Source organism: Modestobacter lacusdianchii, assembly GCF_054177765.1.
The window spans coordinates 1-110,015 of record NZ_JBJJTJ010000005.1 but is presented as its reverse complement, the minus strand read 5'-3'; the positions used below and the strand labels follow the sequence as shown (position 1 = coordinate 110,015).

At 75.0% G+C, this 110,015-nt stretch carries 118 protein-coding genes and 2 riboswitches (1 of these 120 running past the window's edge); of the genes, 60 read left to right on the top strand and 58 right to left on the bottom strand.

Translation table 11 applies throughout. From position 1 onward, the window contains the following. On the top strand, positions 1-658 hold the 3' end of the coding sequence (locus tag ACJTNH_RS05240; protein WP_458173319.1) for a protein kinase domain-containing protein. Its footprint begins 1,100 nt before the window's first position; 658 of the gene's 1,758 nt are visible here — the last part of the coding sequence; its start codon lies off the left edge, out of view; it ends in the stop codon at positions 656-658. Positions 659-752: 94 nt separating this feature from the next. Beyond that, the gene (locus tag ACJTNH_RS05235; RefSeq protein WP_458173317.1) at positions 753-2,669 is read left to right on the top strand and encodes a SpoIIE family protein phosphatase; all 1,917 of its coding nucleotides are present in this window, start codon (positions 753-755) and stop codon (positions 2,667-2,669) included. Between the two features lie 10 nt (positions 2,670-2,679). Here ACJTNH_RS05235 and ACJTNH_RS05230 read toward each other — a convergent pair whose 3' ends face one another. Then, the gene (locus ACJTNH_RS05230) at positions 2,680-3,003 is read right to left on the bottom strand and encodes a hypothetical protein (protein ID WP_458173315.1); all 324 of its coding nucleotides are present in this window, start codon (positions 3,001-3,003) and stop codon (positions 2,680-2,682) included. Beyond that, positions 3,000-4,028 carry a hypothetical protein gene (locus tag ACJTNH_RS05225; protein ID WP_458173313.1) on the bottom strand — a complete coding sequence of 343 codons (1,029 nt, stop codon included), beginning with the start codon at positions 4,026-4,028 and terminating at the stop codon, positions 3,000-3,002. Before ACJTNH_RS05225 ends, ACJTNH_RS05230 begins: the two co-directional genes overlap by 4 nt. 203 nt (positions 4,029-4,231) lie before the next feature. Here ACJTNH_RS05225 and ACJTNH_RS05220 point away from each other — a divergent pair, with 203 nt between their 5' ends. Then, the gene (locus tag ACJTNH_RS05220; protein ID WP_458173311.1) at positions 4,232-5,509 is read left to right on the top strand and encodes a competence/damage-inducible protein A; all 1,278 of its coding nucleotides are present in this window, start codon (positions 4,232-4,234) and stop codon (positions 5,507-5,509) included. A 7-nt stretch (positions 5,510-5,516) separates the two neighbouring features. Here ACJTNH_RS05220 and ACJTNH_RS05215 read toward each other — a convergent pair whose 3' ends face one another. Then, the gene (locus ACJTNH_RS05215) at positions 5,517-6,011 is read right to left on the bottom strand and encodes an N-acetyltransferase family protein (protein WP_458173309.1); all 495 of its coding nucleotides are present in this window, start codon (positions 6,009-6,011) and stop codon (positions 5,517-5,519) included. A 122-nt stretch (positions 6,012-6,133) separates the two neighbouring features. On the opposite strand from ACJTNH_RS05215, the gene ACJTNH_RS05210 reads away from it, so the two are divergent. The 3 genes from ACJTNH_RS05210 to ACJTNH_RS05200 all read left to right on the top strand — a co-directional run bounded on the left by ACJTNH_RS05210 (position 6,134) and on the right by ACJTNH_RS05200 (position 9,023). Then, positions 6,134-6,529 carry an SRPBCC family protein gene (locus ACJTNH_RS05210; protein ID WP_458173307.1) on the top strand — a complete coding sequence of 132 codons (396 nt, stop codon included), beginning with the start codon at positions 6,134-6,136 and terminating at the stop codon, positions 6,527-6,529. Between the two features lie 50 nt (positions 6,530-6,579). Further along, positions 6,580-8,220: an acyl-CoA dehydrogenase family protein gene (locus ACJTNH_RS05205; RefSeq protein ID WP_458173305.1), complete on the top strand. Its 1,641-nt coding sequence runs from the start codon at positions 6,580-6,582 to the stop codon at positions 8,218-8,220. 104 nt (positions 8,221-8,324) lie between these two features. Continuing rightward, positions 8,325-9,023 (top strand): NYN domain-containing protein, encoded by a 699-nt coding sequence (locus ACJTNH_RS05200; RefSeq protein WP_458173303.1) that lies wholly within the window; start codon positions 8,325-8,327, stop codon positions 9,021-9,023. Positions 9,024-9,131: 108 nt separating this feature from the next. On the opposite strand, the gene ACJTNH_RS05195 is transcribed toward ACJTNH_RS05200, so the two are convergent. Then, positions 9,132-9,479 (bottom strand): PRC-barrel domain-containing protein, encoded by a 348-nt coding sequence (locus tag ACJTNH_RS05195; protein WP_458173301.1) that lies wholly within the window; start codon positions 9,477-9,479, stop codon positions 9,132-9,134. 147 nt (positions 9,480-9,626) lie between these two features. Here ACJTNH_RS05195 and ACJTNH_RS05190 point away from each other — a divergent pair, with 147 nt between their 5' ends. Beyond that, positions 9,627-10,058, top strand: coding sequence for an AAA family ATPase (locus tag ACJTNH_RS05190; RefSeq protein WP_458173299.1), 432 nt, complete (start codon positions 9,627-9,629; stop codon positions 10,056-10,058). Positions 10,059-10,070: 12 nt separating this feature from the next. Here ACJTNH_RS05190 and ACJTNH_RS05185 read toward each other — a convergent pair whose 3' ends face one another. Further along, positions 10,071-10,502 carry an ATP-binding protein gene (locus tag ACJTNH_RS05185; RefSeq protein WP_458173297.1) on the bottom strand — a complete coding sequence of 144 codons (432 nt, stop codon included), beginning with the start codon at positions 10,500-10,502 and terminating at the stop codon, positions 10,071-10,073. 138 nt (positions 10,503-10,640) lie between these two features. After that, positions 10,641-10,985: an STAS domain-containing protein gene (locus tag ACJTNH_RS05180; RefSeq protein WP_458173295.1), complete on the bottom strand. Its 345-nt coding sequence runs from the start codon at positions 10,983-10,985 to the stop codon at positions 10,641-10,643. A gap of 417 nt (positions 10,986-11,402) precedes the next feature. Here ACJTNH_RS05180 and ACJTNH_RS05175 point away from each other — a divergent pair, with 417 nt between their 5' ends. From ACJTNH_RS05175 to ACJTNH_RS05160, 4 genes are read left to right on the top strand one after another with little or no spacing between them, the layout of a single operon-like run. Further along, positions 11,403-12,044, top strand: coding sequence for an ABC transporter permease (locus ACJTNH_RS05175; protein WP_458173293.1), 642 nt, complete (start codon positions 11,403-11,405; stop codon positions 12,042-12,044). Next, positions 12,037-13,239 (top strand): ABC transporter ATP-binding protein, encoded by a 1,203-nt coding sequence (locus ACJTNH_RS05170; RefSeq protein WP_458173291.1) that lies wholly within the window; start codon positions 12,037-12,039, stop codon positions 13,237-13,239. The genes ACJTNH_RS05175 and ACJTNH_RS05170 overlap by 8 nt, the downstream gene beginning before the upstream one ends. After that, positions 13,236-14,075 carry an ABC transporter permease gene (locus ACJTNH_RS05165; protein ID WP_458173289.1) on the top strand — a complete coding sequence of 280 codons (840 nt, stop codon included), beginning with the start codon at positions 13,236-13,238 and terminating at the stop codon, positions 14,073-14,075. Before ACJTNH_RS05170 ends, ACJTNH_RS05165 begins: the two co-directional genes overlap by 4 nt. Further along, positions 14,075-15,058 carry a glycine betaine ABC transporter substrate-binding protein gene (locus ACJTNH_RS05160; RefSeq protein WP_458173287.1) on the top strand — a complete coding sequence of 328 codons (984 nt, stop codon included), beginning with the start codon at positions 14,075-14,077 and terminating at the stop codon, positions 15,056-15,058. Before ACJTNH_RS05165 ends, ACJTNH_RS05160 begins: the two co-directional genes overlap by 1 nt. A 25-nt stretch (positions 15,059-15,083) precedes the next feature. Here the strand turns inward: ACJTNH_RS05160 and ACJTNH_RS05155 are convergent, their stop codons facing one another. Next, complete coding sequence (locus tag ACJTNH_RS05155; RefSeq protein ID WP_458173285.1) at positions 15,084-16,052, bottom strand: nucleoside hydrolase; 969 nt, start codon at positions 16,050-16,052, stop codon at positions 15,084-15,086. Between the two features lie 1,405 nt (positions 16,053-17,457). On the opposite strand from ACJTNH_RS05155, the gene ACJTNH_RS05150 reads away from it, so the two are divergent. After that, positions 17,458-19,278: a gamma-glutamyltransferase family protein gene (locus tag ACJTNH_RS05150; protein ID WP_458173283.1), complete on the top strand. Its 1,821-nt coding sequence runs from the start codon at positions 17,458-17,460 to the stop codon at positions 19,276-19,278. A 52-nt stretch (positions 19,279-19,330) separates the two neighbouring features. On the opposite strand, the gene ACJTNH_RS05145 is transcribed toward ACJTNH_RS05150, so the two are convergent. After that, a complete protein-coding gene (locus ACJTNH_RS05145) occupies positions 19,331-20,464 on the bottom strand; it encodes a hypothetical protein (RefSeq protein ID WP_458173281.1) in 1,134 nt (377 codons plus the stop codon). A 154-nt stretch (positions 20,465-20,618) separates the two neighbouring features. Here ACJTNH_RS05145 and ACJTNH_RS05140 point away from each other — a divergent pair, with 154 nt between their 5' ends. Further along, the gene (locus ACJTNH_RS05140) at positions 20,619-23,162 is read left to right on the top strand and encodes a SpoIIE family protein phosphatase (protein ID WP_458173279.1); all 2,544 of its coding nucleotides are present in this window, start codon (positions 20,619-20,621) and stop codon (positions 23,160-23,162) included. A gap of 49 nt (positions 23,163-23,211) precedes the next feature. On the opposite strand, the gene ACJTNH_RS05135 is transcribed toward ACJTNH_RS05140, so the two are convergent. From ACJTNH_RS05135 to ACJTNH_RS05095, 9 genes are all read right to left on the bottom strand, one after another. Continuing rightward, a complete protein-coding gene (locus ACJTNH_RS05135) occupies positions 23,212-23,652 on the bottom strand; it encodes an ATP-binding protein (protein WP_458173277.1) in 441 nt (146 codons plus the stop codon). 242 nt (positions 23,653-23,894) lie between these two features. After that, positions 23,895-24,218, bottom strand: a complete 324-nt coding sequence (locus ACJTNH_RS05130) for a DMT family transporter (protein WP_458173275.1) — start codon at positions 24,216-24,218, stop codon at positions 23,895-23,897. A gap of 19 nt (positions 24,219-24,237) precedes the next feature. Then, positions 24,238-24,804 (bottom strand): thiamine phosphate synthase, encoded by a 567-nt coding sequence (locus ACJTNH_RS05125; RefSeq protein WP_458173273.1) that lies wholly within the window; start codon positions 24,802-24,804, stop codon positions 24,238-24,240. Further along, on the bottom strand, positions 24,801-25,589 hold the full coding sequence (locus ACJTNH_RS05120) for a thiazole synthase (protein ID WP_458173462.1): 789 nt from the start codon (positions 25,587-25,589) through the stop codon (positions 24,801-24,803). Before ACJTNH_RS05120 ends, ACJTNH_RS05125 begins: the two co-directional genes overlap by 4 nt. Before the next feature lie 135 nt (positions 25,590-25,724). Next, the gene (thiS, locus tag ACJTNH_RS05115; RefSeq protein ID WP_458173271.1) at positions 25,725-25,931 is read right to left on the bottom strand and encodes a sulfur carrier protein ThiS; all 207 of its coding nucleotides are present in this window, start codon (positions 25,929-25,931) and stop codon (positions 25,725-25,727) included. Next, the gene (locus tag ACJTNH_RS05110) at positions 25,928-26,374 is read right to left on the bottom strand and encodes an FAD-dependent oxidoreductase (protein ID WP_458173269.1); all 447 of its coding nucleotides are present in this window, start codon (positions 26,372-26,374) and stop codon (positions 25,928-25,930) included. Before ACJTNH_RS05110 ends, thiS begins: the two co-directional genes overlap by 4 nt. After that, positions 26,371-27,039 carry an FAD-dependent oxidoreductase gene (locus ACJTNH_RS05105; protein WP_458173267.1) on the bottom strand — a complete coding sequence of 223 codons (669 nt, stop codon included), beginning with the start codon at positions 27,037-27,039 and terminating at the stop codon, positions 26,371-26,373. The genes ACJTNH_RS05110 and ACJTNH_RS05105 overlap by 4 nt, the downstream gene beginning before the upstream one ends. Continuing rightward, positions 27,036-27,650 carry a thiamine phosphate synthase gene (thiE, locus tag ACJTNH_RS05100; RefSeq protein WP_458173265.1) on the bottom strand — a complete coding sequence of 205 codons (615 nt, stop codon included), beginning with the start codon at positions 27,648-27,650 and terminating at the stop codon, positions 27,036-27,038. Before thiE ends, ACJTNH_RS05105 begins: the two co-directional genes overlap by 4 nt. Then, complete coding sequence (locus tag ACJTNH_RS05095; protein ID WP_458173263.1) at positions 27,647-28,987, bottom strand: purine-cytosine permease family protein; 1,341 nt, start codon at positions 28,985-28,987, stop codon at positions 27,647-27,649. The genes thiE and ACJTNH_RS05095 overlap by 4 nt, the downstream gene beginning before the upstream one ends. Then, positions 28,978-29,088, bottom strand: a riboswitch (TPP riboswitch). It overlaps the preceding gene by 10 nt. Positions 29,089-29,132: 44 nt before the next feature. On the opposite strand from ACJTNH_RS05095, the gene ACJTNH_RS05090 reads away from it, so the two are divergent. Then, positions 29,133-29,723 carry a thiaminase II/PqqC family protein gene (locus ACJTNH_RS05090; RefSeq protein WP_458173261.1) on the top strand — a complete coding sequence of 197 codons (591 nt, stop codon included), beginning with the start codon at positions 29,133-29,135 and terminating at the stop codon, positions 29,721-29,723. Further along, a complete protein-coding gene (locus ACJTNH_RS05085; RefSeq protein WP_458173259.1) occupies positions 29,720-30,328 on the top strand; it encodes a TenA family protein in 609 nt (202 codons plus the stop codon). The genes ACJTNH_RS05090 and ACJTNH_RS05085 overlap by 4 nt, the downstream gene beginning before the upstream one ends. Before the next feature lie 135 nt (positions 30,329-30,463). On the opposite strand, the gene ACJTNH_RS05080 is transcribed toward ACJTNH_RS05085, so the two are convergent. The 3 genes from ACJTNH_RS05080 to ACJTNH_RS05070 all read right to left on the bottom strand — a co-directional run bounded on the left by ACJTNH_RS05080 (position 30,464) and on the right by ACJTNH_RS05070 (position 33,329). After that, entirely contained in the window at positions 30,464-31,231 is a 768-nt protein-coding gene (locus ACJTNH_RS05080; protein ID WP_458173257.1) for an energy-coupling factor transporter transmembrane component T family protein, read from the bottom strand. Then, positions 31,228-32,715, bottom strand: coding sequence for an ABC transporter ATP-binding protein (locus tag ACJTNH_RS05075; protein WP_458173255.1), 1,488 nt, complete (start codon positions 32,713-32,715; stop codon positions 31,228-31,230). The genes ACJTNH_RS05080 and ACJTNH_RS05075 overlap by 4 nt, the downstream gene beginning before the upstream one ends. Next, on the bottom strand, positions 32,715-33,329 hold the full coding sequence (locus tag ACJTNH_RS05070; protein ID WP_458173253.1) for an ECF transporter S component: 615 nt from the start codon (positions 33,327-33,329) through the stop codon (positions 32,715-32,717). The genes ACJTNH_RS05075 and ACJTNH_RS05070 overlap by 1 nt, the downstream gene beginning before the upstream one ends. Beyond that, positions 33,328-33,430: riboswitch (TPP riboswitch) on the bottom strand. Its footprint overlaps the gene before it by 2 nt. 108 nt (positions 33,431-33,538) lie before the next feature. On the opposite strand from ACJTNH_RS05070, the gene fabG reads away from it, so the two are divergent. Continuing rightward, positions 33,539-34,294, top strand: coding sequence for a 3-oxoacyl-ACP reductase FabG (fabG, locus tag ACJTNH_RS05065; RefSeq protein WP_458173251.1), 756 nt, complete (start codon positions 33,539-33,541; stop codon positions 34,292-34,294). A gap of 98 nt (positions 34,295-34,392) precedes the next feature. Here fabG and ACJTNH_RS05060 read toward each other — a convergent pair whose 3' ends face one another. After that, positions 34,393-35,589: an IS30 family transposase gene (locus ACJTNH_RS05060; protein WP_458173249.1), complete on the bottom strand. Its 1,197-nt coding sequence runs from the start codon at positions 35,587-35,589 to the stop codon at positions 34,393-34,395. 47 nt (positions 35,590-35,636) lie between these two features. Further along, positions 35,637-36,431: an SDR family NAD(P)-dependent oxidoreductase gene (locus tag ACJTNH_RS05055; RefSeq protein ID WP_458173247.1), complete on the bottom strand. Its 795-nt coding sequence runs from the start codon at positions 36,429-36,431 to the stop codon at positions 35,637-35,639. Between the two features lie 104 nt (positions 36,432-36,535). Between ACJTNH_RS05055 and ACJTNH_RS05050 the strand changes: the two genes are divergently transcribed. Next, positions 36,536-36,952, top strand: a complete 417-nt coding sequence (locus ACJTNH_RS05050; protein ID WP_458173245.1) for a hypothetical protein — start codon at positions 36,536-36,538, stop codon at positions 36,950-36,952. 47 nt (positions 36,953-36,999) lie between these two features. Here ACJTNH_RS05050 and ACJTNH_RS05045 read toward each other — a convergent pair whose 3' ends face one another. The 4 genes from ACJTNH_RS05045 to ACJTNH_RS05030 all read right to left on the bottom strand — a co-directional run bounded on the left by ACJTNH_RS05045 (position 37,000) and on the right by ACJTNH_RS05030 (position 40,513). Then, positions 37,000-37,554: a dihydrofolate reductase family protein gene (locus ACJTNH_RS05045; protein WP_458173243.1), complete on the bottom strand. Its 555-nt coding sequence runs from the start codon at positions 37,552-37,554 to the stop codon at positions 37,000-37,002. Positions 37,555-37,648: 94 nt separating this feature from the next. Continuing rightward, positions 37,649-38,347: a hypothetical protein gene (locus tag ACJTNH_RS05040; protein ID WP_458173241.1), complete on the bottom strand. Its 699-nt coding sequence runs from the start codon at positions 38,345-38,347 to the stop codon at positions 37,649-37,651. 24 nt (positions 38,348-38,371) lie between these two features. Next, positions 38,372-39,664: an Nramp family divalent metal transporter gene (locus tag ACJTNH_RS05035; protein ID WP_458173239.1), complete on the bottom strand. Its 1,293-nt coding sequence runs from the start codon at positions 39,662-39,664 to the stop codon at positions 38,372-38,374. Positions 39,665-39,904: 240 nt separating this feature from the next. Continuing rightward, entirely contained in the window at positions 39,905-40,513 is a 609-nt protein-coding gene (locus tag ACJTNH_RS05030; protein ID WP_458173237.1) for a GNAT family N-acetyltransferase, read from the bottom strand. 171 nt (positions 40,514-40,684) lie between these two features. Between ACJTNH_RS05030 and ACJTNH_RS05025 the strand changes: the two genes are divergently transcribed. Then, positions 40,685-41,263: an ATP-dependent Clp protease proteolytic subunit gene (locus ACJTNH_RS05025; protein ID WP_458173235.1), complete on the top strand. Its 579-nt coding sequence runs from the start codon at positions 40,685-40,687 to the stop codon at positions 41,261-41,263. Here the strand turns inward: ACJTNH_RS05025 and ACJTNH_RS05020 are convergent. Beyond that, positions 41,220-42,017, bottom strand: a complete 798-nt coding sequence (locus tag ACJTNH_RS05020; protein WP_458173233.1) for a Mut7-C RNAse domain-containing protein — start codon at positions 42,015-42,017, stop codon at positions 41,220-41,222. The two genes, ACJTNH_RS05025 and ACJTNH_RS05020, sit on opposite strands and share 44 nt — an antisense overlap. 93 nt (positions 42,018-42,110) lie before the next feature. Here ACJTNH_RS05020 and ACJTNH_RS05015 point away from each other — a divergent pair, with 93 nt between their 5' ends. Next, positions 42,111-42,623, top strand: coding sequence for a VOC family protein (locus ACJTNH_RS05015; protein WP_458173231.1), 513 nt, complete (start codon positions 42,111-42,113; stop codon positions 42,621-42,623). Between the two features lie 88 nt (positions 42,624-42,711). Here the strand turns inward: ACJTNH_RS05015 and ACJTNH_RS05010 are convergent, their stop codons facing one another. Genes ACJTNH_RS05010 through ACJTNH_RS05000 form a run of 3 tightly spaced genes read right to left on the bottom strand, consistent with a single transcriptional unit; the run spans position 42,712 to position 43,941 of the window. Then, complete coding sequence (locus ACJTNH_RS05010) at positions 42,712-43,221, bottom strand: PaaI family thioesterase (protein WP_458173229.1); 510 nt, start codon at positions 43,219-43,221, stop codon at positions 42,712-42,714. Between the two features lie 16 nt (positions 43,222-43,237). After that, entirely contained in the window at positions 43,238-43,714 is a 477-nt protein-coding gene (locus ACJTNH_RS05005) for a PTS sugar transporter subunit IIA (protein ID WP_458173227.1), read from the bottom strand. After that, positions 43,711-43,941, bottom strand: coding sequence for a PTS transporter subunit EIIB (locus tag ACJTNH_RS05000; protein ID WP_458173225.1), 231 nt, complete (start codon positions 43,939-43,941; stop codon positions 43,711-43,713). Before ACJTNH_RS05000 ends, ACJTNH_RS05005 begins: the two co-directional genes overlap by 4 nt. A gap of 240 nt (positions 43,942-44,181) precedes the next feature. Here ACJTNH_RS05000 and ACJTNH_RS04995 point away from each other — a divergent pair, with 240 nt between their 5' ends. Genes ACJTNH_RS04995 through ACJTNH_RS04975 form a run of 5 tightly spaced genes read left to right on the top strand, consistent with a single transcriptional unit; the run spans position 44,182 to position 48,769 of the window. Then, positions 44,182-45,483 (top strand): PTS transporter subunit EIIC, encoded by a 1,302-nt coding sequence (locus ACJTNH_RS04995; RefSeq protein WP_458173223.1) that lies wholly within the window; start codon positions 44,182-44,184, stop codon positions 45,481-45,483. A gap of 17 nt (positions 45,484-45,500) precedes the next feature. Then, positions 45,501-46,655 carry an N-acetylglucosamine-6-phosphate deacetylase gene (locus tag ACJTNH_RS04990; RefSeq protein WP_458173221.1) on the top strand — a complete coding sequence of 385 codons (1,155 nt, stop codon included), beginning with the start codon at positions 45,501-45,503 and terminating at the stop codon, positions 46,653-46,655. A gap of 2 nt (positions 46,656-46,657) precedes the next feature. Then, positions 46,658-47,455, top strand: a complete 798-nt coding sequence (nagB, locus tag ACJTNH_RS04985; RefSeq protein WP_458173219.1) for a glucosamine-6-phosphate deaminase — start codon at positions 46,658-46,660, stop codon at positions 47,453-47,455. A gap of 25 nt (positions 47,456-47,480) precedes the next feature. Further along, positions 47,481-48,221 (top strand): GntR family transcriptional regulator, encoded by a 741-nt coding sequence (locus tag ACJTNH_RS04980; RefSeq protein ID WP_458173217.1) that lies wholly within the window; start codon positions 47,481-47,483, stop codon positions 48,219-48,221. Continuing rightward, entirely contained in the window at positions 48,218-48,769 is a 552-nt protein-coding gene (locus tag ACJTNH_RS04975; protein ID WP_458173215.1) for a GNAT family N-acetyltransferase, read from the top strand. The genes ACJTNH_RS04980 and ACJTNH_RS04975 overlap by 4 nt, the downstream gene beginning before the upstream one ends. An 18-nt stretch (positions 48,770-48,787) precedes the next feature. Here ACJTNH_RS04975 and ACJTNH_RS04970 read toward each other — a convergent pair whose 3' ends face one another. Beyond that, positions 48,788-49,441, bottom strand: coding sequence for an FMN-dependent NADH-azoreductase (locus ACJTNH_RS04970; RefSeq protein WP_458173213.1), 654 nt, complete (start codon positions 49,439-49,441; stop codon positions 48,788-48,790). Positions 49,442-49,565: 124 nt separating this feature from the next. Between ACJTNH_RS04970 and ACJTNH_RS04965 the strand changes: the two genes are divergently transcribed. Next, the gene (locus ACJTNH_RS04965; protein WP_458173211.1) at positions 49,566-49,919 is read left to right on the top strand and encodes a winged helix-turn-helix transcriptional regulator; all 354 of its coding nucleotides are present in this window, start codon (positions 49,566-49,568) and stop codon (positions 49,917-49,919) included. 3 nt (positions 49,920-49,922) lie between these two features. On the opposite strand, the gene ACJTNH_RS04960 is transcribed toward ACJTNH_RS04965, so the two are convergent. Next, the gene (locus ACJTNH_RS04960; RefSeq protein ID WP_458173209.1) at positions 49,923-50,363 is read right to left on the bottom strand and encodes a rhodanese-like domain-containing protein; all 441 of its coding nucleotides are present in this window, start codon (positions 50,361-50,363) and stop codon (positions 49,923-49,925) included. A gap of 108 nt (positions 50,364-50,471) precedes the next feature. Here ACJTNH_RS04960 and ACJTNH_RS04955 point away from each other — a divergent pair, with 108 nt between their 5' ends. Both ACJTNH_RS04955 and ACJTNH_RS04950 read left to right on the top strand, forming a co-directional pair. Further along, positions 50,472-51,128, top strand: a complete 657-nt coding sequence (locus ACJTNH_RS04955) for a GntR family transcriptional regulator (RefSeq protein WP_458173207.1) — start codon at positions 50,472-50,474, stop codon at positions 51,126-51,128. Beyond that, on the top strand, positions 51,118-52,176 hold the full coding sequence (locus ACJTNH_RS04950; RefSeq protein ID WP_458173205.1) for a 1-aminocyclopropane-1-carboxylate deaminase: 1,059 nt from the start codon (positions 51,118-51,120) through the stop codon (positions 52,174-52,176). Before ACJTNH_RS04955 ends, ACJTNH_RS04950 begins: the two co-directional genes overlap by 11 nt. Before the next feature lie 13 nt (positions 52,177-52,189). On the opposite strand, the gene ACJTNH_RS04945 is transcribed toward ACJTNH_RS04950, so the two are convergent. The 3 genes from ACJTNH_RS04945 to ACJTNH_RS04935 form a co-directional block, all read right to left on the bottom strand. Then, the gene (locus ACJTNH_RS04945) at positions 52,190-52,918 is read right to left on the bottom strand and encodes an alpha/beta fold hydrolase (RefSeq protein WP_458173203.1); all 729 of its coding nucleotides are present in this window, start codon (positions 52,916-52,918) and stop codon (positions 52,190-52,192) included. A 16-nt stretch (positions 52,919-52,934) separates the two neighbouring features. After that, a complete protein-coding gene (locus ACJTNH_RS04940) occupies positions 52,935-53,135 on the bottom strand; it encodes a hypothetical protein (protein WP_458173201.1) in 201 nt (66 codons plus the stop codon). A gap of 263 nt (positions 53,136-53,398) precedes the next feature. Next, positions 53,399-54,421: an NADP-dependent oxidoreductase gene (locus ACJTNH_RS04935; protein ID WP_458173199.1), complete on the bottom strand. Its 1,023-nt coding sequence runs from the start codon at positions 54,419-54,421 to the stop codon at positions 53,399-53,401. Between the two features lie 250 nt (positions 54,422-54,671). Here ACJTNH_RS04935 and msrA point away from each other — a divergent pair, with 250 nt between their 5' ends. Beyond that, positions 54,672-55,151 carry a peptide-methionine (S)-S-oxide reductase MsrA gene (msrA, locus tag ACJTNH_RS04930; RefSeq protein WP_458173197.1) on the top strand — a complete coding sequence of 160 codons (480 nt, stop codon included), beginning with the start codon at positions 54,672-54,674 and terminating at the stop codon, positions 55,149-55,151. Positions 55,152-55,208: 57 nt separating this feature from the next. Next, positions 55,209-56,138 carry a haloalkane dehalogenase gene (locus ACJTNH_RS04925; protein WP_458173195.1) on the top strand — a complete coding sequence of 310 codons (930 nt, stop codon included), beginning with the start codon at positions 55,209-55,211 and terminating at the stop codon, positions 56,136-56,138. Here ACJTNH_RS04925 and ACJTNH_RS04920 read toward each other — a convergent pair. Beyond that, positions 56,132-57,736 carry a methyl-accepting chemotaxis protein gene (locus ACJTNH_RS04920; protein WP_458173193.1) on the bottom strand — a complete coding sequence of 535 codons (1,605 nt, stop codon included), beginning with the start codon at positions 57,734-57,736 and terminating at the stop codon, positions 56,132-56,134. The genes ACJTNH_RS04925 and ACJTNH_RS04920 overlap by 7 nt on opposite strands. Positions 57,737-57,890: 154 nt before the next feature. Here ACJTNH_RS04920 and ACJTNH_RS04915 point away from each other — a divergent pair, with 154 nt between their 5' ends. Then, positions 57,891-59,012 carry a class I SAM-dependent methyltransferase gene (locus ACJTNH_RS04915; RefSeq protein WP_458173191.1) on the top strand — a complete coding sequence of 374 codons (1,122 nt, stop codon included), beginning with the start codon at positions 57,891-57,893 and terminating at the stop codon, positions 59,010-59,012. Between the two features lie 67 nt (positions 59,013-59,079). Here ACJTNH_RS04915 and ACJTNH_RS04910 read toward each other — a convergent pair whose 3' ends face one another. Both ACJTNH_RS04910 and ACJTNH_RS04905 read right to left on the bottom strand, forming a co-directional pair. After that, positions 59,080-59,565, bottom strand: coding sequence for a phosphoribosyltransferase (locus tag ACJTNH_RS04910; RefSeq protein WP_458173189.1), 486 nt, complete (start codon positions 59,563-59,565; stop codon positions 59,080-59,082). Between the two features lie 52 nt (positions 59,566-59,617). Continuing rightward, the gene (locus ACJTNH_RS04905; protein WP_458173187.1) at positions 59,618-60,352 is read right to left on the bottom strand and encodes a GAF domain-containing protein; all 735 of its coding nucleotides are present in this window, start codon (positions 60,350-60,352) and stop codon (positions 59,618-59,620) included. Between the two features lie 215 nt (positions 60,353-60,567). Here ACJTNH_RS04905 and ACJTNH_RS04900 point away from each other — a divergent pair, with 215 nt between their 5' ends. The 3 genes from ACJTNH_RS04900 to ACJTNH_RS04890 all read left to right on the top strand — a co-directional run bounded on the left by ACJTNH_RS04900 (position 60,568) and on the right by ACJTNH_RS04890 (position 63,171). Further along, a complete protein-coding gene (locus ACJTNH_RS04900) occupies positions 60,568-61,707 on the top strand; it encodes an anti-sigma factor RsbA family regulatory protein (RefSeq protein ID WP_458173185.1) in 1,140 nt (379 codons plus the stop codon). Positions 61,708-61,771: 64 nt separating this feature from the next. Further along, positions 61,772-62,638, top strand: coding sequence for an SDR family oxidoreductase (locus tag ACJTNH_RS04895; protein ID WP_458173183.1), 867 nt, complete (start codon positions 61,772-61,774; stop codon positions 62,636-62,638). Beyond that, positions 62,635-63,171, top strand: a complete 537-nt coding sequence (locus ACJTNH_RS04890) for a MarR family winged helix-turn-helix transcriptional regulator (RefSeq protein ID WP_458173181.1) — start codon at positions 62,635-62,637, stop codon at positions 63,169-63,171. Before ACJTNH_RS04895 ends, ACJTNH_RS04890 begins: the two co-directional genes overlap by 4 nt. Before the next feature lie 27 nt (positions 63,172-63,198). Here ACJTNH_RS04890 and ACJTNH_RS04885 read toward each other — a convergent pair whose 3' ends face one another. Then, complete coding sequence (locus ACJTNH_RS04885; protein ID WP_458173179.1) at positions 63,199-63,594, bottom strand: STAS domain-containing protein; 396 nt, start codon at positions 63,592-63,594, stop codon at positions 63,199-63,201. 50 nt (positions 63,595-63,644) lie between these two features. After that, on the bottom strand, positions 63,645-64,172 hold the full coding sequence (locus ACJTNH_RS04880) for an NUDIX domain-containing protein (RefSeq protein WP_458173177.1): 528 nt from the start codon (positions 64,170-64,172) through the stop codon (positions 63,645-63,647). Positions 64,173-64,214: 42 nt separating this feature from the next. Here ACJTNH_RS04880 and ACJTNH_RS04875 point away from each other — a divergent pair, with 42 nt between their 5' ends. Then, on the top strand, positions 64,215-64,694 hold the full coding sequence (locus tag ACJTNH_RS04875) for a DnaJ family domain-containing protein (protein ID WP_458173175.1): 480 nt from the start codon (positions 64,215-64,217) through the stop codon (positions 64,692-64,694). Between the two features lie 3 nt (positions 64,695-64,697). Here ACJTNH_RS04875 and ACJTNH_RS04870 read toward each other — a convergent pair whose 3' ends face one another. The 3 genes from ACJTNH_RS04870 to ACJTNH_RS04860 all read right to left on the bottom strand — a co-directional run bounded on the left by ACJTNH_RS04870 (position 64,698) and on the right by ACJTNH_RS04860 (position 68,924). Continuing rightward, the gene (locus tag ACJTNH_RS04870) at positions 64,698-64,841 is read right to left on the bottom strand and encodes a hypothetical protein (RefSeq protein WP_458173173.1); all 144 of its coding nucleotides are present in this window, start codon (positions 64,839-64,841) and stop codon (positions 64,698-64,700) included. Positions 64,842-64,971: 130 nt separating this feature from the next. Next, complete coding sequence (locus tag ACJTNH_RS04865) at positions 64,972-66,864, bottom strand: hydantoinase B/oxoprolinase family protein (RefSeq protein ID WP_458173171.1); 1,893 nt, start codon at positions 66,862-66,864, stop codon at positions 64,972-64,974. After that, complete coding sequence (locus ACJTNH_RS04860) at positions 66,861-68,924, bottom strand: hydantoinase/oxoprolinase family protein (protein WP_458173169.1); 2,064 nt, start codon at positions 68,922-68,924, stop codon at positions 66,861-66,863. The genes ACJTNH_RS04865 and ACJTNH_RS04860 overlap by 4 nt, the downstream gene beginning before the upstream one ends. Before the next feature lie 80 nt (positions 68,925-69,004). On the opposite strand from ACJTNH_RS04860, the gene ACJTNH_RS04855 reads away from it, so the two are divergent. Further along, on the top strand, positions 69,005-69,589 hold the full coding sequence (locus tag ACJTNH_RS04855; protein ID WP_458173167.1) for a VOC family protein: 585 nt from the start codon (positions 69,005-69,007) through the stop codon (positions 69,587-69,589). An 18-nt stretch (positions 69,590-69,607) separates the two neighbouring features. Here ACJTNH_RS04855 and ACJTNH_RS04850 read toward each other — a convergent pair whose 3' ends face one another. Continuing rightward, the gene (locus ACJTNH_RS04850) at positions 69,608-70,438 is read right to left on the bottom strand and encodes a dienelactone hydrolase family protein (protein ID WP_458173165.1); all 831 of its coding nucleotides are present in this window, start codon (positions 70,436-70,438) and stop codon (positions 69,608-69,610) included. A gap of 137 nt (positions 70,439-70,575) precedes the next feature. On the opposite strand from ACJTNH_RS04850, the gene ACJTNH_RS04845 reads away from it, so the two are divergent. From ACJTNH_RS04845 to ACJTNH_RS04835, 3 genes are all read left to right on the top strand, one after another. After that, a complete protein-coding gene (locus ACJTNH_RS04845; protein ID WP_458173163.1) occupies positions 70,576-72,150 on the top strand; it encodes a molybdopterin-dependent oxidoreductase in 1,575 nt (524 codons plus the stop codon). Positions 72,151-72,242: 92 nt separating this feature from the next. Then, positions 72,243-73,721, top strand: a complete 1,479-nt coding sequence (locus ACJTNH_RS04840) for a phosphatase PAP2 family protein (protein ID WP_458173161.1) — start codon at positions 72,243-72,245, stop codon at positions 73,719-73,721. A 69-nt stretch (positions 73,722-73,790) separates the two neighbouring features. Further along, on the top strand, positions 73,791-74,417 hold the full coding sequence (locus ACJTNH_RS04835; RefSeq protein ID WP_458173159.1) for a dihydrofolate reductase family protein: 627 nt from the start codon (positions 73,791-73,793) through the stop codon (positions 74,415-74,417). Here the strand turns inward: ACJTNH_RS04835 and ACJTNH_RS04830 are convergent. Further along, complete coding sequence (locus ACJTNH_RS04830; RefSeq protein WP_458173157.1) at positions 74,407-74,823, bottom strand: MarR family winged helix-turn-helix transcriptional regulator; 417 nt, start codon at positions 74,821-74,823, stop codon at positions 74,407-74,409. The genes ACJTNH_RS04835 and ACJTNH_RS04830 overlap by 11 nt on opposite strands. A gap of 71 nt (positions 74,824-74,894) precedes the next feature. On the opposite strand from ACJTNH_RS04830, the gene ACJTNH_RS04825 reads away from it, so the two are divergent. Further along, complete coding sequence (locus tag ACJTNH_RS04825) at positions 74,895-76,733, top strand: ABC transporter ATP-binding protein (RefSeq protein WP_458173155.1); 1,839 nt, start codon at positions 74,895-74,897, stop codon at positions 76,731-76,733. Between the two features lie 64 nt (positions 76,734-76,797). On the opposite strand, the gene ACJTNH_RS04820 is transcribed toward ACJTNH_RS04825, so the two are convergent. Further along, a complete protein-coding gene (locus ACJTNH_RS04820; protein WP_458173153.1) occupies positions 76,798-77,250 on the bottom strand; it encodes a hypothetical protein in 453 nt (150 codons plus the stop codon). 136 nt (positions 77,251-77,386) lie between these two features. After that, positions 77,387-78,211: an SDR family oxidoreductase gene (locus ACJTNH_RS04815; RefSeq protein ID WP_458173151.1), complete on the bottom strand. Its 825-nt coding sequence runs from the start codon at positions 78,209-78,211 to the stop codon at positions 77,387-77,389. 146 nt (positions 78,212-78,357) lie between these two features. On the opposite strand from ACJTNH_RS04815, the gene ACJTNH_RS04810 reads away from it, so the two are divergent. The 6 genes from ACJTNH_RS04810 (at position 78,358) to ACJTNH_RS04785 (ending at position 84,556) form a co-directional block, all read left to right on the top strand. Then, entirely contained in the window at positions 78,358-79,440 is a 1,083-nt protein-coding gene (locus ACJTNH_RS04810; RefSeq protein ID WP_458173149.1) for an alkene reductase, read from the top strand. A 264-nt stretch (positions 79,441-79,704) separates the two neighbouring features. Beyond that, entirely contained in the window at positions 79,705-80,739 is a 1,035-nt protein-coding gene (locus ACJTNH_RS04805; RefSeq protein ID WP_458173147.1) for a LacI family DNA-binding transcriptional regulator, read from the top strand. Positions 80,740-80,768: 29 nt separating this feature from the next. Beyond that, on the top strand, positions 80,769-81,722 hold the full coding sequence (locus tag ACJTNH_RS04800) for an ABC transporter substrate-binding protein (protein WP_458173145.1): 954 nt from the start codon (positions 80,769-80,771) through the stop codon (positions 81,720-81,722). Next, complete coding sequence (locus ACJTNH_RS04795; protein ID WP_458173141.1) at positions 81,715-82,671, top strand: amino acid ABC transporter permease; 957 nt, start codon at positions 81,715-81,717, stop codon at positions 82,669-82,671. The genes ACJTNH_RS04800 and ACJTNH_RS04795 overlap by 8 nt, the downstream gene beginning before the upstream one ends. Next, a complete protein-coding gene (locus tag ACJTNH_RS04790; protein WP_458173139.1) occupies positions 82,668-83,444 on the top strand; it encodes an amino acid ABC transporter ATP-binding protein in 777 nt (258 codons plus the stop codon). The genes ACJTNH_RS04795 and ACJTNH_RS04790 overlap by 4 nt, the downstream gene beginning before the upstream one ends. Then, a complete protein-coding gene (locus ACJTNH_RS04785; protein WP_458173137.1) occupies positions 83,441-84,556 on the top strand; it encodes an aminotransferase class V-fold PLP-dependent enzyme in 1,116 nt (371 codons plus the stop codon). The genes ACJTNH_RS04790 and ACJTNH_RS04785 overlap by 4 nt, the downstream gene beginning before the upstream one ends. A gap of 67 nt (positions 84,557-84,623) precedes the next feature. Here ACJTNH_RS04785 and ACJTNH_RS04780 read toward each other — a convergent pair whose 3' ends face one another. After that, positions 84,624-85,013: a hypothetical protein gene (locus tag ACJTNH_RS04780; RefSeq protein ID WP_458173135.1), complete on the bottom strand. Its 390-nt coding sequence runs from the start codon at positions 85,011-85,013 to the stop codon at positions 84,624-84,626. Between the two features lie 107 nt (positions 85,014-85,120). Here ACJTNH_RS04780 and ACJTNH_RS04775 point away from each other — a divergent pair, with 107 nt between their 5' ends. Together ACJTNH_RS04775 and ACJTNH_RS04770 are read left to right on the top strand one after the other, a co-directional pair. Next, positions 85,121-85,597 (top strand): N-acetyltransferase family protein, encoded by a 477-nt coding sequence (locus ACJTNH_RS04775; protein WP_458173133.1) that lies wholly within the window; start codon positions 85,121-85,123, stop codon positions 85,595-85,597. 106 nt (positions 85,598-85,703) lie between these two features. After that, positions 85,704-86,129 (top strand): VOC family protein, encoded by a 426-nt coding sequence (locus ACJTNH_RS04770; protein ID WP_458173131.1) that lies wholly within the window; start codon positions 85,704-85,706, stop codon positions 86,127-86,129. A gap of 40 nt (positions 86,130-86,169) precedes the next feature. Here the strand turns inward: ACJTNH_RS04770 and ACJTNH_RS04765 are convergent, their stop codons facing one another. After that, entirely contained in the window at positions 86,170-86,856 is a 687-nt protein-coding gene (locus ACJTNH_RS04765) for a DUF2306 domain-containing protein (protein WP_458173129.1), read from the bottom strand. A gap of 95 nt (positions 86,857-86,951) precedes the next feature. Here ACJTNH_RS04765 and ACJTNH_RS04760 point away from each other — a divergent pair, with 95 nt between their 5' ends. Continuing rightward, on the top strand, positions 86,952-87,650 hold the full coding sequence (locus ACJTNH_RS04760; protein WP_458173127.1) for a TetR/AcrR family transcriptional regulator: 699 nt from the start codon (positions 86,952-86,954) through the stop codon (positions 87,648-87,650). A 2-nt stretch (positions 87,651-87,652) separates the two neighbouring features. Here the strand turns inward: ACJTNH_RS04760 and ACJTNH_RS04755 are convergent, their stop codons facing one another. Beyond that, positions 87,653-88,291, bottom strand: a complete 639-nt coding sequence (locus tag ACJTNH_RS04755) for a TetR/AcrR family transcriptional regulator (RefSeq protein WP_458173125.1) — start codon at positions 88,289-88,291, stop codon at positions 87,653-87,655. Between the two features lie 80 nt (positions 88,292-88,371). On the opposite strand from ACJTNH_RS04755, the gene ACJTNH_RS04750 reads away from it, so the two are divergent. Next, complete coding sequence (locus ACJTNH_RS04750; RefSeq protein WP_458173123.1) at positions 88,372-88,779, top strand: RidA family protein; 408 nt, start codon at positions 88,372-88,374, stop codon at positions 88,777-88,779. A gap of 338 nt (positions 88,780-89,117) precedes the next feature. Here ACJTNH_RS04750 and ACJTNH_RS04745 read toward each other — a convergent pair whose 3' ends face one another. The 4 genes from ACJTNH_RS04745 to ACJTNH_RS04730 are packed head-to-tail and all read right to left on the bottom strand — an operon-like array spanning position 89,118 to position 93,629. After that, positions 89,118-89,783, bottom strand: coding sequence for an SRPBCC family protein (locus tag ACJTNH_RS04745; protein WP_458173122.1), 666 nt, complete (start codon positions 89,781-89,783; stop codon positions 89,118-89,120). Next, positions 89,780-92,197 (bottom strand): aerobic carbon-monoxide dehydrogenase large subunit, encoded by a 2,418-nt coding sequence (gene cutA / locus ACJTNH_RS04740; protein WP_458173121.1) that lies wholly within the window; start codon positions 92,195-92,197, stop codon positions 89,780-89,782. Before cutA ends, ACJTNH_RS04745 begins: the two co-directional genes overlap by 4 nt. Beyond that, complete coding sequence (locus ACJTNH_RS04735) at positions 92,194-92,751, bottom strand: (2Fe-2S)-binding protein (protein WP_458173120.1); 558 nt, start codon at positions 92,749-92,751, stop codon at positions 92,194-92,196. Before ACJTNH_RS04735 ends, cutA begins: the two co-directional genes overlap by 4 nt. Next, the gene (locus tag ACJTNH_RS04730; RefSeq protein WP_458173119.1) at positions 92,748-93,629 is read right to left on the bottom strand and encodes an FAD binding domain-containing protein; all 882 of its coding nucleotides are present in this window, start codon (positions 93,627-93,629) and stop codon (positions 92,748-92,750) included. Before ACJTNH_RS04730 ends, ACJTNH_RS04735 begins: the two co-directional genes overlap by 4 nt. Positions 93,630-93,794: 165 nt before the next feature. Between ACJTNH_RS04730 and ACJTNH_RS04725 the strand changes: the two genes are divergently transcribed. The 9 genes from ACJTNH_RS04725 (at position 93,795) to ACJTNH_RS04685 (ending at position 103,268) form a co-directional block, all read left to right on the top strand. After that, on the top strand, positions 93,795-95,264 hold the full coding sequence (locus ACJTNH_RS04725) for an FdrA family protein (RefSeq protein ID WP_458173118.1): 1,470 nt from the start codon (positions 93,795-93,797) through the stop codon (positions 95,262-95,264). After that, positions 95,261-96,673, top strand: a complete 1,413-nt coding sequence (locus ACJTNH_RS04720; protein ID WP_458173117.1) for a DUF1116 domain-containing protein — start codon at positions 95,261-95,263, stop codon at positions 96,671-96,673. The genes ACJTNH_RS04725 and ACJTNH_RS04720 overlap by 4 nt, the downstream gene beginning before the upstream one ends. Positions 96,674-96,710: 37 nt before the next feature. After that, a complete protein-coding gene (locus tag ACJTNH_RS04715; RefSeq protein WP_458173116.1) occupies positions 96,711-97,469 on the top strand; it encodes a hypothetical protein in 759 nt (252 codons plus the stop codon). Positions 97,470-97,572: 103 nt separating this feature from the next. Beyond that, positions 97,573-99,294, top strand: a complete 1,722-nt coding sequence (locus tag ACJTNH_RS04710) for a SpoIIE family protein phosphatase (RefSeq protein WP_458173115.1) — start codon at positions 97,573-97,575, stop codon at positions 99,292-99,294. An 86-nt stretch (positions 99,295-99,380) separates the two neighbouring features. Further along, a complete protein-coding gene (locus ACJTNH_RS04705) occupies positions 99,381-99,647 on the top strand; it encodes a hypothetical protein (protein WP_458173114.1) in 267 nt (88 codons plus the stop codon). A gap of 2 nt (positions 99,648-99,649) precedes the next feature. Further along, positions 99,650-100,339 carry a lysophospholipid acyltransferase family protein gene (locus ACJTNH_RS04700; RefSeq protein ID WP_458173113.1) on the top strand — a complete coding sequence of 230 codons (690 nt, stop codon included), beginning with the start codon at positions 99,650-99,652 and terminating at the stop codon, positions 100,337-100,339. A gap of 94 nt (positions 100,340-100,433) precedes the next feature. Continuing rightward, positions 100,434-100,856, top strand: coding sequence for an organic hydroperoxide resistance protein (locus ACJTNH_RS04695; protein ID WP_458173112.1), 423 nt, complete (start codon positions 100,434-100,436; stop codon positions 100,854-100,856). A 39-nt stretch (positions 100,857-100,895) separates the two neighbouring features. After that, a complete protein-coding gene (locus ACJTNH_RS04690) occupies positions 100,896-101,675 on the top strand; it encodes an SDR family NAD(P)-dependent oxidoreductase (protein ID WP_458173111.1) in 780 nt (259 codons plus the stop codon). 213 nt (positions 101,676-101,888) lie between these two features. Further along, positions 101,889-103,268 carry an LCP family protein gene (locus ACJTNH_RS04685; protein ID WP_458173110.1) on the top strand — a complete coding sequence of 460 codons (1,380 nt, stop codon included), beginning with the start codon at positions 101,889-101,891 and terminating at the stop codon, positions 103,266-103,268. Positions 103,269-103,319: 51 nt separating this feature from the next. Here the strand turns inward: ACJTNH_RS04685 and bar are convergent, their stop codons facing one another. From bar to ACJTNH_RS04665, 4 genes are all read right to left on the bottom strand, one after another. After that, positions 103,320-104,423 (bottom strand): barbiturase, encoded by a 1,104-nt coding sequence (gene bar, locus ACJTNH_RS04680; protein ID WP_458173109.1) that lies wholly within the window; start codon positions 104,421-104,423, stop codon positions 103,320-103,322. Positions 104,424-104,431: 8 nt separating this feature from the next. Then, positions 104,432-105,385, bottom strand: a complete 954-nt coding sequence (locus ACJTNH_RS04675; RefSeq protein WP_458173108.1) for a carbamate kinase — start codon at positions 105,383-105,385, stop codon at positions 104,432-104,434. A gap of 77 nt (positions 105,386-105,462) precedes the next feature. Further along, positions 105,463-105,705 (bottom strand): hypothetical protein, encoded by a 243-nt coding sequence (locus ACJTNH_RS04670; protein ID WP_458173107.1) that lies wholly within the window; start codon positions 105,703-105,705, stop codon positions 105,463-105,465. Between the two features lie 64 nt (positions 105,706-105,769). Continuing rightward, positions 105,770-106,597 carry a PHP domain-containing protein gene (locus ACJTNH_RS04665; RefSeq protein WP_458173106.1) on the bottom strand — a complete coding sequence of 276 codons (828 nt, stop codon included), beginning with the start codon at positions 106,595-106,597 and terminating at the stop codon, positions 105,770-105,772. 80 nt (positions 106,598-106,677) lie between these two features. On the opposite strand from ACJTNH_RS04665, the gene ACJTNH_RS04660 reads away from it, so the two are divergent. After that, on the top strand, positions 106,678-108,918 hold the full coding sequence (locus ACJTNH_RS04660) for a RecQ family ATP-dependent DNA helicase (RefSeq protein ID WP_458173105.1): 2,241 nt from the start codon (positions 106,678-106,680) through the stop codon (positions 108,916-108,918). A gap of 105 nt (positions 108,919-109,023) precedes the next feature. Further along, positions 109,024-109,653, top strand: a complete 630-nt coding sequence (locus ACJTNH_RS04655) for an alpha-ketoglutarate-dependent dioxygenase AlkB (RefSeq protein WP_458173104.1) — start codon at positions 109,024-109,026, stop codon at positions 109,651-109,653. Positions 109,654-110,015: the final 362 nt, after the last annotated feature.

Here is a 110,015-nt window from a genome sequence, read left to right as displayed (position 1 = left end):
GGACTCGCTGGTGCTCGACGCCGAGGACTACCTGGGGCGTCCGGTCGGTGCGGTCCGCGCCCAGCTGGAGGCGATGGGGCTGCTCGTCGAGGTGCAGCCGGTGACCACCGACGCGGCCGCGCCCGACTCGGTGGTCGACGTGGCCCCCCTGGCAGTGCAGCTGCAGGCCGGGGACACGGTGCTGCTCAGCTACGCCGTGGCCCCCAGCGAGTCGTCGGCACCCAGCCCGGAGGAGGCCGACGTCCCGGCGGTGGCGGTCGTCGAGGCGCCGCCGGACACCTCCGCGCCGGCGACGACCTCGAGCGCCGCCCCCAGCACCACGCCGGCCACCGGGCCGACCACCTCCCCCAGCGGGCAGCCGACCACCCCCAGCACCCCGAGTGGCGACACCGACGAGCAGGGGACGACGCCCCCGGCCGACGACGGTGACGAGGACGAGGACCAGGGCGGTGACGACGGCGGGAGCGACGACGGAACCGGCGGCGGCACCGGCACGGGTGGTGGCACGGGCACGGGCACGGGTGGTGGCACCGGCACGGGTGGTGGTACCGGCACGGGCAACGGGAACGGCGCGGGCAACGGTGCCGGGAACGGCGCGGGCAACGGTGCCGGCAACGGCAATGGAAACGGCAATGGCAACGGCGGACGCGACGGCTGACCGGAACCGACCAGCGGCGGTCCCGCACCGGTAGGGTCCGGCCGATCAGTCCGGCTGCACCGTCGCAGCGGGACCGTGGACGGCGCGAGGTGTCGTGGACGCAGTGGGGGAGAGCTCGCCCAGCGGGACGCCGCCCGTCCTCGCCGATACCACCGGGCACCCGCAGCCCGATCACGCGGCGGTCTTCGCCGCGATGCCCACCCCCTACGTGGTGCTCACCCCTGAGCTCGTCATCGCCGACGCGAACCCGGCCTACCTGTCCGTCACCGGGCGGACGCTGGCCGATCTGGTCGGCCGCTCGTTCTTCGACGCCTTCCCGGGCAACCCGAACGACGTGGACGCCGACGGCGGGGCGGGGAGGATCCGCACCTCGCTCGAGCGGGCCCGGGACACCGGGCGTCCCCAGACGATGCCGGTGCAGGAGTACGACGTCCCCGACGGTGCGGGTGGCTTCCGGAAGCGGTTCTGGAGCCTGATCAGCGTCCCGGTCCTGGACGAGGACGGGCGCTGCTGCCACCTCCTGCAGCGGGCCGAGGACATCACCGACTACGTGCGGGACCAGGCGGTCGAGGCGCACCCCAGCGCCCAGGGGAAGAAGTGGCAGCGCCGGGTGCTGCAGGTGGAGAGCGACCTGTTCGCCCGCGGCGCGGAGCTGCGCGCGGCCCGTGAGGCCGAGGCCGACACCGCCAACCGGCTGGCCGCGCTCTCCGACGTGGCGCTGGCCCTCGGGCAGGCCGACACCCTCGACGAGCTGGCCCGGGTGGTCACCGACCGCGGGCTGGTGGCCCTGGGGGCCTACGGCGGCGCGGTGGCCGTCTGCGAGGGCGACAACGGGCTGCGCATCGTGCTGACCCAGGACCTGGGCGCCGCGGACGCCGGCGTCGACACGCTGCTGCGCCTGGACGCCGGGTACCCCGGCTGCGTGGCCGCCCGCACCGGGGAGCGGGTGCTGCTGCCCGACCCGGCGGCCAGCGTCGCCTTCTCCCCGGAGCTGGCCGCGCTGATGACCGACACGGTGGCCCAGGCCTGGGCGGCCGTGCCGCTGGAGAGCGGCGGACGCCGGATCGGGTCGCTGAGCGTGGCCTGGGACAGGCCCCGCACGCTGGACGAGGGGGAGGTCCAGCTGCTGCTCGCCCTGGCCGCCCAGTGCGCCCAGGCCCTGGAGCGCATCCGCGCCCGGGACGCCGAGCGGGCCCAGCACGCGGTGGTGCAGGGCATGGCCGAGGCGCTGCAGCGCAGCCTGCTCACCGAGCCGGCCCAGCCCGACCACCTGGAGGTGGCCGTCCGCTACGTGCCGGCCGCGTCGCTCGCCCAGGTGGGCGGGGACTGGTACGACGCCCTCCTGCTCGGCGACGGCCGCACCACGCTGGTGATCGGTGACGTCACCGGGCACGACCGGCACGCCGCCGCGGCGATGGCGCAGGTGCGCAACGTGCTCCGGGGGGTGGCGCACAGCATGCTCGGCTCGCCGGCGGCCGTGCTCAGCGCGCTGGACCGGGCCATGCAGGACCTCGCGGTCGACACGCTGGCCACCGCCGTCCTGGCCACGGTCGAGCAGGGGCCGGCGGAGGCCGCGGCCGGGCGGCGGCTGCTGCGCTGGAGCAACGCCGGCCACCCGCCCCCGCTGCTGATCGGCCCCGACGGCGGCGTCGTCGTGCTGGAGCGGGACCCGGACCTGCTGCTGGGCCTGGACCCGGGGGTGGAGCGCACCGACCACACGCTGCTGCTGGAGCCGGGCACCACGCTGTTGCTCTACACCGACGGGCTGGTCGAGCGCCGGGGCTCGACGCTGGACGAGGGCACCGCCTGGCTGGTGGAGGTGGTCGGCGCCTGGGGTGGCCGTCCGCTGGACGAGCTGTGCGACCGGCTGCTGGCCGAGCTGGCCGGGTCGGTCGAGGACGACGTGGCGCTGCTGGCCGTCCGGGCCCACCCCACGGACCGGCCACGTCCGCCCGGGGCCGGGCCGGAGCGGTTGCCGCCGGCGCACAGTGCCCGGGGCGGGCGCCGCTGAGCGGCAGGCGTCAGGCCGCCGTCCGGCGGGGCAGCACCCGGCGCCCGGCGGCCCGGCCCGCGAGCACCAGGCAGGCGGCCGCGGCGGCCAGGGCGAGCCGGCCGGGGGAGGCGTCCAGGCCGCCGAGGAGCAGCCCGACCGCGGCGGACACCACCGCGGCGGTGAGCAGCTGGTCACGGCCCTGCCGCCACCCGGCCACGGTGAGCAGCACCGCGGCGACGACGAGCACCCGGGCCGGGTGCGCGGCCCCCGCCAGCTGACCGGACCAGGACAGCCCCAGGGCGCCCGCCGCACACACCGCCGCGGCGAGCAGCCAGCCCCCACCGCGGCTCACTCGCCGCGGCCCGGGGACAGCCACAGCGCGGCCGCCCCGGCGGCGAGGGCGGCGGTCAGCCAGAAGCCGCGGTCGCTGGCGACCAGGGGCAGGGCGACCAGCACCCACGTGGCGGCGAGGGCGGTCAGGCCACCGGCGGCCACCCGCCACGCCGCCCGGGCTGAGAGCGCGTGGCCGGCGAGCGGGGCGAGGAAGGGCACCAGCAGCAGCACGACCCCGACGGTGGCGAACGTCGACCAGGTGGGCACGACCTCCCACAGCGACTGGTTGCCGAAGTCCAGCACCAGGCCGAGCTGCAGCAGCACGAGCGCCAGCCCGACCAGCCCGACGCCGACCAGGAGGGTGCGGTCCCGCACGGCCGACAGCGCCGACCGGCGCCCGCCGCCGGCCGGGGCGGCGGGGGTCATCCCGGTCGCGGTCGTCGGCCCGGGCACCGCCGGCGGCGGCTCGGCGACGGCGGGGTCGCCGGCCACACCGGGGCCGAGGTCGACCGGCCCGGTCGTCCGGCTGGTGTCGTAGGAGGGCTGGTAGGGCTCGTACGGCCCGGTCGCCGCCGCGTCGGGCGCGGGCTGCCCGGGCGCCGCGGGGTGCCCGGTCGCGCTCGCTGCACCGGCGGCCGATGCGCCGTGGGTCGGGGCGTCCTGCGTCGGGGTGCCGTGGACGGGGGCGCTCTGCGCGGCGATCGGCCCGGTGGCCGGGTGCCCGGTGCCGACCGGGTCGGTGCCGGCCGGCGTCCCGGCCAGGCCCGGGACGGGCGCCGTGGCGCTCTGCTGCCACTCCCCGGGCTGCCAGTCGCCCGCCTGCGCGTCGCCGTGCGGCTCCTGGCCCGGTCCGGGACCGGCCTCGTCCTGGGCCGGCTGCGCCTCGGGGCGCTGGCTGGGCGGCAGCAGGATCGACTGGGTGCGCGGGTCCTCCGGCTGCGACGCCGCGGTGCTGCCGGTGCCGGGCCCTGCGGCGCCGTCGCCGTCCGTGCTCGGGTCGCGGTGCGGCTGCGGCTCGGGGATCGGCGGGTGCGGCTGGCTCACGGGTCCTCCTGGTGCGGGGTGGCCTTCGGGTGCAGGTGGCCTGCGGGGTGGTGCGGGAGCCGGCGGGGTGGTGCCGGCGGCGTCGGTGGCCCCGGTCGGTCCGGCCACGGACGGCGGTCAGGGCGCTGATCACGGTAGCGGCGGTGCCCGGGCCGGGTCGCCGTCCCGCGCCGTCGGGGCGTCCGCCACCTAGGGTCGGGGCCGTGGCAGTGCGCGCGGGGATCGTGGTCACCGGCACCGAGGTGCTCACCGGGCGGGTGGCCGACCGGAACGGCCCGTGGCTGGCCGAGGCCCTGCGCACGACCGGCGTCGACGTCGGCTCGGTGGTGGTGGTCGGTGACCGCGCCGACGACCTGCGGGCCGCGCTCGCCTTCCTCGCCGGCAGCGGCGTCGACCTGCTGATCACGACCGGCGGTCTCGGCCCGACCGCCGATGACCTGACCGCCGCGGTGGTGGGCGAGTTCCAGGGGCGGCCCTCCGAGGTCGACCCGGAGCTGGAGCAGCGGATCGCCGCCGTCGTCGAGCGGCTCACCGCGATGCGGGGGTGGGACACACCGCCGGAGGCGGCCGCGGCCGGGATCGCCAAGCAGGCCCTGGTGCCGGTCGGTGCGACCGTGCTGGAACCGGTCGGCACGGCGCCGGGGCTGGTCGTCCCGGTGGCGGAGGGGCGGTCCGGCCCGCCGGTGCTGGTGCTGCCCGGCCCACCGGTGGAGCTGCAGGGCATGTGGCCGGCGGCGCTGGCGGCCGATCCGGTGCGCCGCGCGCTGGCCGGGGCCACCGAGCTGCGCCAGTCGACGCTGCGGCTGTGGGGCACGCCCGAGTCCGAGCTCGCCGCCACGCTGCGCCGGGTGGACGACGAGCTGACCGGCCTGGAGGTGACCACCTGCCTGCGGGAGGGCGAGCTGGAGATCGTCACCCGGTACGACCCGGACGCGGCGGAGGCGTACGACCGGCTGGTGGCGGCGGTGCGAGCCGACTTCGCGGAGACGCTGTTCAGCGAGGGGCCCACGGTCGACGAGCTGGTGGCCACGCTGCTGGACCAGCGGGGCTGGACGGTCGCGGTGGGGGAGGCGGACACCGGCGGGCTGGTCACCGCCCGGCTCACCCGCGCGCCGGGCTCGTCCCGGCGGGTGCTGGGCGGGGTGGTCGCCTACGCCAACGAGGCCAAGGAGCAGCTGCTGGACGTGCCGGTCGCGGTGCTCGCCGAGCACGGTGCGGTCAGCGCGGCGGGGGCGGTGGCGCTCGCCGAGGGCGCCCGGCGCCGGTTCGGGGCCGACCTGGGCATCGGGGTCAGCGGGATCGCCGGTCCGGGCGGGGGCACCGCGGAGAAGCCGGTGGGCACCCTGCACCTGGCCGTCGCCGCCGCGACCGGCACCACCACGGCCGCCCACCGGCTGCGGGGGGACCGGGGTGCCGTCCGGGAGCGGGCGACGACGCTGGTGCTGCACGAGCTGCGGCAGCTCCTGACCGCGGCCGGCTGAGCGTCGCTCAGTCCTCCCAGCCGACCACCCGGCTGCGGCGCTCGACCAGCAGGACGTCGTGCCAGGTGGCGCGGCCGTCGACGATGCGGCGGCCCACCCGCTCCCGTCGGCCCAGCACCCGGAAGCCGAGCCGCTCGTGCAGCGCCAGGCTGCCGGTGTTGGCCGGGAAGACCGCCGAGCGGATCGTCCAGATGCCGTCGGCCTCGGTCGAGTCGACCAGCCCCTGCAGCAGCAGCCGGCCCACGCCGCGGCCCTGCGCCGCCGGGGCCACGTAGACGGAGTGCTCGACCACGCCGGCGTAGGCGTCCCGGGGTGACTCGCGGCTGCAGGCCACCCAGCCGAGCACCGCGCCGGAGTCGTCGGTGGCCACGTGCCGGTGGCCGGGCAGCCGGGTGGCGTCGAACGCCTCCCAGGACGGCGGCTCGGTCTCGAAGGTGGCCATCCCGGTGGCGATGCCGGCGGCGTACACCTCACGGACGCCCGCCCAGTCGGCGGCGGTCATGGCCCGGAGGACCGGTGGTGAGGGAGCGCGAGGGGCGGGCGGCTGCACGCCGTCCATGATCGGCGTCCGGTCCCGGCGACCGGACGGGGGTTCCACGTGGAACCACGGGGCACTGACCGCAGGTGACCTCGTTGACGCTGCACGCCACCGGCCCGGTCGACCCCGCCGAGGTCTGGGACCGCTACCGCCGCCCGGCCCGCTGGCCGGAGTGGTCGCCGCAGATCAGCCGGGTGGAGGCCAGTGGCCCCGAGCTGGTGCCCGGGATGTCCGGCCGGGTGTACGACCCGCTGCGCACCTCGCTGCCGTTCGTGGTGGACGAGGTCTCCGCGGCGGACCGCCGCTGGGCCTGGCAGGTCGTGGTCGGCCCGACCCGGCTCGGGTTGCTGCACTGGGTGAGCCCGGGCCCGGACGGCGGGACGACGGCGGGCCTGCGGGTCAGCGGGTTCGGCCCGCTGGTGGTCGGCTACGCACCGCTGGCGCTGCTCGCGCTCAAGCGGCTGGTCACCCTCACCACCTGAGCGCCCGCCACCTGGGCCGGGCGGTGGCCCCGGTCTCGTACGGTGCGGGGATGAGCGTCACGCACGAGGTGACCAACCAGGTGCCACCGCTGGCCGGTCACGACCCGATCGCCGGGGACGCCGCGCTGGCCGAGGCCTGCCGGCGGCACGCCGACCAGGCCACCCTGGACTCCCTGGCCGGGCTCGGTGCGCTGGCCGGCAGCGAGCAGGCGCAGGAGTGGGCCCGGCTGGCGAACGAGCACCCGCCCCGGCTGCGCACCCACGACCGCTACGGCCACCGGGTCGACGAGGTGGAGTTCCACCCGGCCTGGCACGAGCTGATGGCGGCCGCGATCGGGCACGGCCTGGCCGGTGCGCCGTGGGCCGAGCAGGCGGCCGGGGAGCGGCACGCGCACGTCCGCCGGGCGGTGGGCTACCTCGGCTGGACGCAGGTGGAGGCCGGTCACGGCTGCCCGGTGACGATGACGTACGCCGCCGTCCCGGCGCTGCGCGCGGCCCCCGACCTGGCCGCCGCGCTGGAGCCCGGGCTCACCAGCCGCAGCTACCAGTTCGGGCTGACCGACCCGCGGACCAAGCGCGGGCTGGTCGCCGGCATGGGGATGACCGAGAAGCAGGGTGGGTCCGACGTCCGGGCCAACACCACCCGCGCCGTCCCGGGGGGCGACGGCAGCTGGTCGCTGACCGGGCACAAGTGGTTCACCTCGGCACCGATGAGCGACCTGTTCCTGGTGCTCGCGCAGACCACCGAGGGGCTGAGCTGCTTCCTGGTGCCCCGGGTGCTCCCCGGCGGGGAGCGCAACGTGTTCCGGCTGCAGCGGCTCAAGGACAAGCTCGGTGACCGGTCGAACGCCTCGAGCGAGGTCGAGTTCGACGGCACCTCCGGCTGGCTGGTCGGCGACCCCGGCCGGGGCGTCCCGGCGATCATCGAGATGGTGGCGACCACCCGGCTGGACTGCGTGCTGGGGTCGGCGGCCACGGTGCGGGCCGCGCTCACCCAGGCGGTGCACCACGCCCGGCACCGCGCGGCCTTCGGGGCCCGGCTGGCCGACCAGCCGCTGATGCAGAACGTGCTGGCCGACCTCGCGCTGGAGAGCGAGGCGGCGACCGCGCTGACGGTCCGGCTGGCCGCCGCCCAGGACGCCGGCGAGCGTGACCTGCTGCGGCTGGCCGGTGCGGTGGCCAAGTTCTGGGTCTGCAAGCGCACGCCGACCGTGGTCGCGGAGGCGCTGGAGGTGCTCGGCGGCAACGGCTACGTCGAGGAGTCGGGGATGCCGCGGCTCTACCGGCAGGCCCCGCTCAACTCGATCTGGGAGGGCTCGGGCAACGTGATCGCCCTGGACGTGCTGCGTGCCCTGGGCGCCGGGTCGGCCGCGCTCGCCGCGGTGCGCGCGGAGCTGGAGCTGGCCCGCGGCGCCGACCCGCGGTACGACGCCGCGCTGACCGGGCTGGCCGCCGAGCTCGCCGACCCGGAGCAGCTGCCGCTGCGCGCCCGGCGGATCGCGGGCCGGCTCGCCGTCTGCCTGCAGGCCGCGCTGCTGCTGCGGCACGCCCCGCCCGCCGTCGCCGACGCCTTCTGCGCGACCCGGCTGGCCGGGGACTGGGGCGGGGTGCTGGGCACCCTGCCGGCCGGCGTCCCGGTGCGGCAGCTGGTCGACCGGGCCGCGGTCGAGCCGGCCGGGGCGCGCTCGTGAGCATGCGCCGCCGGCGCCGCGCCACCGCCCCGCCGGGGCCGCCGCGGCCCGCCCCGGCCGGTGCGCCACCGCCGCCGCTGGACGCCGTTGGGCAGACTGCCCCTGTGACCGACGACCAGGACGGGGCCCGGGACATGCTGGACGCGACGGTGGACGGCTGGGGCGACGGCGCCCGTCAGCCGCTGGACCTGCTGGTCTGGGACGCGCCGAACATCGACATGACCCTGGCGAACGTGATCGGGGCCCGCCCCACGGCGGCGTCCCGGCCGCGGTTCGACGCGATCGCCGCCTGGTTCGTCGACGGCGCGGGCGACCCGGGGGCCGCGCAGCAGCCCGAGGTGGAGGCCTGCGTCTTCGCCAACGTCCCGCCGCAGCACGCCACGTCGCTGCAGCGCTGGGTGGAGGCGCTGCGCAGCTTCGGCTACGCGGTGTTCGCCCGCCCGAAGCTGCAGCCCGACGACGACATCGACCAGTCGATGCTGGACCACATCAGCGTGCGGGCGCACAGCCACCAGCTGCGCCGGCTGGTCGTCTTCTCCGGCGACGGCCGCAACTTCGCCGAGCCGCTGGAGGACCTCGCCCGCTCCGGCACCGAGGTCGTCGTCGTCGCCTTCAGCGAGGTCGCCGGGTACGCGATCAGCTCGGAGCTGCTGCAGTTCATCGACATCGAGGACGTCCCCGGGGCGTTCGTCGAGCCGCTGGACCGGGTGCGCCTGGACGCCCTGCCGGTGGACGGCGCCTGGCTCAAGCCGACCAAGAGCCTGCGCGACGCCGCCGGCCTCTTCGCCGCCCGCCGCAGCTAGCCCCCGGCCCGCCCGGCCATGTCGGCCGACATGGCCGGGATGTCCGGCCCCGGCCCCGGCCCCGGCCCGCGCCGAGCTCGCGAGGGCCGGGGCGGGCGGGGTCGTCCCTCAGCGGCGGGCGAGCCGCCGGACGCCGGGGGTGTAGGGCAGCGAGTAGTGCGCGAAGACGTCCGGCTCCTGCTCGACGGTGAGCTCGCCGTCGGTGTCGATCGACGGGGCGTTCTTCGCCAGGTCCTTCGGAACGGCGACCCGGATGTGGTCGGGAGCCACGGTGGCGTCGGTGAGCGGCACGAAGGTGAGCTTGTGCCGGCCGATGAAGCCGGTGACGACGGCGGCGAAGAACGGCTGGTCGGTCGTGGTGTCCACGTACACCGACTCGAGGGTGCCGATCTTGCTCCCGTCGGGGTCGATCACGTTCAGGGTGCGCCAGTCACGGATGTTCTCGGCCGGGAACACGGCTCCTCCTCAGGTCGTGGGCAACTGGTCCTCACTGCCCGCGCGACGGGCGGTCGAACCCCGGCGGGCCGCTGACCTGCAGATCGGCGTCGTGACCGGTCGCAGGGCCAGGTCGGCGGCGGTCGGGGTGAGCGGGAGGATGGCGCGGTGGGTGCCGACGGTCAGGAACTGGTGGTGATGGTCGGCCTGCAGGCATCGGGCAAGTCGACCTGGGTGACCACCCACCTGGCGGGCAGCCACGTGGTGGTGAGCAAGGACCACTGGCCGAACGCGCGGCACCGGGAGGCGCGTCAGCGGCGCGTGGTGGCCGGCCTGCTGGCCGAGGGGGTCAACGTGGTGGTCGACAACACCTCACCGTCGCCGGCCGAGCGGGCTCCGCTGATCGCGCTGGCGGCGGCGGCCGGCGTCCCGGTCCGGGCGGTGTTCCTCGACGTCCCGGTGGAGACCTGCCGGGCACGCAACGAGGCCCGCGAGGGCCGGGCCCGGGTGCCGCTGGTCGGGCTGTACGGCGCCGCCGGCCGGCTGGTCCACCCGACCACCGACGAGGGCTTCACCGAGGTGACCGTCGTCGGCAGCTGAGTGGACGGGGTGCTAGGCCGCCGGGCCGGAGGAGGAACGGGGGCGCGGCACCGAGGCGGTGCTCAGCCCGGAGGGCAGCCGGGCCCACACGTGCTTGCGGCCGGGCTCGCCGGCCCAGCCGTAGTCGACCGAGAGCTGGGCGACCATCGGCAGCCCCATGCCGCCGAAGGCCGGGTCACGGTCGATGGCCGGTCGCGGTGGGGCGTCGGGGGAGCCGTCGGTCAGCACGATCAGCCAGCCGCTGGGGACCGCGACGATCGTCGCCTCGACCGCACCGCCACCGTGCCGCAGCGCGTTGGACGACAGCTCCTCGAACACCAGGAGCAGACCCTCACGGGCGTCCTCGGTCGAGCGGGCGGTCAGGGACGGGTGGGCCAGGCGGGCGCGCAGGTCCATCCGGACCCGCGACGCGTCGTGCACCGTGGGCAGCTCCCAGCGCCACACGTCACCGTCCTCGGAAGGGATCGGTGACGAGGGCCAGACCAGTGCACTCACGCTCAGTCCCCTCGTCGGCCGGTGTCTCCGCCGGGACCATCGTGGCCGACAGCGGGCCGTCCTGCAGCACGGGGGTCCGGTGGCGGGTCAGTGCGGGGCGGCCCCGGGGGCATCGGACCCGGTCGGCATGCCCTGCACGTCGAGGCGGTCGAGCAGGCCGGTGAGCTCCAGCGGGCCGGTCACGATCCGGCTGGTGGCCACGACGCAGACCCGCTTGCCGGCCGCCTCCGGGTGCTGGCTGACCCAGACCAGGGCGGTGACCCCGGCCGAGCCGAAGAAGGTGACCTCGGACAGGTCGATGGTGAGCAGCCGCTCGGCCCGCCGCAGGGCCTGGAGCAGCGACTGCTGCACCAGCGGGTTGCCGGCGGCGTCCAGTTCGCCGCGGACGTGCGCGACCACCTGCCCCGGCTCGCTGCCGTCGGCCAGCTCCACCTCGAACGGCGTCTCGTCGGCTGCTGAGCTGACGGTGTTGATGGGTCCTCCTCTGTCGCCAGGGCACGTTCCCGCCGTGCCCCACGTCGATGCTCTCCCGGGAGCATGGGACCACGGGGCGGGCACAGCCGCCCCCTACCCCGATCGGGGCAGGGGCAGGCGCACCAGGCCCGGCCGGGCCGGAGTGTCACAGCTTCGTCATGTCCCCCCGGCTCGCGGAGGCGCCCTCCACGTGCAACCGTGAACGACGCCCGCAAGGTGCCCCCCGCGTGGTGGGGCCCGGATCGCAGCCCGCGGCGCCCTCGGCGCCGGGTGCCGATGCTCCCGTTCACCTGGCCCCCGGCGCCGGCGTGCAGGGCGACGACTCGACGACATGACCGTCCGGCCACGGTGCCGGACGCGGAGAGGGGTGGGCACATGTGGGACTACGTGGTGGACCGGCGCGGGCAGATCGCCTTCCAGGCCTTCCAGCACGTCAGCCTGGTCGTGCAGTGCGTGCTGCTGGGCAGCCTGATCGCGCTGGCGCTGGCGGTGCTGGTCTACCGGAACCCGCGGCTGACCGGCCTGGCCAACGGCGTGTCGGCGATCGGCCTGACCATCCCGGCGTTCGCGCTGCTGGGCATCCTGCTCGCGCCCTTCGGCTTCGGGATCACCCCGGCCGTCATCGCGGTGACCTTCTACGCGGCGCTGCCGGTGCTGCGCAACGCCGTGGTGGGGCTGGCCGGTGTCGACCGCTCGCTCATCGAGTCCGCGCGCGGCATGGGGATGAGCCGGCTGTCGACCCTGGCGCGGATCGAGATCCCACTGGCCTGGCCGGTGATCCTGGCCGGCGTCCGGGTCTCCACCCAGATGGTCATGGGCATCGCCGCCATCGCCGCCTACGTCCTGGGCCCCGGTCTCGGCGGCTTCATCTTCACCGGGTTGTCCCGGCTGGGCGGTGCGAACGCCCTGAACTCCGCACTCACCGGGACGATCGCCATCGTCGTCCTGGCCCTCGTCCTCGACCTGCTGCTCGTGCTGCTGGGTCGCCTCACCACCCCCAGGGGGATCCGTGTCTGACACCCTGAGCACCGCCGACGCCCACTCCGACGACCCCGCGCCGCAGGGCGGCGAGGGACGCCGGGTCAGCGGCGTCTCCATCCGCCTCGACGGGGTCACCAAGCGCTACCCCGGTCAGGACCGGCCGGCCGTGGACGCGGTGTCGCTGGAGATCCCGGCGGGCGAGACGGTGATGTTCGTCGGCCCGTCCGGCTGCGGGAAGACCACGCTGCTGAAGATGCTCAACCGGCTGATCGAGCCCAGCAGCGGCACCATCCACCTCGGCGACGAGGACGTCACGCAGCAGGACCCCGACCAGCTGCGCCGCCGGATCGGCTACGTCATCCAGGCCGGTGGGCTGTTCCCGCACATGACGGTCGGGACGAACGTCGGCATGGTGCCGCGCATGCTGGGCTGGGACAAGCAGCGGGTCACCGCGCGGATCGACGAGCTGCTGGACCTGGTGGGGCTGGACCCGGAGGTCTACCGGGACCGCTACCCCAAGGAGCTCTCCGGAGGCCAGCAGCAGCGGGTCGGTGTGGCCCGGGCGCTCGCCGCGGACCCGCCGGTGCTGCTGATGGACGAGCCGTTCGGCGCGGTCGACCCGATCACCCGCCAGCGCCTGCAGGACGAGCTGCTGCGGATCCAGGAGGAGCTGGGCAAGACGATCGTCTTCGTCACCCACGACTTCGACGAGGCGGTCAAGCTCGGCGACCGGATCGTGGTCTTCGACGTGGGCGCCCGGGTCGTGCAGTACGACACCCCCGAGGCGATCCTGGCCGAGCCGGCCGAGGAGTACGTGGCGGACTTCGTCGGCGCCGGTGCCACCCTCAAGCAGCTCACCCTCACCCGGGTCAACACCCTGGAGCTGAAGCCGGTCACCACCGCCTCGGTCGGTGACGACGCCGCCGAGGCGCTGGCCCGCGCGCGGGCCGCGGGCGACGAGTACATCGTCGTGCTGGACCGGCGCGGCCGGCCGATCAGCTGGCCGACCACCGCCGAGGTCAGCCGGATGCAGCGGGTCCCGGCCACCGTCGACGAGAAGCTGCCGGTGGTCGGCCTGGGCTCCACGCTGAACGACGCGCTGGACACCATGCTCGCGGCCAGCCAGGGCGGTGCCGTGGTGATCGGCCGCCGGGACAGCCTGGCCGGCGTCGTCTCGATCGAGACGATCATGGACGCCATCCAGCGGACGCGGAGCGAGGTGGCCGGATGACCGCCGCCACCGGAACGCCCGACACCGGCGAGCGGCCGGACCCGCTGCGCCGTCCGGAGGCCGAGCAGAGCGCGTCCCGCGACCGGCGGGACGCCGCGTCGCCGGAGCGCGCCCGCGGCGGCTGGCGGGCGCTGGTCCTCCAGCCGGTGCTGGTGGCGCTGGGCCTGCTGGCCTACGTCGTGTGGCGGTCCACCGCCACGCTCAGCGACACCGAGGCGCGCCAGCTGGGCGCGGCCACCCTGTGGGACAGCGTGCTGCGGCACCTGCAGCTGACCGTCGTCGCGGCGGTGATCGTGCTGCTCATCGCCATCCCGCTCGGCATCGCCCTGACCCGGCCCGCGCTGCGGCGGCTCACCCCGCTGGTGATCGGCCTGGCCAACGTCGGCCAGGCCGCGCCTGCGATCGGCCTGTTCGTGCTGCTGGCCGACTGGCTGGGCTTCGGCTTCGGGACGACGATCGTGGCGCTGGTCGTCTACTCGGCGCTGCCGGTGCTGCGCAACACCATGGTCGGGCTGCAGGGCGTCGACGCCCGGCTCGTCGAGGCCGGCCGCGGGATGGGCATGAGCGGTGCCGCGGTGCTGTTCCGGGTCGAGCTGCCGCTGGCCGTACCGGTGATGCTCTCCGGGGTGCGGACCGCCCTGGTGCTGCTCGTCGGCACGGCCACCCTGGCCACCTTCATCGCCGGCGGCGGGCTGGGCGTGCTGATCAACACCGGCATCACCCTGTCGCTGAACTCGCTGCTGGTCAGCGGTGCGGTGCTGGTCGCCCTGCTCGCCCTGGCCATCGACTGGCTCGGCCGGGTCGTCGAGCACGTCGCCCGCCCGAAGGGACTCTGATGCACCCCCCGAAGAAGCTGGCCGCCGCGGTGGCCGCCACCACCCTGCTCACCGGCTGCGGCCTGGAGAGCGCCAACGGTCTCGTCCCCGACGCCGCGCCCGGCAGCATCCAGCCGATCGAGGCGGCCGAGGGCGAGCCGATCACCGTCGGTGCCAAGGCCTTCACCGAGCAGCTCATCCTGGGCAAGATCGCCGCGATCGCGCTGGAGGCCGCCGGCTTCGACGTGACCGACCGCAGCGGCATCCCGGGGGCCGCCCCCGCCCGGGCCGCGATGCTCAGCGCCGAGACGGACGTGCAGTTCGAGTACACCGGTACCGGGTGGATCAACTACCTGGGCATGGCCGAGGGCATCCCGGACCAGCAGGAGCAGTACGAGGCCGTCCGGGACGCCGACGCGGAGAACGGGATCACCTGGCTCCCGCCGGCCGAGGCGAACAACACCTACGCCTTCGCGGTGCGCGACGAGGCCGTCGAGGAGCTCGGTGGGGTCGCGACCCTCTCCGACATCGCCGCGCTGCCGGTCGAGGAGCGCACCTTCTGCCTGGAGTCGGAGTTCGCCACCCGGGTCGACGGCTTCGAGCCGATGCTGGCGGCCTACGGGATCCCGCTGGGCGACCCGAACGGGGTGCCGCGGGACAACGTGAGCATCCTGGACACCGGTGCCGTCTACACCGCCACCGACAGCGGGGAGCGGTGCAACTTCGGCGAGGTGTTCACCACCGACGGCCGGATCGCCTCCCTGGGCCTGACCGTGCTCGAGGACGACCGCGGGTACTTCCCCGCGTACAACATCGCCCCCGAGGTGGTGACCGCCACCCTGGAGGAGTTCCCGGAGATCGCCGACGTCTTCGCCGAGGTCACCCCGCTGCTCACCGACGAGGTGCTCATCGAGCTCAACGGCCGGGTCGACGTCGACGGTGAGGAGCCGGCGGACGTGGCGATGGACTGGCTGGTCTCCGAGGGGCTCGTCGAGCGCGGCTGACGGCGCCCCGCTGACCAGGAGGTGGTCAGGCCGTGCCGGCCAGCCGGCACAACCGGCCGACCAGGAACTCCACCGCCGCCTCGCTGTCGACGTCCTCGGCCACCGCCACCGCGGTGGCCGAGGACGACGGCGTCCGGCGGTCGACCAGCGTCTGCCCGCGCCCGGCCCCGGCCCCGGTGTCGACCACGACGTCGCGGGGCACGGTGCGCAGGGTGCCGGGCACGATCGCCTCGGTCAGGGCGAGCGCGTCGTGCACCACCACCCCGTCGGTGCCGTAGGACGTGCGCGCGTGGTCCAGGTACTGCCGCAGCATCGCCGCCGCCTGGGCGCCGACCGGCCCGGCCGCGGCGAACCGGGCGATCCCCGCCTCGGTGAGCACGGTCGGCAGGGTGACGTCCAGCCCGACCAGCACCGTGGGCAGGCCCGATGCGAACACCACGGCGGCGGCCTCGGGGTCGGCCCAGACGTTGAACTCGGCCGCCGCGGTGACGTTGCCGCCGCGGGTGGCCGACCCGCCCATCACCACCAGCCGCCCGATCCGCGCCGCGGCGTCGGGGTACACCGCCAGCAGCAGCGCGATGTTCGTCAGCGGCCCGATCGCCGCCACCGTCACCGGCTGCTCGCTGCCCAGCAGCAGCTCGGCCAGCGCCACCACCGCCGGCCGCGGGTCGACCGCTGCCGGGGAGGGCGGGAGGACCACGCCGCCCAGCCCCTCCTCGCCGTGCACGTGCCCGGCCCGCCGGGGCTGGGGCACCACCAGCGACGAGCGGGCACCCACCGCGACCGGGACGTCGGACCGGCCGGCCAGGTGCAGCACCCGCAGGGCGTTCTCCGTCGTGCGGCCCAGGTCGACGTTGCCGTGCACCGTGGTCACCAGCCGCAGGTCGACCTCCGGGCTGCCCAGCGCGAGCAGCAGCGCGAGGGCGTCGTCGATCCCCGGGTCGGTGTCGACGACGAGCGGGACCGGGCCGGCGGAGGGCTGGGTGTCTGGCACCCGGTCATCCCACCAGACACACCCGACACGCCGGTGCGTCGGTCCGGCCGCCGAGGTCACCGACCCGGCATGAGCCACCTGACCTGGCCTTTCGCCCGACGGAGTCGACAAGTGACCGGGCCCGGAGGGGGGTCATCGACCGCTGTGGAGGGGGTCGGCAACGGTTCGGTCACGCGGCCCGGCCGGGGGGTCCGCAGAGCCGGTCCGGGAGCGCCGCCGTCCGTAACTTCTCTCTTGCCCGCGGCCCCTTCCCCGGCCGCGGCAACTACTTCCCCGGGAGGGCAGCGATGGCGATCGACACGGCAGCGGTCCGGCGGACCGGAGCGCCCGCTCCCCGGGGCACCGCGGCCCCCACCGCACAGCCCGGCCTCTTCGGGCAGGGCCCCGCGCTCCCCCCGTCCGCGCACCTCACCAGCGCCGGCACCGGCGACCTGGCCGCCGACCTGGCCGCCGGGCTCGCGGTCGGGCTGGCGGTGGGCGTGCTGGGCATGTCGCCGCGCCCACTGCCGGCCCCCGGTGCGCCCCAGCCGCCGCGCAGCCCCCGCCGGCGCGAGTTCGGCCGGTGGGCGCGCACCTGGGGTGCCGGGCCGGACGGCGCGCACCTGGCCTGGCGGTCCACCCCGCTGCGGGTCCACCGGCTGACCGACGGGCCTGACCGGTCGCGTCCGGTGCCCGTGCAGCCCGCGGCCCGTGTCTCGCAGGCCCCCACTGCCCAGGCCTCCACTGCCCCGGCCACCACGGCCCCGGCCCGCACCGCGCCGTCCCGTCCGGTCTCCCCGGCCGTGGACCACGAGCTGGAGGCGGCGATCGCCTTCGCCACCGACCTCTCGGTGGACCTGCTGCGCACGCCCGTCCGGCTCGCCGCCCCGCAGCCGCGGCTGACCGCTCCGGTGCGGAGCCTGCTCGGCCGGCTGCGCACCATGACCCGCCGCGCGGCCGGCTGGGGCAGCGGCACCCACGGTGCGCACCTGGCCTGGGACCGCCCGGTGCCCCCGACGCTGCACCGGCTCGCCCCGCCCGAGCCCGAGGTCGCGCCGTCGCTGCCGGTCGCCGTCCCGGGCCACCGCCCCGCCGACCTGCGTCATCGGGCCCCCGAGCGGGACGAGCCCGTGCCGATGCGGGAGCTGCCGAGCACGCCGGCCCGGCCGGCCGCCCCCGGCCTGCGTCACCGGGCGCCGGAGCCGGACGAGCCGACCCCGGTGCGCCAGTCGCCGGGCACCCCGCCGGCCCGGCCGGCCGCCCCTGGCCTGCGTCACCGGGCGCCGGAGCCGGACGAGCCGACCCCGGTCCGCGAGTCGCCGGGCACCCCGCCGGCCCGGCGGCAGCCGCGGGACCGGGCGACCGGATCGGCACCGGCGGCGCCGCGACGCAGCGCGAACCGGCCGGAGTTCTTTAGGGTGGCTACGTGTTCACCACGCGCCCGGAACTCGCCGGCACCTTCGGGATGGTCGCCTCGACGCACTGGCTCGCCAGCGCCGCGGGCATGGCGACCCTCGAGGCCGGTGGCAACGCGTTCGATGCCGCGGTCGCTGCGGGACTCACCCTGCAGGTCGTCGAGCCGCACCTCAACGGCCCGGGGGGCGAGGTCCCGATCCTCTTCGCCCGGAGCCCGCGGGCAGCCACCGGTGCGGGGGTCCCCGTCGTCCTCTCCGGTCAGGGCACCGCCCCCGCCGGCGCCACGATCGAGGCCTACCGCCAGCTGGGTCTCGACCTGGTCCCCGGCACCGGTCTCCTCGCCGCCACCGTGCCCGGCGCCATCGGCGCCTGGCTGACCCTCCTGCGCGACCACGGCACCCTGCCGCTGGACGCCGTCCTCCGCTTCGCCATCGAGTACGCCGAGCACGGCCACCCGCTCGTCCCGCGGGTCGCCGCGACCGTCGCCTCGGTCTCCGAGCACTTCCGCACGCACTGGCCTACCTCGGCCGCCACCTGGCTCGCCCCCGACGGAGCACCCCCCGCCGCCGGTCGCCTGTTCCGCAACCCGGTCCTCGCCTCGACCTACCGCCGACTGCTCGACGCAGCGCGCGGACCCTCCCGAGAGGCGCAGATCGACGCGGCACTCGCGGCCTGGTACACGGGGTTCGTCGCGCAGGCGATCGACGAGTTCTCCCGGTCCCCGGTCATGGACGACTCCGGTCGTGCCCACCGCGGCTTCCTCACCGGGCAGGACCTGGCCAGCTGGCAGCCGACGTACGAGCCGCCGGTCACCTTGGACTGGCGCGGGTGGACGCTCGCGAAGGCCGGGCCGTGGTCCCAGGGCCCGGCGCTGCTCCAGGCGCTCGCGATGCTGGACGGCCACCCGGCGGCAGGAGCCGGGGCCGGGTACGGCTCGGGCACCGCCGATGCCGACCTGGTCCACGCCAGCGTGGAGGCGGTGAAGCTGGCGATGGCCGACCGCGAGGCCTGGTACGGCGACACGGCACAGGCGCCGGTGGACGACCTGCTCTCCACCGGCTACACCGAGCAGCGGCGGGCGCTCATCAGCGACCGGGCCAGCACCGAGCTGCGGCCCGGCTCGCCAGGGGGGCGCCCGCCACGGCTCCCCGCGTTCGTCACCGACGCCTCCGCCGGCGTCCGCCCCTCACCGGGCACCATCGCCGGGGTCGGCGAGCCCACCGTCGACACCCGCGGCACCACCCGCGGCGACACCTGCCACGTCGACGTCGTCGACCGCTGGGGCAACATCGTCTCGGCCACCCCGTCGGGCGGCTGGCTGCAGAGCTCACCGGTCATCCCGTCGCTGGGCTTCCCGCTCGGCACCCGGGCGCAGATGTTCTGGCTCGAGCCCGACCTGCCCAACTCGCTGCTCCCGGGCAAGCGCCCGCGCACCACCCTCACCCCGTCGCTCGCGCTGCGCGGCGGCGTGCCCACGCTGGCCTTCGGCACCCCGGGCGGCGACCAGCAGGAGCAGTGGCAGCTGTGCTTCTGGCTGGCCCACGTGCACGGCGGGCTCGACCTCCAGGCCGCGATCGACGCGCCCGCCTGGCACACCACCAGCTTCCCGTCGTCCTTCTACCCCCGGGACATGACGCCGGGCGAGGTCGTCGTGGAGTCCCGGCTGGGGGACGACGTGATCGCCGAGCTCCGCCGCCGCGGGCACACCGTCACCGTCTCCGACCCCTGGTCGCTGGGCCGGCTGTCGGCCGTCTCGGTCGACCCGGAGACCGGCGTGCTGCGAGCCGGGGCCAACCCCCGCGGGATGCAGGGCTACGCGGTCGGCCGCTGACGCTGCGCAGTCGGCCGCTCACGCGTGGGCGGGCGGCTGACCCGGGGCCGGGTCAGTCCGGCGCCTCCTCGCGGGCCAGCTCCTCGGGCACGACGGCCGCCAGGCACCGCTGGACGGCGACCACCACGCTGCTCGCGGCGAACAGGTCGTGGTCGGTGCTGGCGCGCACCCGGCGCAGCTCGCCGATCAGGCCCTCCAGCGCGTCGTAGGCGGCCCTGGTCGCCTCCGGGTCGGCCGTCGCCCCCTCGACCGACCGCAGCGCGTCGGCCAGCCCGCTGAGGGCGGTCGCCGCGGCCGGCCGCAGGGTCGGACCGAGCGCCACCTCGGACAGCTCGGACCGCTCGGTCTCCGCGATCAGCTGGGTGAGGTCCTCGACCAGCAGGGTCAGCCGCTCGAGCGCCCGGGCCTGGGCGTACTGCCGCTCGGCGTCCTGCTGGTGCCGGCGGGCCCGCCGGTTGCCGCGCCGGGCCTCGTCGGTCTGCTGCACCGCGGTGCGCATCTGGGCGAGCACCGGGTCGATCGAGTGCATCCGCGTGCGCCACTCGTCCTGGCTGGGCGGGTGCTCCTGCTGCAGCCCCTCGGCCAGGTCACCGAGCTGGGTGGCCAGCAGGTCGCGCAGCCGGCCGAGCTCGGTCTGGGACGGCGCCAGCGGCAGCGGGGGGAAGGCGGCGAGCACGGCCACCCCGATCAGCGCGCCGAAGAAGGTCAGCCCGGCGTAGCCGGCCACGTAGTCGATCGGGTCGCCCGCGCCGATGATCAGCACGAACAGTGCCGAGGTGGGCACCCAGCTGCCGGCGCTGCCCAGCCGGCCCCACCCGGCCAGCAGCACCCCGGCGGTGACGACGATCCCGATCGTGGCCACGGTCGGGAAGGGCAGCGCGTCGGCGGCCAGCGCCACCGCCGCCCCGGCGGCGATGGCCGCGATCGACTGGGCGGAGGACCGCGCCGAACCGGCCAGGGTGGTCGAGGTGGCGATCACCGCCCCGAACGGCGCGTAGTACGGGTACTCCTGTGCCGGGCCCGGGAGCAGGTGGGCGAGGGCCCAGGCGATCGTCGCGGCGACCGCGGCCCGCAGGGCGAGGCCGATCTGCGGGTGCCGGGCCCAGGTGCGCCGCACCGTCCCCGGCCAGGACCGCGGCCCCCGGGCGCGGGAGGCCCCCGGATCAGGGGCCACGGGGGTCTGCACCCGCCCATCCTCGCTCGCCTGCAGCAGCCCGGCAGGGCGTCGCCGGGCACTCCCCGGCGGGCGGCCCAGCCACACCGGGCATGATCGGCGGTGGCACGACCACCGCCGGACTGGGCCGGTGCGAGGGATCTCGGGGAGCGGAGGGCGGTCGGCGATGACGCTGCACGACCCCGATCGGGTCGCCGCCGGTGCCCGGGTCACCGCCGCGGCCGCGCGGCCCGGTCTGCAGCGGTTGACCGACCTGGCCGCGGCGTTGCTCGGGACCCCGTCGGCGGGGGTGGCGCTCGCCGGTGAGCTGCAGGTGGTCGCCGGTGTCTCGGGGCGGCCGGTGTGGCGGGTCGGCACGGAGCGCCGCCTGGACGACACCCTGGGCGGCACGGTCGTGGCCGCCCGGGCGCCGCGCGCCTACGACGACGTCCGGTCCGACCCGCGGGTCGCCGACCTGCCGGCGGTGCAGGCCGGCCGGGTCGCCGCCTACCTCGGGGTCCCGCTGTTCGAGCCCACCGGTGAGCACGTCGTCGGCGTCCTGGCGGTGTTCGGGCCCGAGCCGCGCGCCTGGACCGAGGACGACGTCGACCTGCTGAGCCGGCTGGCCGGCCCGGTCACCTCCGAGCTCGAGCTGTCCGCGGTCATCGCCGAGTTCGAGGGCCACCGGCTGCGCTGGGGGCTGGCCATCGACGCCGCGGGGATCGGCGGCTTCGACTGGGACCTGGTCACCGACGAGCTGGTCTGGGACGACCGGATGATCGAGCTGTTCGAGTACGAGCGGGCGGCCTTCCCCGGCACGATCGAGGCCTTCACCGACCGGCTGCACCCCGAGGACTCCGTCCGGGTCCGGGACGCGCTGCAGGCGGCTGTCGACGCCTGCAGCGGGTTCGAGGTGGAGTACCGGGTGGTGCTGCCCTCCGGTGACGTCCGGTGGCTGCTCAGCCGGGGCCGGGTGCTGCCCGACGAGCGCGGGGGCGCGGTGCGCCTGGTCGGCGCGGCGCAGGACACCACCCGGCAGCGCGACGGGGACGCCCGCGTCGCGCGGGTGCTGGAGTCGATGCCGGCGGCCTTCTTCTCGCTGAGCCGGGACTGGACCTTCACCTACGTGAACGTGCAGGCCGAGCGGCTGCTCGGCCGGGCTCGCGCCGAGCTGATCGGCGGGGACATCTGGGAGCTGTTCCCCGCGGCGCTGGGCACCGCCTTCGAGGAGAACTACCGGTCGGCGATGACCCGCCGCGAGCCGGCGGTCTTCCAGGAGTACTACCCGCCGCCGCTGGACAGCTGGTACGAGGTGCGGGCCTGGCCCGACGCCGACGGCCTGTCGGTCTACTTCCTCGACGTGACCGAGCGGCGCCGGGCCGAGGACGCCGCCCGCCGGGAGGCCGAGCGGCTGGCGCTCATCGCCCAGGTGTCCGACACCCTGTCCACCGCACTGATCGACCGGCGGGGTGCGCGCGGGGCGCTGGAGCAACTGGTGCGCGCGGTGGTGCCCGCGCTGGGCGACTGGGCGATCGCCAGCCTGGTCGAGGAGGACGGGCGCCTCCAGGACGTGGCCAGCTGGCACCGTGACCCCGCGCTGCGGCCCGCGGCGGCGACCTACGCCCGGTTGCGGCTGGCTGCGCTGACCAACACCGCCCCGATCGTCAGCGCACTGGCCACCGGTGAGCTGACCGTGATCCCCGACGTCGCCGCGGCGGTCGGCCACGGGCTGCCGGCCGGAGAGGTGCGGGACGCCTACTGGCAGCTGGACCCGGGCAGCGCGGTGGCGTTCGCGCTCGTGGCCCGCGGCCGGGTGCTGGGCGCGATGTCGCTGTACCGGGACCGCGACCGCAGGCCCGCCGACGAGCAGGACCACGCCACCCTGCGGGACGTCGCCGACCGGGTCGCGCTGGCGCTGGACAGCGCGGCCCTGCACGAGCAGCAGCGCCGGATGGCCGAGGAGCTGCAGCGCAGCCTGCTCACCGCCCCGCCGGAGCCGGACCACTCGGAGATCGTCGTCCGGTACATCCCGGCGGTGCAGGCCGCCCAGGTCGGCGGTGACTGGTACGACGCCTTCCTGCAGCCCGGCCGCGCGACGATGGTGGCCATCGGGGACGTCGTCGGGCACGACACGGTGGCCGCGGCGGCGATGGGCCAGCTGCGCAGCCTGCTGCGGGGCATCGCCTACAGCAGTGGTGGCGGGCCGGCGGCGGTGCTGTCCGACCTGGACCGGGCGATGGAGGGGCTCCAGGTGCACACCCTGGCGACCGCGGCGGTGGCCCGGTTCGAGCAGGAGCCGGTCGACCGGGAGCGCGGCGAGACCCGGCTGCGCTGGTCGAGCGCCGGGCACCCACCGCTGCTCGTGCTGCACGTCGACGGCCGGGTTGAGGTGCTGGCGACGGAACGGGCGGACCTCATGCTCGGCGTCGACCCGGAGACCCGGCGGCGCGAGCAGGTGACCGTGGTCGACCGAGGGGCCACGGTGCTGCTCTACACCGACGGGCTGGTCGAGGGGCCGGACCTGCCGCTGGACGACGGTGTCGCCCGGCTGGCCGAGCTGTTCGGTGAGCTCGGCGAACTGCCGCTGGACCAGTTGTGCGACCAGCTGGTGGCCCGTCTGCGGCCGCACGGGTCGGAGGACGACGTCGCGCTGGTCGCCGTCCGGCTGCACCCGGAGGACCGTCCGCGGCCGGCGAGCGCCGGGCCGGAGATCGTCCCGCCCACTCCCTGAGCGCCGCCCGCGACGGGGCCGCACTCGGCAGAGGCCAGCTGCGGGGTGCTCAGCGGCGGGGGAGCAGCGCCCAGACGCTCTTCTGGCCGTCGGTGAGGTGCCAGCCGTGCGCGTCGGCCATCTCGGCGATCAGGTAGAGGCCCAGGCCGCCCTGGCTCGGGTCACGGCCCACGGCCGGCGCCGGGGGCCGGGTGGCCGCGGAGTCACGCACCTCGATCAGCCACGCGTCCGGGGTGCGCTGCACCCGGGCGCGGACGCCGCCACCCCCGTGCCGCAGGGCGTTGGAGGCCATCTCGTCGAAGGCCAGGACGACGGCCTCGTCCAGGTCGGCGGCCTCCTGGTCGCCGCGGGACTCGGCCGCCAGGCCACGTCGGAGCTGGGCTCGCACGCGGGGCAGCTCGGCCACCGAGGTGAGGTCCCACGACCAGCCGGCCTCGGCGGGCGGAGGTGGCGACGACGGCCATGCCAGGCCGGCCGACTCGCCCGTCACTCGATCTCCTCGCGTCCTGGCCGTCAGTTGCTCGACGACGAACCCCTGTCTTGGCCCTGTGGCACACCACTGAAACCCGACACGTCGTGTGAGTCACCTCACCTGATTCCTGCCGGGGTGCCAGCCGGACGGCGCGTCGGCACGGCGGCCGCTGTTCCCCCGGCACCGTAGGACATCGGCAGGGTCGCCGGGCGGCGGGAACCCCCGATGTCACGGTGACGTCATGTGGCGGCGGGGCGGGTTCAGTGCGCGCTGCCGCCCAGCTGGAGCAGCACGACCCCCCCGACCACCAGGGCCAGTCCGCCCACCTGCCAGCCGGTGAGCGACTGACCGAGGAAGACCGCACCGATCGCGGCCACCGCAGCGGTGCCGGTGGCGGACCAGATGGCGTAGGCCACCCCGACCGGGACCGTCCTGACCACCTGGGCGAGCAGCACGAAGGAGAGCGCGTAGCCGGCCAGCACGGCCAGGCTGGGCAGCAGCACGGTGAACCCGGCGGTGCGGGGGAGCAGCGAGGTCGCGACGACCTCGGTGACGATCGCGCAGGCGAGCAGGAGGTAGGCCACGGCCCCGATCGTGCCCGGCTCAGCCCACAGCGGTGAGCAGGTCGCGCACCGAGGCCGGGTCGCGCATCACCGCGCCCATCACCGCGACCCCGGAGGCACCGGCGGCCAGGCAGCCGGCGACCTCCTCGGGGCCGATCCCGCCGAGGGCGTACACCGGTGGGCCCAGCGGCGCGAGCGCGGCCAGCCCGGCCGGGCCCAGCGCTGGGCCGTACCCGGGCTTGGAGGGCGTCGGGAACACCGGGGACAGGAAGGCCCAGTCGCAGCCCTCGGCGCGCGCCCGGGTCAGCTCTGCCGCGGAGTGGCAGGACCGGCCGACCAGCCGGGGACGCGGCGCGGGGAACGGGTCGTGCGCGGCCAGGTGGACGGCGTCGGCGGCGCCGCTCCCGGCGCGCACCAGCACCCCGCCGACCGGGTCGAGCAGGGCCCGCAGCCGGTCGGCCAGGGCGTCGCGCTCGGGCCCGGGCAGGTCCTTCTCCCGCAGCACCACCGCCCGGGCGCCGGCGACGACCGCGGCGGCCACGGTGTCGACCAGGCTGCCCCGGCACCGGGTGCGGTCGGTGAGCACCAGCAGCCGCGGCAGGGTCATCCCAGCTCCGGGCGCCCCTGCATCGCGGTGGAGGCCTGGGCGTGCCAGCGGCGCGGGATCCGCCCGGCGCCATGGGCCAGCCGCCCGCCCTCCACCGCCTGCCGCATGGCCAGCGCCATCCGCTCGGGGTCGCGGGCGCGGGTCACCGCCGAGGCCAGCAGCACCGCGTCACAGCCCAGCTCCATCGCCAGCGCGGCGTCGGAGGCGGTGCCGATGCCGGCGTCGAGCACCACCGGCACGTCGACCGCCTCGCGCAGCAGCGCGATCGAGTGCGGGTTGCGGATGCCCAGCCCGCTGCCGATCGGCGAGCCCAGCGGCATCACCGCGGCGCACCCGATGTCGGCCAGCCGCCGGCCGAGCACCGGGTCGTCGGTGGTGTACGGCAGCACGGTGAACCCCTCGGCGACCAGCTGCTCGGCGGCGTCCACCAGCTCGACGGCGTCCGGCAGCAGTGTCACCTCGTCGCCGATGACCTCCAGCTTCACCCAGTCGGTGCCGAAGGCCTCCCGGCCCAGCCGGGCGGCGAGCACCGCCTCCCGGGCGGTCCGGCACCCGGCGGTGTTGGGCAGCAGCCGGACGCCGCAGCGCTCCAGCACCTCGAGCATCGACCCGCCGGGCACCGCCTCCACCCGGCGCAGGGCGACGGTGACCAGCTGGCTGCCCGAGGCCCGGACCACCCGCTCCAGCACCTCGAGGCTGGGCAGGCCGCCGGTGCCGAGCACCAGGCGCGAGGTGAAGGGCTGCCCGGCGATGGTGAACGGGTCGGTCGCCTCCTCTTGATGCAGGCCGTCCTGCAGGGGCCCGCTCTCCTGCAGGCCCCCGTGCAGGGGCCCGCCGCGAGCCCGTGAGGCTTCGTCCCGAGCTTGTGAGGGATGAGGCGGACGAGGTCCTTCGAGGGGGGCAAGGGGGTCCTTCGACATTCAGCCTCCTGCGGTCGGGGCGAGCACCTCGAGGCGGTCGCCGGGGGAGAGCTCGGTGGTGGCCCAGCTGCTGCGCGGGACGACGTCGCCGTTGCGGGCGACCGCGACCCGGTCGTGCCCGCCGCTGCGCTCGGCGACCAGCCCGGCGACGGTGGTGCCGGCCGGGAAGTCGGCGGGGGTTCCGTTGACGGTGATCGGGACGGTCATCGGTGGGTGAACCTCTCGGCGGTGAACGGGGCGGCGAGCTCGGGCAGCGCGCCGTCGGCCAGCAGTCCGGCGACGACGTCACCGGTGACCGGGGTGAGCAGCACGCCGTTGCGGTGGTGGCCGGTGGCCAGCACCAGCCCGGGCAGGCCGCCGGGCCCGAGCAGCGGGGCGTTGTCCGGGGTGCCGGGGCGCCAGCGGGCCAGGGTCTCGACCAGCTCCAGCTCGCTGACCCCGGGCACGACCTCCATCGCGTCGTGCAGCAGGTCGTGCACGCCGCCGGCGGTGACGGTGGCGTCGAAGCCGCGGTCCTCGGTGGTCGCGCCGACCACCAGCCGGCCCTCGCCGTAGGGCACCAGGTAGACGTGCCTGCCGCGGACCAGCGCGCGCACCGTGCCACCGAGCAGCCCAGCCGCGCCGGCCAGCCGCAGGACCTGCCCCTTCACCGGGCGGACCGGCAGCGGCGGCACGCCCGGCAGCCCACCGCTGCGCGCCCCAGGGCCAGGACGACGGCGTCCGCGGCCACGACCGAGCCGTCGGCGAGCCGCAGACCCGCGGCCCGGCCGCCCTCGACCAGCAGCTCGGCGACCCGCTGGGGCACCACCCGCACGCCGGCGGCCTGCGCGGCGGCCAGCAGCGCGCGGTGCAGTGCCCGGCCGTCGACCGAGTGGTCACCGTCCACGGCCAGCCCGCCGCGCAGCCGCGGGGTGAGCGCTGGTTCCCGGCGGCGGGTGGCCGAGGGGGTCAGCCGCTCGGCGGTGAGCCCGAGTTCGCACTGGTAGGCGTGCAGCGCGCCCAGGGCGGCGACGTCGTCGGCGTCGAAGCCGACCACCAGGGTGCCGGCGGTGCGCAGCCCGACCGGCGTCCCGCTCGCGGCCTCCAGCTCGGCGGCGAAGGCCGGCCAGCGCTGCACCGACGCCAGGCACAGCCGCAGCAGCGCCTCCTCGCCGTAGGCGGCCTCGGTGACCGGCGCGAGCATCCCGGCGGCGGCCTCGGAGGCGCCGGTGCCCGGGGCGTCGTCGACCACGGTGACCGACATCCCCCGCTGCGCCGCCCGCCACGCGACCGCCAGCCCGATCAGGCCACCCCCGGCCACCGCCACGTCGGTCATCGCAGCGCCCGCAGCAGCTCACCGGTCGCCGCACCGGGGTCTGCGGCGGTGGAGACCGCACCGACCACCGCGACGCCGGCGGCCCCGGCGGCCAGCAGCTCGCCGACCCGCGCGGCGGTGACCCCGCCGATGGCGACCACCGGCACCGGCACCGCCGCCGCCACCGCGGCCACCCCGGCCGGCCCGATCGGGTCGGGCAGCCCGGTCTTGGTGGTGGTGGCGAACGCCGGGCCGACGCCGAGGTAGTCCGCGCCCTCGGCGACCAGCAACCGGGCCCGCTCCGGGTCGCGGGCGGTGCCGCCGAGCAGGTGCCCGGGGCCGGCGACCCGCCGGGCGGCGGCCAGCGGCAGGTCGTGCTCACCGAGGTGCGTGCCGTCGGCGCCCACCGCCAGGGCGACGTCCACCCGGTCGTTGACCAGGCAGGTGACGCCCGCCGGCCGGCAGATCTCGACCACCGCGCGGGCGAAGTCGTGCAGCACCCGGTCGGTGCAGCCCTTGGCCCGCACCTGCACCACCGGCGCACCGGCGGCCACCGCCGCGGCCACGGCGGCCAGCGCGCGCGGCCCGCCGGCGGCGTCCGTGAGCACGTGCAGCCCGCCGAGGGGCCTCACGCCGCCGTCCGCCGGACCCGCAGCCGGGCGGGCAGCACCAGCAGCATGGTCAGCACCGCCGCGACGGCGAGGCTCACCAGCGAGGCCGACCAGCCGTTGGCCGGGTCGATGCCCAGGTCGAGCTGGCGCTGGGTCCACCAGGCGGTCCAGCCGGCGCCCGGGCCGCCGAAGTACGTCGGCAGGGTCAGCTGGTAGGCGACGAACCCGGCGAGCCACGGGAGCAGCAGCGACAGCCGGGCGGGCGCGGTGTCGGAGGTGTCCCAGGCCCGGGTGCGCAGCGCGTAGGCGACCAGGAGGACCCCGATCAGCGGCACGAAGACCGCGCCGATCAGGAAGAGGAACGGCTCGTAGGCGGCGATGTCGAAGCTGAGCGCCAGCAGCGTGGCGACGGTGCCGACGACGACCGCGGCGACCCGCCGGTCGATCCGGGCGACGACGTTCTGCGCCGAGACGGCGGTCGAGTAGAGGTTGGCGAAGGCCTCGTCCAGCTCGACGACCACCAGCACCAGCACGGCCAGCGCGCCCAGCGGCACGGCCAGCAGCGCGTCGACGACGTCCAGGCCGGCGCTGCCGTAGGCGGCCAGCGCCAGCACGCCGAGGGTGAACATCGCCACCGTGGCCAGGCCGTAGCCCAGCGCCGCGCCGGTTGCGGCGGACCGGCCGCTGCGCACGTGCCGGGTGTAGTCGGCGGCCAGCGGGAACCAGGAGATCGGCAGGGCGATGACGATGTCGGTCGCCGTCCAGAACGAGGTGGCGTTGCCGGTGGTGAGCTCCGGCAGCGGCTCGCGGAGCACCTCCACGTACAGGTAGACGATCGCGGCCAGCGCCGCCCACACCGCGTACCGGGACAGCACCCGGACGACGCCGAGCGGGCGCAGCGCCATCGCGGTGGCCAGCACACCGGCCAGCAGCACGAACGGCCAGCGCGGCGCGTCGAGCACCCGCGAGGCGGCCTCGGCGATGATCACGATCTCGAAGGTCGCCCAGCCGATGCACTGCACCAGGTTCAGCGCGGTGGGCAGCCAGGAGGCGTGCCGGCCGAGCAGGCCGCGCAGCAGCACCATCGCCGGCACGCCCTCCCGGGCCCCGATGCCGGCGGCGCCGCCGAGCAGCAGCGCGCCGATCACCGCACCGACGACGACGGCGCCGAGGGTCACCGCCAGCGGCCGGTCGGGCAGGACGACGAAGACGGCGGCCACCGGCAGCAGCAGGCTGATGCCCAGGTTGCCCCACAGGCCCAGGGCGTCCCGGAAGCCCAGGGTGCGGGCGGGTGGCTCGCCCAGGGTGAGCGGTGCCTCCGCGGTGGCGGACGGGCGGATGACGTCGGACGTGCTCATCGACAGCTCCCTACGCCGGCATTACCCGGTCAGGTTCCAGCGGTCGGCGGCAGGTCAGCCGCCCTCTCAGCCCGGTTCTCCGAGCTCCCGCACGTGGCATCGGCCACGACGTGCGCCACCCTAGCCACCTCGTAGAGTCCGCGCCGTGCCGGTCGCCGAACTGCTCCGACGTCATCCCGATGCCTGGCGCGGGGCCACCGCGCACCCCTTCCTGCAGGCGGTGCGCGACGGGTCGCTGCCGCCGGCCGCGTTCGACACCTGGCTGGTGCAGGACGCCCGCTTCGTCGCCGACCTGCTGCGCTTCCAGGCCCGGCTGCTGGCCCGGGCACCGCGCCCGGCCCAGGCCGTGCTGGCCGGCGGCGCCGGAGCGCTGGTCGAGGAGCTGGCCTGGTTCGAGCAGCAGGCCGCCGCCCGCGGGCTCGACCTCACCGCCCCGGCGCTGCCGGCCACCGCCGCCTACGCCGAGCTGCTGGACCGGCTGGACGGCGCCGGCGTGCCCACCGCGCTGACCGCGCTGTGGACGATCGAGCGCACCTACCTCGACGCCTGGTCGGCCGCCGCCCCCGGCGCCCCGGCCTACCGGGAGTTCGTCGAGCACTGGACCGTGCCGGCCTTCGCCGGCTACGTCACCGGCCTGGAGGAGGCGGCCGACGCGGCCGGTGGCGCGGACGACGCGCTCTTCCTCGAGGTCGTCGCCGCCGAGACGGCGTTCTGGCAGATGGCGGTGGACGCGTGAGCCTCGCCGCCGACCTCTGGGCGGAGAACGCCGACCTGGCCGCCGCGGCCCTGGCGCACCCGTTCGTGCAGGGCATCGCCGACGGCACGCTGCCGACCGAGCGGTTCGCCGGCTACGTCGCCCAGGACGCGTTCTTCCTGGAGTCCTTCGCCCGCGGCTACGCGCTCGGGGTGGCGCACAGCCCGGACCGGGCCGCGCTGGACACCTTCGCCGACCTGCTCGCCGGGGTGCGCGAGGAGCTGCGGCTGCACGGCTCCTACGCGGCCCGCTGGGGCATCGACCTGACCGCCGTCGCGCCGCTGCCGGCGACCTCGGCCTACACCGACTTCCTGCTGGCCACCGCCTCGCTGGGCGGGGTGGGCCTGACCTGCGCGGCGATGACACCGTGCATGCGGCTCTACGCCCACCTCGGGCAGTCGCTGGCCGGCACGGCGGCCACCCCCTACACCGAGTGGATCACCACGTACGCCGACCCGGGCTTCGAGGACCTCGCGGTCACCCTGGAGCGGCTGCTGGACGCCACCGCCCCCGACACCCGCCCGGTGCGGCACGCCTACCGCCGCGCGATGCAGCTGGAGGTGGCGTTCTTCGACGCCGCCCTCTGACCTCCGGCTCGCCGCCGTGGCGGCCATGTCGGCCGACATGGCCACCCGTCGGACCCGTTCGACGGCCATGTCGGCCGACATGGCCGGGCGGGGGACGCGCGGACCAGCGCCGCCGGTCGGCGTCGACCCGGCCCGTCAGGACAGGGCGGGGGACCAGGCGCCGGTGAGCACGCTGGCGGTGACCGCGACCGCGCAGACGGCCACGGCGGCGACCACCACCCAGGCGTCCAGCGGGCGCAGCCGCGAGCCGCGGGCGTTGGTGCGGGCGATGCCGGAGTCGAAGCCGCGGGCGTCCATCGCGGTGGCCAGCCGGCTGCCCCGCCGGATCGCCCCGACCAGCAGGCCGAACGCGGTGCTGGCCAGCAGCCGCACGTGCGCTCCCGGGTTGCGGCCGCCGTCGACCCCGCGGGCCCGGCGGGCCAGCCGGATGGTCTCCCACTCCGCGGCCAGCAGCGGCACCAGCCGCAGCGCGGCCAGCGCCCCGTAGGCGAACCGGGTGGACACCCGCCAGTGCAGGGTCAGCGCGTCGGCCAGCCGCACCGGGTCGGTGGAGGCGACCAGCAGGATGCCGGGCAGCGCGAGCGCCACCACCCGCAGCGCCCAGGTCGCCCCGCTCAGCCAGGCCTCCGCGCCGTCCAGGGAGCCGAAGGCGACGTTCACCCAGGCCACCCCGGCCGCGCTGAGCAGCAACGGCCAGGTGCGGCGCAGCACGTCGCCCGGCCGGGTCAGCCCGGCGGCGGGCAGCAGCGCCAGCTCCACGGCCAGCAGCACGGCCGGCGTCACCAGGTCACCGCTGACCAGCAGGACGGCGGTGACGACCACGATCGCGGTCAGCTGGGCCACCGGGTTCACCGCCGACAGCGGCACCGGGCGGGCCGGCCCCAGGGCGAGCGGGACGCTCATGCGGGCACCGGGGCGCCGAGGGTCAGCACGTCGTCGGCGAGCGCGGTGACCACGGCGGCGTCGTGGGTGACCAGGCACAGCGCCCGGTCGCCGTCCTGCTGCTCGGCCAGCAGTGCCACCAGCTCGGCCCAGGTCTCCCGGTCCTGCCCGAAGGTCGGCTCGTCGAGCACCAGCACCCGGGGCGCGGTGGCCAGCGCGGTCGCCACCGACAGCCGGCGCTGCTGCCCGCCGGAGAGGGTGAACGGGTTGGCGTCGGCGAGCGCGGCCAGCCCCAGCCGCTCCAGCAGCTCCTCGGCGGTGGCGCGCGCCTGCGCGGCCCCCGCCCCGGAGCGCAGCGGCCCCAGCGACAGCTCGTCGCGCACCCGCCCGGTGAGGAACTGGTGCTCGGGCTGCTGGAACACCGTGCCGATCCGGTTCGCCAGCTCCGCCGCCGGCCAGCGGTGCGGGGGCAGGACCGGACGGCGCAGCCCGGCGGTCAGCGCGGGGGAGGCGACGACCCGGCCGGTGCTGGGCGCCCGCAGCCCGGCCAGCAGCAGCGCCAGCGTCGACTTGCCGGTGCCGTTCGGTCCGGTCACCGCCAGCGTGCGGCCGGCCGGCAGGACGACGTCGGTCGCCGCCAGCGCGGGTCGCGTGCTGCCCCGGTGCGTGAAGCCCGCCGCCTCGGTGGCCAGCAGCAGCTCGCCGGGGGAGTGCACCTGCCGCGCCGGCAGCTGCAGCGGCGCCGGTCGCCAACCGGGCGGGTGCTCCACCGCGCCACAGCCGGGCAGCAGCTCCACCACCCGGTCGACCAGCGGCAGCCACGCCTCGACGTCGTGGTCGACCACCACCAGCGTCGCCGACCGGTCGGCCACCGCCCGGGTCACGGCCGCCCGCACCAGCGCCGCGCCGTCCGGGTCGAGCTGCGCGGTCGGCTCGTCGAGCAGCAGCAGACCCGGCCGGGGCGCCAGCGCGCCGGCCAGCACCAGCCGCTGCTTCTGCCCGCCGGACAGCGCCGCGGTGGCCTGTTCGCGGCCGAGGCCGAAGCCGACGGCGTCCAGGGCGGTGTCGACCGCGGGCCAGATCAGCGGCGGCGGCGTCCCGGTGTTCTCCAGGCCGAAGGCCACGTCGTCCCCGGCGCGGGTCATCACCAGCTGGGAGTCCGGGTCCTGGAACACCACCCCGACCGGCCGGCGCCGCCGGTCGGGCACGGCGCCGTCCACGGTCAGCTCACCGGCGACGTCGCCGGACTCCGGGTCCAGCAGCCCGCCGAGTGCGCGCAGCAGCGTCGACTTGCCCGCCCCGGACGCGCCGGTCAGCAGCACCCGCTGCCCGGGCTCCACCCGCAGGTCGACGTCCCGCACCGCCCAGGCGCGCCGGCTGGCGTGCCGGAAGCCGAACCCGTCGATCCGGACGGCGGCCGGCCCGACCCCGCCGTGCTCGTTCGGCCCCGTCCCAGGGACCCGCGGCGCGCGGAGCGCGTCGTGGGGAGGGACGGGGTCCTTCATCAGACCCGGGTCCGGCCGGAGGCGAACGACGACAGCGCGCCGCTGGCGGCCAGCGCCCGGGTGAGCGCCATGCCGCCGAGCCCGGCGATGACCACGGTGCTCACCACGATGAGCGCGGTGTAGGTGGTCATCCAGCCCGGCGTCCAGTCCGGGTAGTAGTTGTAGAGGTCCAGCCCCGCTGCGGTGGCCCCGGCGAGCGCGGCGGCCAGCAGCGCCTGCGGCCAGCTGTACCGGCGCCAGCCGAAGGCGGCGAAGCCCAGCTCACCGGCCAGGCCCTGCAGCAGGCCGTAGACGATCACCAGCGAGCCCCAGGCCGATCCCAGCAGCGCGGAGACGATGCCGGCGATCAGCTCGGCGAACAGCGCGGCACCGGGCTTGCGCACGACCAGCGGGGCGAGGACGGCGGGCAGCAGCCAGACGCCGTACATGAAGGCCTGACCCGGCGGGAAGGCGCCGAAGGCCGGGCCGGTGGCGGCCCACAGCAGGCCCCAGGCCCAGAAGACGACGCCGAACGCGACGCCCAGCACGGCGGTGACGACGATGTCGACGGTGCGCCAGCCGCGGCGCGGCTCACCCTGGGCAGCATCGGACGGACGGACGGCCTGTTCGGCCATGGTGCTCCTCCAGACTCCCTGCGCCGGCATGACCCGGATCAGGTTCGAGGGTCTGCGGTTGCCCGCACTCTCAGCGCCGAGGCGCTCCCCTGTCGTGTGTGTGCGGGCAAGCCTAGCCCGGTCGGGTGCGCGGCCACGGTGGGCTGGTGATAGGCAGGACGGCAGCACGGCGGGCCGGTGGCCCGCTGACGACTCGACGAGGAGACGCAGTGGCACAGCAGCGGACGGCGATCATCACGGGAGCGGCGCGCGGGATCGGCGCGGCCATCGCACGGCGGTTCGCCCAGGACGGGATGGCCGTCGCCGTCCTGGACCTGGACGAGGGCGCCTGCGCGGGCACGGTCGAGGAGATCCAGAAGGCCGGTGGCGAGGCGCTCGCCGTCGGTGCCAACGTCGCCGACGAGGCGTCGGTGAACGCCGCGGTCGAGCGGGTCGCCGCCGAGCTGGGCGCCCCGACGGTGCTGGTCAACAACGCCGGCATCACCCGGGACAACCTGCTGTTCAAGATGAGCGTCGACGACTGGGACGCCGTCATGGGCGTGCACCTGCGGGGTGCGTTCCTGATGAGCAAGGCCGCGCAGAAGCACATGGTCGAGGCCGAGTTCGGCCGGATCGTGAACCTCTCCAGCGTCTCGGCGCTGGGCAACCGCGGCCAGGTCAACTACTCCGCGGCCAAGGCCGGCATGCAGGGCTTCACCAAGACCCTCGCCATCGAGCTGGGCCGGTACAACGTGACCGCCAACGCGATCGCCCCCGGCTTCATCGAGACCGAGATGACCGCGCAGACCGCCGAGCGGGTGGGCGTGCCGTTCGAGCAGTTCAAGGAGATGGCCGCCAAGCAGATCCCGGTCGCCCGGGTCGGCCAGCCCGAGGACATCGCGCACACCGCGTCGTTCCTGTGCAGCGAGGGCGCCGGCTTCGTCTCCGGCCAGGTCATCTACGTCGCCGGCGGCCCCCGCGACTGACGTCGGGCCCCCAGCACTGATCAGGTCCCCTGATCACCAACTGTCCCCCTGCACCAGCGTTGGTGCAGGGGGACAGTCATTGATCAGGTCAGGTGGGTTCAGGTGGTCGTTGCATCACCGGTTGGTTGAGGTGGTGAGAGTAGGTCGTTGAGTGCTTCGGCGGGGGTTCTCCAGCCGAGGGTCTGGCGGGGTCGTCCGTTGAGTTCGGCGGCGACCACCGCCAGGTCGGTGGGGGTGTGCACCGAGAGGTCGGTGCCTTTGGGGAAGTACTGGCGGAGCAGTCCGTTGGTGTTCTCGTTGCTGCCGCGTTGCCAGGGTGAGTGCGGGTCGCAGAAGTAGATGGGCAGGTCGGCGGCGAGGGTGATCTCGGCGTGCCGGCGCATCTCCAGGCCCTGGTCCCAGGTCAGGGACAGGCGCAGGTGCTTGGGGAGCTGCCCGATGGCGGTCACGATGGCTTCTTGCAGGGCCAGTGGGTCGACCTTGCGGCCGGGTAGGTGCAGCAGCAGGCAGAAGCGGGTGGTGCGCTCGACCAAGGTGCCGATGTAGGACTTGTTGGCCGCTCCGGCGATCAGGTCGCCTTCCCAGTGCCCGGGCACTGCTCGGTCGTCGACCTCGGCGGGCCGCTCACTGATCATGATCTTCCCCGGGATGCGGCGGTCTGGATCGGAGCGTCCATCCACGCGGTGTCGGGGCCGGCGGATCGCCCGCCCGGTACGCAGGCAGGTAGCAAGCTCCCGGCGCAGCAGCCCCCGGCCCTGGATGTAGAGGGCCTGGTAGATGGCCTCGTGCGAGGGGCGCATCGCCGGTTCGTCGGGGAACTCGATGGCCAGGCGCATCGCGATCTGCCGCGGTGAGTACCTGCGTTCCAGATCGGCCTGCACCCGCTCCCGCAGCGGCTCGTGGGCCAGCTTGAAGGGCTTGGGTCGGGCTCCGCGGGCCTCGGCGTCGGTCTGGGCCGGCACCGCCCGGTAGGGCCGCCCCGGGTGGGCTTGCTCCCACAGCGCCAGCTCGCGGCTGACCGTGGTCGAGGCTCGCCCCAGCCGGGCGGCGATTTGGCGCGCGGACTGGCCAGCGGCCAGCCCGACGGCGATCTCCTCCCGCTCGCTCAGGGACAGGAACCGGCCCGAGGGCTCATGGACATCCAGCGGTGGCACGCCACCAGCTTCCCGGAACCACCGCCGACCGCGCTGCCCACTGACCCAGGCCCGCGCAGCGGCTGCCGCCGTCGGCAGCCCCTGCGCGATCCCCGCCCAGAACACCCGCTCATTCGCCCGTGTCACAGCCACCCATGCCACCCCTCAGCTGGGGTGATGCAACGACCCCCTGACACCGGGTCACCTGATCAATGCTGGACGGACGGCGGTGGCTCGTCGTCGGGCCTCTTGGTCACGCCGCGGCGGGCGAGCTCGGCGGTGAGCCGGGTCCACACCCGCACCGGGAGCAGCCGGGCCAGCTTCATCGCGACCATCATCGGCACCGGGAAGACGACCTCGGCCTTGTCCCTGGCGATGCCGTCGGCGATGGTGCGCGCGGCGACGTCGGCTTCGACCTTGAACGGCATCGGGAACCGGTTGCGGTCGGTCATCCGGGTGGTCACGAACCCCGGGTTGACGGTCTGGACGACGACGCCCCGCGGGGCCAGTGACCCGCGCAGGCTCTCCAGCAGGCTGATCAGCGCCGCCTTGCCCGCGTTGTAGGCCTCCGAACCAGGCAGGCCGCGGTACCCGGCGACCGAGGCCACCCCGACGACCCGGCCCCGCCCCGCGGCCAGCATCTGCGGGACGACGGCCTCCATGGTGTGCACCGCGCCCATCACGTTGACCTGCAGGTGGTCGGCGAACAGCTGCGAGTCCCACGGTTCCACGTGGAACGACGACCAGGTGCCGGCGTTCAGCACCGCGACGTCCAGCCCGCCCAGCGCCTGTCGCACCCGCTCGCCGGCCGCCACGGTGGCCGCCCGGTCGGTGACGTCGACCGGGACGACGACCATCCGGCCTCCGGCGACCTCGGCGAGCTGCTCGGTGTTGCGGGCGCTGATCGCCACCCGGGCCCCGCGGTCGGCCAGTTCCCTGGCCAGCGCCGCGCCGATGCCGGTCGAGGCGCCGGTGACCCAGATCCGTGCTCCGGAGATCTCCATGCCCGACAGCCTGGATGATGGCGGGCATGGCAGCGCGCAGTGGGTCGAAGGGGTCGAGGAAACCGTCCGCCGGGCCGGCGCCGCGGCTGGGGCACGGTGAGTTTGTGGCCTACCCGGGTGGCCCGACCGCGATCTACGACCTGCTCGAGCGGCTGAGCGCGGCGGCCGGGGACTCGCCGGACTTCGGCACCCCCGGGATCAGCCTCGACCGGAAGCGGCTCACCGTGCGCTGGTACGGCGAGCTGCCGGCGCCGGTGCAGGCCGTGCTGGCCGACCCCGGCTGCGAGGTGACGGTGCAGCAGACCGCCTTCCGCCCCGGTGACCTGCGGGCGGAGGCGCAGCGGCTGCTCCGGGAGCACCCGGGCGTCATCGCCACCGCGAACGCCCGGCCGGAGGGTGACGGCGTCGAGGTGCTGGTGCCGCCCGCGGTCGCCGACCCGGCCGGTGGTGCCGAGCAGGCGGTGGCGGGACTCAGCGCCGTCCCGCTGTTCGCCGAGGTCGGCGAGGCCCCACCGCCCTGAGCCCGGAGGGGGCCAAAGTCGGGACTTTGGGCCCCACCGGGCGGGGGTCAGGTGAGGGGCGGGCCGTAGGTGAGGTGGGCGACCCCCTTGGAGAGGGTCTCCGCGCCGAGCAGGGCCAGTGGCTGGGACGTGCCCTCGGGGAAGAGGCGGATGCCGGTGCCCACGGCGAGCGGGTAGACGTAGAGGTGCAGCTCGTCGACCAGCCCGTCGGCGAGCATCGCGCGCACCAGCGTGGCGCTGCCGCTGACGTAGAGGTCGCCGTCCACCTCGTCCTTCAGCGCCCGGATCCGGTCGGCCGAGTACCCGCCGACCACCGTCGAGTTCCGCCAGACCGACTCGGCGTCGGTCATCGTCGAGCTGACCACGTACTTGCGGGTGTCGTTGAAGAACGGGGCGCCCTCGTCGTCCTCCACCGTGCGGGTCGACCAGGCCGGGGCGAACATCTCGAAGGTCTGGCGGCCGAGCAGGATGCCGGTCGACGAGCCGGTCAGCGAGCCGATGGAGGCGGCCAGGTCGTCGGGGAAGCCGTAGTCCATCGTCCACATCGGGGCGTCGACCACCCCGTCGACGGTGGTGAACTCGTGGACCTTGATCGCGCCCATGGGGTGCTCCTCGTGCGTCGGCCGGCGGTGCCGGCGGCGGTGGTGTCGTACCTGGGACGGCGTCCGGCGCCGTTCCTCATCGGTGGGCCGGTGCTCAGCCGTAGCTGGGGTCCAGTGGGGTCGAGGGGGTCACGGCCACCGCGTCGAGGTCCGGGTCGGCCAGGACGGCGTCGATCGCGGCACGGCTGCCACCGACGTAGGTGAGGTAGCCGTCGATCTCGGTGGCGACCAGCCAGGCCCGGTCCGCCGGCCACCACAGGCTCGCGCACCGCCACGGCACCTCGGCGGGCAGCACCGGCGCGGCGGCGACCGGGCCGGTGAGCAGGTGGAACGCCCGGTGCGGGATCTCCACGCGCATCGGCCGGTCGGCCCAGGCCTCCGTCTCCTCGAGTCCGAAGCCCTCCCAGAGGCAGAAGTACGCATCCGCCGGCGTCCCGGTGGACGCGCCGAGCACGCGGGCGAGGGCCGCGGTCTCCCGGGCGTCCAGGCCGCCGTCGCACGGTCGGCCCCAACGGTCGGAGCCGGCCACCAGGTCGTCGAAGCGGGTCTCGGCGGTCAGGGGAACCCCGGTGGCGGCGGCGATCTCCGGCCACCGGTGCCGCGGCTCGGCGTCCTGGTCCTCGTAGCTGGGCGGCAGCACCCGGGCGTACGCCTCGAAGACCGGCGGGACGAGGGAGGTCACCGTCCAGGGCGCGGACGACGGCCGCAGCGCGGCCTCGATCCACGCCGCCGGGCTCACGTCGCCCAGGATGGCCAGCCCCGGCGCCCAGTCGACCGGCTCCTTCGGGTGCATGCCGGCATCCTGCCCGGCCGGGGGTCAGCCGAGGAAGGTGCTCACCAGCAGGTAGCCGTTCAGGCTGATGATCAGCGCGGCGACGACCGACCCGGCGAGCGTGGTGACCCGGCGGTTGACCCAGCCGCCCATCAGGTCCTTCCGGGAGGTCAGCCAGAGCAGCGGCACCAGCGCGAACGGGATGCCGAAGCACAGCACCACCTGCGACCAGACCAGCGCCGTCGTCGGGTCACCACCCAGGCCCAGCACCAGCAGCGCCGGGGCCAGGGTGATCAGCCGGCGGACCAGCACCGGGATGTGCTTGCGCAGGAACCCGGCCATCACCACCTGGCCGGCGTGGGTGCCGACCGAGGAGCTGGCGAACCCGGCGGCGAGCAGCGCGACGGCGAAGGCCAGCGCCGCGCCGCTGCCGAGCTGGTCGCCCAGGCCGGCGTGCACGCTCTCCAGCGACTCGATGCCGTCGCCGGCGGTGAACAGCTGGGCGGCGATCACCAGCATCGCGGCGTTGACCAGCCCGGCCAGCCCCATCGCGATGAAGACGTCGATCCGCTGGGCGCGCAGCAGGCTCCGCCGTCCGGTGTGGGTCTTGCCGGCGGTGATCGTGTCGCCGTACCGGCCCGGGGTCAGCGCGGAGTGCACGTAGATGACGTGCGGCATGACCGTGGCGCCCAGGATGCCGGTGGCCAGCAGCAGGCTGTCGGTGCCGGCGAAGCTGGGCACCATGCCCGAGGCGACGCCGCCGGGGTCGACGCCGGCGCCGATGAGCGTGTAGACGAAGCCGCCGCCGATGACCAGCAGCAGCCCGGTGATCACCCGCTCGAACGGCCGGAACCCCCGCGACTGGGCGGCCAGCAGGACGAACGCGACGACCGCGGTGATGATCCCGCCCATCCACAGCGGCACCCCGAACAGCAGGTTCAGCGCGACCGCCCCGCCGACGATCTCGGCCAGGTCCGTGGCGATGGCCACCGCCTCGGCCTGCGCCCACAGCCCCCAGGTGACCGTTCGGGGGAGCCGCTCGCGGCAGCAGGTGGCCAGGTCGCGCCCGGTCGCCAGCCCCAGCTTGGCGGTGAGCGTCTGGATGAGCATCGCCATCAGGTTGGCCGCGACGATCACCCACAGCAGGGTGTAGCCGAACGAGGCGCCGCCGGAGAAGTTCGTCGCGAAGTTGCCCGGGTCGACGTAGGCGACCGCGGCGACGAACGCCGGCCCGAGCAGCGGCCACAGCCGCCGCTTCGTCTTCGGGGGTGTCGGCCGGGGGAGGGTGCGCGGCAGCGTGCTGGTGAGGACGGCGGCCTCGGTCTTCGACAGGTACACGGGGACCTCGCGGGGGGCTGGGGCGGGGCGGTCGCTCCTGTCCTGCCCGACCCGCGGGGGCCAACCGGGCCGACCTGTGGCCCCCGGGGGTCAGGTCAGCCTCACCTGCCTCCCGCCCCCCGGGGGGCTTTCGGTACCAAAAGCGCCGCGCTTTCGGTACCAAAAGCGCCGCGCTTTCGGTACCGAAAGTGCCGAGCTGCCCGTACCGAGAGCCCCGGGGGCTCGGTGCGGGGAGCCCGGTCAGGGGCGTTTGGGCTGGCGGACCAGGGTCCAGATCGGCAGCTCGTGGTCGACCGCCGTCCGGGTGGAGTGGGTGACGGCGAAGCCCGACCGCTGCAGCCAGCGGACGACGGTGGAGGTGTAGACCGTCGCCGCGGCCGGCACCCCGTCGGCGTCGCACCGCTCGATCACCGGCTGCAGCACCGCCGCCCCCAGCCCCTGGTGCCGGGCGGCCGGGCGGGTGCCGACGGCGTGCAGCCACCAGTGCGGCTCGTCCGGCCGGCCGAGGGCGCCCAGCCGCTCGCTGGCCAGCACCACCGGCTGGCGGGCGCCGAACACCCGGGGCAGGTCGCGGTCGATCACCGCCTGCAGGTCGGCGGCGTGCTCCCCGGCGTCGGGGGCGACCCAGGCGGCGGCGGCGTTCACGTCGTCGGTCACCCACGCCGTCCCGGCGAGCACCGGCACCAGTGCACCCCACAGTTCGGCCCAGCGGGAGAGTCGCTGGGTGCGGCCGTCCTCGGGCAGGGCCCAGGACGTCCAGCGGTAGTCGGGGTAGGCGGCGGCCAGGGTGGCGGCCAGCCGGGGGACGTCGGCGCGGGTGGCCTGCCGGACGACGGGGAGCTCGGTCACCCGAGGATCAGACCACGCGGCACCGCCGACGGCCGGGGGAGCTGTCAACCGCCATTCGCCAGGAGCACAACAATTGCGCGGACTGCGCAATCAGCCATTCCGTGTCGCCATTCCCGGTCGCTGCGCACTTGAGTGGGCGTCGTCCAGCCCGACGGCGACAGGAGAGCACCGATGACCAGTCCAGCCACCCCCGGCACCCTCGGCGACGCGGTCTACGACCGGCTGCTGAGCGAGCGGATCGTCTTCCTCGGCCGGGAGGTGGACGACGCGATCGCCAATCAGCTCGCCGCGCAGATGCTGCTGCTCTCCGCCGAGGACCCGACCCGCGACATCCACCTCTACATCAACTCACCCGGTGGTGCGGTGGGCGGTGGGATGGCCGTCTACGACACCATGCAGTTCGTCGACTGCGACGTGGCGACCTACGCGATGGGCATGGCCGCGTCGATGGGGCAGTTCCTGCTCACCGCCGGCACGCCGGGCAAGCGGTACGCCCTGCCGCACGCGCGGGTGATGATGCACCAACCCTCCGCCGGCCTGGGCGGCACCGCGGCCGACATCGGCATCCAGGCCGAGATGCTCGGGCGGCTCAAGCGTCAGCTCAACGAGCTGCAGGCGCACCACTCCGGGCAGCCCGTGGAGCAGGTGGAGCGCGACGCCGACCGGGACCGCTGGTTCACCGCGACCGAGGCCCGGGAGTACGGCCTCATCGACCACGTGCTCCGCGACGCGTCGGCCCTGCCGGGGTGACCGGCGCGGTGGCCGGGGCCCCGGCGACGAGCTCGTCGATCCGGGCGGCGTGGGCGCCGCGCCAGTAGACCCGCCCGCACCGGGTGCACCGGGAGAACTCCTCGACGGTGCGGCGGGTGCCCGGCTCCAGCTGGTCGGCGACCTCAGTCTTCGGCACCGGTGCCAGCTCGCCGTTGCAGGCGGTGCACCGGGTCAGCGGGGCGGGTGCCGTGACGAACCGGTCCAGCACGTCGGCCAGCTGGGCGTCGGTGCCGCTGCCGCGGACCAGCGCCCCGTGCGGCAGTGCCCGGCGCATGAGCAGTCCGCGGTCCTGGGTGAGCAGCACCCGGTCCTCGGCCACCGCCTGCGCCACCAGCTCGGGGTCGGTGGCGTCGTTGCGCCAGGCGGCGTCCAGACCGAGCAGCCGCAGCCGGCGGGCCAGCCCGCCGAGGCCGACGTCCAGCAGGAACCCGCCGGTGGGCACCGGCTGCGGTCGGCCGGCCGGCGTCACCACCAGGACGGCGCCGGGGGCGGTGCGGGCGGCCAGGTCGACGGCGGCCCCGTCGACCAGCACCCGGCCCACCTCGGTCAGCGGCACCCCGGCCGCCTGTACCAGGTGCCCGACCGTGGCGCCCGGGTCGAACGGGAGGGCGCGCTCGCCGCCGGTGCGGTACCGCGGGGGCAACAGCCACCGCAGGTCCGGGGCCAGCCGGACGACGACGGTGCGCCCCGCCGGGGCCGGACCGTCGTCCGTGGCTCGGTGTGCGGCGTCCATGCCGGGTCGGTACCCCGCCGGGTCCGGCAGATGCTTGAACATTCATGTACCGACGCGCAGACTGGAGGCCCACCGAGTCCCAGGAGCCCAGCCGTGCCCGTCCAGCGCCTCAACCACGCCGTCCTCTTCGTCCGCGACGTCGACCGCAGTGCCGCCTTCTACCGCGACGTCCTCGGCTTCCGGGTGACGGTCGAGATGCCTGGCCGGGCGGTGTTCCTGCAGGCCGAGGGGTCGACCAACGACCACGACCTGGGCCTGTTCGCGGTGGGTGCGCAGGCCGGGCCGTCGGGTGCGGGCCGCAGCACCGTGGGGCTCTACCACCTGGCCTGGGAGGTCGACACGCTCGCCGAGCTCGCCCGGATCCGGAGCGCGCTGGCCGACGCCGGCGCCCTGGCCGGTGCCTCCGACCACGCCACCACGAAGGCGCTCTACGCCCAGGACCCCGACGGCATCGAGTTCGAGGTCTCCTGGCTGCTGCCGGCCGACCTCATCACCCCCGACGTCCAGGCGCTGGGCGCCACCACCCGCCCGCTGGACCTGGACGCCGAGATCGCCCGCTACGGCGCGCAGACGAAGGGCGGCCTCGGCGTGAGCGTCCCCGCCTGACGACCCCGCTCGTCGAGTGGGCAGTTCCGGTGGCCGACACGGTGCGACACGCCGCGCGCGGCGACCGGAACTGCGCAGTCGCTGTGCGTCAGCCGACCGCCGCGCCGGGCTGGGGGCGGATGAGCAGGATGCTGCTCACCGCCGTGCCCAGCAGGCGGCCGGTCGCGTCGAGCAGCTTCGCCTCGGCCAGGGCCGTTCGGCCGCCGAGGTGGGTCACCGTGCCCACGCAGGTCACCCGGCCGGTGTCCAGGGTGATCGCCCGGAGGAACTTCACCGTCAGGTCGAGGCTGGTGTAGCCGACGCCGGCGGGGAGCATCGAGTGCACCGCGCAGCCGGCGGCGGAGTCCAGCAGGGTCGCGTAGACGCCGCCGTGCACCGAGCCGATCGGGTTGTAGTGGTACTCGGCCGGCTCGAACGCGAAGACCACCCGGCCCTCGTCCACCTCGACCAGGTCGAAGCCCATCGTCGCGGCGATCGGCGGCCCGGGCAGCTCGCCGGCCACCACCGCGCGCAGCACGTCGACCCCGGCGGCGGAGCGGGCGGCCGTGGCGGTCTGCATCGGGTCGCCCCAGGTGAAGCTGCGTTCGCGATCGGTCACGGCCGGACGGTAGCGCTCAGCCCTGCGCGGGCCAGTCGAACAGCGGGTCGCCGGCGACCACGGCGCGGCCCGCGGACACCGGCGGCACGGTCTCCGCGGCGGCGTCCATGACCACGACCGGGCTGACCGGCGAGAGGCCGGCCGCCCGCACCGCGGCGACGTCCACGGTCACGACCCGGTCGCCGACGGCGACCTCGTCGCCCTCCGCGGCGTGCAGCGTGAACGGCGCACCGGCCAGCTTCACCGTGTCCAGCCCGACGTGCACCAGCACGCCCCGGCCCGCCGGGGTCAGCACGATGAACGCGTGCGGGTGCACCTTGAGCAGCCGCCCGGTCACCGGGGCGAGCACCTCCACCGAGCCGGCGTCCGGTGCCGGCTCCACCGCGACGCCCGCGCCGACCAGCGACGCGGCGAACACCGGGTCGGGGACGTCGGCCATCGGGACGACGGTGCCGGCCAGCGGCGCCGCGACGCGCAGGGCCGCCTCGGTCACAGCAGGTCGTTGACGTCGTCGGCCAGCGAGTCCGCCTCCGGCCCGACGACGACCTGGACGATCGTCCCGGCGACCAGCACGCCGTGGGCGCCGGCGCGCTTGAGCGCGGTCTGGTCGACCAGGGACGGGTCCTTGACCTCGGTGCGCAGCCGGGTGATGCAGCCCTCGACGTCCTCGATGTTGGCTGCCCCGCCCAGTCCGGCGACGATCTGCTCGGCCTTGCCCATGGAGGTCTCCTCTCGGCGACCCGGGGGTCGCATCCGGTGCCTGCGAGCGCTCCAGGAAAGCGCCTCGCCGGGCTCGCGTCCAGGGTGTTGACAGGGCCGTGTCGCGCCCGCCATCCTCCCCGGTCAGCTGGTCATGACCGGACGGTACCGGTTGCCCGACGCCCGAGGGAACGACCGGCGAACAGCCCCGCCAGCAAGTCGCGCCGCCCCCAGCCCGCGCACGTCCCCTGGAGACCGCACATGAGCTTCCTCAACGCCCCACCGACCGGACTGCGCGGTCTCGGCGGCCTGCAGCGGCTGGGTCGCAGCCTGATGCTGCCGATCGCCGCCCTGCCCGCCGCCGGCCTGCTGCTGCGCCTGGGGCAGGACGACCTGCTCGGCCGGTTCTCGGCGCTCGAGGACGTCGCCGCGGTGCTCGCCGCGGCCGGCAACGCCCTGTTCGCCAACCTGCCGCTGATCTTCGCCGTCGGCATCGCGATCGGCTGGGCGAAGAAGGCCGACGGTTCGACCGCGCTGGCCGCCGTCGTCGGCTACCTGGTGCTGTCCAACGTCTTCGAGGCGATGAGCCCGATCGTGCTGGGCGCCGCCGCCGAGGGCGAGGAACAGGAGATGATCGACTTCGGGGTGCTCGGCGGCATCCTGGTCGGCATCTTCACCGCGATGCTGTGGCAGCGCTTCTACCGGGTGAAGCTCCCCACCTACCTGGCCTTCTTCGGTGGCCGGCGGTTCGTCCCGATCATCACCGCGGTCAGCATGATGGTGCTGGCGGTGCTCATGTCGTTCGTCTACTCCGCGTTCGACGCGGTGCTGACCACGCTGGGCGAGGCCGTGGACGGCAACACCGTCGTCGGCGGCGGCGTCTTCGGCACGGTCAACCGGCTGCTCATCCCGCTGGGCCTGCACCACATCATCAACACGATCGTCTGGTTCCAGCTCGGCTCGTTCGAGAACGCCGCCGGTGACATCGTCAACGGCGACATCACCCGGTTCTTCGCCGGTGACCCGGACGCCGGCACGTTCATGACCGGCTTCTTCCCGATCATGATGTTCGCCCTGCCGGCCGCGGCGATCGCCATCTGGCACGAGGCCCGCCCGGAGCAGAAGAAGGTCGTCGGCGGCATCATGCTGTCGACCGCGCTGACCGCGTTCCTCACCGGCATCACCGAGCCGCTGGAGTTCTCCTTCCTCTTCGTCGCCTGGCCGCTGTACGTGGTGCACGCGGTCCTCACCGGCACCTCGCTGGCGCTGACCAACGCACTGGGCATCCACGACGGGTTCACCTTCTCCGCGGGCGCCATCGACTACCTGTTGAACTTCGGGCAGGCCGACAAGCCGCTGTGGCTGATCCCGATCGGCCTGGTCTACGCCGCGATCTACTACGTGCTGTTCCGGTTCGTGATCCGGAAGTGGAACCTCAAGACCCCGGGTCGCGAGGAGGACGCCGAGGCCGTGGTGGGCAGCACGGACGCCGGCGTCGCCCCGGCGGCCACCCCGGAGACGGTGGCCCCGGCCAGCACGACCGACGAGAGGCCGCAGTCCTGACCGACGATGAGGGCCCCGTGCTGCGGGGCCGGCTGGTCACCGGCGGCTCGGTCGTCGACGACGGTGTGCTCGCCGTCGCCGGCGACCGGGTCGCGTTCGCGGGCCCGGCGTCCGCCTGGACCGGCGAGCTGCCGGCGCCCGCGCCCGGGGTGCTGCTGCTCCCGGGGCTGGTCGACCTGCACTGCCACGGGGCCGCCGGGCACGGGTTCCCCGACGCGGACGCCGCCGGCGTGCGCGCCGCGGCCGCCCACCACCGGGCGCACGGGACGACGACGCTGGTGGCCAGCCTGGTGTCCGCCCCGGCGGCGGTGCTGCGCGAGCGGCTGGCCGTGCTCACCCCGCTGGTCGAGGCCGGGGAGCTGGCCGGGGTGCACCTGGAGGGGCCGTTCCTGTCGGCCGCCCGCTGTGGCGCCCAGGACCCGGCCGCGCTGGTCCCCGGCGACCCGGCGCTGCTGGCCGAGCTGCTCGCCCTCGGCCGGGGGACGGTCGTGTCGATGACCCTGGCCCCGGAGACGGCGCACCGGGCCGAGCTGGTCGACCTGCTGCGGGCACACGGGGCGCTGCCCAGCTTCGGCCACACCGACGCTCCCGCTGCCGAGGTCACCGGCGCCGTCCGGGCGGCGGCCCCCGGTGGCCGGCTGTCGGCCACCCACCTGTTCAACGGCATGCCGCCGCTGCTGTCCCGCGCCCCCGGGCCGGTCGCCGCCTGCCTGGCCGCCGCGGCGCGCGGCGAGCTGGTGGTCGAGCTGATCGGCGACGGGGTGCACCTGGCGCCCGACACCGTGGCCACGGTCTTCGACCTGGTCGGCCCGGGCGCGATCGCCCTGGTCACCGATGCGATGGCCGCCGCCGGCATGGCCGACGGCGACTACCACCTCGGGTCGCTGCCGGTCGCGGTGCGCGACGGCGGCGCCCGGCTGGCCGGGGGCTCGGGTGCGATCGCCGGGGGCACCGCCCGGCTGGTGGACGTCGTCCGGGCCACCGTGGCCGCCGGCGTGCCGCTCGCCGACGCCGTCCTGGCCGCGACCGGCACCCCCGCCGGGCTGCTCGGCCGCACCGACGTCGGGCACCTGACCCGCGGAGCGCGCGCCGACGTGCTCGTCACCGACCCCGAACTGAACCCCACCGCCGTCCTGCGGGCCGGCGCGTGGGTGCACCGAGAGGAGAGCTGACCGTGGAGGTCGTCCTGCTGCCCACCGCCGAGGACTGCGGGCGGGTCGTCGCCGACGCCGTCGCCGGGTCGGTGCTGACCGCGCTGGGCCGGGGCGGGCCGGTCGTGCTGGGGCTGGCCACCGGGTCCTCGCCGCTGCTGGCCTACCGGGAGCTGCTGCGCCGGCGCCGGGAGGAGGGGCTGTCCTTCGACGGCGTGCAGGCGTTCCTGCTCGACGAGTACGTGGGCCTGCCCGCCGGGCACCCGGAGAGCTACCGGGAGGTGATCCGCCGCGAGCTGACCGACGAGCTCGGGCTGGACCCGGCGGGAGTGCACGGCCCCGACGGTGCGGCGGCCGACCCGCTGCAGGCCGCCCGCGACTACGAGGAGCGGCTGCTGGCCGCCGGGCCGGTGGCGGTGCAGGTGCTGGGCATCGGCGCGAACGGGCACCTGGGGTTCAACGAGCCCGGCTCGTCGCTGGCCAGCCGCACCCGGGTCAAGACGCTCACCGAGCGGACCCGCCTGGACAACGCGCGGTTCTTCGGCGACGACGTCGACGCGGTGCCGCGGCACGTGATCACCCAGGGGCTGGGCACGATCCTCGGGGCCGAGCACCTGGTGCTGGTGGCGACGGGGGAGGCCAAGGCGGCCGCGATCGCCGCCGCCGTGGAGGGGCCGCTGACGGCGTCCTGCCCGGCGTCGGTGCTGCAGCTGCACCGGCACGTGACCCTGGTCGTCGACGAGGCCGCCGGCGCGCAGCTGGCCCGGGCCGACTACTACCGGTACGTCCTCAGCCACAAGCTGACCGCCCAGGGGTGGTGACCCGCTGAACCCGGCCGGGGAGGGCGTGCCTGATGAGGGCGCTGCCGCCGTGATCGTGGACGGCGTGGTGCCCAAGCACGAGCAGCTGCGCGGCCGGCTGGCCGAGCTCGCCGCCCGGTTGCCGGCCGGCGCCCCGCTGCCCGGGGAGCGCCAGCTCTGCATCGAGCACGGGGTCAGCCGGATCACCGTGCGGGAGGCGATCGGCCAGCTGGTCAGCGAGGGCGTGCTGGTGCGGGTGCGCGGCAAGGGCACGTTCGTGGCGGAGCGGGCCGCCCGCTCCCGGCTGCACCTGGCCTCCTTCCACTCCGACATGCGCCGGCTTGGCCTGCGGCCGGGCACCGTGGTCCTGGCGGTGGACCGGGCGGTGCCCCCGCCGGCGACCCGGGAGGCGCTGGAGCTGGCGGCGGGCGAGCAGGCCTGGCACGTGCGCCGGCTGCGGCTGGCCGACGACCAGCCGATGTCGGTGGACGACGGCTGGTACCCGGTCGCGGTGGTGCCGGACCTGGACGGGGCGGACCTCACCGGCTCGCTCTACACCTTGCTCGCCGAGCGGTACGGCTGCACGATCGACCGGGCCGAGCAGACGGTGCGGGCGGCGGAGGTGGACCGCGGGTCCGCCGTCCTGCTGGGGCTGGCGGCGTCCCGGCCGGTGCTGGTCTTCGACCGGGTGTCCTACAGCGGGGGCCGGCCGGTCGAGCACGCCCGGTCGACCTACCGCGGCGACAGGTACGAGGTGGCGATGACCGTCGAGCTGGGGCAGGGGTGAGCACCCCGCAGCCCTGCACCCTGGTCGTGGACGAGCTGGTGCTGCGCCCGTGGCGGAGCGATGACCAGGCGGCGGTCTGGGCGCTCGCCGCCGACCCGGCGCTGCGGCAGTGGAACGCGCGCGGCTTCGGTTCTCCGGACGAGGTGCGCGAGATGGTCGCCCGGCTGGCCGACTGGAGCGCCGGTGACCGGGCGAGCTGGGCGGTGACCGACGCCCCGGGGGCGCTGCTCGGGTCGGTGTCGCTGCACTCGGTCGACCGCGTGCAGGGCGATGCGCAGCTGGGCTACTGGGTCGCACCGGCCGCCCGGGGGCGCGGCGTGGCCGTGCGGGCCGCCGATGCGGTCTGCCGCTGGGCCTTCGCCGAGGGCATCGACCGGGTGGAGCTCTACCACGCGGTGGAGAACGAGGCGTCGGGCCGCGTGGCGGCGAAGGCCGGGTTCACCCGCGAGGGCAGGTTGCGCCGGTCCTACCGCTACGGGGACGGCGTGAAGCACGACGAGTTCGTCTGGTCGCGGCTGTCCGACGACCCGCCCCCGGCGCTGCGCTGAGCCGGGGGAGGGCGCGGCTCAGGCGGCGACGCGGGCGCTGCTCAGCTGCCGGCCGTGCTCGGCGGCCTCGTGCTCGGCGGTGGCCTTGAGCTGGGCGGCCATCTCGGTGAAGGAGTCCAGCGCCGGGTTCACCCCGACCAGGGTGAAGTCGCGCTCGACCACCCGCAGGTCCAGCTGCCAGACGTCGGCCAGGATGCGCCGCAGCCAGGAGGTGGCGTGGTCCCAGCCCTCGCGCGGGGTGCCCGCGCTGTAGTTGCCGCCGCGCACCACCGCGAGCACGGCCGGCTTGCCCGCCAGCGGCGGCTCGGCCCGCGGCCCCATCCGCGGGTCGGTGATGACCAGGTCGACCCAGGCCTTGACGTGCTGGGAGACGCCGAAGTTGTAGAGCGGGACGGCGAACAGCAGCGCCTCTGCGTCGATGAGCTCGTCGGTCAGCGTCGCCGCGAGGGCCAGGGCATCGGCCTGCTCCTGCGTCCGCTGCTCGGCCGGGAGGTAGGAGCCGGCGACGGCAGCGCCCCACGCGCCGGCCGGCAGCGGCTCGGTGCCGACGTGCCGGCGGGTGACCGGGGCGTCGGGGTTCTCGGCCCGCCACTCGCGCTCGACGATGTCGGCGATCTCGCGGCTGGCCGACCCCTCGACCCGGATGCTGGCGTCCAGACGGAACAGCGACATGGCTTTCACTCCCTCAGAGCTAGTAGCTAGCTGACTGGCTAGTAGCTAGCTGATTGCTAGCACTTCGGGAAAGCTAGCACTTCGAATCGAGGAGCACGAGGGTCGGCGGTCCTACGATGACCGGATGGCCGAGGACCTGGTGCACACGCCGGAGGCGTGTGACGACGCGCTGGCGCGCGCGTTCGGCTTCCTCGGCAAGCGCTGGAACGGGCTGATCATCGGCGTCCTCGCCGGCGGGCCGGCGACGTTCACCGGGCTCCGCCGGGCCGTGGGTGGGATCAGCGACTCGGTGCTCTCCGACCGGCTGACCGAGCTGGCGGCGGCCGGCCTGGTCCAGCGCACCGTCGACGAGGGTCCGCCGGTGGCCGTGAGCTACCAGCTGACCGACGCGGGCCGGTCACTGAAGCCGGTGCTCGAGCAGCTGACCACCTGGGCCCGGGAGAGCCTCCCCGTGCAGTCGTGCGCCGGCCGGCACTGAGGATCAGCAGCCGCAGCTGACCCCGGCCGGGGCGGTGAGCGGGTCGACCGCCGGACGGGTGACGCCGGCCGCCGTCTGCACCGGCAGGCCCTCGCGCGCCCAGTACTCGAAGCCGCCGATCATCTCCCGCACCGGGTGGCCGAGCCAGGCCAGCGCCAGCGCGGCCCGGGTGGCGCCGTTGCAGCCCGGCCCCCAGCAGTAGGTGACCACCGGGACGCCGGGGTCGAGCACGGCGGCCGCCCGGTCGGCGATCTCCCGGCCGGGCAGGTGGACCGCGCCGGGCACGTGCCCCTGGTCCCACGACTCGGCGCTGCGGCTGTCCAGCAGCACGAAGCCCGGGCGGCCGGACTCGAGGGCCGCGTGCACGTCGGAGACGTCGGTCTCCACGGCGAGTCGCCGGGCGAAGTGGGCAGCGGCGTCGGCGGGCGGGGTCGTCCAGTCCATGCCGACGATGCTGGCGGCGGTGGGCCCGGGCCGACAGGCGCCGGACTGCCGACCATCGCGGCGATCCGGCCCTTGACGCGACGGCAACTGACATGTCAGATGTCAGCCATGGAGATGCGGCCCGTGCCCCGGGTGCTGCTGCGTGACCAGGCGGCCGACCGCATCCGTACCGCGATCGTCGTCGGCGACCTCGCCCCCGGTGCGGTGATCAAGGACGTCGAGCTCGCCGGGCGGCTCGGCCTCTCCGTCGCCCCGGTGCGGGCCGCGCTGTCCCGGCTGGCCGACGAGGGCCTGGTCGAGGCCAAGCCGCAGAGCCACACCCGGGTCACCCCGCTGGTGCTCCGGCAGGTCCGGGACGCCGCCGTCGTCGTCCGGGCGATGCACGAGCTGGCCGCGGGCGAGGCCGTTCCGCTGGTGACCGCCGACGACGTGGCCGCGATGCGGGCCGCCAACCAGCGGTTCGCCGCAGCCGTCGACCGCGGGGACGTCGGCGGCGCGCTGGGCGCCGACGACGACCTGCACGACGTGCTGGTCGACCGCTGCGGCAACGGTGCCGTGCGGGCCACCATCGACCGCTTCACCCCGGCGGTCCGCCGGCTGGAGCGGCAGCGGTTCGCCGCCGCGCACGGCCGCGAGTCCGTCGTCCTGCACGACCGGCTGATCGCCGCCTGCGCGGCCGGGGACGTCACTGCCGCCGTCACCACCACCACCGACATCTGGACGGCGCTGCTGTCCGAACTGGAGGAGACCCCCGATGGCCCCTGACCTGGCCCCGCCCACCACCCCGAGGGCGACGACCCTGGCTGACTTCCCGCGTCACCCGCTGCTGTTCGGCCCCTCGCCGGTGCACCGCCTCGACCGGCTGACCCGGCACCTGGGCGGCGCCGCGGTGTGGGCCAAGCGGGAGGACGTGAACTCCGGGATCGCCTACGGCGGCAACAAGACCCGCAAGCTCGAGTACCTGGTGGCCGACGCGCTGGCCCAGGGCTGCGACACGCTGGTCTCGATCGGCGGGGTGCAGAGCAACCACACCCGGCAGGTCGCCGCCGTCGCCGCGCACCTCGGGCTGCAGTGCGTGCTGGTGCAGGAGAGCTGGGTCGACTGGCCCGACGCGGTCTACGACAAGGTCGGCAACATCCTGATCTCGCGGCTGGCCGGGGCCGACGTCCGGCTGGTGAAGGCCGGGTTCGGCATCGGCTTCAAGGAGAGCTGGGAGACCGCGCTCCGCGAGATCACCGAGCGCGGCGGCAAGCCGTACCCGATCCCGGCGGGCGCCTCGGACCACCCGCTCGGTGGGCACGGCTTCGCCAACTGGGCGCACGAGGTGGCGGCGCAGGAGGCCGAGCTCGGCGTCTTCTTCGACACCGTCGTCGTCTGCTCGGTCACCGGCTCCACCCAGGCCGGCATGATCGCCGGCTTCGCCCAGCTGGAGGAGCAGGGCGCCCGCCCGCGCCGGGTGCTCGGCGTCGACGCCTCGGCCAAGCCGGCCGAGACCCGCGACCAGGTGCTGCGGATCGCCCAGCGGACGGCGGCCGCGATCGGCGTGCAGCGGGAGCTGACCCTGGACGACGTGGAGCTCGACGAGCGCTACCACGCCGGCGTCTACGGCATCCCGGACGAGACCACGATCGCCGCGATGGAGCTGGCCGCCCGCACCGAGGGCATGGTCACCGACCCGGTCTACGAGGGGAAGTCGATGGCCGCGACGATCGACCTGGTCGGGCGTGGGGAGATCGACCGTTCGTCCACCGTGCTCTACGCCCACCTCGGCGGCCAGCCCGCCCTGAACGGCTACAGCGCGCTCTTCTCCTGACCCGCGGCTGCCGTCAGAGCGGGACGGCGAGGCCCTCGGGGCTGGGCTGGGCGAGGGCGTGGGCGATCGCCTCGGGCATCGGCTCGAGGCCGGTGCCGGCGAGGACGACGTCCCGGGCGAAGGCGTGCCAGCGGTGCGACCGCCGCACCATGCCGTGCCCGCCGACGATGGTGAACCGGGCCACCCGGGCCTTCGCGCGGCGGGCGCGGACGGCGAACTCCGCCGACAGCCGGGCCGGCACCCACCGGTCGCCCCGGCCGTGCAGGATCACCACGGTCTGGCCGCCCAGGTGCATCACCGGCTCGCCGGGCGGGGTCCACGGGGCCAGCGCGCAGACCGCGGTCACCGAGGGCTCCCCGCCGGCCCGCAGTGCGGCCCGCCCGCCCATCGAGTGCCCGACCAGCACGATCGGGACGTCGGTGCCGTGCTCCTCCCGCAGCTGCGCGATCGCCCAGCGGACGTCCTGGAAGGCGTCCGCCGCCTCGCCGTTCCAGCCGGCCACCCGGTAGCGGAGCAGTGCGGTGGCGATCCCGCGGTCGGCGGTGCTCCGGTGCACGAACGACTGGAACGCCCGCATCCGCACCAGCGAGAGCGCGCGCTCCTTGGGCGGGTCGACGCTGGCGACGGTGCCGCCGTGGCAGAACAGCGCGATGCCGCGGGTCTCACCGACCGCGGGCAGCTGCTCGAGGGCGGGCGAGCGCGGGTCGGGTCGGGCGGCGTCCGGGGTGTCGGGGGTGGTCACGTCGTCGTCCCGGTCGTCAGCGGCGGCGCTTGCCGCCCAGCCTCCGCTGCGCCCGCTCGCCGAGGTCGCCGGCCTTGAGCAGGCCGTTGCTGACCGCGGAGGGGCCGTTGCGCTGCTCCAGCGTCCGGCCGAGGCGGCGCAGCACCTTCACGGCCAGCGGCGCGAGGACGGTCAGGATGACCCACATGCGGAAACGGCGGGTGAGGAAGAGCCACATGGGCCCGAGTCTGCCCTGATCCGCCGACCGCCAACCGGGCCCCGGCCCGCCCCCACATGATCACCCCGGGCTGAGGGCGGTCTCGCCGGACCGGTGGCAGCCCTGAGCCCGTGGTGATCACCTCGGGTCCAGCGGGGTGTCGGTGCCCGGGAGGCCCCGGTGCGCCCGGGATCACCACCAGCCCGCAGCCCGAGGTGATCACCTCGGGTCCAGCGGGGTCTCGATCCCGACGAGGCCCCGGTGGGGCCGTGGTGATCACCCGATCAGCTGGGGTCGGGGGCCAGGCGGACGACCATCTTCCCGGTGTTGCCGCCGCTGAGCAGCGACCGGAACGCCTCCACCGCGGAGTCCAGCCCCTCGACCACCGTCTCGCGGGCGACGACCGACCCGTCCCGCAGCCACCCCGACACCGCGGTGACGAACTCCGGGCGCAGGTCCGCGTGGTCGCCGACGATGAAGCCGCGCACGGTCAGCCGCTTGCCCACGATCTGCCCGAGGTTGCGGGGCCCGGGCGGCGCCGTGGTCGCGTTGTACCCGGAGATCGACCCGCACAGCGCGGCCCGGCCGTACGTCCGGAACGCCCCGATCGCCGCCTCCAGGTGCTCCCCGCCGACGTTGTCGAAGAAGACGTCGATCCCCTCGGGCGCGGCGGCGGCGAGCAGGTCGGCGACCGGCCCGTCGTGGTAGTCGAACGCCGCGTCGAAACCCAGCTCCTCGCGCAGCCAGCGCACCTTCTCCGGCGTCCCGGCGCTGCCCACCACCCGGGACGCCCCGCGCAGCCGGGCGAACTGGCCGACCAGGCTGCCCACCGCGCCGGCCGCGCCGCTGACGAACACGGCGTCCCCCTCCCGGAAGGAGGCCAGCCGGAACAGCCCGGCCCACGCGGTGAGCCCCGGCATGCCGAGCACGCCCAGGTACAGCGACAGCGGCAGGCCGGGCAGCGGGTCGACCACCGAGACGTGCGCGGCCGGGACGACGGCGACGTCCCGCCAGCCGAGGCCGTGCAGCACCAGTGCGCCCTCGGGGACGTCGTCCGACCGGGAGGCCACCACCTGCCCGACGGTGCCGCCCTGCATGGTCTCGCCGAGCTCCCAGCTGGGCGCGTAGGACTTGGTCGCGCTCATCCGGCCGCGCATGTACGGGTCGACCGACATCGCGATGGTGCGCACGACGACCTCACCGGGTGCCGGGTCGGGCCGCTCCTGCGTCACGAGACGGAAGTCCTCGGGCACCGGCTCGCCCTGCGGACGTCGGATCAGCTGCCACTCGCGGGTCTGGATGGGCATCCCCCGAGGGTGCGCCTGTGCCTCCGGCCGCACGAGTCCGGGGTCGGGCGTCAGACGCCGGCCATACCATCGGAGGCATGTTCTTCTCCCGCGCCAAGACCCGGCTGGTCACCGCGGACGACGCCCTGACCGGCCGTGCGAGCCGCTCCCCGGCATCCCGGAGCTGCACGCGGTCACCGGCAACCGCATCTCCCCGCCCTTCCCCGAGGGGCTGCAGACCGCCGTCTTCGGCGCCGGCTGCTTCTGGGGCGTGGAGAAGGTGTTCTGGGAGACCCCGGGCGTGTGGTCGACCGCCGCGGGCTACGCCGGCGGGTACACCCCGAACCCGACGTACGAGGAGGTCTGCTCGGCGCGCACCGGGCACACCGAAGCCGTGCTGGTCGTCTTCGACCCGGCGGTCATCTCCTACGACCGGCTGCTGAAGGAGTTCTGGGAGGAGCACGACCCGACCCAGGGCATGCGCCAGGGCAACGACATCGGCACCCAGTACCGCTCGGCGATCTACACGCAGGGCCCGGAGCAGGAGGCGGCGGCGAAGGTCAGCCGCGACCTGTTCCAGGAGCGGCTGACGGCGGCCGGGTACGGCGAGATCACCACCGAGATCGCCCCGCTCGGCGACTTCTTCCACGCCGAGGCCTACCACCAGCAGTACCTGTACAAGGTGCCCGGCGGCTACTGCCCGGTGAACTCCACCGGCGTCGCCTGCCCGGTCGGCCTGCCGGGGGTCTAGGCCCAGCTGGCCTCCTCGATACGGTCGGGCGACGCCCACCAGTCGAGGAGGCCTGCGATGGACGCACTGCGCACACCCGAGAGCCGGTTCACCGACCTGCCGGAGTTCCCCTACGAGCCCCGCTACGTCGAGGTGGACGACGGGGACGGCGGGCGGCTGCGGGTCGCCGTCCTGGTCGAGGGCCCGGACGACGGCGAGACGGTGCTCCTGCTGCACGGCGAGCCGTCGTGGTCGTTCCTGTACCGCCGGATGATCCCGGGGCTCACCGCGGCCGGGCTGCGCGTCGTCGTCCCCGACCTGGTCGGGTTCGGGCGCAGCGACAAGCCCACCGAGCTGACCGACTACACCTACGCCCGGCACGTCGGCTGGATGCGGCAGGCGCTGTTCGACGAGCTGGGGCTCACCGACCTGACCCTGGTCTGCCAGGACTGGGGTGGGCTGATCGGCCTGCGCCTGGTCGCCGAGCACCCCGACCGGTTCGCCCGGGTGGTGGCCGCGAACACCGGCCTGCCCACCGGTGACCGCCCGATGAGCGAGGCGTTCCTGGCCTGGCAGCGCGCCGCCGCGGGGATGACCAGCATGCAGGTGGGCCGGATCGTCTCCAACGGCACCGAGACCGATCTGGCGCCGGAGGCGATCGCGGCCTACGACGCGCCGTTCCCCGAGGACCGGTACAAGGCCGGGGCGCGGGTCTTCCCGTCGCTGGTGCCCACCCGCCCCGACGACCCGGCCGCGGAGGCGAACCGGGCCGCCTGGGCGGTGCTGCGCACCTGGGACAAGCCGTTCCTGACCGCGTTCTCCGACTCCGACCCGATCACCGGCGGCGGCGACGCGGTGTTCCGGAAACTGGTGCCCGGTGCCCGGTGCCCAAGGCCTGCCGCACACCACGCTGGCCGGCGGCGGGCACTTCCTCCAGGAGGACGTCGGCCCGCAGCTCGCGCAGGTCGTCGCCGACCTGGTCGCCGCCACCCCGCGACGCGTCAGTAGCTGAACCGGCCCACCGAGGCGCGCAGGCCGGTCGCCATCCGGGACAGCTCGGCCACCGCCGTCGTCGTCTGGGTCAGTGCCTGGGTGGTCGCGTCAGCGGCCTGCGAGACGCCGGTGATGTTCGCGGCGATCTCGTTCGACCCGCCGGCGGCCTCGGTGACCGACCGGGCCATCTCGGCGGTGGTCGCGGTCTGCTCCTCGACCGCGCTGGCGATCGTCGTCTGGTGGTCGCTGATCTGCCCGATCACGCCGCTGATCCGGTCGATGGCGGTGACGGCGCCGGAGGAGTCGGCCTGGATCGCCGCCACCCGCCGGGTGATCTCCTCCGTGGCGCGGGCGGTCTGCTCGGCCAGCTCCTTGACCTCGCCGGCCACGACCGCGAAGCCCTTGCCGGCCTCGCCGGCCCGCGCGGCCTCGATGGTGGCGTTGAGGGCCAGCAGGTTGGTCTGCTCGGCGATCGAGGTGATCAGCTTGACCACGGCGGTCACCTCGCGGCTGGACTCACCGAGGGCGGTGACGGTCGCGGTCGCCTCCTGGGCCTGGGCCACCGCCTGGGCGGCGACGCCGGCCGCGGCGTTCGCGCTCAGCGAGATCTCCTGGATCGAGGCGCCCATCTCCTCCGCGCCGGCGGAGACGGTGCTGATGCTGCGCGACACCTCCTCGGCGGCGGCGCTCACCACCTGTGACTGCACGCTGGTCTCCTCGGCGGAGGAGGCGATCTGGGCCGCCGACGCGGAGAGCTCCTCGGCGGCGGCGGCGACCGCGTCGGCGGAGGAGCCGACCTCGGCCATCACGCCGCGCATCGCGCCGGTCGCCTCGTCCAGCGCGGCGCTCATCCGGCCGAGCTCGTCCTTGCTGGTCAAGCCGGTGCTGCGGGTCAGGTCGCCCTGCGCCAGCCCCTCGGCCACGTACTGCACCGACCGGATGCCCCGGGTGATGACCGAGGCGACCAGCAGGCCGATGCCCGCCGCGACCGCCAGCCCGACGCCCAGCACGACGAGGGCGATGGTGCGGTGGTGCTCGTAGGAGGCCTGGGCGCTGGCCGCCGCGGCCGCCGCCTCCCGGGTGTCGATGGCGCGCAGCTCGTCGAGGTCCTCGATCACCTCGGTGAGCAGCGGCTCCACCTCCTCGGCGCCCGCGGGCACCGCGGTGGTCACGCCCGCCGATGCGGCCGGCATCAGCACGGTGCTGGTCAGCGTGTCGATCCGGGCCAGGTCGTCGGTCGCCTCGACGACCAGGTCGTGCTCGTGCCCGGACGGGTGGTTCACCGCGTAGGCGTCCACCTGGTGCTGGTAGTCGGCGACCAGGGTGTGGACGTCGGACAGCGGCGGGGCGTGGGTGTCGACGGCGGTCGCCGCACCGATGGCCAGCCGGATCTGCTCGACGTCGTCGATCATCAGGCCGATCTCCTCGATGCTGAGGACGTTGTCGGCGTAGATGGCCTCGCTGGTGGCGGCCGAGTCGGCGAGCGCGGTCAGGCCGAGGCCGCCGATCACGGCGGCGACGACGCCGGCGGCGGCCGTGGAGGCCAGCACCTTGATCCGCACGGGGCGGTCGGCGAACCACTGTGCGCCGGGCAGGCGCGGGGTGCGGGGCATGGGGGTCTCCCGGGGGGCGGTGCTCCGCCGTCCGTGGGGCCACGACCGGCACCAGGCACATCGGCACCCGGGGTGCCTTTCCGGAACGAGATCACCCGATCAGGCGAACGGGTCGGTGTCGGGGTCGTCCGGACCGCCCGGCACAGTGGACGGCGTGGCCCCCGACGAACTGTTCGCCCAGCTCCGCCGCGACCCGGACGTCGACGCCCCGGAGCTGGTGGCCGTCGACGCCACCGACCGGCTGCTGCTGGACGAGGCCGCCGAGCTGATCAGGCGGCACCCGGACGCCGTGGTGGTGCTGGACGACTCGCACGGCGCGCTCACCCTGGGTGCGATCGCGCTGCACGGCGCGGTGCGGCCCCGGGTGCACCAGGACCTGCGGGTCGGTGAGCTGGCGCTGGCCGCCAACGCCGAGCGCACCGGGCACGCCGGCGGCTACCGCTCGCTGCCGCTGGGCCCGGAGCTGGTGCGCGGCGCCCGGGTGGTGCTGGCGCAGGCGCCCAAGGGGCTGGACGCGCTGCGCGAGCTGGCCGAGGTGGTCGCCGCGGACGCCGACCCCGACGTCACCCTCGTCGTCGGCGGCCGGGTTAAGCACATGACGCACGCGATGAACGACGTGCTGGGGGAGTCGTTCGCCGAGGTGCACGCCACCCGGGGCCGGCAGAAGTCCCGCCTGCTGGTCGCCCGCCGCCCGCGACCGGGGGCGTCGTCCTTCCCGGTGTGCCGGGAGCACGCCGACCTGGGGCTCACCGTCTGCGCGCACGGCGCGGCCTTCGCCGGCGCCAAGGTCGACCGGGGCACCCGGGCGTTGCTCGCGGTGCTGCCCGGCGCCGTCCCGGACGCCCGGACGGCGCTGGACCTCGGCTGCGGCACCGGTGTGCTGGCGGTCGCGCTCGCCGCCGCCCGCCCGGATCTGGCGGTGACGGCCTCGGACCAGTCGGCCGCGGCCTGCGCATCGGCCGAGGCGACCGTCGCCGCCAACGGGCTCACCGGCCGGATCACCGTCACGCGGGACGACGCGGCGAGCAGCGTTGCCGACGGCAGCGTCGACCTGGTCGTCTGCAACCCGCCGTTCCACCTGGGCGCCGCCGTGCACGCCGCGGCGGCGGAGCGGCTGTTCACCGCGGCCGCGCGGGTGCTGCGGCCGGGCGGGGAGCTGTGGTGCGTCTACAACAGCCACCTGCCGCACCGGGACGCGCTGCGCCGGGTCGTCGGCCCCACCCGTCAGGTGACCCGCGACCCCACGTTCACCATCACCGCCAGCACCCGCCGCTGACGGCCCTGCCGGCCCCCTCTCAGAGGCCCGCCGCGAGCGTGCGAGTGGTGGGGGGAGAGGGGGTCCGTCAACCGCCGCGGGAGACCACCGGCGGGAGGGTCGACCAGGGGAAGTCGACCCAGGCGTCGGTGCGCTTCCAGACGTAGTCGCAGCGGACCAGCGACCGCGGCTTCTCGTAGACCACCGCCGTCCGCACCTCGGTGACGTGCCCGGCGCAGAACTCCTCGACCAGCTCGAGGGTCTTGCCGGTGTCGGCGACGTCGTCGGCGATGAGCACCCGTGCGCCGGTCAGGTCGACGACGTCGAGCGTCGGCGGCAGCACGACCGGCAGCTCGAGTCGCTCGTCGACACCGGTGTAGAACTCGACGTTCATCACGAAGAGGTTCTTCACGTCCAGCGCGTAGCCCAGGGCCCCGCCGAGGAACAGCCCGCCGCGCGCGATGGACAGGATGATGTCGGGCTCGAACCCGCTGTCGGCCACCTGCTGCGCCAGCTCCCGGGCAGCCCGGCCGAAGTCCTCGTAGGTCAGCGTCTCGCGCTCGGGCTCGCTCACCCGCGGATCGTCGCAGGTCGGGGGGGGGGGGGCGGGCGACGTGGCGTGCACCTCATCGACGAGAACTGGAGGACCCGGACAGCTCGGCCAGGGTCAGCCGCCGTTCCAGCACGTCGGCGGCCACGTCGTCCAGCTCGCGGTCGGCCCCGTAGGCATGCGCCCGCAGCAGCCCCAGGGCGTCGGAGCTGTCCAGCTCCAGGCCGACGCTGACGAAGCCGATCGCCTGCCACACCTGCGCCCGACGGCCGGCGGCCGGGGCGTCCAGCCAGGGCGGCCCGGAGTCGCTGCGCACCTCGGCGGCCATCGCGGCGGCGAACGTGTCGCTGAGGGCGGTGGTGACCGCCAGGGCGTCGGCCAGGCCCAGGTCCCGCACCGAGCCGGGCGGCTGCACGTACAGGTCGAGGGCGCCCACGTCCTGCAGCGCGCCGTGCAGCGGCAGCGAGATGACCCCGCGGTAGGGGGTTCGCGCGACCACGGCGTCGTGGAACACCGGCCAGCGGGCGCGGAGCTCGTCCTCGTCGGCGAGCACCGGCTTCCGGTCGTCGTGCGCGCTGAGGCAGGGGCCCTCGCCGACGGTGAACTGCAGCCGCTCCGTGGTGCTCGCCACCGGGTCGCTGCCGCCCAGCGGCAGCCGGCGGTCGGCGGCGAAGTAGACGCTCAACCCCGCCCCGGCGACCGGGAGCAGGTCGGCGCACGCGCGCGCCAGTCGCTGTGGCAGCAACTCGGGGCCGGGCAGCTCCACCTCGGCGGCGGTGACGCGGGCGGTGAACTGCTGCGTCAGGTCCATGCCTCCCTCTCGGGGCGCGCACCCCCGGGGCCCGGCCGGGACTGGGCCGCTGGGTGCGCCCCGGCCCGCTACCCCGGGAGGACGCCGTCCCACACCTGCCGGGCGCTGAGCCGGCACCCGGGCCGCCCGGGTCGGCGATCGGGCACGGTGGCGGGACGGCGGTGACGCGCCCGGCGTGCTGACGTCGCGCACTCGGGCGGCTGCCCAGCGTCCTGATGCGACGTGGTTCACCCGATCGTGGGGGTCAGGATCGGGAGCCCGGTTGCCGAGAGTGGGGACGGGTGTTTGAGAATGCCACCAGTTCCGCGTCCCACCGTCCCCCGCGAGGTCCTGTGTCCCTGCTCGGAGCTCATCCCACGCGCTCGTCGCAGCGCGCCCGGGAGGATGCCGGCGGGCCGGCTCTCCGGACGGAGGCGAGCGACGGCCACGGCCACACCGCCGTCCTGGTGCAGTCGACCGACGAGCTGCTCGCCGTCGCCGTCCCCTACCTGGAGGACGGGCTGCGCTCCGGTGACCTGACCGTGCTGGCCTGCGACCCCGAGACGACCGACCTGCTGCGCGCCGAGCTCCGCGGCGCGGGGGACGCGCTGGTCAGCGACCCCCGCGTCTCGATGCGGGGCGTCCGCGCCCCCGACGCCGTCAGCGCCACCCGCGCCCTCCTGGAGCAGGCGGAGCGGGCCCGCACCGGCCGGATGCGGCTCTTCGGCCAGCCCCCCGTGGGCGAGGCCCCCCGCGACTGGCGGGAGGGCGCGCGCTACGAGGCCGCGGTCAACGTGGTGATCGGTGGGCTGCCCCTCGACGCGCTGTGCTGCTACGACGCCTCCCGGCTCCCGGACGACGTGCTCCACACCGTCCGCCGCACGCACCCGCAGCTGCTGCGGGGTGGGGTGGTCACGCCGAACCTGGAGTACCAGCGCCCGGGGCGCTTCCTGCGGGAGCTGCCGCTGCCACGGGAGCCGATGGAGGCCGGCCCGCCGGTCTTCGCCGTCGACGGCGCCACCGCACTCGCCGACCTGCGCCACCAGCTGGCCGCAGCGCTCGCCGGCCAGGTCCACGACCGTGACCAGCGGGAGGACCTGCACCTGGCGGTCAGCGAGATCGCCGCCAACGCCTTCCGGCACGGCACCCCGCCGGTGTCGGCGCGGGTGTGGGCCTCGGCCGACCGGGTGGTCTGCACGATCACCGACGGCGGTCGTGGGCTGGCCGACCCGCTGGCCGGCTTCCGGCCCGCGCACGGCGACGACCTCTCCCGTGGCGGGATGGGGCTGTGGCTGGCCCGCAAGCTGTGGGACCACGTCGACCTGCTGCACGACGCGCAGGGCTTCACCGTCCGGTTGAGCTCGCCGCTGCGCTGAGCGGCTCACCCGGAACGGGCACGGAGCCGACCCGGATCGGTCTCTCAGACCTAAGGTGTCCGGTGTGATCGTGGTGACGGCGGCCGGAGGGCAGACGGGCGCGGCCGTCGTGCGGGCGCTGCGGGCGCGCGGTGAGCAGGTGCGGGCCGTGGTCTCCCGGCGGGGCCCCCGCCCGGAGCTGACCGACCTCGGCGCCGAGGTGGTCGTCGCCGAGCTGACCCAGCCGATGGCGTGGTCGACGGTGTTCGCCGGCGCCGACGCGATGTACCTGATCTGGCCCAACTTCGACCCCGACGAGGCCGAGGGGGCACCTGCCCTGTTCGCCGAGGCCCGCCGGGCCGGGCTGCCGCGGCTGGTCTACCACTCCGTGCTCCGCCCGCAGCTGCGGGTGATGCCGCACCACGCCGCCAAGGACCAGGCCGAGGAGGCGCTGGACGCCAGCGGCCTGCGGTCGTGGCGGGTGCTGCAGCCCTGCGCCTACGCGGAGAACATCGACACCCAGCTGGAGGCGGTGCACGCCAGCGGGGTGCTGCGCAGCTTCTGGGGCCTGCGGACGGCGCAGTCACTGGTCGACCTGCGCGACGTCGCCGAGGCCGCCGCGGTGCTGCTGACCGAGGACGGGCTGGACGCCGGCACCTTCGAGGCCGCCGGGCCCGAGGCGCTCACCGCCCCGGACATCGCCGAGCGGATCGCCGCCCGGCTGGGCGAGCCGGTGGAGGCCGACGACGTCATCCCCGGTGGGGAGGTGCCCACGTCCTTCGCCGGCCGCTGCCGGCGCACCATGTTCGACCACTACCGCGCGCACGGGTTCACCGGCAGCCCCCGGGTGCTCACCGACCTGCTCGGCCGGCCGCCCCGCACCTTCGCCGAGCACCTGGCCGACCTCGACCTCGGCCACCTCGGGGTGCCTTCCCCCGGGGCGCCGGCGTGAGCGAGCAGGCGGTGTCCACCGGCGACGCGATGGACGTGATCCTCGCCCAGTGGGCCCGGGAACGGCCGGACCTGGACTGCTCGCCGATGGGCGTGATCGGCCGGGTCAGCCAGCTGCAGCGCGAGGTCTTCCTCGCCCAGCGGGCGACCTTCGCCCGGCACGGCCTCGACGCGCCGTCCTTCGACGTGCTCGCGGCGCTGCGCCGGGCCGGGGCGCCCTACCAGCTGACGCCCACCGCGCTGATGCGCACCGCGCTGGTCACCTCCGGGGCGATCACCCAGCGGCTGGACCGGCTCGAGGAGAAGGGCCTGATCACCCGCGGACGCAGCGACGCCGACGGGCGGGCCGTCGTGGTCACCCTCACCGACGCCGGCCGGACGGCGCTCGACACCGCGCTGCCCGACCACCTCGACACCGAGCACGGCATGCTGGCCGGGCTCTCCGCAGAAGAACGGGAACAGCTGGCCGGGCTGCTGCGCCGCTGGCTCGTCTCCCTGGGCCGGGTGCCCGGCGGTACCCCCGACCCGAGCTGACGGCCCCGGTCCCGCCCCTGGGCGGTGTCAGCGGTGCTCGTGGCCGGGCGGCATGCCCTCGTGCACGTCCTCCGGGTGGCCCTCGCGGCGGTCGAGGATGGTGAACCGACGCCACAGGCCCGACAGCTGCAGCGGCCGGGCCACCGCGTCGCTCTGCACCGTCAAGGTCAGCTCGATGCCGCGCGGCTCGGCCATCTTCTGCACCTGGACCAGGGACGACATGCCGGCCGAGTTCATGAAGGTGACCCCGCAGGTGTCCAGGCGCACCTGGCGCAGCTGGGGGGTGCCGAGCATCAGGTCGGTCATCACGCGCACCAGCGGACGACGGGCGTCCTCGGTCAGCTCGCCGACGAGCTCGATCGCCGCGGACGTGTCGTCCTGGGCGGTGACCGTGACCTCGGCGCTGTGATCGGGTTCGTCCATGCCGGTCCCCTTCCCGGATGTGGGCCCGTTCACTCCTGGGTGCGCCGCCCTCAGCTCCGCTCGAGCAGCAGCAGGCTGAGCGCAGCCAGTGACGGCCCGTCGGTGAACCGGCCGTCACCCACCATCGCCCGCAGCTCGGCCTCGGACACGAAGGCGCTCACCATGTCCGCCTCGGAGGCCTCCCGGGCGGTGGGGCCGGCGGTCAGGTCGGTGGCCAGCCACACGTCGAACTCCTGGGTCGCCAGGCCGGGGGCGAGGTCCAGGTGCCCGAGGTGGCGCAACGTGCCGGCCCGCAGCCCGGTCTCCTCGGCGAGCTCGGCGCGGGCCAGCTCCTCCGCCGACCCGCCCGCACCGGCTGGCCAGGTGCCCTGCGGGAACTCCCACGAGCGCCGGCCCAGCGGGTGGCGGTACTGCTCGACCAGCCAGAACCCGTCCTCCGCGGCGGGGATGACCAGGCCGAAGTCGGGGCGTTCCACCACCGAGTAGATGCCCGGCGACCCGTCGTCCAGCTCGATCGCGTCCTCGCGCAGCCGGATCCAGGGGTTCCGGTAGACCTCACGGGTGCTCGTCGTCCGCATGGGGCAGAGACTGGCAGACGGCGCGTGCGGAGGAGGACGCCGATGACGGAACGCAAGCCCGAGGGGATGACCTTCGAGAGCTGGGTCGAGCACCAGATCGTGCAGGCCCGGGAGCGGGGCGACCTGGAGGGCCTGGCCGGCGCGGGCAAGCCGCTGCCCCGGCGGGACCGGGAGAAGAGCAGCTACGAGTGGGCGCTGGAGTGGGCGAAGCGGGAAGAGGCCGACGTCGCCGCGATGCTGCCCACCGGGCTGGCGCTGCGCAAGGAACGTGAGGAGCTGCCCGCCCGGGTCGCCCGCCAGCCCACCGAGGAGCTGGCCCGCGCAGTGGTCGAGGCGCACGTCGCCCGGGTCGACCAGTACTACCGCCGGCCGGTCGAGGGGCCGTGGGTGCCGGTCGGCATGCCCGACGTCGAGGAGGTGGTCGCCGAGTGGCGGCGCACCCGCCCGGCCGTCGTCCCCGAGCCGGTGGCGCCTGCCCTGGCCCCTCCCCGCCGCCGGTGGCTCCGGCGGCGGGCGGCCTGACCGTCAGTCCTGCTCGTCCGGCCCCTCGTCGTCGTCGGCGGCGTGCCGGGCCTGCAGCTCACGGGTGGCCATGCCGCCCGTGCCGCCCTCGTCGTACTGGCCGGGGTGCAGGTTCGGGCCGTCGGTCTCGTGCTCGTTCTCGCTCATCACGGCCGAGCCTGCCCTGGCCGGGCGGGCGCAGCCACTTCCCGCGCTCGCGCTCCGGTGCACGAGTACCGGCCCCGCTGCAGGGGCCCGCCACGAGCGTGCAAGTGGTGGGAGGCGGCAGGGCCCTCCATCAGAGCAGGTCGAACTCGTTGAACGCGGCCCCGCCGGACAGCAGCGCGTAGCCCGGGCCGCGGTCGAAGAACGGCTCGACGTCCGGGCGCCCGGCGCGCATCGACGCCCGCAGCGCCGCGGTCGCGGCGTCGTCCGCCGTCCCGTCGTCCCGCACGACCACGCCGTAGTCGTCCCGGGCGCCGGCGACGCTGACCTTGTGCCAGGCGATGTCGCGCAGCACCTCGTCGACCGGCCGGTCCAGCGGGTCGCCCCAGCCGCCACCGCCCGTCGTCCGCACCCGCACCACGGTGCCGGCCTTCAGCGGCTCGGCGTCGGCCAGCGCGTCGACCTCGTGCTCGTCGGGCCCGCCCGGGTCGACGGTGATCGAGAACGGCCGCCCGGCCTTGCCGCCCTTCACGCCCCAGCAGGACAGGATCGAGCGGTCGGCGATGGACATGAAGTGCGCGTCGCGCAGCACCCGGATGTCCTTCTCGTAGCCGCAGCCCCCGCGGTACCGGCCCGGGCCGCCGGAGTCCATCGCCAGTGCGAGCCGCTCGATCCGCAGCGGGAAGCGGGACTCGGTGAACTCGGTCGGCAGGTTCCGGGAGTCCGGGACGACGTGGATGGTGTCCTCCCCGTCGGCGTAGTACCGGCCACCGGAGCCACCGCCGAGCACCTCGCGCATCAGGTACGGCTCGCCGTTCGCGTCGGTGCCGTAGACGCCGGTGTAGCGGATCGTCTCCTGGTCGGCCGGCATCCGGCCGCCGGTGGCCTTGGCCAGGACGCCGGCCAGGACGCCGAGCAGCCGCAGGATCACGAAGGTCCGGGCGTTGGTGGGCGCCGGGAAGATCGGGGTGAGCAGCGTGCCCTTCTCCGGGAACCGCATCTCGATCAACGGGACGACGCCCTCGTTGACGTCCAGCTGCGCCATCCGCTCGGGTGACTCGGCCAGGTTGCGCAGGATCGGCGCCAGCCACTTCTTCAGGAAGTTGCCGTCGGCGTAGTCGCCGCAGTGGTTGATCGGGCCCTTGGCCTGCGGCCCGGTGCCGGTGAAGTCGATGACCAGCGGGACGTCCTTCGACGAGTCCATGGTCAGCGTGATCCGCTGCCGGTGCAGCTGCGGGGCGTCGACGCCGTCGTGCTCGGCGTAGTCCTCCCAGACGTAGGTGCCGTCGGGGATCTGGGACAGGATCTCCCGCCGGTACACCTCGGTCGAGCTGCTCAGGACAGCCTCGAAGCAGGCCTCCACCGCCGCGACGCCGTACCGGTCGAACAGCTCGCCCAGTCGCCGCGCGCCCGCCAGGCAGGCCGAGCACTCGGCGTCCAGGTCGGCGGCGAGCGAGTCGGGCATCCGCGAGTTGCGGGTCATGATCGTCAGTGCGGCGTCGTTGCGGACGCCGCGGTCCCAGAGCTTGATCGGGGGGACCATCAGGCCCTCTTCGAACACGCTGGTGGCCGCCGACGGCATCGAGCCGGGCACCGCGCCGCCGATGTCGTCGTGGTGGCCGAACGCCTGGATGAAGGCGACCACCGTCGGCTCGCCGTCCGGGCCGGCTGCGAACACCGGCACCGTGACGCACAGGTCGGGCAGGTGGCCGATCCCGCCCTCGGAGAGGTAGACGTCGTTGTGGAAGAAGACGTCGCCAGGGGCCATCGTGTCGATCGGGTGGTCGCGCACCACCGGCTGCACCAGCGCGGAGTACGAGCGGCCGGTGAGCTTGCGCAGCCGCCGGTCGTGGATGCCGGCCCGGAAGTCGTGCGCGTCACGGATCATCGGCGAGCGGGAGGTGCGCCCGATCGACGTCTCCACCTCCCGCTCGATCGCGGCCAGCGTGCCGGCCACGATCTCGACGAGCACCGGGTCGGCCGTGGAGGGGCCGAAGTCGCGACTCTGGCCCTGGTGGGTGCTCATCGGGTGGGCTCCTTCGTGAGCAGCAGGTTGCCGAAGCGGTCGACGGTGGCGGAGAAGCCGGGGTGCACCGGGACGGTGGAGCCGAACTCCTCGACGATCGCCGGGCCGGTGACGACGTCACCGGGGGAGAGGTCGGGTCGCCAGAACAGCGGTGCCTCGACCCACTCGTCGAAGAAGACCGGGCGGGAGCCGCGCCGGGCGTCGCGGCCGGACGGCGCCGGCTCGACGATCTCCGGACGCCGGATCGGCCCGATCCCGCTGACCCGCAGGTTCACCCACTCCACCGCCTGGCGGGGGTCGGCGGCGAAGTCGTAGCCGTACAGCTGGTGGTGCGCCGCGTGGAAGGCGGTGGCCACGGCGTCGATCGCCGCGCCGTCCAGCTCGCCGTCACCGACCGGCACCCGCACCTCGAACGCCTGGCCCACGTAGCGCAGGTCGGCGGTGCGCTGCATCCGCTGCTCGCTGCGCGCGAAGCCCTCGCCGTCCAGGGCGACCTCGGCCTGCCCCTCGAGGTCGGCGAAGGCAGCGGCCAGCGTCGCGGGGGAGACGTCGGCGTGCCGGGCGACCATGGTCTGCACGTAGTCGTTGCGGACGTCGACGGTGAGCAGCCCGAAGGCGCTGACGTTGCCCGGGTTCGGCGGTACCAGGGTGCGGGGGAGGCCCAGCACGTCCATCAGCCGGCAGGCCAGCAGCGAGCCGGAGCCACCGAAGGTGGTCAGGGTGAAGTCACGGACGTCGAGGCCGCGGGCGACGGTGACCTGGCGCAGCGCGTTGGCCTGGTTCCACGCCGAGATCTCCAGGATGCCGCTGGCCAGCGCCTCCACGGTCAGGCCCAGCTCCCCGCCGAGCCGCTCGAGGCCGGCCCGGGCGGCGTCGACCGACAGCGGGATCTCGCCGCCCAGCAGGTGCGGGGGGATCCGGCCGAGGACGACGTGCGCGTCGGTGACCGTGGGCTGCTCGCCGCCTCCTGCGTAGCAGATCGGCCCCGGGTCGGCGCCGGCCGACTTCGGGCCGACCTTGAGCGTGCCCTCCGGCGACAGCCAGGCGATCGAGCCGCCGCCCGCGCCGACCGTGACCACGTCGATCATCGGGATCTTGGACGGGTAGTCGCCGACCGAGCCCTCGGTGGTCAGCGTCGGCTCGCCGTCGATCACCACGGTGACGTCGGTGGACGTGCCGCCGCCGTCGCAGGTGAGCACCCGGTCGAAGCCCGCGGTGCCGGCGATCAGTGCGGCACCCAGGGCGCCGGCGGCGGGGCCGGAGAGCATCGTGGTGATCGGCTGGTGCACCACCTCGGCGGCGCTCAGCACGCCGCCGTTGCTCTTCATCACGTAGAAGGGCACGTCGGGGGCGATCTCGTCGAGGCGGCGGCGGATGTTGGTGACGTAGGCGCCGACCTTCGGCTTCACGGCGGCGTCGACCAGGGTGGTCACCGACCGCTCGTACTCGCGGTACTCGCGCAGCACCTGGGAGCTGATCGAGACGACGGCGTCGGGATGTTCCACGTGGAGCACGTCGAGCATCGCCCGCTCGTGGGCGTCGTTCGCGTAGGCGTGCAGGAAGCAGACGCCGATCGTGGTGATCCCGGCGTCCCGGAAGAACCGGGCGGCCGCGACGGCGTCCTCGCGGGAGAAGGGCCGCACCTCGGCGCCGGCGACGTCCAGCCGGCCGCCCACGGTGCGGACCAGGTCGGCCGGCACGATCCGCGGCGGCTTGACCCAGAAGTAGCTGTTGCCGTAGCCGTCGGGCACCGACTGCCGGGCGATCTCCAGCACCGACGCGTAGCCCTCGGTGGTGATGAACCCGATCCGGTCGAGCTTGCCCTCGAGCAGCTGGTTGGTGGCCACCGTCGTCCCGTGGCTGACCGCGGTGACCGACGACCCGTCGAGGCCCAGCTGCCCCAGCACCTTGCGCACCCCGGCGAGGAAGCCGTCGGCCGGGTCGGCCGGGGTGGACGGCGTCTTCGTCGTGGCGACCTCGCCGGTCTCCTCGTCGACGGCGACGACGTCGGTGAACGTGCCCCCGGTGTCGATGCCGATGCGGACCCGCCGAGCGCTCATGCCGAGAAACCTTAGTGCTGAGATACCCGACTCGGGAAGGTCGCCGATGAACTCTTCGTCGCCGTGGAGTCCCCCCTGACGTGACCGACGACCTGCCGGCGATCGGTGCCCCCGCCACCCGGGCCCTCGCCGCGGCCGGCATCACCCGGCTCTCCCAGGTGGCCGAGCACCGTGAGGCCGAGCTCGCCGCGTTGCACGGGGTCGGGCCCCGGGCGGTCGACCGGCTGCGCGCGGCGCTCGCCGAGCAGGGGCTGTCGTTTGCGTCGGTGAGGCTGGCTAGCGTCCCGCGCATGGCAGACCGCCCGCGGATGACCCTGACCGCCACGGTGCTCGACACCCCCGACCCGCGCGGCCTGGGCCGGTTCTACGCCGCGCTGCTCGACTGGCCGATCGGCACCGACGACCCCGAGTGGGTCACGCTGCGGCCGGGCGGGCCGGCGCTGTCGTTCCAGCTGGAACCCGACCACGTGCCGCCGGTCTGGCCGGCGGGCGAGGGCGACCCGCGGATGCAGCTGCACCTGGACGTCGCGGTCGACGACCTGCCCGTCGCGGTGGAGTTCGCCGTCTCGCTCGGCGCGCGGGTGGCGGAGTTCCAGCCGCAGGACGACGTCCGGGTGATGCTCGACCCGGCCGGCCACCCCTTCTGCCTCTACGTCGAGGGCTGACCGGCCGGGTCGGGGCGATCAGCCGGCCGAGGCGGTCGCCCGGTCAGCCGGCCGGGCGGCCAGCCGTTCCCGCAGGAACGCCACGACCTGCTCCCGCGCCTCGTGCGTCGGGTGCCCGGGCGTCTCGACGTCCTTGCTGGTCAGCACCATGTGCTCGTTGCTGCCGATGCCCGCCTCGTTCCCCGGGCGGGAGTTCAGCGCGATCGGCAGCCAGCCGTCGCCGAAGGCGGCGCGCAGCGAGCGGAAGCGGTCCCGGGGCGCGGCGGCGTCCTCACTGAACCGCAGGCCGAGCAGGCACAGCCCCTCCTTCTCCACCCGGGTCACGATCGCGTCCCGCTCCCGGTCGGACATCCCCAGGTCGCGCCGGTGCCCCGCGGAGAGCGGGAACGGGATGGAGGGCTGGCTGGCCACCGGCGCCAGGACGGCGGGCTCGGCGGCCGAGGCGAGGGCGAACCCGCCGCTGAAGCACATGCCGATCACCCCGACCCCGGGGCCGCCGACCTGGTCGTGCACCCGGCGCGCCACGGCCCGGACGTACTCGGCCACCGGTCGGTCGGCGCGCTTGGCGAAGGCCCGGAACTCCCGGCTGATGCAGGCCGCGGCCAGGCTGCGCGCTGCGTAGCCGGGGGTCATCGGCTTGCCGGGTTCACCGAACAGGGAGACCACGGTGACGGTGAAGCCGGCGTCGACCAGGTGGTCGGCCAGCCCCAGCACCTGTGGGGTCATGCCGGGGATCTCCGGCAGCAGGACGACGCCCGGGCCGGAGCCACGGGTGTGGAGGGTGTGGGTGATGCCGGCGTTGGTGAAGGGCTCGGACGCCCAGCCTTCGAGTGATGACGACTCTGTCATCGGCTGATCGTGGAGCACGACGGCCGATCGGTCGAGCCCTGCGCCCACGACGGCCCGCCCGGCCGCTCCGTGACGATCGTGCGTCGGTTCCGGGCGGAGACCGGACCGCACCCGGGTGGCCGGGTGAACCTGGGGGCATGTCGCAGTCAGCCGCACCGCAGGAGCACCTGTCCGGGAGCGACGGCGCGGCCCCGCTGCCGGCCGGCCGGGCGGCGCAGTCGGGCGTGCTGGCGGCCGCCGCCGGGATCGGTGTGGCCGAGCTGGTCGCGGGCCTGCTGGACCGGGTGCCCTCGCTGGTGCTCTCGGTCGGGGACGCCGTCATCGACGGCGTGCCCGGCTGGCTGGAGCGGGCCGCGATCGCCGCGCTGGGCAGCAACGACAAGCCGGTGCTGCTGGCCTCGATCGCCCTGGTCGCCGCCGGGCTGGGCGCCGCGACCGGGCTGCTGGCGCGGTACCGGTTCGTCCTGGGCGCGGTCGCCCTCGTGCTGGTCACCGCCGTCGGCGTCGCCGCCGGGCTGGCCACGGACGACGTCTCGGTGCTCGGCACCCTGCTGACCGGGCTGCTGGGTGCCGCGGTCGGGGTCGCCGCCCTGCACCGGCTGCTCGCCGCGGCCGCTCGGGCGGCGGTGCCGGACGACTCCCCGGGCACGGGCCGGCGCGGTTTCCTGCTGCTGGCCGCGGGGGCGGCGGCGGTGGCGGTGGCCGGCGGGGTCGGCGGGTGGCTGCTGGCCGGCCGGGAGCGGCTGGACGCCGTCCGGGCTGCGATCCGGCTGCCCCGGCCCGCCCGCCCGGCACCGCCGCCACCGGCCGGGGCCGACCTGGGCATCCCCGGCCTCACCCCGCTGTACGTGCCCAACGAGCGCTTCTACCGGATCGACACCGCGCTGCGGGTGCCGGTCGTCGACCCGGCCGACTGGCGGCTGGAGGTCACCGGGCTGGTCGACGAGCCCTTCTCGCTCACCTACGACGAGCCGATGGCGCTGCCGCAGATCGAGGCGGACGTGACCCTGGCCTGCGTCTCCAACGAGGTCGGTGGCGACCTGGTGGGCAACGCCCGCTGGCAGGGCGTGCCGCTGCGGGCCCTGCTGGAGCGGGCCGGCGTGCAGCGGGGCGCCACCCAGCTGCTCAGCCGCTCGGTCGACGGGTTCACCGCCGGCTTCCCCACGGTCACCGCGCTCGACCTCGAGGAGGCGATGGTGGCGGTCGCGATGAACGGCGAGCCGCTGCCGGCCGAGCACGGCTTCCCGGCCCGGCTCGTCGTCCCGGGGCTCTACGGATACGTGTCGGCGACCAAGTGGCTGTCCTCGATCGAGCTCACCGGCTGGGACGTCGACGGCTACTGGGTCCCGCGCGGCTGGGCGAAGGAGGGGCCGGTCAAGACCCAGTCCCGGATCGACGTCCCCCGCCCGGGTGGCTCGGTGAGCGCCGGCCGGCAGCCGATCGCCGGGGTGGCCTGGGCGCCCACCCGGGGCATCGAGGGCGTCGAGGTGCGGATCGACGACGGGCCCTGGCAGCCGGCGGTGCTGGCCGAGCAGCTCGACGTCGACTGCTGGCGGCAGTGGTACCTGCCCTGGGACGCCACCCCGGGCCGGCACGTCATCACCGCCCGGGCCACCGACGGCGCCGGTGAGCGGCAGACCGGCGACCGCACCCCGGTCGCCCCGGACGGCGCGTCCGGCCACCCGGTGGTCGAGGTGGACGTCCAGAGCTGAGGTCGAGGCGTCACCGGTTCGTCGGTGGACGGTGACAGGACCGCAGAGCCCACCGGTGCAGCCGTCCGGTCGGGTCCGGGTAGCCCCGGTGGATGAGCAGTCCTCGCGGTACCTCGACCTGGGCGCCGCCCGCAGACGAGCGCCCGCGGGCACCCGGCCGGTTCGGCGTCCGCACGGTGCTGGGGCTGGTGGCCCTGCTGGTCGGGGCCGTGCCCTTCCTGGCCCTGTGGCTGCTGGTCCAGCAGAACTGGTCGCCGCTGGCCGCCCTGGACGGGGACGTCGCCGCCGACCTGAACGAGGTGGTCAGCCGCTCCCCGCTGCTGGTCAGCGTGCTGCGCGCCGTCACCGACCTGGGCGGTGCCGGTGCGTCGGTGCTGGTGACGACCCTGGCCACGGTCTTCCTGCTGATCCGCCGGCACCGGCGGCTGGCCGCGTTCGTGGCGGTCTCCGGGATCGGACTGGCCGTGCTGGTGCCGCTCACCAAGGTCATCGCCGACCGGGCCCGGCCCGTGGTGGCGGACCCGGTGGTCGACACCCCGAGCAACGCCAGCTTCCCCAGCGGTCACGCCATGACGGCCGTGGTCACCTGGGGGGTGCTGACGCTGGTGGTGCTCCCCCTGGTGCGCCGGCGGCTGCGCCCCTGGCTGATCGCGGGGCTGGCCCTGCTGGTGGTCGTGATCGGCGTCACCCGGCTGGCGCTGGGCGTGCACTTCGTCTCCGACGTGCTGGCCGGCTGGGCGCTGGGCCTGGCCTGGCTGGCGATCACCACGGCCGCCTTCCGGGGCTGGCAGCACGACCGCCACCAGCACAGCGACGAGCCGCTGGACCCGCTGGACGTCGACCCGGCGGAGGTGCCCGGCCCCGCACCCGCGCACCAGCGGGTGCTCCCGGCCGGCCGGACGACGGTGGCACGGCTGGCCGGCGTGGCCGTCGCGCTGTTCGCCGTCCTCGTCGCGCTCGGGCTGCTGGTCACCCGGGTGCTCGACGACACGGCGCTGGGCCGGTTCGACCGCAGCGTCGCCGCCTGGTTCGTCGACCAGCGCACCGACACGCTCACCTCGGCGGCCGAGGCGGTGGGCACGCTGTCGGGCACCCGGGCCGTCATCGTCGTCGGGCTGACCCTGGCGGTGCTGGCGCTGGCCGTCGTCGGCAGCTGGCGGCCCGTCGTCTTCGTGCTGGTCACGATCGTCGGCGAGGTGCTGCTCTACTTCGTCGTCGGGCTGGTGGTCGCCCGGGTGCGGCCCGACGTCGTCGACCTGACCGAGGGGCTGCCGACCGGCGCCGCCTGGCCCTCCGGTCACGCCGGGATGGCGGTGGCCCTCTACGGCGCGCTGGCCGCGCTGGTCATCGGCCACGGGCACGGCCGTCGCCGGTGGGCCGTGCTGGCCGTGCCCCTGCTGCTCGCGCCGGCGATCGGGGTCTCCCGGCTCTACGTCGCCGCGCACTACCCGACCGACGTGGCGGCCGGGCTGCTGCTGGGCACCGTGTGGGTGCTGGCCTGCGCCCGGGCCTTCCGGTGCGGCGCAGGCGACCGGCCGACCGGCCACCGGCCCGAGTGGTCGGCGCGATGACTTCGGCCCGGTGCCCGGGTCTGTAGGGCACGGGCCGCCGCAGGGGCGGCCGCATCCCGGAGGTCGGTCATGCGCCCGCTCGTCGTCACCACGTTCCTCACCCTCGACGGTGTCGCCCAGGCACCCGGCGGGCCGACGGAGGACCCCTCCGGCGGGTTCCGGTACGGCGGCTGGCTGGTGCCGCACTTCGACGAGGTGATCGGCGCCCAGATGGACGCCTGGTTCACCACCGCCGGTGAGTTCCTGCTGGGCCGGCGCACCTACGAGGTCTTCGCCGCGCACTGGCCGAAGGCGCCGACCGACGGCGACCGGATCGCCTGGTCGCTGAACACCCTGCCCAAGCACGTCGCGTCCCGGACCCTCACCTCGGTCGACTGGGAGGGGGCCCGGCTGGTCGACGGTGACGTCGCCGACGCCGTCCGGTCGCTGAAGGCCGCCGACGGCGGGGAGCTGCAGGTGCACGGCAGCATCGGGCTGGTGCAGACCCTGCTGGCCGAGGACCTCGTCGACGAGCTGCGGCTGGTCGTCTTCCCGGTGCTGCTGGGCACCGGCCGCAGGCTGTTCGCCGACGGCACGGTGCCGCGCACCTGGCGGCTGACGTCGTCGGCGGCGTCCGGCACCGGTGCGCTGATGGCCAGCTACCAGCGGGCCGGCGACGTCGACACCGGGTCGTTCCAGCTGGAACTCAGTCGGTGAGCTGACGCAGGATCCGCTCCAGCGTCGCCTGGTCCTCGGCCGGCAGCCGGGCGAACAGCTCGGTGGAGTCCGCGGCCCGGGCCTCCTCGACCTCACGCTGCACCGTGCGGCCGGCGTCGGTGGGCACCAGCACCACCGCCCGCCGGTCCCGCGGGTCGGCGGTGCGCTCGACCAGGCCGCGCTCGGCCAGGCCGTCGGCGACCTCGGTGGCCGAGCGGGCGGCGATGCGCAGCGCCTCGGCGAGCTCGGAGAGCCGGACGCCGTCGCGCGCGCAGACCACCCGCAGCGCCCGGGCCTGGTGCGGGGAGAGGTCCCAGGGCGCGAGCGTGGCGGTGAACCGGCGGCGGAGCGTGCGCGCGACCCGCATCAGCAGGTCGCCCAGGGTCGCCGGGCCGCCGTCGTGCACGGGGGAAGAGTAACGGAGGCCGCGTGGTCACCACACCGTGAGGTAACCTCAGCAAGTCTCCCGAGAGAGGGGTGGTCGCCATCGACGACACCTTCCAGTCCGGCCGGGGAGGCGGGCGCCCCGGCGGGCGGCCCGACCCGGCCGACCGCGCCCAGCTGGAGCGCTCACCCGTGCGCTGGAGCCGGGTCGCCGGCCTGTTCCGCCCGTACCGCGGGCAGCTCGCGACCGTGGTCGCCCTCATCGTGGCGAGCTCCGCCATCGCGCTCGCCACGCCGTTCCTCGTCCGGCTGGTCATCGACGAGGCGCTCCCCGAGCAGGACCTGCAGCTGCTGGCCTGGGCCGTCGCCGGGATGGTCGCGGTCACCGCGGTCACCGCCGTCCTGGGCGTGCTGCAGACCTGGCTGTCCACCACCGTCGGCCAGCACGTCATGCACGGCCTGCGGACGTCGGTCTTCACCCACCTGCAGCGCCAGTCGCTGGGCTTCTTCACCCGCACCAAGGGCGGGGAGGTGCAGTCGAGGCTGACCAACGACATCGGCGGCATGCAGTCGGTGGTCACCTCGACGGCCACCTCGTTCGCCTCCAACGCCACCACCGTGGTCGGCACCGTGATCGCCATGGCCGCGCTGAGCTGGCGGCTGTCGCTGCTGTCGCTGGTCGTGCTGCCGCCGGCGATCTGGCTGACCCGCCGGGTCGCGCGGATGCGCCGGCAGATCACCGCCCAGCGGCAGCGGCACCTCGCCGACCTGCACTCCCAGGTCGAGGAGGGGCTCAGCGTCAGCGGCGTGCTGCTCGGCAAGACCCTGGGCGCGGGCCCCGCGCAGTCGCAGCGGTTCGCCGCCACCTCCGACGACCTGGTCGGGCTGGAGGTGCGCTCGCAGTTGGCCGGCCGCTGGCGGATGGCCACGATGAGCATCGTCTTCGCCGGCATCCCGGCGCTGATCTACCTGGCCGCCGGCCTGCCGGCGACGTCCGGCGGCATGACCATCGGCACGCTCGTCGCCTTCACCACGCTGCAGGGCGCGCTGTTCCGCCCGCTGATGGGGCTGCTGGACATCGGTGTCTCGCTGACCGCCTCGATGGCGCTGTTCAGCCGGGTGTTCGAGTACCTCGACCTGCCGGTGGACATCGACGACCCGGTGCACCCCGTGCCGCTGCGCGACGTCCGCGGCGAGGTGCGCTTCGACTCCGTCGGGTTCCGCTACCCCGACGGCCACCGCGACGCGCTGACCGACGTCGACCTCACGGTGCCCGCCGGCGCGACGCTGGCCCTGGTCGGCGAGACCGGCTCGGGCAAGAGCACGCTCGCCTCCCTGGTCGCCCGGCTGAACGACCCGACGTCCGGGCGGGTGACCATCGACGGCGTCGACGTCCGGGACGTGACGCTGGCCGACCTGGCCCGCACCGTGGGCGTCGTCGCCCAGGAGACCTACCTGCTGCACGGCACGATCGCCGAGAACCTGCGGCACGCCCGGCCCGACGCCACCGACGCCGAGCTGGTCGAGGCCGCCCGCCGGGCCCAGGTGCACGACGTGATCGCCGCGCTGCCGGCCGGCTACGACACCGTGGTCGGCGCCCGCGGGCACCGGTTCTCCGGCGGGGAGAAGCAGCGGCTGGCGATCGCCCGCACCCTGCTGCGCGATCCGCGGGTGCTGGTGCTCGACGAGGCCACCAGTGCGCTGGACAACACCACCGAGCGTGCCGTGCAGGCCGCGCTGGAGGAGGCCAGCCGGGGGCGGACGACGATCACCATCGCCCACCGCCTGTCCACCGTGCGGGACGCCGACCTGATCGCCGTCCTGGCCTCCGGCCGGGTGGTCGAGCAGGGCACGCACGAGGAGCTGCTGGCCCGCGGTGGCCGCTACGCCGAGCTGGCCGGGGCGGCCGAGCGGGAGGCCGTGCTGGCGTGACCGTGGGCGCGGAGTGGCCGCTCCCGGCCTCGGAGGTGCCACTCCGCGCACGCCGTCCGGCTGCTCAGCGGCCCGGCTCGCGGGGTGCCTCGGTCATCGCCAGCACGCTGCCGGCCACACCGATGACCAGCAGGGCCAGGCCGACGCTGACCCAGCCGAAGGTGTCCCAGTAGACGTCCTCGAGCTGGATCAGCAGCGCCGCCTCGTCGACCACCAGGGCCAGCCCGATGCCGAAGAACAGGCCGAGGCCGGCACGCACCCGGGGCGTGCGGTCGCCCAGGGCGGCCCCGCCGACGACGGCGATCAGCAGGATCCCCCACAGGTAGTGGTGCAGATGGGTGCCGCCGACCGCGACGTCCCCGAGGAACGTGAGGTCCTCCCGGATCAGCCAGGTGACCAGCCGCAGCACCGCGAAGGTCGCGGTGAACCCCCACCAGGCAAGCACGTACCCGCGGCGGGTGGCGACCACCTCGCGCAGCCGGTGCGGGCGGCGGCCGGAGCTCTCGCGGGGGGCCATGACCTGCCCCTGCCCGTGATCACCGCCGGAGAACCCCGCAGGCTGCCGGCGGGGTCGCCGAGTGACAGCTCAGCGGGCTCACGCACCCCCGCTGGGCCCGCTCAGCTGCCACTCGGCGCCGGTCATCGGACGACGGTCAGCCGTGGGCCTTCTTGGACAGGTCGTCCCAGGCGTTCCACTCGGCCAGGCGGGACTCGTAGTCGCGGGTGGCGATGCCCAGCGGCGCCTCGCCGAAGAACACCCGCAGCGGCGGGTGCTCGGCGTCGACCAGGGCGAGCACCGCCTCGCGGGTGGCCACCGGGTCGCCCGGCGTGCCGCCCAGCCGCTGCTTGCGCTGCTCGGCGGCCTTGACCCGGAACTCGTCGTAGGCCGGGTTCTCCGTGGCGTGCGCGGCCGAGGCGCCGCCCCAGTCGGTGGAGTAGCCGCCGGGCTCGATGAGGGTGACCTTGATGCCGAAGTCGGCGACCTCCGCGGCCAGCGACTGGCTGAAGCCCTCCAGTGCCCACTTCGAGGCGTTGTAGATGCCGATGTTCGGGAAGGCGGAGATGCCGCCGATGCTCGACACCTGCAGCACGTGGCCGGACCCCTGCTCGCGCAGGTACGGCAGTGCGGCCTGGGTGACCCACAGCGCGCCGAACACGTTGGTGTCGAACTGGGCGCGGGCTTCGGCCTCGGAGATCTCCTCGATCATCCCGAACTGGCCGTAGCCGGCGTTGTTCACCACGACGTCCAGGGCGCCGAAGTGGTCGTGCGCCCGGGCGACGGCCGCGAAGACGGCGTCCCGGTCGTCGACGTCCAGCCGGATCGGCAGGACGGCGTCGCCGAACCGCTGCACCAGGTCGTCCAGGGACGACGTGTCGCGGGCGGTGGCGGCGACCCGGTCACCCCGCTCGAGCGCCGCGATCGACCACTCCTTGCCGAACCCGCGCGATGCGCCGGTGATGAACCAGGTCCTGGTCATGTCTGCTCCTCGCTGAAGGGGACGTCCGGCAGGGGTCAGCGCAGCGACAGGTGGTCGTGTTCCACCCACGATCGGCGCGGCGTGACGATCGCCGCAGTCGGCGGCGTCCCGGAATGGTCAGCCGGCGCACCCGCCTTGTCCCCGGCATGGACCTGTTCTCCCCCGTGACGCTCGGCGACCTCGAGCTCGCCAACCGCGTCGTGATGGCCCCCCTGACCCGCATGCGCGCCGGCGCCTCCGGCGTCCCGAACGACCTGGTCGTGGAGCACTACGCGCAGCGCGCGAGCCTCGGCCTGATCATCACCGAGGGCACCTACCCGCGGTTCGAGTCGCAGGGCTTCGTCGGTCAGCCCGGCATCGTCACCGACGAGCAGGTGGCCGGCTGGCGCCGCGTCGCCGACGCCGTGCACGCCCGTGGCGGCCGGATCGTCATGCAGGTGATGCACGCCGGCCGGGTCACCCACCCCGACGTCAACGGTGGCCGCCGGGTCGAGGCGCCCAGCGCCATCGCCATCGAGGGCGCCGGCCACACCGAGCAGGGCAAGCAGGCCTACCCGGTGCCGCACGCGCTGACCGTCGAGGAGGCCCGCGAGGTCCGGGACGACTTCGTCGCCGCCGCCCGCCGGGCCGTGGAGGCCGGGCTGGACGGCGTGGAGGTGCACGGTGCCAACGGCTACCTGCTGCACGAGTTCCTGTCCCCGGCGTCCAACCAGCGGGACGACGTCTACGGCGGGTCGGCGGAGAACCGGGCACGCTTCGTCATCGAGGTCGTCACCGCGGTCGCCGAGGCGATCGGCGCCGGCAAGGTGGGGCTGCGGATCTCGCCCGAGCACAACATCCAGGACGCGCTGGAGCCCGACCGGGACGACGTCCGGGCCACCTACGGCGCGCTGCTCGACGCGCTGCGCCCGCTGGGGCTGGCCTACCTGTCGGTGCTGCACGCCGAGCCGGCCGGCGAGTTCGTGCAGGAGCTGCGCCGCCGCTTCGGTGGCCCGCTGATCGCCAACAGCGGCTTCGGCACGGTGACCACCCGCGCGGAGGCGGTCGAGCTGATCGACGCCGCGCACGCCGAGGCCGTCGCGGTCGGCCGGATGGCCATCGCCAACCCCGACCTGGTCGAGCGCTGGCTCGGCGCGCACCCGGAGAACACCCCGAACCCGGCGACCTTCTACGCCGCCGGTGCCGAGGGCTACACCGACTACCCGACCTTGCAGCTCAGCCAGAGCTGACGCGCTGTGCGCTGACCGTCGGTCCCCTCCCGGAGGACCGACGGTCAGCGCACAACAGCCGGCGCACGACGGCGGCCCACCGGTCACGGAACCGTTGCGGACCGTTCAGGCCCTTGACATGTGGTCGCCGTCACCTCGACGATCCCCCGTATGACTACGTTGTCATCGGGCTCCCCCGACCAGCCGATGACTACGTTGTCATCGGCGGACGACGCCGGTCGGACAACTGCCCGTGGGGCCGGCCGGCTGCCCACGATGGTCGACGTGGCCCAGGCCGCCGGCACCTCGCAGAAGACGGTGAGCCGGGTCGTCAACGGCGAGCCCGGCGTGCGCCCGGAGACCGTGGAGCGGGTGCAGCGGGCCATCGCCGAGCTGGGCTTCCGCCGCCACGACGGCGCCAGCCACCTGCGCCGGGGCACCAGCACCGCGAGCATCGGCCTGGTCCTGGAGGACCTCGCCGGCTCCTTCTACTCCGCCGTCACCGCCGCGGTCGAGCGCAGCGCCCGCGAGCGCGGCTACCTGCTGCTCACCGGCTCCGCCGACGGTGACCCCGAGCGGGCCGGCCGGCTGGTGCAGGCCTTCGCCGCCCGCCGGGTCGACGGCCTGCTCATCGCCCCGAACCTGGTCGGCGACGAGGTGCTCACCGCCAACCTGCCGCCCGACGTGCCGGCCGTGCTGCTCGACCGGCCCAGCGCCGACCACGGCACCGACGAGGTGCTCTCGGACAACGCCGGTGGCATCGCCGCGGCCGTGCGCCACCTGGCCGGGCAGGGTCACCGGCGGATCGCCTACCTCGGCGACGACGAGCGGTTCTGGACCTCCCGCCAGCGCCGGGACGGCTTCCTCGCCACCTGCGCGGAGCTCGATCTCCCCACCGACGGCCTGCCCCTCGACAGCCTGGTCTCCCTGGGCGCGCTCGACCCCGCTGCCCTCGCCGCAGCCGTGACCGGCTGGACCGCCGCCGGCGTCACCGCCGTGGTCACCGGCAACAACCGGGCCAGCGTCGCGCTGCTGCACCACCTGCACGAGCACCCCGGCCCGCGGCCGGCGCACGTCGGGTTCGACGAGCTCGACCTCGCCGACGTCCTCGACCCGCCGCTGACCACCGTGGCCCAGGACGCCGGCGGCATCGGCCAGGCCGCGGTCGACCTGCTCTTCGAGCGGATCGCCACGCCGAGCCTGCCGCCGCGGTCGGTCGTCGTCCCCACCCGTCTGGTCGTGCGGCGGTCCAGTCCGCCACCGGCCGGCAGCACCGCACGCACCGACAGCACCGCACTCCCCGCCCGGAACGCCCGATGACCGCACGTCCCGACCCCCAGGAGAAGCCCGTGTCCCGAACCCGTCTCCCCCTCCGCGCAGCCGTCCCGGTCGCGCTCACCACCGCCCTGCTGCTCGCCGGCTGCGGCGGTGGCGACGACGACGCCGCAGCCGACCCCGGCAGCGGGGGTGGCAGCAGCGCCGACTCCGCGGTGCCCGACACCAGCGACATCGTCGGCGGGGTGAGCGAGGACGCCGCGCTGGCCGAGGGCCTGCCCGCCGACCTGACCTCGCTGCAGATCGGCTCCAACGTGCAGTCGCCGCCGAACAACTTCTACGCCGAGGACGGGTCGACTCCGGTCGGCTTCGAGGTCGACATCATCACCGCGATCGGCAACAAGCTGGGCCTGGACGTCGAGTACTCCGACATGGCCTTCGACTCGCTGATCACCGGCCTGCAGACCGGCCGGGTCGACGCCACGATCGCCGGCATGAACGACACCGCCGAGCGGCAGGGGTCGATCGACTTCGTCGACTACTTCGAGTCCGGCATCACGATCATGGTGCAGAAGGGCAACCCGGCCGGCATCGAGGCCAGCGCCGACCTGTGCGGCAAGGCGATCGCCGTCGTCCAGGGGACGACGCAGGAGGACTTCGCCACCGAGCAGTCCGCCGACTGCGAGGCCAACGGCGAGGAGCCGCTGGAGGTGACCGCCACCCCCAGCGACTCGCAGAACCAGACGCAGCTGCGCACCGGCCGGGTCGACGCGATCCTCAACGACCTGCCCACCGCGGTGTACATCTCCCAGACCGCCGGCGACGGCGAGTACTTCGAGACCGTCGACCAGGACCCGATCAACGGTGGCCCCTACGGCATCGGCCTGAACAAGGAGGACACCGCGCTGCGCGACGCCATCCAGCAGGCGCTGCAGCAGCTGATCGACGACGGCACCTACGGCGAGATCCTCGAGGCGTGGGACGTCACCTCCGGCGCGGTCGACCAGGCGACCGTCAACGGTGGCTGACCGCGCCGGCGCGGCGCTGACCAGGCCGGTCGACGCACCCCCGGACAGCGAGCTGCTGCCCCAGGTGCGGATCCGGCACTGGGGGCGCTGGGTCGCCGGGCTCGCCGTCCTGGCCGTGCTGGGGCTGCTGCTCCAGGCGGTCTCCCGGGGCGACATCGACTACGCCAGCATCCCGGACCTGCTGACCCAGGACGTGATCCTGGAGGGCCTGGTCGACACCATCGTGCTGGCGGTGATCGCCCAGGCCGGCGCGATCGTCATCGGCACGGTCGTGGCCCTGATGCGCACCTCGGCCAACCCGGTGCTGCGCTGGGTGTCGTGGGCCTACATCTGGGTGTTCCGCGGTCTGCCGGTGCTGCTGCAGATCCTGCTCTGGTACAACATCGCGCTCGTCTTCCCGACGTTCACGATCCCGGTCCCGTTCACCGACGCCTACCTGCTCGACCAGCCGGCGAACGTGATCATGACCGGGTTCCTGGCGGCGCTGCTGGGCCTGGGGCTCAACGAGAGCGCCTACATGGCCGAGATCGTCCGGGCCGGGCTGACCAGCGTCGACCGGGGGCAGACCGAGGCGGCCAAGTCGATCGGCATGGGGCCGGCGAAGGTGCTGTCCCGGGTGGTGCTGCCGCAGGCGATGCGGGTGATCATCCCGCCGACCGGCAACGACTTCATCAACATGCTCAAGGGGACGTCGATCGCCTCGGTCATCGGCTTCACCGAGCTCATCCACGCAGCCAACGCGCTGTCCAGCCGCAGCCTCGCGGTCATGGAGACGCTGCTGGCCGTGGCCGTCTGGTACATGGTGGTGGTGAGCGTGGCCAACGTCGGTCAGTACTACCTGGAGCGGCACTACAACGCCTCGATCCGGCCGGTCGGCACCCGCGGGTCGGTGTGGGCCAAGGTCGGCGGCTCGCTGCGCACCCCGCCGTTCATGCGGGGCTCCCGGTGAGCGCGCAGGGCGAGGTGCTCGTGCGGGCCCGCGGGCTGCGCAAGCACTACGGGTCCCTGGAGGTGCTGCGCGGGGTCGACCTGACCGTGCGCCGCGGCGAGGTCGTCGTCCTGCTCGGTGCCTCCGGCGCCGGCAAGAGCACGCTGCTGCGTTGCGTCAACCACCTCGAGGCCGCCGACGGCGGCGAGATCTGGGTGGACGACGTGCCGATCGGCTTCCGGCACGAGGGCGGCCGGCTGCACGAGCTGCGCGAGGCCGACGTCGCCAGGCAGCGCGCCGACATCGGCATGGTGTTCCAGCGGTTCAACCTCTTCCCGCACCGCACCGTGCTGGCGAACGTGACCGAGGGGCCGGTGCAGGTGCGCGGCGTGCCGCGACGCGAGGCGGAGGCCTACGCCCGGGAGCTGCTGGCCCGGGTGGGGCTGGCCGACAAGGTCGACACCTACCCCGACCGGCTCTCCGGCGGGCAGCAGCAGCGGGTGGCGATCGCCCGGGCGCTGGCCATGCGGCCCAAGCTCCTGCTCTTCGACGAGCCGACCAGCGCCCTGGACCCCGAGCTCGTGGGGGAGGTGCTGGCGGTGATGACCGAGCTGGCGCAGGAGGGGATGACGATGCTGGTCGTGACCCACGAGATCGCCTTCGCCCGTGAGGTCGCCGACCGCGTCGTGTTCATGGACGGCGGGGTGGTGGTCGAGGAGGGGCCGCCGGAGCAGGTGATCGGGGCGCCGCAGCACGAGCGCACCCGTGCGTTCCTGGCCCGGGTGACCGCGTGAGCGCTGGCTACCTGGCCTGCTTCGCCGAGGACGAGGGCTACCTCGACTTCGCCCGGGTCGGCCCGCCGTCCCGGCCGGTGGTGGAGGCCGGGGCCGGTGCGCTGGCCGCGGTCTCCACCGCCGGTCAGGGCACGGTCGACGAGCTGATGGGCGCCGAGGCCCGGGCACTGGCCGCGGCGTCGCGGCTGCTCGGCTTCGCGCCCGGCAACCTCGTCTACTCGCCCAGCACCTCGGCGGGGCTGTTCCAGGCGGCGTTCGCGGTGCGCGGCCCGGTGCTGGTCAGCCCGGCGGAGTTCCCGGCCAACCTCTACCCGTGGTGGCGGGCGGAGGCGGCGGGCCGGCTGGACGTCGTCGGTCTGCCGGCCGGGCCGGTGACCCCGGACGCCGTCCGGGCCGCACTGGCCGGCGCGGACGCATCGGCCCTGGTGGTGAGCGCGGTCGACTTCGCCACCGGCTTCCGCGCCGACCTGGCCGGGCTGCGCGAGGTGCTGGGGGAGCGGCTGCTGGTGGTCGACGGCATCCAGGGCGTCGGTGCGGTCGACCAGGACTGGACGGCGGCCGACGTGCTGGTCGCCGGCGGGCAGAAGTGGCTGCGCAGCGGCTGGAGCACCGGGGTGGTCGCGGTGTCCGACCGCGCGCTGGACCGGCTGGACCCGCTGCTGGCGGGCTGGACCGGGGTGCAGGGCGCCACCGACTACGACGGGCTGGAGCACCCGCTGGCCCCCGGCGCCGCCCGGTTCAGCACGACGAACACCAGCCCGGTGGCCCAGGCGTGCCTGGCCGCGGGGCTGGAGCTGCTGGAGCAGGCCGGGGTGGGCTTCGTCGCCGGCCGGATCGCGGCGCGGGTCGACGAGCTGCTCGCGGTGCTGGACCGGCGAGGGGTGGAGGTGACGTCGTCCCGGGTGCCGGCCGAGCGGGCCGGGATCGTGGCCTTCCGGGTGCCCGGGGTCGACGGGGCGCAGCTGCACGCGGCGCTGGGCCGGGCCGGGGTCACCTGCACCCGGCACGGCGACCGGGTGCGGCTGAGCGTGCACGCGACGACGAGCGCGGCCGCCCTGGACCGGGTCGACGCCGCGCTCGCTCAGCTCGAGCCGGCGGCCGCCCCGGCCTGAGCCCGCCGTCGGTCAGTGGTCGTCGCCCGCCCGGGGGCACGACGACCAGTGACCGACGGTGAGCAGGTCAGGCGACGTGCTGGGCGGGGAGCTGGTCGGTGAGGGCCTCGGCGAGGTGCCGGCCGCGGGGCGGCGGCACGACCCACAGCGGCTCGGAGATCCGGACGACGTCCTCGGCGGCCGGCTCGTCCTGGGCCGGGCCGGCCTCGACCGGGGCGTCCTCGACCGGCTCGTCCTCGGTGGGCTCGTCGTCGGTCAGGGCGGCCTCGACGGGAGCCGGCGCCTCGGCGACCGGGGGCAGCTCGAGCCGGACAGGGGTCTCCGCGATGGTGGTGACGGCGGTCAGCCCGTCGGCGTGGAGGCGGGCGATCGTCGCCAGGACGGCGGTCGCCATCTCCGCGATGACCTCCGCGTCCGTGGCCGTCTGCGGGTCCTCGGCGAGGGCGCGGTTGCTCATGTGCTGAGTTCTCGGCAGCCGGCAGGCCGGTCGTGACCGGTTCGTCTCGGATGACTGGAGGGCAATTCGCTGGACGTCGCAGCGCCCCGGTCAGCACAGTCGGGCTCGTGATCGACATCCGCGAGTACCGCCCCGCCGACTGGGACGCGATCGCCGAGGTGCACGACGCCGCCCGCCTCCAGGAACTCGCCTGGTCGGTCGGGGTCGAGGCCTTCCGGAGCCTGGCGCAGACCGCCGAGGACGAGGGTCTGTTCGACGACCGGCTGTGGGTGGCCGAGCTCGACGGGGCCGTCGTCGGCTTCCTGGCCTTCGCCGACGAGGAGCTGACCTGGATGTACGTCCACCCCGCGCACCAGGGCCGCGGGGTCGGGACGGCGCTGGTCGGGCACCTGTTCGCCCACGCCGAGGCCGCGGGCGTCGACCGGGTCGAGCTGACCGTGCTGGACGGCAACCCGGCCCGGCGGCTCTACGAGCGGTCGGGCTTCACCCTGGTCGAGACGAAGACCGGTGGGCTGGTCGGCAACGAGGCGTTCCCGGCCACCGGGCACGTCATGGAGTGGCGCCGGGCTCCCCAGCCCGGGTGAGTCGCGCGGCAGCGCTGACATCGCGGCCAGGAACTGGCACCAATCGTCCCTTAGCGTCGTCCCTGCCGGGGAGAACAGCTCCCCATCCGACCGGCGAGGAGCCGACATGAGCGTGCAGACGACGACCCACCTGAACTTCCGCGGCGACGCGCGCGCGGCGCTGGAGCACTACCGATCGGTGTTCGGCGGGGACCTCGCCGTCGTCACCTACGCCGACGCCGGTGCCGTGCAGGACCCGGCCGAGGCCGACCAGGTGATGTGGGGCCAGGTCGCGGCGGAGAGCGGCTTCCGGGTGATGGCCTACGACGTGCCGGGGAGCCTGCCGTACGCGCCGGGGGAGCGGCCGTTCTTCGTGTCGGTCCGCGGCGAGGACGCCGACGAGGTCACCCGGTACTGGCAGGCGCTGTCCGAAGGCGCGACCGTGGTGCAGCCGCTGGCCCCGGCCGGGTGGGCACCGCTGTACGGCATGCTCACCGACCGGTTCGGCGTCACCTGGGTGCTCGACGTCGCCGTGGCGTACGCGGCGTCCTGACGGACCGGCCGGGCCGGCCCGCGCCGGCCCGGTGTCCCGGTCAGTGCGGCCGGCCGGCCACCGGGACCGGACCGGCGGGGGCTCGTGCCGGGGCCGGGCGTGCCGCGGCCGGCCGGCGGCGGAGCGCGCACTCGACCACCGCGAGGTTGACCACCCAGCCGGCCAGCATGGCGAGCACCCGGCCGAGGCCGCCGGGCTCGACTCCTGCGAGGACGAAGGGCAGGTGGGTCAGCACCTGGGTGCCGGCCCCGAGGCCGATCGCGTAGCCGCGGGCCATCCAGGCGCGGTGGGCCGGGACGTCCCGCCGCACGATCGCCAGCACGCCGAGCACCAGGCAGGCGGCCATCGCGGCGCCGAAGAAGAGCCGGATCGGGGTCAGCAGCACGTCGTCGGCCGGCGGCCGCGCGTAGGCCACCGTCATCCACAGTCCGGACAGCGCGGCCAGCAGGCCGGCGGGTACCAGGACCCGACCGGCGAGCCGGTGCCAGCGCGGCCGGTGTCGGCGGATGCGCGGGACGAACTGGAACGCCCCGAGCAGGGAGTACAGCGTCGCGCTGACGACGTGCGCCACGACCGGTACCGGCGAGGCGACGAAGCGGGCGTTGGCGACCGTGACCTCCGGGTCGCCGGCGAGCTCGCTCAGGCGCACGGCGCCGGCCAGGACCGGCACGAGGCTGAGGAGGACGAGCCCGGCCGGGACCCACCACTGCCGGCTGCTGGTGCGCACGACGCCTCCCTTCGACATGAGGTGTACGGCGTACACCTCGATGCGAGGAAAGCTAGGTGTACGGCGTACACGTGTCAACGGGGTAGGTTGGCCCGGTGGCTCCTCCCGGGCGGCGGACGCCGCTGAGCACCGATCGGGTGCTGCGTGCCGCGGTCGACCTCGCCGACGCCGACGGGGTCGACGCGGTGAGCATGCGGCGACTGGCCCAGGAGCTGGGTGTCGTCCCGATGGCGCTGTACAAGCACGTGGCCAACAAGGACGAGCTGCTCGACGGCATGGTCGACGTCGTCGTCGGAGAGTTCGAGCCGACCGACCCGGCGCTCGACTGGCGGGCGGCGGTGCGGGCGCGGGTGCTCTCCGCGCGGCGGGCGGTGCTGCGGCACCCGTGGGCCCGGCAGGCCATCGAGTCCCGCACCCGCCGGACCCCGACCGTGCTGGGGTACATGGACTCCCTGGCCGGCGCGTTCCGCCGCGGCGGGTTCTCCGCGGACCTGACCCACCACGTGATGCACGCGCTGGGCAACCGGATCTGGGGGTTCAGCCCGGAGCTCTTCGACGAGCCGCCGGCTCCCGGTGCGGCGCCGCCGTCGGCCGAGGAGCAGCAGGCGCTGGCCGCGGAGTTCGCGCACCGCTACCCGCACATCCTGGAGATCGCGGTCGCGGCGACCGGCGGTGACCTGTCGGGCGTGGGCGCAGGCTGCGACGAGCAGTTCGAGTTCGAGTTCGCGCTCGACCTGCTGCTGGACGGCTTCGACCGGCTGCGGGCCCAGGGCTGGAGCTCGGCCCGCCACTGACGTCAGGCCGAGCCGGACCGCTCGTCGTCGGTGGCCGGTCGGCGCCAACCGCGTTCGACGGAGGCGCGGCAGCGGTCGGGGTCGTCGCCGCAGGCGGTGAACAGCGCGCGGAGCAGGAGCGGGCCGTGGTCGAGGGTCTCCCGGGGGAGTGGCCCGGTCGCGACCAGGGAGACGAGCCCGTGGCCGATCGTCCAGCTCTGGATCGCCAGCTCGAGCGGGACGACGTCGGCGCGGAAGCGCCCGGCGTCCCGGCACCGGCGGGCTGCCTGCACCAGCTGCTCGAGCGTCGCGTCGGCGGCCGGCAGGTCCTCCAGGTCGACGCTGGCGTCGAACATCACCCGGTACAGGTCGGGGTGGGTGAGGGCGTGGTCGAGGTAGGCCACGCACAGTGCGGTCAGGTCGCGCACCGGGTCGGCCGACTCCCGGACGGTCGTGAACCGGGCGCCCAGCCGGGTGAAGCCCTCCTGGCGCAGGGCCTGCCAGAGCCCGTCCATGCCGTCGAAGTGCGTGTAGACGGCCATCGTCGACACCCCGGTACCGGCGACCAGGGAGCGCAGCGTGATCGGCTCGCGAGCCCGCAGCATGGCGGCCGCCCGCTCGATGAGCAGGGTGCGGACCGCCGGGTCCTTCGGGCGGGCCACGGACTGGACAGTACATGCCATAACGCTGCTATGTTGAGCGCGCACCCGGATCCACCGGGCCGCTCGGATGAGGAGTCAGCATGGCGATCACCCTGGTCAACCCGGCCGGTCTGCCGGCGCCCGACGTCTACCACCAGGTCTCGGTGGCGACCGGGTCGCGGCAGGTGTTCGTCGCCGGTCAGGTCGCCGTCGACGCCGCGGGGGAGAAGGTCGGCGTCGGCGACTTCACCGCCCAGGTCGCCCAGGCCTACCGCAACGCCGGCACGGCGCTGGCCGAGGTCGGCGCCACCTTCGCCGACGTCGCCACCATGACCGTCTTCGTCGTCGACTGGACGCTGGACAAGATGCCCGCCTTCCTCGAGGGCGTGGCCCGGGCGTCGGCGGAGCTGGGCGTCACCCCGGCCGCGCCGGCCTCGCTGATCGGGGTGTCGGTGCTGTTCGACCCCGACTTCCTCGTCGAGGTGCAGGTCACCGCCGTCCTCGACTGAGGCCGACGTGCTGCTCATGCGCTGGACGGCTGTACCAGCCGAACAGCGCACCGCCATCGCACAGCAGCTCGCCGACGGGGTCCTGGGGCAGGCGTGCCGGTGGGCCGCCGATGCCCCGGCCATGGGCAACGCCTGGACGTCGAACGAGCACCGGTACCTCGTCAGCCACGGGGCCGGCTGCTGCACGTCTCCCGAGCCTGATCACGGGCCGCACCGACAGGTGCCCCGCCGGTCCGTTGCGCACTGTTCGGCCAGACCTGAGGGGTGAGGGTTGCCGGAGTGGTGGACCGATCTGCCAGCCCGGCCCAGTGCGGTGGTGCGGTGCACCGCCTGTCGCCTCAGCTGCGGCGGCCGAGGCGGTGGCCGATCCAGACGCCGAGCAGGGTGAGGAGTCCGCCGCCGGCGGCGCCGACCAGCAGGGGCCTCGCCTCCGCCGGCACCCAGCCGCCAGCGGTCGGCGTCGCGCGGACGCCGTGGAGGGTCGCGTACTGCTGCGGGGTGGCCTCGGACGGTTCCGCGGAACCGTCCTGGGCGACCGGGAGGGCCACCACCTCGGCCACCACGTTGGGCTCGGACAGCTCCTTGTCCACGGCGGAGAAGAACTGCCCGGCCATCTTCTTGGCCACGCCGGTGATCATCCGCTGCCCCACACCGGCGACCGCGCCACCGACCACGGCGTCCGCCGACCAGGTCAGCTCCGTGCCGTCACCGGCGGGTGCCAGGTTGATCTGCACCGTCGCCCGAACCGACCCCGGCCCACCCGAACCCGAGGCGTGCATGACGTAGGAGGACGGGAAGGTCAGGTCCGACAGCCGCACCTCGCCCGCGTACTTCCCGCGGATCGCGCCGACGCCGGCCGAGACGACCATCGTGTAGCTGTCCTCGCCGACCTGTTGCAGCGACTCGCAGCCCGGGATCGTCCGCGCCAGCACGGTCGGGTCGGTGATGACCGCCCACACCTGCTCCGGTGCCGCCGAGAGGACCGCACTGCCGTCGAGGTTCACGCCATCGCTCCAGAGTCGTGGGGGGAGGAGTTGGTCACGCGCTCGGCGTCCGAGCGCACCAGGTCGTACAGCTCGGTGGGGGAGATCGGCATCGCCGCGATCCGCCGTCCCACCGCGTCCTCGATGGCCGAGGCGATCGCCGCCGAGCCGGGGATGACGCCGGCCTCGCCGGCGCCCTTGATGCCGAGCTCGTTCAACGGTGACGGCGTCGACTGGTGGTCGATGTCGACGTCGGGCACCTCGGAGGCGTACGGCATCAGGAAGTCCATGAACGAGGCGTTGGTCAGCTGACCGTCGCGGTCGTAGGCCATCCGCTCGTACAGTGCCCCGCCCACGCCCTGCGCGACGCCGCCGTGCACCTGACCCTCGACGATCATCGGGTTGATGATCGTGCCGCAGTCGTGCACCACCGCGTACTGCTCGATCGCGATCTCCCACGTCGCCGGGTCGATCTCCACGACCACGGCGTGCGCGCCGGAGGCGAAGGTCGAGCGCAGCGGGGAGTAGTAGTCGGTGTGCTCCAGCCCCGGCGCGTCCCCGACCGCCACCGGCGGCTTGGAGTCGTCGCCCGGCCCGGCGAACTGGGTGGCCTGCCGCGCCGCCTCGTCGAAGGCGTACCGCAGCGGGTTCGACAGCACCGCCACCGTCCGCAGCGGGATCGACGCCCCCGGCGTCCCCTTGACCTGCACCAGCCCCTCGTCGATCTCCAGGTCCGACGGGTCGGCCTCGAGCACGTCGGCGGCGATCCGCAGCGCCTTCTCCCGCACCCCCTTCGCGGCCAGCGCGACGGCGTTGCCGCTGACCACCGCAGCCCGCGACGCGAACGTGCCCACCGCGTAGCCGAACCGCCGGGTGTCGCCGGTGGTCACCTCGACGTCCTCCAGCGGGACGCCGAGCTCGGCGGCCGCCAGCTGGGCGAACACCGTCTCGTGCCCCTGCCCCTGCGAGGTCAGCCCGGTGGAGACCAGCACCTTGCCGCTGCCCAGCACCTGCACGTGCGCGCCCTCGTACGGCCCCGGCCCGGTGCCCTCGACGTAGGGCGCCATGCCGATGCCCAGGAGCTTGCCGCGCGCCTCGGCGGCGGCGCGGCGCTCGGCGAACCCGTCCCAGTCGACCAGCGCCTTGAGCTTGGCCAGCATCGCCGGGTAGTCGCCGGAGTCGTAGACCAGCGGCCGGCCGTCCTGGAACGTCAGGCCCCAGTCGTAGGGGAACTGGTCGGGCTGGATCAGGTTCCGCTCGCGCACCAGCGCCCGGTCGATGCTGAGCTCCTGGGCGATCCGGTCCATCGTCCGTTCCATGGCGAAGCAGCCCTGCGGCCGCCCGGCCCCGCGGTACGGCGTCACGACGACGGTGTTGGTGTAGACGCTGTTCACGACCGCCCGGTAGACCGGGATGTCGTAGGGCCCGAGCAGCTGGGTGGCCGTGTTGATCGGCACGATGATCCCGTAGGGCGTGTACGCGCCGTTGTCGTGCCAGACCAGGACGTCGAGGGCGGTGATCCGCCCGTCGTCGTCGTACCCGACCCGGATCTCCTGCCGCTGCTGCCGCTCGTGCGCGCTGGAGACGAAGTGCTCGCGGCGGTCCTCGGTCCACTTCACCTCGTGGCCCAGCAGCCGCGCGGCCATCGGCACGAGCAGTTCCTCCGGCCACGGGTGCACGATCTTCACGCCGAACCCGCCGCCGACGTCGGGGGCGATGACCTCGACCTTCTCCAGCGACAGCTCGAGCTTGGCCGCGATCGCGGCGCGCACCGAGGTCGAGGCCTGGGTGGAGGAGTAGACGCGCAGTGAGGAGTCGGCGTCGTCCCAGCGGGCGTGCACGCCCTTGCCCTCCATCGGCATGGACGCGCTGCGCTCGAAGTACTGGGTGAAGCTCAGCGTGTGCGCGCTGGCCGCCAGCGCCGCCTCGACGTCGCCGGTCTCCTGGTGGTGCCGGGCGGCGATGTTGTCCGGGACGTCGTCGTGCACGGTGTGCACGGCGGCCTCGGCCGCGTCGACGCCGACCACCACCGGCAGCTCCTCGTAGCTGATCTCGATCAGCCCGGCGGCGTCCTCGGCGACGTACCGGTCGGTGGCCACCACCATCACGATCGGCTCGCCGACGTGCTGGGCGACGTCGCGCACCAGCGGGTACCCGGTGCGCGGCGCGGTCAGCTGCGGGTGCGGGATCAGCACCGGCAGCGGCTCGGCCAGCGGGCCGGTGAGGTCCTCGTAGGTGTAGATCGCCAGCAGGCCCTCGACGTCCATCGCGGCGCTGACGTCGATGTCGAGCACCCGGGCGTGCGCGTACGGGCTGCGCACGAAGGCCGCTGCGTACGCGTCGGGCCCGATGTCGTCGAGGTACCGGCCCTGGCCGACGATCAGCCGCGCGTCCTCCCGCCGCCGCACCGGCTCCCCGAAGAACTTCGTCGTCACCGGACGCCCCCGTCGTCCTGAGGGGCCAAAGTCGCGACTTCGGCCCCTTCGCGCATCGCAGCGGCGGCGGAACGGCAGGCCTTCTTGATGTTGGCGTAGCCGGTGCAGCGGCACAGGTTGCCGCCGACCAGCTCGTCGACCTCCTCGTCGGTGATCTCCACCGACGGGTCGCGGGCGTCCAGCCCGGCGGCGATCGTGGTCAGGAAGCCCGGCGTGCAGAACCCGCACTGCAGCGCGTGGCACTCCCGGAACGCCTCCTGGATCGGGTGCAGCACCTGCCCGCCCCGGTTGTCCGATCGCGACAGCCCCTCGACCGTGGTGATCTCGTGCCCGTCCATCTGCACGGCGAGCACCAGGCAGGAGCGGGTCGGCTGGCCGTCGACCAGCACCGTGCACGAGCCGCAGACGCCGTGCTCGCAGCCGACGTGCGTGCCGGTCAGCCCGAAACCGTGCCGCAGCGCGTCCGACAGCAGCCAGCGCACCGGCACGGTGGCTTCACGTGGAACACCGTTGACGACGACGGAGATCGCCCGCTCGGTCTGCACCTCGGTCATGCCGCCTCCATCCGAGCTGACGCCTCCGCGCCGGCGTCGGCCAGCGTCCGGGCGGTGAGGGTGGCCACCAGCAGCCGCCGGTAGTCGGCACTGGCGTGCAGGTCGCCGTCCGGGTCGACCAGGCCGCGGGCCAGCTCGCCGGCCGCCGCCCAGTCGGCGGTGTCGACCGGCTGGCCGATGACGGCGTCGGTCAGGTCGTGCACCTCGGGCACGAGCCCGACGGAGAGGTAGGCCGCCCGCGCGGCGCTGACCCGCCGGTCGGCGTCGAGGGTGACGACGACGCCCGCGCCGCAGACCGCGTAGTCGCCCTTGCGCCGGGCGATCTCGGCGAAGGCCGTGCCCGAGCGGGGCGGGAGCGCGGGGAAGAAGGCGTCCAGGACGACGGCCGGCCCGTGCACCGAGGTCTCCAGCGGCCCGAGGAAGAAGTCGCCCCAGCCCACCGCCGAGCGGCCCGCCGGCGTGGCGACCGTGACCGAGCCGCCGGTCAGTGCCAGCACCGCGGTCATCTCGCCCGACGGGTCGGCGTGCGCGATCGAGCCCACCGTCGTGCCGCGGTTGCGGATCGCCGGGTGTGCCACGTTCGCCGTGGCCCGGCCCAGCAGCGGCTGGACGCCGGCCGCCTCGATCGAGGCCAGCAACTGCGCGTGCCGCACGAGCGCGCCCACCCGGACCCCGTCGGGGCCGGCGCTGATCCCGTCGAGGCCGGGGACCCGGTTGATGTCGACCAGGGTGGTCGGGGCGGCCAGCCGCATTGACAGCAGCGGGATCAGGGACTGGCCACCGGCGAGGACCTTGGCGCCCTCGCCCTCGGCGGCCAGGACGTCGAGGGCCTCCTCGACCGAGGCGGGGTCGGCATAGCTGAACGGAGCGGGCTTCACCGGGTGCGGGTCACCTCCGAGCATCGGCCGCCGGCGGCGGGAAGGCTCGACTCTGTCACCGCTCCCGGCCTCCGGGAAGTACCTCAGTGCTAAATCTTCGTGACGCGGTTCGGGGCGCCGAAGTCCTTCACCGCTAAGAGGGTTTCTCCGGTAGCGTCCGCGAGGGTGAGCAGCGACCCAGGCCTCCGGCACGTCTCCCTGCGCAGTGGCGTCTACGCCGACTCGGTGCGGTTGATGCAGGTCAGCCGCGAGATCGGTGACCGGCCCGGCGTGCACGCCGTCGTCGTCGCGATGGCCACGCCGCTCAACCTCGAGCTCGCCGCCGGCATGGGCCTGGCCCCGGACGGCGAGGCGAAGCCCGACCAGCTGCTCATCGCGCTGCGCGCCACCGGCGATGCCGAGCTGGCCGCCGCGGTCGCCGCCGTCGACGCTGCCCTGGCCGCTCGCGCCGAGCGGGGTGAGGCGCAGACCATCCCGTCCCGCACCATCGGCGCCGGCCTGGACGGGGTGGCCGACCCGGCCCTGGCGATCGTCAGCGTCCCGGGGCAGCACGCCGTCGCCGAAGCCGCCGACGCCATCGCCGCGGGCCGGTCGGTGCTGGTGTTCAGCGACGGGGTCCCGGTCGAGCACGAGGTCGCGCTCAAGCGCGCCGCGCACGACGCCGGCGTGCTGGTCATGGGCCCGGACTGCGGGACGGCGATCGTCTCCGGCCTCGCCCTGGGCTTCGCCAACGTCGTCCGCCGTGGCCCGGTCGGCCTGGTCGCGGCGAGCGGCACCGGCGCCCAGCAGGTCAGCTGCCTGCTCGACGCGGCCGGGGTGGGCGTCTCCCACGTCCTCGGCGTCGGCGGCCGTGACCTCTCCGAGGCCGTCGGCGGGCTGGCCACCCTCGACGCGCTGGCCGCCCTGGACGCCGACCCGGCCACCGAGCGGGTGCTGCTGGTCTCCAAGCCGCCGGCCCCCTCGGTCGCCGCCCGGGTGCAGGAGGCCGCCGCCGGGTTGTCGGTGCCGGTGCGCTCCGCGGCGCTCAGTGCCGAGCAACCCGACCTGACCGCCGCCGTCGAGGCGCTGCTGGCCGACCTGGGCGTCGCCGTCCCGTCGTGGCCCTCCCGCCCGGGCTCGGCGGACGCGGTGCCCGCCGGGGCGGTGCTCAAGGGCTTCTACTCCGGCGGCACCCTCGCCGACGAGGCGATGCTGATCGCCGCCCCGGTGCTGGGTGACGTCCGGTCCAACACCCCGCTGCGCCCCGAGCTCGACCTGGGCACCGATCTCGCCGCCCGCGGCTCCGTGGTGATCGACTTCGGTGATGACGCCCTCACCGTCGGCCGGGCGCACCCGATGATCGACCCGACCCTGCGGCTGGAGGCGATCGCCGGGCTGGCCGAGAGCGGCGAGCCCGCCGTCCTGCTGCTCGACGTCGTCCTGGGCCACGGCGCCGACCCCGATCCGGCGGCGAGCCTGGTGCCCGCGCTCCGGGCGGCCGGCCTGCCCACCGTCGTCGCGCTGGTCGGCACGGAGGCCGACCCGCAGGGCTGGTCGCGGCAGGCCGACGCGCTCGCCGAGGCCGGCGCCGCGGTCTTCGCCTCCAACGCCGCCGCTGTCCGCCACGCCCTCGCGCTGATGGGAGACCAGGCATGACCGAGCCGCTCGGTGGACTGCTGTCCGCCCCGCCGACCATCGTCGCCGCGGGCGTGGAGGTGTTCTCCGCCGCGCTCCGCCAGCAGGGCGCGAGCGTCACCGACGTCGACTGGCGCCCACCGGGCTTCGGTGAGGCCGACGACCTGACCCAGCTGGCGCTCGACCCGCGCCGGGCCGCGGCCAACCGGGTCGCGGTCGAGCGGGTGCTCGCCGCAGGCTCGGTGCTCGTCGACGTCCGCCCGGCCCGGGAGGTGCTCGACCTCCCCGACCGGGTGCTGCTGCACTCCGGGCCGCCGTTGACCTGGGAGACCGCCTCCGGCCCGATGCGCGGCGCGCTGATCGGCGCCTGCCTCTTCGAGGGCTGGGCGTCGTCCGTCGAGGACGCCCAGCGGGTCCTCGCCGCCGGGGAGGTCGCCCTCGACCCCTGCCACCACCACCGCACCGTCGGCCCGATGGCCGGGGTGACCAGCCCGTCGATGTGGATGTGGTGCCTGGAGGACCCGGTGGGCGGCGGTCAGGCCTGGTGCAACCTCAACGAGGGCCTGGGCAAGGTGCTGCGGATGGGCGCCTTCAGCGACGAGGTGCTCACCCGGCTGCGGTGGATGCGCGACGTGCTCGGCCCGGTGCTGCAGCAGGCGGTCCGCAGCCGCCCGGAGCCGCTGGACGTCAAGGCGATCCTGGCCCAGATGCTGCAGATGGGCGACGAGGGGCACAACCGCAACCGCGCCGGCTCGCTGATGGCGCTGCGCGAGCTCTCGCCGTCCATCGTCGCGGTCGACGCACCGGCGCGGGACGTCGCCGAGGTGCTGCGCTTCATCGGCGGCAACGAGCACTTCTACCTCAACCTCGGCATGCCCACCGCCAAGCTCGCGATGGACGCCGCCCGCGACGTGCCCGGCTCGACGATGGTCACCGTCATGTCCCGCAACGGCACCGAGTTCGGCATCCAGACCGCCGGCACCGGCGACCGCTGGTTCACCGCCCCGGCCAACACCCCGGTCGGGCTGTTCCTCGGCGACTACGGCCCGGACGACGCCAACCCCGACATCGGCGACTCCGCGATCATGGAGACCTACGGCGTCGGCGGGTTCTCGATGGCCGCGGCCCCGGCGATCGTCCGGTTCGTCGGCGGCACCGTGCCCGACGCGCTGGCGACCACCGAGCGGATGTACCAGCTCACCCTGACCGAGAACCCGGCGATGCAGATCCCGATCATGGGGTTCCGCGGATCGCCGACCGGGATCGACGTGCTGCAGGTGGCCCGCACCGGCTGGCTGCCGCAGATCAACACCGGCATGGCCGGTCGGGTCGCCGGCACCGGCCAGGTCGGTGCCGGGCTGGTGCAGCCGCCGCAGGCCTGCTTCGAGCAGGCGCTGGCCGCGTTGGCCGAGGTGTCCCGCGCCGCCTGACGCTTGGGAAGGCCAACCGGCGGGCTAGCGTGCCCGGGTGGGGAACACCAGGTGGACGACGGATGGCCGGACGACGACGGACCGCCCGACGAGGGTCGCGTTCCTGGGCCTGGCCGCGGTCGGCGGCCTGCTCGCCGCGGTCAGCCTCGTGCTGCTGCGGATCACCCCGTGGGACGTGCTCCGCGACCCGTCGTCCCCGCTGGTGCGGCTGCTCGACGTGCGCGCCGAGGGCAGCGTGCACACCTGGTTCAACGTCTCGGTGCTGAGCGTGGGCGCCGTCCTGCACGCCGGCGCCGCCGTCCTGGCGCACCGCGCGGGGCGGCCGGCCTGGCCCTGGGCGCTCACCGCCGCCGCCCTGGCGCTGCTGTCCATGGACGACCTGCTCGCCGTGCACGAGCAGCTCGAGCCGCTGGGCCGGGCGCTCGGTGCCGGGGAGGGCGGCCTGCACTTCGCCTGGGTGCTCCCCGGGCTGGTGCTCGCCGCCGGGCTGGCGGCGGTCGCCGTCGTGGCCGCCCGCCGGCTGCCGCCTCGGTCGAGCCGCTGGCTGCTGCTGGGCGTGGCGTCCCTGCTGGCCGCTGCCGTCGGGCTGGAGTCGGTGGGCGGGCTGGTGCTCGACTCGGTCGGTGACGGGGCGCTCTACGTCCTCGTCTCGCACGTCGAGGAGCTGATCGAGACCTGGGCGGCCGCGGCCCTGCTGTGTGCTGCCGTCTCGGCCGTCCGGCTCGGCGGCGGGCCGGACGGCGGGTTCGCGGTCGGCTACGTGCACGGGCCGCAGGAGGTCCGCGCCGCCCGCTGACCGCCACGAGCGGTCCGGGCGAGGGCGTCGCATGCGACCATCTCCTGCGGCGGTCGCAGCTGCGTGCGCCACCCCGGGGAGAGGTGCTGCACTGAACGACCAGTTGGCCGACCTGCTGCCGGGCGCGGTGCGCACCGAGCTGCAGCAGCGGGTGCTCGCCCACGACTGGGCGGCGACGTCGCTCGGCCCGGTCGAGGGCTGGTCGCCGACGCTGCGCAGCACGGTCAGCACCGTGCTGAACTCGCCGTTCGGGATGCTCCTCATGTGGGGGCCGGAGCTGGTCATGGTCTACAACGACCGCTACTCCGACCTGCTGGGCCCACGGCACCCGGGTGCGCTGGGCCGTCGGGTGCCCGAGGTCTGGACCGACGTCTGGGAGCAGATCCGGGAGCCCATCGACGTCGTCCTCGCCGGTGGGGCCACCTACTTCGAGGACCTCCTCCTGGTGATGACCCGGCACGGCTTCCCGGAGGAGTGCTACTTCACCTTCTCCTACTCGCCGGTGTGCGAGGCGGACGGTCAGGTGGCCGGGCTGCTGAACACCGTGGTCGAGACCACGTCCCGGGTGCTCGCCGCCCGCCGGATGACGGTGCTCCAGCGGCTGGGCAGTCTGCCCCGCTCGGTGCACGGCAGCTCGGTGGCGGCCTGCGCCGCGGCCCTGGAGGTGCTGGCGACCGCCCGCCAGGACGCCCCGGTGGCCCTCGCCTACCTGCGGGGCGAGGACGACGACCTGGTCCGCGTCGCCGACTCCGGGCTCGACGAGGACGATGCCCTGGCGCACCCCGCCCTGCGCGACGCGGTCCACGCGGTGGTGCGCGACGGTGCCGGGCAGGAGGTCACCGGCCTGGCCGGCTCGCTGCCGGCCCGTGCCGGTGCCAGCCCCGCCGGGGACGCCGAGGTGGACACCGCCGTCGTGCTGCCGCTGTCGCTGGCCGGGCTGACCGAACCGGTGGGGGCGGTGGTCATCGGCGTGAGCCCGCACCTGCGACTGGACGCCGAGTACCGCACCTTCCTCGACCTCGTCGCCGGTCAGGTCGCCGCCGCGGTGGCCGACGCCCGGGCGGTGGAGGTGGAACGGCGGCGCACTGCGGAGCTGGCCGAGCTGGCCCGGGCCCGCGCGCAGTTCTTCACCGAGGTCGCGGTCACCCTGCAGCGCGCCGTCCTGGGCCCCACCGTGCTGCCCGAGGGGTTCGCCGTCCACTACCAGCCGGCCGCCGGCACGCTGGAGGTGGGCGGTGACTGGTACGACGTCGTCGACCTGCCCGGTGGGCGGTACGGCGTCGTCGTCGGCGACGTGGTGGGCCGCGGTCTGGACGCAGCCGCGGTGATGGGCCAGCTGCGCAGCGCCGGCCGGGCGCTGCTGCTGGAGAGCCGGTCGCCGGCACACGTGCTGTCGACCCTCGACCGGTTCGCCGCGCTGGTCCCCGGTGCCACCTGCAGCACGGTGTTCTGCGCCGTCATCGACCCGGCGGCGCTCACGCTGCGCTACAGCAGCGCCGGCCACCCGCCGGCGGTGCTGGTCGACGAGCACGGCCGCGCGGACCTGCTCGAGGGCGCGGGCGGGCTGCCGCTGGCCGTGCTGGAGGGCGACCGCCCCGAGGCGCAGGTGAGCCTGCCGCCCGGCTCCACGCTGCTGCTCTACACCGACGGCCTGGTCGAGCGCCGGGACGAGGCGATCGACGAGGGGACGGCCCGCGCGGTCGAGGCACTGGTCGGCGGCCGCCACCTGGCCACCGCTGCCCTGGCCGGGCTGCTCACCGACCAGCTGCTCGCCGACGCCCCCGACGACGACGTGGCGTTCCTGCTCTACCGCGCCTCGGCCTGACCGGTCGGCCGTTACCCGGCGGCGTCGTCGGGTAGTGCGTCCCGCACGTGACCAGCGCCGGTCACCCGCCCAGCGAGAGGAACCCCATGGCCAGCTGCGAGGTCTGCGGGAACGACTACCGGCTCAGCTTCGAGGTGCACGCCGCCGGTGCGGTGCACACCTTCGACAGCTTCGAGTGCGCCATCCACGCCCTGGCCCCGGTCTGCGAGCACTGCGGGGTCAAGGTCGTCGGGCACGGCGTCGAGGCCGACGGGGTCTTCTTCTGCTGCGCGTCGTGCGCCCGCATGCACGGCACGCCGGAGAGCGCCGGTGAGCTGGTCGACCACGCCGGCAGGGCGCCGGACGAGCGCTGACCGTGGACGCGTACCCCGTCGTCCGCGCGCTGGCCCGGCCGCTGGTCCTCGGGATGTTCCGGGCGCGGGTCGAGGGGATCGAGCACCTGCCGGCCGAGGGACCGGTGATCCTCGCCGGCAACCACCCCTCCACCCTCGACCAGTTCTTCCCGCCGCTGCTCACCCGCCGGCGGGTGACCTACCTGGCCAAGAAGGAGCACTTCACCCGCCCCGGGCCGCTGGGCCACGCCCTGCGCATGCTGCTGGAGGGCATCGGCATGGTGCCCCTGGACCGCGGCGGCGCCACGGCCGCGGAGGCGGCCCTGCGGCGCGGCCGCGAGGTCCTGGCCGACGGCGGGCTCCTCGGGATCTACCCCGAGGGCACCCGGTCGCCCGACGGCCGGCTGCACCGCGGCAAGACGGGGGTGGCGCGGCTGGCACTGACCACCGGGGCCCCGGTCGTGCCAGTCGCCGTGGTCGGCAGCCACGCGCTCTACCCGGCGGGTGCCCGGCTGCCCCGGCTCGGGCGGGTGGTGGTGCGGTTCGGTGCGCCCCTGGACTTCTCCGACCAGGCGGCGTCGGCCGAGGACGGCGCCGTCCTGCGCAGCGTCACCGACCGGGTGATGGCCGAGCTGCAGCGGCTGTCCGGGGCCGAGTACGTCGACCGCTACGCCGCCGACGTCAAGGCGGAGCTGGGTGGCCGGGCGGCCTGACCAGGACGGCCGGCGGGCGTGCGGCAGGTCGGCGCGTGGCCGATGCGAACGCGGGTAGCTGACGAGTCGCACCCGATCATCTGGAGGACTCCTCATGTCCAGCGTCTACACCGCCGTCGCCACCGCCACCGGGGACGGTCGCAACGGCCACACCCGCTCCTCCGACGGGCTGATCGACCTCGACCTGGCCACGCCGAAGGAGATGGGCGGCGAGGGTGGGGCGACCAACCCCGAGCAGCTCTTCGCCGCCGGGTACGCCGCCTGCTTCCTGTCCGCGCTGAAGATGGTCGCCCGCAAGCAGAAGGCCCCGATCAGCGACGCCGGGGTGACCGCCGAGGTCGGCATCGGCCCGGACGACGCCGGCGGTTTCGGCCTGGAGATCGCCTTGCACGTCGAGCTCGGTGGCGTCGACCAGGCGACCGCCGACCAGCTGGTCGAGACCGCGCACCAGGTGTGCCCGTACTCCAACGCCACCCGCGGCAACGTCCCGGTCACCCTGGAGACGACGGTCGCCTAGCGGGGAACACCGCACGCCGGCCCCGCCTTGGCAGTGGTCGTGCGCATCGACCTCACCGGCAAGAAGGCCCTCGTCACCGGCTCCTCCCAGGGCATCGGCCTGGCGATCGCGTCCGGGCTGGCGGCGGCCGGGGCCTCCGTCGTCCTCACCGGGCGCGACGCCGCGAAGCTCGAGGCGGCCGCCGCCGGCATCGCCGGCGAGGTCACGGCCGTCGCCGGTGACGTCACCACCGACGAGGGGACGGCGCACCTGCTCGAGGCGGTGCCGGACGTCGACGTCCTGGTCAACAACCTGGGCGTCTTCGGCGCCAGGCCGGCCCTGGAGATCACCGACGACGAGTGGCGCCGCTACTTCGAGACCAACGTGCTCACCGGCGTGCGGCTGACCCGCGCCTACCTGCCGGGCATGCGCGATCGCGGGTGGGGGCGGGTGCAGTACATCGCCAGCGACTCGGCGGTGACCATCCCCGCCGAGATGATCCACTACGGGATGTCCAAGACGGCGCTGCTCGCCGTCTCCCGCGGCTTCGCCAAGGAGGCCGCCGGCTCGGGCGTCACCGTCAACTCGGTGATCGCCGGCCCGACGCACACCGGCGGCGTCGAGGAGTTCGTCCGCTCCCTGGTCGGCGACGACCTGCCCTGGGACGACGCCCAGCGCGAGTTCATGCGGCTGCACCGGCCCCAGTCGCTGCTGCAGCGGCTGATCGAGCCCGAGGAGATCGCCAACATGTGCGTCTACCTCGCCTCGCCGCTGGCCTCGGCCACCACCGGCGGCGCGCTGCGGGTCGACGGCGGCTACGTGGACGCGATCCTGCCCTGACCGGGGCCGGGTGGCGCGTCCCGACCGCCTGCCTGGCCGGGTGTGCCAGGCTCGGGGCCGAACCGTCGGTCACGAGAGGGGCAGTGGTCAGCCATGCCACGCGATGAGCCCGGCGCACCGAGCCTGCCGCCGCGGCTCGACCCGCGGGCCGGGCGGCCCCGGGGCTCGCACGACGCATCCGCTGCCGCGGGCGCCCCGCGGCGGCTCGCCGTGGTGGCGCGACTCGTGGCCGTGCTGCTCTCCGTGCTGGTGCTCGCCGGGAGCGGCTGGGGCTGGTACCTGGGCCGGGTGGCCGAGGCGGCCGTCGGTCGCACGGACGCGATCCCCACCGAGGGCAACAGCGATGCCCAGGGCGGCGACCACGCCGGGGAGGCGATGAACCTGCTGCTGGTCGGGCGCGACTCACGCGCCGGCCTGACCCCCGAGCAGGTCCAGGAGTTCAGCACCGGCGACCCCGACGGGCTGCTGAACACCGACACGATGATCCTGGCGCACGTCCCGGCCGACGGCTCGGCCGCGGCCTTCGTCTCCATCCCGCGCGACCTGTACGTCGCGATCCCCGGCCACGGGGAGGCCAAGCTGAACTCCGCCTTCGGACGCGGGTACGCCGACGCCGAGGGCAGCGAGGCCGAGAAGGAGGCGGCCGGCGCCCGCCTGCTCATCCAGACGATCAGCGGCGCGACCGGCGTCCAGGTCGACCACTACGCCGAGATCAACCTGCTCGGCTTCATCAACATCAGCAGCATCGTCGGCGGCGTCGAGGTGAACCTGTGCCAGGCCACCAGGGACCCGATGTCCGGCGCGGACTTCGAGGCCGGCGTGCAGACCATCAGCGGCGCCGACGCGCTCGCCTTCGTCCGGCAGCGGCACGGCCTGAACAGCGAGATCGACCGGCAGGTGCGCCAGCAGGTCTTCCTGGCCGGGCTGATCCGCAACGTGCTCTCGGAGGACCTGCTGCTCAACCCGGCCAAGCAGCGGCAGGTGATCGAGCAGGTCGGCACCAGCGTCACCGTCGACGAGGGCCTGAGCCTGTTCGACCTGGCCGCGCAGATGCAGTCGGTCAGGCCCGGGGACATCACCTTCCGGACCATCCCGGGCCTGGTGGACGCCACCGAGGACGCCGGGGCGGTGCTGAAGCCGGTCGACCCGGCGGCGTTCGAGGAGTTCTTCGCCTCGCTGAGCGCCGATCCGGAGCCGGCGCCGTCCGCGCCGCCGGTGGAGACGGCCGACCCCGCCGACGTCACGGTCAGCGTGCTCAACGGCTCGGGCGTCACGGGTGCGGCGGCGACCGCGGCCGACGCACTGGCCGCCGGGGGGTTCCTGGCCAGCAGCGGTGGCAACGCCGACGCCACCGACCGCACGACGATCAGCCACGCGACCGGGGACGAGGCCCTGGCCGCGGCGGTCGCCGCCCAGGTGCCGGGTGCGGCGGTCGCCGTCGACGACACGCTGCCCGCAGGCACCGTGCAGCTGGTGCTGGGCTCGGACTTCGACGGCATCGGCGCCGCGGTCAGCGCGCCGGTCGCGGAGACGTCCGGTGACACCTACGCGGCCAGCGACCGCACCGCCGAGGACACCAGCTGCATCGCCTGACGGGCGGCCCCGTCGCCCCGCGGGCAGCGCGGGACGACGGGGCCGGAGCGGTCAGGCCGTGACGATGGCGGCGACCGGACCGCCGCCGGAGGGGCCCTGGTGCACCGCGGCCACCGACACGAACACCGCCGGGTCGCCGGTCACCGACGCGGCGACGCCGCCGACGGTCGCCTTGATCTGCCGGTGCCAGAAGACGTCGGAGTCGTCGAGCATCGCGTTGCGCCGGCCGCGCACGTAGCCGGTCGGGTCGGCCTCGCACTTGAGGAAGACGTTGACCAGCCGGTCGCCCAGGTCGGAGGTGTGCGGCCGCTCCGGCAGGTCGAGACCGGCGTCCCGGATGGCGTTCCAGATGCCGTCGGAGTCCAGCGCGTCGTTCATCACCGAGTGGCCGATCCGGTACCTGCCGCCGTGGCCGCGGGCGTTGCCGACGACGACGATCTGCGCCCGGTCCAGCTCCACCCCCGACGAGCAGGACGCCACCGCGCTGAACAGCGAGAAGTCGCGCATGACCTGCTTCTGCTCCGGCATCTCGATCTCGCCGAGCGCCAGCGCGATGCCCAGCGCGGTCGTGCCGTTGGAGAGGTCCATCGAGCCGTGCGGCTCGTCGTAGTAGGTCTCCTGCCCGCGCGACTTCGCCTCGCGGATCGTCTCGATCGTCAGCAGCGGCGTCTTGGTCTGCACGTAGTGGACGTCGGCCGGGTCGGTGATGCCCGCCTCGGCCATCGCCCGGCGCACGCCCTCGGCGACCTTCTCGACCATGGTCAGCCGGCCGATGTCCTCGGGCAGCAGCACCTCGCTCATGGCGAACCCGACGGTCAGCCGCGGCTCGTCGGTCTTCTCCACCGCGTCCTCGGGCAGCGTGGCGAAGATCGTGGCGTGCGGGCTGATCACGCCGTCCGTGCCACCGGACCACACGATCGGGATCTCCCCGACCTCCTCCTTGCTGCGGGTGCCCTTCTCCAGCAGCACCTCGCGGAAGGCGCGGTCGGCGATGATCCGGGTGTAGTCGTTGACCCCGCCGTTGCCCTCGGTCTTGCCGATGACGGCGATGACCCGGTCGGCCTCCATCACGCCGTCGTCGATGAGCTTGGCGAGCTCGGAGGCGTCGCTGACGTTGTGCAGCGGGACCTTGCGGACCTCGATCGGTGCGGGCACGGCTTCTCCTATGCGGTGAGGACGGTACCGACGTCGTCACCGGCGACGGCGTCGGAGATGTGCTCCAGCGAGGTGATCACGGCGCGGGCGCCGCCCTGCTGGACGAACCGGAGCGCGGCGTCGACCTTGGGGCCCATGCTGCCGCGGGCGAACTGGCCGGCCGCCGCGTGCTCGCGCAGCTCCGCGGCGGTCACCCGGCCCAGCGGTCGCGCGTCCGGGCGGCCGAAGTCGACCATCACGTGGGGGACGTCGGTGGCGATGACCAGGGTGCCGGCGCCCAGCTCGCGGGCCAGCAGCGCGGCGGTGAGGTCCTTGTCGATGACCGCCTCCACGCCGCGCAGCGCGGCGCCGTCCCGCCCGTCGTCGACCACGGGGACGCCCCCGCCGCCCGCGCACACGACGACGAAGCCGGCCGCGCTGAGCGCGGAGACGGCCGGGACGTCGACCACCGCCAGCGGCTCGGGGGAGGCGACCACCCGGCGCCAGCCGCGCTCGCCGCGGTCCTCCCAGACCTGGCCGAGGTCGATGAAGTGCTGGGCCCGTTCCCGCGGCAGGTGCCGGCCGACCGGCTTGGTCGGCGTGCGGAACCCCGGGTCGGCCGGGTCGACGAGGGTGCGGGTGACCAGCGCGGCGGTGCGCTTGGGCGAGCCGAGGGCGGCCAGGGCGGCGTCGAGCTCGTCGGCGAGGGTGAAGCCGATGGTCGCCTGGGTCTGCGCGACGTTCCAGTCGAGCGGGACCGGCGGCACCTCGTGCGCGGCCAGCTCGTTCTTGACCAGCAGGTTGCCCACCTGGGGGCCGTTGCCGTGGGTGACCACGACCTCGGCGCCGCTGGCGACGACGGCGGCGACGTGCCGGGCGGCCCCGGCGATGGCGTCGCGCTGGGCTCCGGGGGTGGCGGAGCCGTCGGGGCCGGTCATGGCGTTCCCGCCGAGCGCGATGACGACGCGACGCGGGTGGGCCATTGCGCGACCCTAGCGGCAGATTGCCTTAGCGGTGAAGTAGTTGGCGCGACTTCTCCGGATCGGCACGACCCGGCGGGTCAGGCGGCCGCGACGCCGACCGGCCGCACGTGCACGGCCGGCCGGTCGCCCATCCGCAGCACGCGCGCCTCGGGAGCCGGCCGGTCCCAGCCCTCGGCCAGCGCGGCGATGGCGGCCATCGCCTCGTCGTGCAGCTGGGCGATGGTGGCGTGCCCGGCGCGCGTCATCTCCTGGACGAAGGTGAGCGGGCCGAAGGGCACGGCGGCGTCGGTGGCGTCGTGCGGGGCTGCCGGAGCGGTCATGCCCCTGTCATCGGCGGTGTGCGACCCGATCGACACCAACGGGTCTCGGTCCGGTGCAAGGACCTCAGCGACGCCAGAAGTCGAAGCGGTCCCGGCCCGGGCGGAAACCGGCCTGCTCGACGACGTCGACCGCCAGCTCGAAGCGCTGCCCCACCAGGTGCGGCTGGTGCCCGTCGCTGCCGAAGCTGACCGCGTCGCCGCCCTCGTCGCGGTACCAGCGCAGCAGCTCCACCGACCACAGCGGGCTGGTCGTGTTGACCTCCAGGGCCCGCCCGCTGGCGGCCAGGGCCCGGAAGACGGCGCGGTACTCCTCCTGGAACAGCGCCTCCGGGTACTGGTCGCGCCCGCCCGGCCAGTAGCGCCGCGGGTAGTCGCAGTGCGCCAGCACCTGGAAGACGTCACTGGTCTCGATCATCGTGACCATCTCGGTCAGGTAGCGGCGCATCGTCTCGATCACGTCGACGCCGGGGGCGTGCAGCAGCCGGTTGACCCCCATCAGACGGCCGTCCACCGGGAGGGAGTGCAGCGACCCCAGGACGCGGTCCACGGGCGCGTTGCCGAGGTGCGCGTCCACACTGGCCCCGAACAGGTGCGGCTCGCCGGCCTCGACACCCGACCAGACCCGCAGCGTCGGGAACCGCTGCCGCGCCTCCCAGATCGTCTCGGCGTACAGGTCGACGTCGATGGGCAGCTGGTTGGCCGGGTGGCGGTCGGTGAGCCCGTGGGCGGTCGCCCGGTCGGCGGCGTCCCAGACCGTGAAGTCCAGGTGCTCGGTGAACGCGATGGCCGGCAGCCCGATCTCCACCGCCCGCTCGCAAGCGCGCAGCAGCGAGGCCCGGGGCCCCGTGTCCCACGAGAACTCCGAGTGCACGTGGTTGTCGGGCGGCAGCATCGGGGTCCATCCAACCGTTCGCCCACGGCCGCCGCACGCCCAGGTCCGGGATGTCGGTGCCGCCGCCTACGGTCGGGTGCATGAGCACCGCTGTCGAGACCGACCTGGCCGACGAGGCACTCGGCGTCCTGCGTGAGCTCACCGGCCGCGCCGACGCCGTCTTCCGAGAGGGGCAGGACGCCGCCGTCGCGGCGCTGGTGGAACGGCACCAGCGCGCGCTGGTCGTGCAGCGCACCGGCTGGGGCAAGTCCGCCGTCTACTTCGTCTCCACCGCGCTGCTGCGTCGCCGTGGCGCCGGCCCCACCCTGCTGGTGAGCCCGCTGCTCGCGCTGATGCGCGACCAGGTGGCCGCGGCCGCCCGGGCCGGCATCAAGGCGGTGGAGATCTCCAGCTCCAACGTCACCGAGTGGGACGACGTCAACGCCCGGCTCGCCGCCGACGACGTCGACGTGCTGCTGGTCTCCCCCGAGCGGTTGACCAACCCGCGCTTCCGCGACGAGCAGCTGCCCGGCCTGGTCGACCGGTGCGGGCTGCTGGTGGTCGACGAGGCGCACTGCGTCTCCGACTGGGGTCACGACTTCCGTCCCGACTACCGGCGGATCCGCGACCTGCTCGGCCAGCTGCCGGCCGGTACGCCGGTGCTGGCCACCACCGCCACGGCGAACGAGCGGGTGGTCGCCGACGTCGCCGAGCAGCTGGGCGCCGGCGGGGTCGACGTCACCACGGTGCGGGGGCCGCTGGCGCGCGACTCGCTGCGGCTGGGCGTCCTGCGGCTCGACACCGACCGGGCGCGGCTGGCCTGGCTGGCCGCGCACCTGGCCGACCTGCCGGGCAGCGGCATCGTCTACACCCTCACGGTGGCCGCGGCCGAGGAGACGGCGGCCCTGCTCCGCGACGCCGGCCACGAGGTCCGCGCCTACACCGGCCGGCTCGACGACGCCGACCGCAAGGACGCCGAGGAGGCGCTGCGGGAGAACCGGGTGAAGGCCCTGGTGGCCACCTCCGCCCTGGGCATGGGCTTCGACAAGCCCGACCTGGGGTTCGTCGTGCACCTGGGGGCGCCCTCGTCGCCGGTCAGCTACTACCAGCAGGTCGGCCGCGCCGGCCGCGCCGTCGACCACGCCGACGTGCTGCTGCTCCCGGGGCCCGAGGACATCGCGATCTGGCAGTGGTTCGCCACCTCGTCGATGCCCCGGGAGGACCACGCGGCGGCGGTGCTGACCGCGATGGCCGACGGCAAGGCCTGGTCGGTGGCCCGCCTGGAGACCGTCGCCGACGTCCGCCGCTCCCGACTGGAGCTGCTGCTCAAGGTGCTGGCCGTCGACGGCGCGGTCGAGCGGGTGCAGGGTGGCTGGCGCTCCACCGGGGTCCCGTGGGTCTACGACGCCGAGCGGTACTCCCGGGTCACCGCGACGCGAGAGGCCGAGCAGCGGTCGATGCTCAGCTACGCCAGGCCCGTCGACACCGCCGAGTGCCGGATGGCCTTCCTGCAGGAGGCCCTCGACGACCCGACCGCCGCCCCCTGCGGCCGCTGCGACGTCTGTGCCGGCCCCTGGTACGCCACCGACGTCCCGGCCGAGGCTGCCGATGCGGCCTCGGCGCGGCTCGACCGGCCCGGCGTTGAGCTGGCGCCGCGTGCCCAGTGGCCCACCGGCGCCGACCGGCTCGGCGTCGAGGTGAAGGGCAAGATCGCGCCCGGGGAGCAGATCGCCACCGGCCGGGCGGTGGCCCGGCTGACCGACCTCGGCTGGGGCCAGCGGCTGCGCAGCCTCCTGGGGGACGACGGCGTCGGCGGGGTGGCGACGCTGGCAGACGACCTCGAGGCCCCGCCCCTCGAGGAGGACCCGGACGCCGCATACGACGTGAGCCACCGGGTGATCCGCCCGGGGCTGCCCGACGACGCCCCGCCCGACGAGGAGCTGCTCAAGGCCTGCGCCCGGGTGCTCGCTGCCTGGGACTGGGCCGAGCGCCCGGGAGCGGTGGTCGCGATGCCGTCCCGGCGCCGGCCCGCGCTGGTCACCGGTGTGGCCGAAGGGCTGGCCCGGGTCGGGCGGCTGCCCTACCTGGGCACCCTCGACCTGGCGCACGGCGGCCCGACCGGCGGGCCCGGCGGCAACAGCGCCTTCCGCCTCGCCGGGGTCTGGCAGCGGATCGTCGTCGGCGCCGAGCTGCGCGAACGCCTCGCCCAGCTCGGGGGAACTCCGGTCCTCCTCGTCGACGACCTGGCCGACTCCCGCTGGACCATGACCGTCGCCGGCCGGGAACTCCGGCTGGCCGGGGCCGGCTCGGTGCTGCCGTTCGCCCTGGCGCTCAGCGCCTGACGGGCTTCGCCCGTGCACCGCGCGGCGTGGGGCCCGGCGGAGGAGCCCGAGCGGTTGTCCACAGGGTTTCGAACACCTGTGCGAAACCGGGGGTAGCCTCGCCGCATGTCGCTCGCGCACCAGCCATCGATGTGGGACGTCGCCGAGGAGGCGGCGCTCACCCCGCTGTCGGGGCGGGTGGTCCGGCACCAGCTCTCCCGCGGCGCCTGGGTCGACCACCTGCCCGGTTGGGTGGAGGGGTCCGACGCCGTGCTTGACGTCCTGCTCGGTGACATCGGCTGGCGGGCCGACCGGCGGCAGATGTACGACCGGGAGGTCGCGGTGCCGCGACTCCTCCGCTGGTACGGCGGCGGGGAGCCGCTGCCACACGATGCGCTCACCGATGCCCGCACTGCGCTCAACGACCACTACGGGCCGGAGCTGGGCGAGCCCTTCGTCACCGCCGGCATGTGCCTGTACCGCGACGGCCGGGACAGCGTGGCCTGGCACGGCGACCGTGTCGGCCGGAGCCGCACGGAGGACACGATGGTCGCCATCGTGTCCTTCGGATCGCCGCGACCGTTGATGCTGCGACCCGTCGGCGGCGGGGAGAGCCTCCGCTTCACCCTCGGGCACGGTGACCTCGTCGTCATGGGTGGCTCCTGCCAGCGGACGTGGGAGCACTGCATCCCCAAGACCGCCAAGGCCGTCGGCCCGAGGGTGAGCGTGCAGTACCGGCCCCGCGGGGTGGCCTGACCGGTCTTCTCGCAGGTCAACTGCCCCGAGGGGTCGTCGAGAGACCCCCGGGGGACCCCCCTGCAGACCCCCTCTGAGGGCGTGTATCGTTCTCCATGCACCAAGCGAGAACGGACCGGGCCGCAAGGCCTGGGAAACCGCCGGACGAGCCCCCGAGGTTCGACTGCTGCGGAACTTGGTGTAGAGTGGAAATCACCGCCACGGAGCAACGGCCAAGAAATTGGTCGGGGTTCGTGCGCGTCCGCTCCTTGAGAACTCAACAGCGTGCCGAAAGTCAGTGCCAAGTATCAAAACCCCCATTCGGCGTCTTCGGATGTCGTTGGGTTCCTTTGGTTGATTGAACGAGAGTGCCAACTCTTGGT

Coding starts and splice junctions, on each gene's coding strand:
- ACJTNH_RS04720 (WP_458173117.1), top strand. CDS start 95,261: ATGACCGAGCCGCTCGGTGGACTGCTGTCCGCCCCGCCGACCATCGTC.
- ACJTNH_RS04880 (WP_458173177.1), bottom strand. CDS start 64,172: ATGCGGACGACGAGCACCCGTGAGGTCTACCGGAACCCCTGGATCCGG.
- ACJTNH_RS05160 (WP_458173287.1), top strand. CDS start 14,075: ATGCACCCCCCGAAGAAGCTGGCCGCCGCGGTGGCCGCCACCACCCTG.
- ACJTNH_RS04970 (WP_458173213.1), bottom strand. CDS start 49,441: ATGTCGCTGTTCCGTCTGGACGCCAGCATCCGGGTCGAGGGGTCGGCC.
- ACJTNH_RS04860 (WP_458173169.1), bottom strand. CDS start 68,924: ATGAGCGCTCGGCGGGTCCGCATCGGCATCGACACCGGGGGCACGTTC.
- ACJTNH_RS04925 (WP_458173195.1), top strand. CDS start 55,209: ATGGACGCACTGCGCACACCCGAGAGCCGGTTCACCGACCTGCCGGAG.
- ACJTNH_RS04870 (WP_458173173.1), bottom strand. CDS start 64,841: ATGAGCGAGAACGAGCACGAGACCGACGGCCCGAACCTGCACCCCGGC.
- ACJTNH_RS05040 (WP_458173241.1), bottom strand. CDS start 38,347: ATGCACCCGAAGGAGCCGGTCGACTGGGCGCCGGGGCTGGCCATCCTG.
- ACJTNH_RS04960 (WP_458173209.1), bottom strand. CDS start 50,363: ATGGACTGGACGACCCCGCCCGCCGACGCCGCTGCCCACTTCGCCCGG.
- ACJTNH_RS05080 (WP_458173257.1), bottom strand. CDS start 31,231: ATGAGCGTCCCGCTCGCCCTGGGGCCGGCCCGCCCGGTGCCGCTGTCG.
- ACJTNH_RS05125 (WP_458173273.1), bottom strand. CDS start 24,804: ATGACCCTGCCGCGGCTGCTGGTGCTCACCGACCGCACCCGGTGCCGG.
- ACJTNH_RS05165 (WP_458173289.1), top strand. CDS start 13,236: ATGACCGCCGCCACCGGAACGCCCGACACCGGCGAGCGGCCGGACCCG.
- ACJTNH_RS04655 (WP_458173104.1), top strand. CDS start 109,024: ATGTCGCTCGCGCACCAGCCATCGATGTGGGACGTCGCCGAGGAGGCG.
- ACJTNH_RS04950 (WP_458173205.1), top strand. CDS start 51,118: ATGGCCCCTGACCTGGCCCCGCCCACCACCCCGAGGGCGACGACCCTG.
- ACJTNH_RS04675 (WP_458173108.1), bottom strand. CDS start 105,385: ATGGCCCACCCGCGTCGCGTCGTCATCGCGCTCGGCGGGAACGCCATG.
- ACJTNH_RS04770 (WP_458173131.1), top strand. CDS start 85,704: ATGAGCGTGCAGACGACGACCCACCTGAACTTCCGCGGCGACGCGCGC.
- ACJTNH_RS04995 (WP_458173223.1), top strand. CDS start 44,182: ATGAGCTTCCTCAACGCCCCACCGACCGGACTGCGCGGTCTCGGCGGC.
- ACJTNH_RS04885 (WP_458173179.1), bottom strand. CDS start 63,594: ATGGACGAACCCGATCACAGCGCCGAGGTCACGGTCACCGCCCAGGAC.
- ACJTNH_RS05205 (WP_458173305.1), top strand. CDS start 6,580: ATGAGCGTCACGCACGAGGTGACCAACCAGGTGCCACCGCTGGCCGGT.
- thiS (WP_458173271.1), bottom strand. CDS start 25,931: ATGACCGTCCCGATCACCGTCAACGGAACCCCCGCCGACTTCCCGGCC.
- ACJTNH_RS04935 (WP_458173199.1), bottom strand. CDS start 54,421: ATGCCCATCCAGACCCGCGAGTGGCAGCTGATCCGACGTCCGCAGGGC.
- ACJTNH_RS04815 (WP_458173151.1), bottom strand. CDS start 78,211: ATGACCAGGACCTGGTTCATCACCGGCGCATCGCGCGGGTTCGGCAAG.
- ACJTNH_RS04865 (WP_458173171.1), bottom strand. CDS start 66,864: ATGAGCACCCACCAGGGCCAGAGTCGCGACTTCGGCCCCTCCACGGCC.
- ACJTNH_RS05215 (WP_458173309.1), bottom strand. CDS start 6,011: ATGACCGCCGCCGACTGGGCGGGCGTCCGTGAGGTGTACGCCGCCGGC.
- ACJTNH_RS05055 (WP_458173247.1), bottom strand. CDS start 36,431: ATGGAGATCTCCGGAGCACGGATCTGGGTCACCGGCGCCTCGACCGGC.
- ACJTNH_RS04905 (WP_458173187.1), bottom strand. CDS start 60,352: ATGGACCTGACGCAGCAGTTCACCGCCCGCGTCACCGCCGCCGAGGTG.
- ACJTNH_RS04875 (WP_458173175.1), top strand. CDS start 64,215: ATGACGGAACGCAAGCCCGAGGGGATGACCTTCGAGAGCTGGGTCGAG.
- ACJTNH_RS04780 (WP_458173135.1), bottom strand. CDS start 85,013: ATGAGCAACCGCGCCCTCGCCGAGGACCCGCAGACGGCCACGGACGCG.
- ACJTNH_RS05095 (WP_458173263.1), bottom strand. CDS start 28,987: ATGAGCACGTCCGACGTCATCCGCCCGTCCGCCACCGCGGAGGCACCG.
- ACJTNH_RS05070 (WP_458173253.1), bottom strand. CDS start 33,329: ATGGCCGAACAGGCCGTCCGTCCGTCCGATGCTGCCCAGGGTGAGCCG.
- ACJTNH_RS04835 (WP_458173159.1), top strand. CDS start 73,791: ATGCGCCCGCTCGTCGTCACCACGTTCCTCACCCTCGACGGTGTCGCC.
- ACJTNH_RS04955 (WP_458173207.1), top strand. CDS start 50,472: ATGGAGATGCGGCCCGTGCCCCGGGTGCTGCTGCGTGACCAGGCGGCC.
- ACJTNH_RS04840 (WP_458173161.1), top strand. CDS start 72,243: ATGAGCAGTCCTCGCGGTACCTCGACCTGGGCGCCGCCCGCAGACGAG.
- ACJTNH_RS04920 (WP_458173193.1), bottom strand. CDS start 57,736: ATGCCCCGCACCCCGCGCCTGCCCGGCGCACAGTGGTTCGCCGACCGC.
- ACJTNH_RS05175 (WP_458173293.1), top strand. CDS start 11,403: ATGTGGGACTACGTGGTGGACCGGCGCGGGCAGATCGCCTTCCAGGCC.
- ACJTNH_RS04660 (WP_458173105.1), top strand. CDS start 106,678: ATGAGCACCGCTGTCGAGACCGACCTGGCCGACGAGGCACTCGGCGTC.
- ACJTNH_RS05020 (WP_458173233.1), bottom strand. CDS start 42,017: ATGGACGCCGCACACCGAGCCACGGACGACGGTCCGGCCCCGGCGGGG.
- ACJTNH_RS04665 (WP_458173106.1), bottom strand. CDS start 106,597: ATGCTGCCGCCCGACAACCACGTGCACTCGGAGTTCTCGTGGGACACG.
- ACJTNH_RS05105 (WP_458173267.1), bottom strand. CDS start 27,039: ATGACCGACGTGGCGGTGGCCGGGGGTGGCCTGATCGGGCTGGCGGTC.
- ACJTNH_RS04900 (WP_458173185.1), top strand. CDS start 60,568: ATGCGACGTGGTTCACCCGATCGTGGGGGTCAGGATCGGGAGCCCGGT.
- ACJTNH_RS04820 (WP_458173153.1), bottom strand. CDS start 77,250: ATGGCCCCCCGCGAGAGCTCCGGCCGCCGCCCGCACCGGCTGCGCGAG.
- ACJTNH_RS04940 (WP_458173201.1), bottom strand. CDS start 53,135: ATGTGGCTCTTCCTCACCCGCCGTTTCCGCATGTGGGTCATCCTGACC.
- ACJTNH_RS04735 (WP_458173120.1), bottom strand. CDS start 92,751: ATGACCGAGGTGCAGACCGAGCGGGCGATCTCCGTCGTCGTCAACGGT.
- ACJTNH_RS04695 (WP_458173112.1), top strand. CDS start 100,434: ATGTCCAGCGTCTACACCGCCGTCGCCACCGCCACCGGGGACGGTCGC.
- ACJTNH_RS04670 (WP_458173107.1), bottom strand. CDS start 105,705: ATGACCGCTCCGGCAGCCCCGCACGACGCCACCGACGCCGCCGTGCCC.
- ACJTNH_RS04750 (WP_458173123.1), top strand. CDS start 88,372: ATGGCGATCACCCTGGTCAACCCGGCCGGTCTGCCGGCGCCCGACGTC.
- ACJTNH_RS04845 (WP_458173163.1), top strand. CDS start 70,576: ATGTCGCAGTCAGCCGCACCGCAGGAGCACCTGTCCGGGAGCGACGGC.
- ACJTNH_RS04850 (WP_458173165.1), bottom strand. CDS start 70,438: ATGACAGAGTCGTCATCACTCGAAGGCTGGGCGTCCGAGCCCTTCACC.
- ACJTNH_RS05045 (WP_458173243.1), bottom strand. CDS start 37,554: ATGGGCGCGATCAAGGTCCACGAGTTCACCACCGTCGACGGGGTGGTC.
- ACJTNH_RS04810 (WP_458173149.1), top strand. CDS start 78,358: ATGGACCTGTTCTCCCCCGTGACGCTCGGCGACCTCGAGCTCGCCAAC.
- ACJTNH_RS05075 (WP_458173255.1), bottom strand. CDS start 32,715: ATGAAGGACCCCGTCCCTCCCCACGACGCGCTCCGCGCGCCGCGGGTC.
- ACJTNH_RS05140 (WP_458173279.1), top strand. CDS start 20,619: ATGACGCTGCACGACCCCGATCGGGTCGCCGCCGGTGCCCGGGTCACC.
- ACJTNH_RS04965 (WP_458173211.1), top strand. CDS start 49,566: ATGGCCGAGGACCTGGTGCACACGCCGGAGGCGTGTGACGACGCGCTG.
- ACJTNH_RS04705 (WP_458173114.1), top strand. CDS start 99,381: ATGGCCAGCTGCGAGGTCTGCGGGAACGACTACCGGCTCAGCTTCGAG.
- ACJTNH_RS05025 (WP_458173235.1), top strand. CDS start 40,685: ATGACCAGTCCAGCCACCCCCGGCACCCTCGGCGACGCGGTCTACGAC.
- ACJTNH_RS05000 (WP_458173225.1), bottom strand. CDS start 43,941: ATGGGCAAGGCCGAGCAGATCGTCGCCGGACTGGGCGGGGCAGCCAAC.